Below are 105,304 nucleotides of genomic sequence, written 5' to 3' on the forward strand. Positions count from 1 at the left end.
AGGAAGGCTTATAGCCGTAGAACAAACCACCCGTTCACACGGGTGGTTTTGATTGAACATAAAAAAGATAAAGGCAAGTTATTGAAACATAGTGTGATTTGAATATGTTTTTTAATAGCCAATAATTTTATCGAATTAATTTATTTTAATGAAGAATTGAAATAATAATGATATTTTAAGGCGTATGATTTATAGTAGTAGTATCGATAAAAGAAATTTATAAATTTGAAATATTAAGAGTGTTAAAATTGATTTATTAATATCGACAATACGATCAAATGGATTCATCTAATTAATAATCGATATTTCGATTTTTAAAATTAAGTGAGGAGCTACATATGGAACAAATAACTTCAGCACAAAATAATAGAATTAAGCAAGCGAATAAGCTGAAAAAGAAGCGTGAGCGAGATAAAACAGGGTTAGCTTTAATTGAAGGTGTTCACTTAATTGAAGAAGCATATCAAAGTGATATCGTCATTACACAATTATTCGCGATTGAGCCGGCGCGACTGAATCAAGAGATTATCGATTACGCGCATGAAGTTTTTGAAATTAATATGAAAGTTGCTGAATCTCTATCAGGTACAGTAACACCACAAGGCTTTTTCGCAATCATTGAAAAGCCACAATATGATATTTCAAAAGCCCAACAAGTGTTATTAATCGATCGTGTTCAAGATCCTGGAAATTTAGGGACATTAATTAGAACAGCTGATGCGGCAGGGATAGATGCAGTAATCATGGAAAAAGGTACAACAGACCCATATCAAGATAAAGTTTTAAGAGCTAGCCAAGGTAGCGTATTCCATTTACCTGTAATAACACAAGACCTTACTACATTTATTTCTCAATTTGATGGTCCTGTATATGGCACGGCTCTTGAAAATGCAGTAGCATATAAAGAAGTTTCTACAAGTGATTCATTTGCATTGCTATTAGGTAACGAGGGTGAAGGTGTTAATCCAGAGTTATTAGCACATACAACGCAAAATTTAATCATTCCAATTTATGGTAAAGCTGAAAGCTTAAATGTGGCAATCGCTGGTAGTATTCTACTTTATCATTTGAAAGGTTGACCGTGTTGAAAGTTTTCCGATATAATTGTAATTAATTGTTTAACAGAACTTATCAACGTGATAGCATACACAATTGAATATAAACCAATAAAAAGGCATGGATATTTATACAAATAATTGTTTCAGGGAGAATGACCGAGACTGTAAGTTATTCCAATTATTTAAAGTCTTTTCACCTTTTTGGTTACTTAAAGAGATTTAAGTCGGAAAGACAATCCGTTATCAATATTAAACAAGTGTATGCGTAGGCATAAATTTGGGTGGTACCACGGAATTGACTTTCGTCCCTTATTTTTAAGAGGATGAAGGTCTTTTTTTAGTTAAACAACAAACATAAAAATTTGAAAATGAACAGTATAAATAGGGAGGTCAGTGGCATATGTCTGAACAACAAACAATGTCAGAGTTAAAACAACAAGCGCTTGTCGATATTAATGAAGCGAATGATGAACGTGCACTGCAAGAAGTTAAAGTGAAGTACTTAGGTAAAAAAGGATCAGTTAGTGGCTTAATGAAATTGATGAAAGATTTACCTAATGAAGAGAAGCCAGCTTTTGGTCAAAAGGTAAATGAATTACGTCAAACAATTCAAAATGAACTAGATGAAAGGCAACAAATGCTAGTTAAAGAAAAGTTGAACAAGCAATTGGCTGAAGAAACTATTGATGTATCATTACCAGGTCGACACATTGAAATAGGTTCAAAACATCCATTAACACGAACAATTGAAGAAATTGAAGACTTATTCTTAGGGTTAGGTTATGAAATTGTTAATGGTTATGAAGTTGAACAAGACCATTATAACTTTGAGATGTTGAATTTACCTAAATCACATCCTGCTCGTGATATGCAAGATAGTTTCTATATAACTGATGAGATTTTACTACGTACTCATACATCGCCAGTTCAAGCCCGTACAATGGAATCTCGTAATGGCCAAGGTCCAGTAAAAATTATTTGTCCTGGTAAAGTGTATCGTCGTGACTCTGATGATGCAACACATAGTCATCAATTTACGCAAATTGAAGGCTTAGTTGTTGATAAAAATGTTAAGATGAGTGACTTAAAAGGTACACTAGAATTGCTAGCGAAAAAATTATTCGGTGCTGATCGTGAAATTCGTTTACGCCCAAGTTACTTCCCATTTACTGAGCCATCAGTTGAAGTAGATGTATCATGTTTCAAATGTAAAGGTAAAGGTTGCAATGTTTGTAAACACACTGGATGGATTGAAATTTTAGGTGCTGGTATGGTTCATCCTAACGTACTAGAAATGGCAGGATTTGATTCAACAGAATACTCAGGATTTGCATTTGGTATGGGACCAGACCGAATTGCTATGTTGAAATATGGAATTGAAGATATTCGTCATTTCTATACAAATGATGTGAGATTTTTAGATCAATTTAAAGCAGTAGAAGATAGAGGTGACATGTAATGTTGATATCAAACGAATGGTTGAAAGAATATGTAACAGTAACTGATTCTGTTACTAATTTAGCAGAACGTATTACACGTACAGGAATAGAAGTAGATGATTTAATAGACTACACTAAAGATATTAAAAACTTAGTAATAGGTTATGTTGAGTCAAAAACAAAGCATCCAGATGCTGATAAATTAAATGTTTGCCAAGTAGATATCGGAGAGGGAGAACCTGTACAAATTGTATGTGGTGCACCAAATGTTGATGCAGGACAATATGTCATTGTTGCAAAAGTTGGTGGCAGATTACCAGGTGGTATTAAAATTAAACGCGCCAAATTACGTGGTGAGCGTTCAGAAGGTATGATTTGTTCACTTCAAGAAATTGGTATCTCTAGTAATTACGTACCTAAAAATTATGAATCTGGCATTTACGTTTTTAATGATAAACAAGTTCCAGGATCAGATGCATTGGAAGCTTTATATTTAAATGACCAAGTAATGGAATTTGATTTAACACCAAACAGAGCTGATGCATTAAGTATGATTGGTACTGCGTATGAAGTTGCTGCATTATATAATACAAAAATGACGAAGCCAGAGACCGCATCACATGAGCTTGATGTATCTGCAAATGATGAATTGACTGTGAAGATTGAAAATGAAGAAAAAGTACCATATTATAGTGCACGTGTTGTTCATGATGTCACAATTGCGCCTTCACCAATATGGATGCAAGCAAGACTGATAAAAGCTGGTATCCGTCCGATTAATAATGTTGTTGATATTTCTAATTATGTACTATTAGAATACGGTCAACCATTACACATGTTTGATCAAAATGCGATAGGATCACAACAAATCGTTGTACGTCAAGCTAATGAAGGCGAAAAAATGACAACCTTAGATAATACAGAGCGTGAATTATTAACAAGTGATATCGTTATTACTAACGGTCAGACACCGATTGCTTTAGCAGGTGTAATGGGTGGCGATTTCTCTGAAGTTAAAGATTACACGACTAATATTGTTGTTGAAGGTGCAATTTTTGACCCTGTTTCAATTCGTCATACTTCAAGACGTTTAAATTTACGAAGTGAGTCATCAAGTCATTTTGAAAAAGGTATTGCGACAGAATTTGTAAACGAAGCCGTTGACAGAGCGTGTTATTTATTACAAACATACGCAAACGGCAAAGTATTAAAAGATACTGTGGCTTCTGGAAATCTAGGTGATTTAATTACACCTATCGATATTACTGCTGAAAAAATTAATCGCACAATCGGATTCGATTTGACACAAAGTGATATTGTAACTATTTTTAATCAATTAGGATTTGAAACTAATTTGAATGATGATGTGATTACTGTAAACGTGCCATCACGTCGTAAAGATATTACGATTAAAGAAGATTTAATTGAAGAAGTTGCACGTATTTATGGCTATGATGACATTCCTTCAACATTACCAGTCTTTGATAAAGTAACGAGTGGTCAGTTAACGGATCGTCAATATAAAACAAGAATGGTTAAAGAAGTCTTAGAAGGTGCTGGATTAGATCAAGCGATTACTTATTCATTAGTATCGAAAGAAAATGCAACAGCATTTGCGATGCAACAACGTGAAACGATTGATTTATTAATGCCTATGAGTGAGGCGCATGCTTCACTACGACAAAGTTTATTACCACATTTGATTGAAGCGGCTTCTTATAATGTGGCGCGTAAAAATAAAGATGTAAAATTATTTGAAATTGGAAATGTCTTCTTTGCAAATAGCGTAGGTGAATTACCAGATCAAGTTGAATATTTGAGTGGTATTTTAACTGGTGATTATGTTGTGAATCAATGGCAAGATAAGAAAGAGGTTGTTGATTTCTATTTAGCGAAGGGTGTTGTAGATCGAGTAGCTGAAAAATTAAACCTTGTGTTTGAATATCGTAGAGCAAATATTGATGGTTTGCATCCAGGCCGCACTGCTGAAATATTATTAGATAATGAAGTAGTTGGTTTTATCGGTGAATTACATCCTACTTTAGCTGCTGAAAATGACTTGAAACGCACATATGTTTTTGAATTGAATTTTGATGTGTTAATGTCAGTATCAGTTGGTTACATTAACTATCAGCCTATACCTCGATTCCCAGGTATGTCTCGTGATATAGCTTTGGAAGTGGATCAAAATATTCCAGCAGCTGATTTATTAGCTACGATTCATGAACATGGTGGGAAAATTTTAAAAGATACACTTGTATTTGATGTTTATCAAGGGGACCATTTAGAAGCAGGTAAGAAATCTATTGCAATACGATTGAATTATTTAGATGTAGAGGAAACATTAACAGATGAACGTGTTTCTAAAGTGCAAGATAAAATTGAAGCAGCTTTAATTGAGCAAGGTGCTGTTATAAGATAATAACAATAAAACCCCGTGGATTAGGATATCTGAAGTAGAAAGATATACCTAACATGGGGTTTTACTTTTGAACCAAAAAAATAGTATGACTTACCTAATAGGAGAACTATTAGGTTTCACATTGAGAAAAAAATCAAAGAGGAATAAAGGAATACAGATGATGCTACGCATCACTGCATAAAAGCCTCTAATGATTAAAAATCAAAGAGGCTTTAAAATTTTTTGGGCTTTTTCACGGTTTTTGAAATGCTTTTTTGATATTGTATCTAATCGAGAAATGCCATATTTTTTTATTATTTTAGCAGCGACTAAATCTACTTTGGCACCAGCACCTTTAGGAATTGTCATATTAATATTTTTTGAAATTTGATCCATATATGTCACAAATGCATAGCGGGAAATAATACTTGCAACTGCTATCGCAAGTGACTTGGATTCGCCTTTAGTCTCAAACTTAGTCTGTTTTGGCAATGGAACTTCAGATAAAGCATAATGACTGTATACTTCGCGTTTTGCAAATTGATCAATGACAATATAATCCAATTCAGAAGTCTCGATTTTATCGAGTACATTTTTTATCGCTTCATTATGTAGTACAGCTTTCATTTTTACTTGTGTCCAGCCTTTTGCTTGCTGAATATTGTATTTATCATTATGTAATGTCAGTAAAGAATGTGGAATAAAAGTGACTAATTGTTCGGCAAGTTCTACGATTTTAACATCGGTTAATTTTTTTGAATCGTCTACACCCAATGTTTTTAAAATAGGAATATGTTCTTTTGAAACATATGCAGCACATACTGTTAAAGGTCCAAAATAATCACCACTGCCAGCTTCATCACTTCCTATACAGTTATATTGGTTGTATTTTAAAGTAATATCATTATCAGATTTGGAATTTGTCTTCTTGGTACTTTTAGTTGTATTTACTTGTGAGAAATTCGGTAGTAGTTCTTTAGCGACAGTTTCTGCATTGTTACCTTGAAACATCACTTTACCTGAGTTGTAAATATTTATAGTCGTATTTTGAAATTTACTACGTCCTTTCATACCTTGAGGTAATTGTTCAGTATCAAACGATATGCGTGACATTAATGTTGCTATATCTTTATCTGACAGTTTGAATACGATATTCGCCATTTGAATAAATCCTTTCATATGAAATCATAATCGTTAGCAAAAATTATCATATCATAAATGAGCAGAGTGTCAGTAACATTATTATATGTTATAAAGAATTAATTGCTGATACTTACAAAATACATAGTGGTCATGTATAATGTTTATGAAAATGTTATAGTGACACAATTTAAATCATGATGAAGCATCGAATAATAATATCATTACTTCATTTTAAAAATTTAAAGTTGTAAATAAATATAAAAATCATCCAGTTATCTTTAAAGTTTGAGTTGTGATTTCAATTTAATAAAATTAATTAACAGCAAAATCAAACTTCGAAGTCATGCTTTATAACTTAAATTTAGTTTATAAATAAAGGATCAGGAGAAATATTAAATGGCACAGTTTAAAAATAAAGTAAACGTATCTATCAATGATCAGCTTTTTACTATAGTGGGGGAAGATAACCCAGAGCATATTCGTTATGTAGCACATTTAGTTGACGATAAAATTAAAGAATTAGGCTATAAAGCAGCAGGTTTAGATACTTCTAGAAAAGCAATTTTGACTGCTGTAAATATTATGCATGAAAAAGTATTATTAGAAGAAGAAAATCGTCGTTTGAAAAAACAAATTCACCAATTACAGCAGCGTGAACATTAAATGATCATCGATTTTATAATAATACTTATCTTTGTTTTCTTTGTAATCATTGGATTTAGACGTGGTTTTTGGCTTTCTTTAATACACTTTAGCGCGACAATTGTATCATTATGGATTGCTAATCAATTTTATAAATCAATTGTAGAACGATTAATTGTTTTTATTCCATATCCAAAAACAGCAGCATTCAGTACTAAATTTGCGTTTCATTTTAATCATCTACAATATCGATTTGAAGCGATTGTTGCATTTTTATTAATCGCATTACTTTGCAAGTTCATTTTATATCTAATTATCGTAACTTTTGATAAAATAGTAGCGTATCAAAACATTCATATTTTCAGTCGTGCAATGGGTATGGTTGTAGGAGTATTAATGGCGATTTTATTCTTAAACTTTACACTATATCTACTAGCATTGTACCCAAATGAAGCGTTACAACATCAACTCAAAATATCAATAGTGAGTCATTCGTTGATATATCACATACCGTATTTATCGGCATTCACAATCAATTTATAATTAATCATAAGAGGTCAGGACAAAGGTATATATTAAAGATACGTCCTGGTCTTCTTTTTATGGAGTGTTATTATGACAAAAAAAGATGTTATTAAATTATTAGAACAAATTGCAACTTATATGGAATTAAAAGGTGAAAATACCTTTAAAGTTTCTGCTTATAGAAAAGCGACGCAAAGTCTCGAATTAGATGAACGTCCATTAGAAGATATTTCTGATGTAACGGAATTAAAAGGTATCGGCAAAGGTGTTGCAGAAGTTATTAATGATTATCGAAATACTGGAGAATCACAATATTTACAACAATTGCAGGAGGAAGTACCAGCAGGATTGATTCCTCTATTGAAAATTCAAGGACTTGGTAGTAAAAAGATTGCCAAATTATATAAAGAATTAAATATCGTTGATAAAGAAAGTTTACAGGTTGCTTGTGAAAACGGTAAAGTAAGTGAATTAAGTGGTTTTGCTAAAAAGACTGAGCAAAATATTTTAGAAGCTGTTAAGCAACTTGGTGCTAAAAAAGATAGTTATCCAATTGATCAAATGCGAAGACTTAATAAAGAAATTATTGATTATATAGATGCTTTAGAAGGCATTGATCAATATTCATCAGCTGGAAGTTTCCGACGTTATAAAGAAATGAGTAAAGATCTGGATTTTATTATTAGTACAAATAATCCAAAAGAAGTCCAACAACAATTGTTGGATATACCCAATAAAGTTAAAGAAGTTGCAGTTGGGAATACAAAGGTATCTTTAGAATTATCTTTTGACGATGAGACCATTGGCGTAGATTTCCGTTTAATTGAACCAAGTGCGTTTTATCATACATTGCAACATTTTACAGGTTCAAAAGAACATAATATTAGAATTCGACAACTTGCAAAAGCTCGGAATGAAAAAGTAAGTGAATATGGTATTGAACAAGCAGATGGTACGTTAATTCAATATGATAGTGAAACAAAAATATATGAACATTTTAATGTTAATTTTATTCCGCCTGCTATGCGAGAAGATGGGAGCGAATTCGACAAAGATTTAAGTAATATCATCACTTTAGATGATATTAATGGAGATATTCATATGCATACAACGTACAGTGATGGTGCGTTTTCAATTCGTGACATGGTAGAAGCAAATATTGCTAAAGGATACGATTATATGGTAATTACAGATCATTCACAAAGTTTACGTGTAGCTAATGGTTTGCAAGTAGAGAGACTTTTGCGACAAAATGAAGAAATTAAAGCGTTAAATAAAGAATATAAAGAAATTGATATTTATTCAGGTACAGAAATGGATATTTTACCTGATGGCACACTTGATTATGATGATGAAATTCTAGCACAATTAGATTATGTGATTGCAGCTATACACCAAAGTTTTAATCAATCAGAAGAACAAATTATGGAACGTTTAGCAAATGCATGTCGTAATCCTTATGTACGACATATCGCGCATCCAACAGGACGCATCATAGGCAGAAGAGAAGGTTATAAGCCAAATATTGAACAATTAGTATCATTAGCTGTAGAAACGAACACAATTTTGGAAATTAATGCAAACCCGCATCGACTTGATCTAAATGCAGATATTGTTCGAAAATATCCAAATGTTAAACTAACTATTAATACAGATGCACATCATATAAATCATTTAGAATTTATGGCATATGGTGTAGCAACTGCACAAAAAGGTTTTGTTACAAAGGATAGAGTTATAAACACACTATCTCGTGACGCCTTTAAAGAATTTATTGAAAATAATAAAAAACTTAAGAAATAGAGGGATTTTATGAGACAAAAAACATTAGACGTCTTAGAATTTGAAAAAATAAAATCACTCGTTGCCAATGAAACAATTAGTGACTTAGGGTTGGAAAAAGTAAATCAAATGACACCAGCGACCGATTATGAAACAGTTGTATTTCAAATGGAAGAAACTGATGAAATTGCACAAATTTATAATAAGCATCGATTGCCTAGTCTTAGTGGATTGTCAAAAGTATCAGCTTCAATTCATCGAGCAGACATTGGCGGCGTTTTAAATGTATCTGAACTCAACTTGATCAAACGATTAATTCAAGTGCAAAATCAATTCAAGACTTTTTATAACCAATTAGTTGAAGAAGATGAAGAAGTTAAATATGCTATTTTAGATGAAAAGATGAATCAATTACCAGTTTTGACAGATCTTTTTCAGCAAATTAATGAAACATGTGATACGTACGATTTATATGATAGTGCGAGTTATGAATTACAAGGAATTAGAAGTAAAATTTCGAGTACAAATCAACGTATTAGACAAAACTTAGATCGTATTGTTAAAAGCCAAGCAAATCAAAAAAAATTATCAGATGCTATTGTAACTGTGCGTAATGAAAGAAATGTTATACCTGTTAAAGCGGAGTATCGTCAAGACTTTAATGGTATTGTTCATGACCAATCAGCATCAGGTCAAACGTTATATATCGAACCTTCATCTGTTGTCGAAATGAATAATCAAATTAGTCGATTACGTCATGATGAAGCAATTGAAAAAGAACGTATTTTAACTCAATTAACTGGTAATGTTGCAGTTGAAAAAGATGCATTACTCATTGCAGAACAAGTTATGGGGCAATTAGACTTTTTAATAGCGAAAGCGAGATATAGTAGAAGTATTAAAGGGACAAAGCCTATATTCAAAGAGGAACGTACGGTATATTTACCGAAAGCATACCATCCATTATTAAATCGTGAGACTGTTGTAGCTAATACGATTGAATTTATGGAGGATATTGAGACTGTAATTATTACAGGGCCAAATACAGGTGGTAAAACGGTAACTTTAAAAACACTTGGTTTAATCATTGTTATGGCACAATCTGGTTTGTTAATTCCGACACTAGATGGCAGTCAATTAAGTGTGTTTAAAAATGTATATTGTGATATTGGTGATGAGCAATCAATCGAACAATCACTATCAACTTTTTCATCGCATATGACAAATATAGTTGAAATCTTAAAGCATGCAGATAAACATAGTTTGGTGTTATTTGATGAATTAGGTGCTGGTACTGATCCAAGTGAAGGTGCAGCATTAGCAATGAGCATTTTAGATCATGTTAGAAAAATTGGTTCTCTAGTAATGGCAACGACACACTATCCTGAACTTAAAGCATATAGTTATAATCGAGAAGGCGTTATGAATGCAAGTGTAGAATTTGATGTAGATACATTAAGTCCAACATATAAATTATTAATGGGTGTGCCGGGTCGTTCAAATGCTTTTGACATTTCTAAAAAGTTAGGCCTTAGTTTGAATATTATTAACAAAGCTAAAACTATGATTGGTACTGATGAAAAAGAAATAAATGAAATGATTGAATCATTAGAGAGAAATTATAAACGTGTAGAAACACAGCGATTAGAGTTAGATAGACTTGTTAAGGAAGCGGAACAAGTACATGATGACTTAACTAAGCAATATCATCAATATCAAAATTATGAAAAGTCTTTAATTGAGGATGCTAAAGAAAAGGCGAATCAACGAATTAAATCGGCAACAAAAGAAGCTGATGAAATCATTAAAGACTTAAGACAATTGCGAGAACAAAAAGGTGCAGATGTTAAAGAGCATGAACTTATTGATAAGAAAAAACGACTAGATGATCACTATGAAGCAAAATCTATTAAACAAAATGTTCAAAAACAAAAATACGATAAAATTGTCGCTGGCGATGAAGTAAAAGTATTGTCATATGGACAAAAAGGTGAAGTTTTAGAAATTGTTAATGATGAAGAAGCAATTGTTCAAATGGGCATTATTAAAATGAAATTACCAATTGACGATTTAGAAAAAAAACAAAAAGAAAAAGTTAAACCAACTAAAATGGTTACACGTCAAAATCGACAAACTATTAAAACGGAACTTGATTTGCGGGGCTATCGTTATGAAGATGCTTTAATGGAGTTAGATCAATATCTTGATCAAGCAGTTTTAAGTAATTATGAGCAAGTATATATAATTCACGGAAAAGGCACAGGTGCGCTTCAAAAAGGCGTACAACAGCATTTAAAAAAACATAAAAGTGTAAGTGATTTTAGAGGTGGTATGCCAAGTGAAGGTGGCTTCGGTGTCACTGTTGCAACATTAAAATAAATTATAGTTTGATAATTTAAATAGCTAAAGTTAAAATAATGAAAAGCAACAATATTACATTTCTAACATGTTATTTGAAATAAGCATAAAAATTGAGCAAATAGAAATACATGAAGCATGATATCTGATATAATTTGAACATCATAACAATAATTAAGGAGGATTGGCATTTATGGCAATCGTAAAAGTAACTGATGCAGATTTTGATTCAAAAGTAGAATCTGGTGTACAATTAGTAGATTTTTGGGCAACATGGTGTGGTCCATGTAAAATGATCGCTCCAGTATTAGAAGAATTAGCAGCTGATTACGAAGGTAAAGCTGATATTTTAAAATTAGACGTTGATGAAAACCCATCAACAGCAGCTAAATATGAAGTGATGAGTATTCCAACATTAATCGTCTTTAAAGATGGTCAACCAGTTGATAAAGTTGTTGGTTTCCAACCAAAAGAAAACTTAGCTGAAGTTTTAGATAAACATTTATAAGTTACAACTAATGACGACTGGGGCATTCTTCTATGAATTGCTCCAGTTTTTATTTTTGTGTTGTTATATAATGATAGAGCTTTTATAGAAAAGTTGTTACTTAAATATGAATTGAATCCATATAAAATTTTCTTGAGATATATTGTGTTAAATAAATAACACCCAGTACTATGTACCATAGTAATTTTTTACTGAGGGAATTATTTATTAACTGATGTTTTGATTTGAAAATGACATATTTATTGAGATTTTAAAAAGGCTTTTAAAAGTAAGCGTGACTATTAGAGGAATGTTTTTAATTTTAATAAGAAGGGGGGATATTTTTGGAAGATTATAAACAAGCAATTAAAAATAAATTGAACGTTGTACCGATGGAACCGGGATGTTATTTGATGAAAGATCGTAATAATCAAGTAATATATGTCGGAAAAGCTAAAAAGTTACGGAATCGACTTAGATCATATTTTACGGGCGCGCATGATGCTAAGACAACGAGACTCGTTGGTGAAATACGACAATTTGAATTTATCGTTACATCAAGTGAAACTGAGTCACTATTACTTGAACTAAATCTAATCAAACAATACCAACCTAGATACAATATTTTATTAAAAGACGATAAAAGTTATCCATTCATTAAGATTACAAAAGAAAAATATCCAAGACTCCTTGTAACGAGAACAGTTAAACAAGGTACCGGTAAATATTTTGGACCTTATCCGAATGCGTATTCTGCCCAAGAAACAAAAAAATTATTAGACAGAATATATCCATATCGCAAATGTGATAAAATGCCAGATAAATTATGTCTATATTATCATATTGGACAGTGTTTAGGACCTTGTGTATATGATGTTGATTTGAGTAAATATGCACAAATGACGAAGGAAATTACAGACTTTCTTAATGGTGAAGATAAAACAATATTAAAAAGTTTAGAAGAACGTATGTTAACTGCAAGTGAATCATTGGATTTTGAACGTGCTAAAGAATATAGAGATTTAATTCAACACATTCAAAACTTAACTAACAAACAAAAAATTATGTCAGCGGATAAAACGATTCGTGATGTATTTGGATATAGTGTTGATAAAGGATGGATGTGTATTCAAGTATTCTTTATTCGACAAGGGAATATGATTAAACGCGATACAACAATGATTCCGTTACAACAAACCGAAGAGGAAGAATTTTATACATTTATTGGTCAATTTTATAGCTTAAACCAACATATTTTACCTAAAGAAGTTCATGTACCACGCAATCTAGATAAAGAAATGATTCAATCTGTTGTGGATACTAAAATTGTTCAACCAGCGAGAGGTCCTAAAAAGGAAATGGTAGATCTTGCAGCACATAATGCTAAAGTGTCGTTAAATAATAAATTTGAATTGATATCACGAGATGAGTCAAGAACAATCAAAGCTATTGAAGAACTAGGAACTCAAATGGGGATTCAAACACCTATTAGAATTGAGGCATTTGATAATTCTAATATTCAAGGTGTTGATCCAGTTTCAGCGATGGTTACTTTCGTAGACGGTAAACCAGATAAGAAAAATTATAGAAAATATAAAATTAAAACGGTGCAAGGACCTGATGATTATAAGTCGATGCGTGAAGTAGTGAGACGTCGATATACACGTGTGTTAAATGAAGGATTGCCATTACCTGATTTGATAATTGTTGATGGTGGTAAAGGGCACATGAATGGAGTAATTGATGTATTACAAAATGAATTAGGACTAGATATACCTGTAGCTGGATTACAAAAGAATGATAAACATCAGACATCTGAACTATTATATGGTGCAAGTGCAGAGATTGTTCCGCTTAAGAAAAATAGCCAAGCATTTTATTTATTACATCGAATTCAAGATGAAGTCCATAGATTTGCCATCACATTCCATAGGCAAACACGTCAAAAGACTGGCTTAAAATCGATACTTGATGATATAGATGGTATAGGTAGCAAACGTAAAACATTATTGCTACGTACATTTGGATCTATTAAAAAAATGAAAGAAGCTACACTTGAAGATTTAAAAAACATTGGAATTCCTGAAAATGTCGCCAAGAACTTACAAGATCAACTGCATAAATAAATTACAGGGCGTGAGAATCATTCTCATGCCCCAAAATATAAGAAATAATGTTACAATATGGTTAACAAAGTTATTTTTTTGAATGTGCGTGGAAGCGTTTTCTAAATGAGAAAGATTATCATCCAATTGTAATTTTAAATATTAAATCCAAATTTTACATTGTTCGACATGCAGTTTGGTGATCGTCCAATGTGTATTTGTCTTTAATATGATTACTTTAGTGATAACAACAACGTTAGAAATTTTAAACATTTTAGGGGTTTAGCGTACTTTTAATATAAATAGCTCAATAAATTAAATATTCGTTCACAGGGGGGACTCCTTTTGGCTCAATCAAAAAATGAATTTTATCTAAGACGTATACATTCGTTATTAGGTATTATCCCAATAGGTGCATTTTTGGTCGTTCATTTATTAGTGAACCACCAAGCAACACAAGGTGCTGAAGCGTTTAATAAAGCATCGAATTTCATGGAATCATTACCATTTCTAATTATTGTAGAATTTTTATTCATATATATTCCACTATTATATCATGGTCTATTTGGTATACACATTGCGTTTACGGCAAAGGAAAATGTTGGACATTACTCAATTTTTAGAAACTGGATGTTCTTCTTCCAACGTGTGAGTGGTATCTTAACATTTATCTTTATAGGTATTCACTTATGGCAAACACGTTTACAAAAAGCATTTTACGGCAAAGAAGTGAATTACGATTTAATGCATGAAACGTTACAAAATCCATTTTGGGCAGCGTTTTATATCGTTTGTATTATTGCAGTTGTGTTCCACTTTGCAAATGGCTTATGGTCATTTTTAGTTACTTGGGGCGGGCTACAATCTCCAAAATCACAACGTGCATTTACATGGGTTTCATTATTCGTATTCTTAGTTATTTCGTATATTGGTGTTACTGCAATTATTGCCTTTATGTAATACATCGCATTTAACAAAAATAGATTGAAAATTTAGGGGAGTGACATTTTTATGGCAGAGAAACATCTTATTGTTGTCGGAGGTGGCCTAGCGGGCTTAATGTCAACAATTAAAGCGGCAGAAAAAGGTGCACATGTAGACTTGTTCTCAGTTGTACCGGTAAAACGTTCGCACTCTGTTTGTGCCCAAGGTGGCATTAATGGTGCGGTCAATACTAAAGGGGAAGGTGATTCTCCTTGGATTCACTTTGATGATACAGTTTATGGTGGAGACTTCCTTGCAAACCAACCACCTGTTAAAGCGATGACTGAGGCAGCACCCAAAATTATTCATTTATTAGACCGTATGGGCGTAATGTTCAATAGAACAAATGAAGGTCTTTTAGATTTTAGACGTTTTGGTGGTACGTTACACCACAGAACAGCTTACGCAGGGGCAACAACTGGACAACAATTATTATATGCACTAGATGAACAAGTACGTGCATATGAAGTAGATGGATTAGTTACGAAGTATGAAGGTTGGGAATTCCTTGGCATAGTTAAAGGTGACGACGATACTGCAAGAGGTATTGTTGCACAAAATATGACAACTGCTGAAATAGAAACATTTGGTTCAGACGCTGTTATTATGGCTACTGGTGGTCCAGGTATTATATTTGGTAAAACGACCAATTCAATGATTAATACTGGTTCAGCAGCTTCGATCGTGTACCAGCAAGGTGCGATTTATGCTAATGGTGAATTCATTCAAATTCATCCAACTGCGATTCCAGGAGATGATAAACTTCGACTAATGAGTGAATCAGCACGTGGTGAAGGTGGACGTATTTGGACATATAAAGATGGTAAACCTTGGTATTTCTTAGAAGAGAAATATCCAGATTATGGTAACTTAGTACCTCGTGATATCGCGACACGCGAAATTTTTGATGTATGTATAAACCAAAAACTAGGTATCAACGGTGAAAACATGGTATACCTTGATTTATCACATAAAGATCCACATGAGCTAGATGTTAAATTAGGTGGTATCATTGAAATTTATGAAAAATTCACTGGTGATGATCCACGTAAAGTACCAATGAAAATTTTCCCAGCTGTCCATTATTCGATGGGAGGATTATACGTAGATTATGATCAAATGACAAATATTAAAGGTTTATTTGCAGCTGGAGAATGTGATTTTTCTCAACATGGAGGTAACCGTTTAGGTGCGAACTCATTATTATCAGCAATCTATGGTGGTACAGTAGCAGGACCAAATGCGATTGATTATATTTCAAATATTGATCGATCATATACTGATATGGATGAAAGCATTTTTGAAGAACGTAAAGCTGAAGAACAGGCGCGTTTTGATAAATTGTTAGCTATGCGTGGTACTGAAAATGCATATAAATTACATCGTGAGCTTGGTGAGATTATGACGGCTAATGTTACCGTAGTTCGTGAAAATGAAAAACTTTTAGAAACAGATAAAAAGATTGTTGAATTGATGAAACGTTATGAAAATATTGATATGGAAGATACTCAAACTTGGAGCAACCAAGCTGTATTCTTTACTCGCCAATTATGGAATATGTTAGTACTTGCGCGTGTTATCACGATTGGTGCATATAATCGTAACGAATCAAGAGGAGCACATTATAAACCAGAATTCCCAGAACGTAATGACGAAGAGTGGTTAAAAACAACAATGGCCTCATTCCAAGGAGCATTCGAAAAACCACAATTTACTTATGATGACGTCGATGTGAGTTTAATACCACCACGTAAACGTGATTATACAAGTAAGTCTAAAGGGGGTAAAAAATAATGACTGAACAATCAGTAAAAGACACTCCACAACATGAAGTACAAAGTAAACCAAAACAAAAAACTGTAAAGTTAGTTATTAAACGTCAAGATACAAGTGAATCTAAACCATATGAAGAAACGTTTGAAATTCCATATCGAGAAAATTTAAATGTAATTGCTTGTTTAATGGAAATTAGACGTAACCCAGTTAATATTAATGGAGAAAAAACAACGCCAGTCGTCTGGGACATGAACTGTCTTGAAGAAGTTTGTGGTGCATGTTCAATGGTTATTAATGGTCGTGCAAGACAATCATGTTCAGCGATTGTTGATCAATTAGAACAACCTATTCGTTTAGAGCCGATGAACACATTCCCAGTTATTCGAGATTTACAAGTTGATCGTTCAAGAATGTTTGATAACTTGAAACGTATGAAAGCTTGGATTCCAATTGATGGTACTTATGATTTAGGTCCTGGGCCACGTATGCCAGAGAAAAAACGTCAAACAGCTTATGAATTATCTAAATGTATGACATGTGGTGTATGTTTAGAGGTTTGTCCTAATGTTACTGAAAATAATAAATTCGTTGGTGCACAAGCAATCTCACAAGTTCGTTTGTTTAACTTGCATCCAACAGGATCTATGACTAAAGATGAACGTTTAAATGCATTAATGGGTACTGGTGGCTTACAGCAGTGTGGTAATTCACAAAACTGTGTTAATGCTTGTCCTAAAGGTATTCCATTAACAACATCCATTGCAGCAATGAACAGAGAGACAACATTCCATATGTTTAAATCATTCTTTGGTTCAGACCATGAAGTAGAATAAAAATAAATCCCTTTTGAGTTAAAATGCTATGTTCCTTTCAATATTAAATTGAATGGAGATTCACGATAACTTAGAAGGGATTTTTTAATAGTCACATTACATGGCCATATGATAGTGAACTGATTTAAAATAAATATTATATTATAATGTCAGTAAACACAATGCATAATACTAAAATCCAATGCTTAGTTATGATAAACTAAAAATTAAATTAAAAGTAAGGATGACCGAATATGAATAAACCAATAGGTGTAATAGACTCTGGTGTCGGAGGTTTGACAGTAGCTAAAGAAATTATGCGTCAGTTGCCAAATGAGACAATTTATTACTTAGGTGATATTGGGCGCTGTCCATATGGGCCAAGACCAGGAGAACAAGTAAAACGATATACAGTCGAAATCGCTCGTAAATTAATGGAGTTTGATATAAAAATGCTTGTGATTGCTTGCAATACTGCAACAGCTGTTGCTTTAGAATATTTACAAAAATCATTATCAATTCCAGTGATTGGTGTAATAGAACCAGGTGCTAGAACAGCGATTATGACGACTAGAAATCAAAATGTATTAATATTAGGTACGGAAGGTACAATTAAATCTGAAGCTTATCGTACACATATAAAACGTATAAATCCACATGTAGAGGTACATGGCGTGGCTTGTCCAGGTTTCGTTCCATTAGTAGAGCAAATGCGTTATAATGATCCAACGATAACGAGCATTGTCATACATCAAACATTGAAGCGTTGGAGAAATAGTAAAGCTGATACAGTAATTTTAGGTTGTACACATTATCCATTGCTATATAAACCTATTTATGATTACTTTGGTGGTAAAAAAACTGTGATTTCATCTGGATTGGAAACTGCACGTGAAGTAAGTGCGTTATTGACATTTAGCAATGAACATGCAAGTTATACTGAAAACCCAAGCCATCGATTTTTTGCAACAGGCGATACAACACACATTACTAACATTATCAAAGAGTGGCTCAATTTAACTGTAAATGTGGAACGAATTTCAGTGAATGACTAGGAGGATTTTCAATGGAAGAGATTGTAATTGCATCGAATAATCAAGGGAAAATTAAGGATTTTAAAGTGATATTTCCAAATCATCACGTCATAGGTATTTCAGAATTGATATCTGACTTTGATGTAGAAGAGACAGGTTCTACATTTGAGGAAAATGCTATATTAAAATCAGAAGCTGCTGCAAAACTGCTGAATAAAACGGTCATTGCAGATGACAGTGGATTAGAAGTTTTTGCATTAAATGGTGAGCCAGGTATTTATTCTGCACGATACGCCGGTGAAAATAAAAGTGATGAGGCAAATATTGAAAAGTTATTAAATAAACTTGGAAATCATACTGATCGAAGAGCACAATTTGTCTGTGTAATTAGTATGAGTGGTCCTGATATGAAAACAAAAGTTTTTAAAGGCACTGTATCTGGTGAAATTGCAACTGCGAAATATGGTAATAATGGTTTTGGTTATGACCCGATTTTTTATGTTCCAAAATTAAATAAAACGATGGCACAACTTTCTAAAGAAGAAAAAGGTCAAATTAGCCACAGACGAAATGCAATTAATTTATTACAAAGTTATCTTGAAGGTGATCAACATGTCTAAATGGATTATTGTAAGTGATAATCATACTGAATCAGGTATTTTATATCAAATATATGAGTCACATCCAGATGCTGATGTATATTTGCATTTAGGTGACTCAGAATTTGAATATGATGATACGGAGCTTAGTTTATTTTGCAGAGTGAAAGGTAATTGTGATTTTTATCCAGAATTTGAAAATGAAGCAATTGCTAAATGTAACGCTGTGAAAGCTCTTTATACTCATGGACATTTATATCAAGTTAACCGAACAAGAGGTTTATTAGCTGAAAAAGCACATGAATTAGGTTGTTTATTTGCATTTTATGGACATACACATGTGGCAAAATATGAGTATATAAATGGTGTGCATGTTATTAATCCTGGCAGTATATCTCAATCGAGAAGTTCGTTGGAAGAAACATATGCAGAAGTCATTGTTGATGATCAAACTCTAAAGGGTGCTGTTAATTTTAAAAATAGACAACATGAAACAATTAGTCATACTACTTTTTAAATAGAAAGTAGTTATGGCTTTTTTTAGTTTATGGCATGATTTAATTTGGTAGTTGTGTATATGTAAGTTTGTTAAATAGTATTTCCGAAGATTTTATAAGGCAATCGGAATGAATAACGTGTTCACGTTCAATCGAGAATTTTACTTTTAGGCAATGTGACTATTGATGGTTCTATATTGTTGAATCATGTTGATTTCTTGGTTAAAAGTCTATTATTAATAAGTATAAAATTAAGGTTTTAATAATTAAGGAATTTTGAAATTTTAGTTAAATTCATGATTCATATACATATTTAAAAGGATTTCTAAAAGTATAAATTATATCAATAATTAGCTGGTTAAAATATAGATTAGCAAAATTCTTGAAATCCAGAAATGTAGTGACGCAAATATTAATGTTTAGTTAATAAATAGTTAATGTAGTTTTTTGTATCTGTCTATTATTATAAATATATACAAAATAAATATTTGAGGATAGGTGTTATTAATTATGAAAAAGAATTTTATTGGGAAATCAATTTTAAGTCTAGCTGCTGTTAGTTTAACGGTATCAATGTTTGCTGGTGAATCTCATGCACAAACTAAAAATGTTGAAGCTGTAAAAAAATATAATGAATATCAAGCAAACTTTAAAAAGCAAGTAAATAAAAAAGTTGCGGATGCACAAAAAGCTGTAAACTTATTCAAACGTACTAGAACTGTTGCAACGCACCGTAAAGCACAAAGAGCTGTTAACTTAATCCATTTCGAACAAAGTTATGAAAAGAAAAAATTACAAAGACAAATCAATCTAGTTTTAAAATATAATACTTTAAAATAAATTCAGAGAGCCATGCTGCAAGTATGGCTTTTTATTTTTTTTATTATTTGCTAATCCATATAATATATTTATAATATTTTGCTAATTTTAATATGTATAATAGGATAAAGATATAATTATAAAAAATTTAAAGTTGGTTGTAATAGTTGAATATGCATGTATTATAATTAAAAAGGCGAATCAAAAGTGTTAACTATTTAAAAAATGAAATAGACATAGTGGTAGATGGGGAAAAGCTGTGTCTTATTAAAAAGGTATAAAGATGCTGAGAAAATCGTATAATAAAAAAACACGCCAAAATGTTAGCATTATTATCCAACATTTTGACGTGTAACTATTTAATTAAACATATTAATTATTGCCAAGTAATTTCACTGATTTCACCAGTTTTAACAACTTTAATATTTTTTCTGTGTTCTTCTAATGGACGTGTAATATCAAAAGTATAGAAGTCATAAGGTCCACCATCTTTTATTTTTACTACAGCTTTTTTATTACCTTTACCTAATTTTTTAGCAATTACATATAAATCTTCAACTGTTTTGCCTTTATAAGCTGTTCCTTTTTCATCAGCTTCTTTAATTAATCGATCAGCACGTGCTTGATCTTTTTTCTCATCATCTTCCATTTGCTTTAAAATATCTAAGATTTTCCACTCATGGTTATAAGCTTTAGCATTTTGTGTTTGAGTTAGCAGTCCTACTGCAATTACTGAAGAGGCGATAATAATTTTTGTTGTGCTTTTTTTCATAATAAGTTCTCCCTGTAAAATAGTTTTGTACTTAAGATAGCGAGTACATTATTATTCTACAAATGGTTTCAAACAACTGCCAGTTAACAGTTCATTAATTAAAATTAAGTGCTTTTTAATAATGTTTAATACAATGTATGATAGTACTAATTTTAATTTATCTTTTAATCTGGAAGAGCCTGAGACATAAATCAATGTTCTATGCTCTAAAAAGTTATATTGGCAGTAGTTGACTGAACGAAAATGCGCTTGTAACAAGCTTTTTTCAATTCTAGTCAGGGGCCCCAACAAAGAGAAATTGGATTCCCAATTTCTACAGACAATGCAAGTTGGGGTAAGACAACGAAATAAATTTTGTAAAAATATTATTTCTGTCCCACTTCCTTCCTTACTTATTCCGAAATTATATTTATTGTTAAAATGAACTACAAAGTTTGATGATTTTGGTTTTTAATTATTAATGATGATAAATAGTTAAAGTGATTTAAGTGTATTAATTTTGCTGAATTATTTCCATAAAAAATAAAGAGATTAATGGTGGAGAAGTAATTAAAATGTATATTTTTACTTATATAGAAATAAGAGATATATTCTAAATTTGATTGATATGTTATGATTAATATATAAGTTAAAAATGATACTATTAGTTGTATTATGCCTGTTTTGAGTGAGTAAAATTCACTACACGCATTATTAGCAACTCAAAATCTATTAAAAGTACGTGCCATGCTTACTAAAGCATAGGCATTAAGTATAGTTGGCAATCACCTAAGTGGTTGTTATTTTTTCATGTTAAATAATAAAGATAAAAATAAATATTTTGAGGTCTAACGATGATAATTAAAATTATAACAATTCTTTTTTTACTTTGTATATTAAGTTATTTAGTTACCAACAGAAAGAAGCCATTACTATTCTTAAAAACGCTCTTTATGGGTGTCATATTCATCTTTATTGGATATATTTCGTTAGCTATCTCTGCCATTATCATTTACGGCATAGCTCAATTAATTACAATTGATTTTGGTAGCTTTTTCTTAATGGGGATTATTTTAATCTTGATTTCAAGTATATTCCAATTATTTATAGTTAGGTTACTATTTAGAAAAAAGAATGTCGATTTGACAGAGGTTCTTGTGTTAGAACATTTAATCCAATGGTTCTTAGTTTACTTTGCGATTTATCAAGCAGTGAACGAAAAAATGGATATTAATGATATCAACATCGATAATTTCCAATCTGTATTTTTGGACGTTTCTAATTTGAATTTAGTAATTTTACCAACTTTGATTATTAGTTGGGTCACAATATTTAACTATAGAATGAGAAGTTACAAATAACATCGATGAATTATAAAATACTACCAGACACCTAATTTAAAAATGGTGTCTTTTTTGTTGTGTGGTTTTAATTTTAAAATTTGAAAAGGTAGTAGTATTAATTTTTTGGATATTGTATAAGTACTGAAGCGTCACATGATAGATAACTATATTTTGCATATATTATAAAGTGTTTATAGTTAATTAATAAATAGTTAATTTCAAAAATTGTATAAATAGGATAACCTAATAAATGTAAGAGAACAATTTGGAGGATAATTAACATGAAAAATAAATTGATAGCAAAATCATTATTAACGATAGCGGCAATTGGTATTACTACAACTACAATTGCGTCAACTGCAGATGCGAGCGAAGGATATGGTCCAAGAGAAAAGAAACCAGTTAGCATTAATCATAATATCGTAGAGTACAATGATGGTACTTTTAAATATCAATCTAGACCAAAATTTAACTCAACACCTAAATATATTAAAATTAGACATGACTATAATATTTTAGAATTTAACGATGGTACATTCGAATATGGTGCACGTCCACAGTTTAATAAACCAGCAGTGAAAAGTGATGTAACTATTAAAAAGGAACAAAAATTAATTCAAGCTCAAAATCTTGTGAGAGAATTTGAAAAAACTCATACTGTAAGTGCACACAGAAAAGCGCAAAAGGCAGTCAACTTAGTTTCATTTGAATATAAAGTTAAGAAAATAGTTTTACAAGAACGAATTGATCAAGTATTAAAGCAAGGTTTTGTTAAGTAGAGCAATAATGGGTTATTGCGCAATAAAAAATAAATAATTAAATGTTACGTTAATTATTGTTAATAAATTATTTAATTCATTTAATGATAGGTTAATGTAATTTTCCTGAAATTGATTATATACTTGATAAGTATCAAATTTTAAGGAGAGTTTACAATGAAAGTTAAAAAATATATATTAACAGGATCATTAGCATTACTTCTAACATCAACTGCAGTATCAAGTTTAGAAGGCAATAAAGCAGAAGCGAGTAGCAAAGAAAACTATTTAACACAAAGTCAGTACCATGATAAAAGAATTGCGGAAGAGTTGAAAAACTTATTAAACAAACTAAATCCCTACGATTTGGCTTCTGGAAGTTTAAATCCATATTATAAACGTACGATTATGATGAATGGATATAAAGCTAAAGCAGCATTAAAGAGTAACAATTACGCAAAAATGGCTGATGCTAAAGTAGCGTTAGAAAACATTTACAAAGAAATAGATGCAATTATAAATTGATAATAAAAAACAGGTGAAGACAACAAAAATAATTGTCTTCACCTGTTTTTTATTTGTATGGATATAAATTCAATACTATAGGGATGATGTATGAGCACTACATCAAAAGTTAGGGGAGACAAATATAAATATAATCATTTAAATGTTATGTACGAAATGACTTCATGACATTTTAAACATATTTATATTGCTCTCCTGTTTTAAATTCAAATTACTTTTGAAATGTAATGAATTTTACTTAATCCAATTTTATTGGAAGAAAAAGTTAACATTTGTAGAACATGCCACAATACCAAAAATAATTAATAGACATAAGACAATAAGCATGATGACACTTTTTAAACAACCTTTATCTGTTTCTTCCGATTTTCTTTGTTGAACCTTTTTATAATCTTCAAGATGCTTTGCGGTTTTTTTATTTATATGTTTATTCATGATGTTTACTCCTTAATCTAAATGTTTAATTCATTAAAATAGATGAAAACATAACTAAAATAAAGGTATAAAGCTAAAGTAAAGATGTTTATTAAATAAATATTTAGCTAAATATGCTAATGTGATAATAACAAGTATAGTTTGTCTTCCAAGTTGATTATTCTTAAACTGACGCATTAAAAATTAATGAAACACTAGAATATATACATGTAGAGTAAAGGTGCACAGTATAAAATAATTAATGCAATACTAAGTATAAATATTGTTAAATGTATACTATCTTTAGTTTTAATGTAAACAATTAAGATAAGAAGTGTTAAAAGAATCATATATATTAACGAGGGTGATGTCCATACAAAATCCACGTTAGACCTAGTTAACAACGGAACTATAATTAATCCGAAGTTAATCATGCATGCTATATATACAATGATGTTATACACAATGTTAATTTTTGGTCACCACCTTACTGTTGTTATTTTAAATACTTTAAACAATTTATTTTTTATAGTGTAATGATTATCCGAATCCTTTGATTGTCATTCGTTTTACTTTTAAAAGAATATATATAGTATGCTTTTTATGATTCTAAATGTTTTTTAATACTTAATTAACGTCAACATTTGGATTATGAATAATCAACTCAAATACTTTATTAGCCGTATCAATTATAAATTCAGATCCATAATTTATATGACTAACTTTTAATTTGTTGTCTAAATATTTGATTGCGATAGCTACATCATAATCTTCATCTATGACAAATAAACTACTTTCATTTGCAACTACTTCATGTTTCCCTGAGTAAACAACATTAATTTCCCAATCTTTAAAAACCATTTGTCGCGTCCTCCTTGAACATTTAAATTGATTCAATTTAAGTTTAACCTATTCATATAACTTCGTACAATATCTAGATATACATTAATTAGTTTTCTAGAAATTATTTTCAATTATATGTACTTATTATACTTTTTATCTTCTTATTCCAGTATAGTTTTAAAACGGTTTTAGAATAATTCTGCAAATATATTAACACATAATGTGTTCAATAAGTTTTGAACAATTTCAAAACTTTTAGATAAAGGGTTTGACAAAATGAATTTAAAAGATCGACTTCTAGAAAATATTAAAAGGAAGTTTCTGCTATTTAATTTGACAAAATAATAATATATTTCATTTTCAAATTATTGGTAATTATAACTTAAGAATTTTTACTATAACTAAAATAGCCGAAAGGCATCATTGCTGATACAATCGGCTATTGTTATATTACCAATATTTAAATGCTCATGAACATACTCTGCTTCGTTAATTAGTCATTTCTTCTTTTTCCCAATCAATTTTATATCTTTCTGAAGAACGATCTGTCCATTTATCTTTATTATTTGTACCTTTCCAGTTTGTTGAAGTCCAATTTAATTGGTAGTCATCACGAACGCGTTCGTATATAACATCAATATTTGTTTGTTGTTTTGTAGCTTTTCTATCCATAGTTATGACTGTAGCAAAATCTGGTGAGAAGCCAGAAGATAATAATGAACTGGCTTTGTTAGGATCAAGAAAATTTTCTGAGGCTTTCATAGATCCATTTCTTGTTTTCATGAAAAGTTGATTACCGTAAACTGGATTCCATGAATCTCTATCATATGGTCCCCAATTTTGATTCATCATATTGTTAAATATGACTTTCCAACCTACTTTTTTATCAGTTGGGCTCTCTAAAATTGTTTTGAAATCTGGTTGAACATATTTTAGTGTGTGACCAATTGAAACAGATGCGCCAATAAGTCCTCCAATTTTTCCAGAATCATCACCAGTTATATTACCGTTAAATCCATATGTTAAAGTGCTCATATATTCTTTTGTATCAATCGAATTTCTTGGATAGTAATCAGAGATTTGTGCTGCATCATTATCTGGTAGTTCTAGCTGTACTTTGAAAGCTGAAGGCCAAGCTAAACCACTTTTATTAGCACCTTCTTCGCTATAAACTCTATATTGACCGGCAATGGTACCTTTGGTTCGAATAACTAGCAATTTTTTATTGTGATTTTTATCATCGATAAAACTATAAAAAATCTTTTTGTGCATGCCGTTTATTTTGTCATAAGTTACTAAATCACCTGTTTTAACTGTAGTATTGCTTCCTATATCGGTTGTACCAGTTTTTATATTAATATCACTATCTGCAGCATTAGCAATAGGGGTCATTAATATAGAACTTAGCAATAGTGTTGATGTTACTGTGCTGATTATACGTGTTTTCATTTTCATCATCCTTCTAGTTTTAAACGATTTGAGGTAATAATAATTAATATGTCAACTTATTACTTTGTAGCTGTATACATATCAAATATTAATTATCGCTTATATTAGTAATTTTTAATGTAGCATCTGTTAAATTATTGAGTGATGATGAGTATTTATTTTAAGAATATGTTTTTAACTTTTATTTAATATTTGAAAGGAAGCATTTCAATTTCGAAGGTTAGTCAAACTTGAATGAATTCTTTATGAATCAAGGAAAAGACATAGCTAATTCTATTGATTAATTTCTCTAAAACTAAGGATTTGTTTAAATTTAAATGTAATCGATTACAATATAAAAATACAAACACTTTAGAATTAAATCAATTAATTAAATATTAAATAAAAATTAACTACATATTAACAAGTGCGAATTAGTAAAAAAATAAAGTAAAAAGATATTAATTATGTTGGGAATTTCGGTGTGAATAAATTTAACTAGTGCATGGAAATCTCCAATAAAACTCAAAAGTATAGTATGAGTTTTTAAAATAGTGTAAAACATTATGCATAAAATATAGTTTTATAGCTAGAAGGTTATAAGAAAATTTTGAGTTTAGGTTAGCTTATAATGATGAATCAAATTGAAAACTGATTAATACAAAAACGATAGAGGAATAGAATGAACCTATTTTATATCTCATTTCTTAATTGTTATATGGTTGAATGTATTTTTAGAAAACAAAACCATCCATACGCAGACTATTTTAGTAACAACATTGTATATTCTCAATACAAGGAAGGGGATTAAAAATGACAGAGTGAATGATATTATAAATTCTTTTCAAATTCTTTTTGAGTCTGAATCAGGATATAAAATTTCGAAAAATTCAGGGGTACCATATCAAACAGTACAAGATTTAGGGAATAGGAAAACTAAACTAGAAGATGCTAGACTCAGGACAATAATTAAACTTTATAGTTATTATGTCTCATTAAAAGAACGCTATTCATGTGCCAATAAAGTGGTGCTATAATAATTAAAATATTAAATTAGGGATTGAGCCTAAGACATAAATCAATAAACTGCTCTCTTCAAAGTAAATCTTGAAAAAATGAAAACTTTGAAAAGAGCAGTTCGCAATGCCTTAGGCTCTACAATGTTATATTAGTTGTAGTTGACTGAATGAAAACATGCTTGAAATATAAGTCATACTTTATTTATTAATCAATGAGGACGTCAACTGTTATTTTATTAGGATTTTTAATATAAACATTTGCAAAATCTGAATGCAATCTTTTACTTAAATCAATATTGTAGTTATTACCGCCGCCGGTAATTTTAATTTTACCTTTATTACGATTTCCACTATATAATATTTTATTTTTTATTAACGCTTCACGTACACGGAAATCTAATTCTTTTAAAGTTAATACTGGTTTATTACCTTTATAAATTGGAATTCTACCAGTAAATGTTTTTGCTTTATCTTTATATGTTACATACAGTTTGTAATGTTTATCGTTGGTTGTTGCGGCTGGTGTAACGCCACCTGTAAATGTCTCTTTATAGGACCACCATAACTGATCAGTATCCTTGTCTTTTAGTCCGAAAACGTCTACGTAACGGTCTCTTAACTGATTAATATTTCCCCAACTTTCAGCGCCCCATAAAGATATATGTGCTGACCAAGAATATCTCTTAAGTTCAACATAAATATTGCCATTATCATATTGATATAACCATTTATTTGAAAATGTTAAATGAGGCTGTGTGTAATATTTTATTAATTCATTGATGTTAGTTTCATCTTGGCTAATACTATAAGCTTTAGCTTCGGATGAAAAACTAAATGGTGGTTTTTGACCTTGAGGAATTACTGTACCTAATAGTAATAATGTTGTCGTTAGAATTATATGTTTAGTGATGTTCTTGTTCATTTGAACATCTCCTTTCAGAGGAATCATGATACGAGGAATAACAAACTTAAAAGTGAGTAGAGTCAGTGTAACAATCGCGATTATTCTTATTAACGCTGTTATAATTATTAATTAGATTTTTCGAGGGTAACTTCAATTTGTGCATTTTGAGGATTTTTAACATAACGGTTTGCGTCAGTTAATTTTAATTTCTTACTTAGATCAATTGTGTAATTATTCCCGTCACTAGTAATCGTTATCTGACCTTTATTATATTTATCGTGATATAACTTTTTATTCTCTATTAATGTTTGACGAATACGGAAATCTAATTCTTTTAAAGTTATTACTGGTTTATTGCCTTTATAAATCGGGAATCCACCAGTAAATGTTTCTGCTTTATCTTTATATGTTACATTTAGTTTGTAGTGTTTATCGTTAGATGTTGCTGCAGGTGTAACGCCACCAGTAAACGTTTCTTGAGATAACGCATAAGAATCAATGGTTTCTTGCTCTTTTATCCCAAAAATATCTACATTTTTATTTATTAATTGATTGATATTGCCCCAGCTTTCAGGCCCATATATTTGAATATGACTATACCAAGAAAACTGTAGCAATGTTGCATGAATTGTACCGTTATTCTTTTGCCATAACTTTTTGTTTGAGAAGGTTAAATGTTTTTGTGAGTAATATTTAGATAACTCTTTTACGTTATTTTCATCTTGATTAATATAATACGCTTTTGCTTCAGATGAAGAACTGATTGGTGTATTAGTTAGTTGTGTTGATGCTGTACCTAATAGTACCAACGCTGATGATAAAATGATTTTGTTCGTAATGTTCTTTTTCATTTAAAATTCTCCTTTGTAAATTATCATATATAGGGTTAGTTAAATATTTGAACTGATTGGTACTTACAACGCAATTGAGGTTAATTAGATTTCTCGAGGGTAACTTCAATTTGTGCATTTTGAGGATTTTTAACATAACGGTTTGTGTCAGTTAATTTTAATTTCTTACTTAGATCAATTGTGTAATTGTTCCCACCACCAGTTATCTTAATTTGACCTTTATTAAATTCTCCGTTATATAACTTTTTATTCTCTATTAGTTTTTGACGAATACGGAAATCTAATTCTTTTAAAGTTAATACTGGTTTATTGCCTTTGTAAAACTCATGTCCACCTATGATAGTTTGTTGTTTATCACTATATTTAAAAAATAGTTTATAAGGCTTATCGGATGAAGTAGCTGCTGGGGTAACACCACCAGTAAATGTTTCATCATAAGTCCAGTAACCTTCAACTGTGTCCTCATCTTTAGTTCCAAATATATCAACATATTTATTTCTTAATTGATTAATGTTTCCCCAGCTTTCAGGTCCATATACTTGAATATGACTATACCAAACCCATGTTTGTAATGTTGCGTGAATGGTACCATTCGGTTTTTGCCATAACCATTTATTTGAAAATATTAAATGTGGCTGCGTGTAATACTTTATTAATTCATTGATATTAGTCTCGTTTTCACCGATATTATATGCTTTTGCTTCAGATGAAAAACTGATTGGTGTTTTAGGAAGTTGTGTTGATGTCGTTCCTAAAAGTAACAATGCTGTTGATAAAATTAGTTTATTCGTGATGTTCTTTTTCATATGAAAATCTCCTTTGCGTGAATTACCCAAAGTATATAAACTATTACACTGATTCGGAATTAAATAAAAGCTAAAACTATGTTAAATAAATTTAAACAGTTAACGGTGTTATTTAAGTAAAACTTATCATTTTTAATTTTTGAGCAGAAATAGTACATATGTGGAGAAGATATAAATTTACAAACACACGTTAGAATCATTTCCTAATCAATTGTATTTAATTTTTTGATAATTGAATTTTCTAACTACTTGAAAAATAGATATACTTTAAATGTAGTACTTATTTTAATAATTTCCTACTACTTAAATTTAATATTAATAAAATGTTCATTTAATTATTGATAAAATATTACAAATTTTAATAATAGGTTGTGTTTGTTTTGTATACGCTTACAATCGAAGTGTAATTAAAATAAAAGGAGTTGTTATTAATGAAAAATTTACGAAACAGAAGTTTTTTAACTTTATTAGACTTTTCACGACAAGAGGTAGAATTCTTATTAAGACTCTCCGAGGATTTAAAACGAGCTAAATATATTGGCACTGAAAAGCCTATGCTAAAAAATAAAAATATTGCACTGTTATTTGAAAAAGATTCTACGAGAACACGATGTGCATTTGAAGTTGCAGCACATGATCAAGGTGCTAATGTAACTTATTTAGGTCCAACAGGTTCACAAATGGGTAAAAAAGAAACAACTAAAGATACTGCCCGTGTACTTGGCGGCATGTATGATGGCATTGAATACCGTGGTTTTTCACAAAGAACAGTGGAAACTTTAGCTGCATATTCAGGTGTTCCAGTGTGGAATGGTTTAACTGATGAAGATCATCCTACTCAAGTACTAGCTGATTTCTTAACAGCAAAAGAGGTATTAAAAAAAGATTATGCAGATATTAACTTTACATATGTTGGAGATGGACGTAATAACGTTGCAAATGCATTAATGCAAGGTGCTGCTATTATGGGTATGAACTTCCATTTAGTTTGTCCTAAAGAATTAAACCCAACAGATGAGTTAGTAAAGCGCTGTAAAAAAATTGCCGCTGAAAATGGTGGCAACATAGTGATCACAGATAATATTGAACAAGGTGTAAAAGGTTCGGATGTAATTTACACTGACGTTTGGGTATCAATGGGTGAACCTGATGAAGTATGGAAAGAGCGACTTCAATTATTGAAACCATATCAAGTAAATAAAGAAATGATGGATAAAACTGGTAATCCAAATGTTATTTTTGAGCATTGCTTACCATCTTTCCACAACGCAGAAACTAAAATTGGACAACAAATTTTTGAGAAATATGGTATTCGTGAAATGGAAGTAACAGATGAAGTATTCGAAAGTAAAGCTTCAGTTGTATTCCAAGAAGCTGAGAACAGAATGCATACGATAAAAGCAGTCATGGTTGCTACATTGGGTGAATTTTAAATGAAATAAGGAAGTGAATATGATGGCGAAAATAGTAGTAGCATTAGGTGGTAATGCTTTAGGAAAATCACCTCAAGAACAACTTGAACTCGTTAAAAATACTGCGAAATCACTAGTAGGATTAATAACTAAAGGCCATGAAATTGTTATAAGTCACGGTAATGGGCCACAAGTTGGTAGTATAAATTTGGGACTTAATTATGCTGCAGAACATAAACAAGGTCCTGCATTCCCATTTGCTGAATGTGGGGCGATGAGCCAAGCATATATTGGTTTTCAGTTACAAGAAAGTTTACAAAATGAACTTCATTCAATTGGCATAGATAAACAAGTTGTAACACTCGTAACTCAAGTAGAAGTAGATGAACATGATCCGGCATTTAATAATCCATCAAAACCAATTGGACTTTTTTATAGCAAGGAAGAAGCTGAGCGTATTCATAATAAAAAAGGCTTTCAATTTGTTGAAGATGCTGGAAGAGGGTATAGAAGGGTAGTGCCATCACCACAACCAATTTCTATCATTGAACTAGAAAGTATTAAAACACTTATTAAGAATGAAACTCTCGTTATTGCTGCTGGTGGCGGTGGTATACCAGTTATAAGAGAACAACATGATGGTTTTAAAGGTATAGATGCGGTTATTGATAAAGATAAAACAAGTGCACTTTTAGGTGCTAATATTCAATGTGATCAATTGATTATATTAACGGCAATTGATTACGTATATATCAATTTTAACAGTGAAAATCAACAGCCATTGAAGGCTACAAATGTTAATGAATTAAGACGCTATATAGATGAAAATCAATTTGCAAAAGGAAGTATGTTACCTAAAATTGAAGCGGCAATTTCATTTATTGAAAATAATCCTAAAGGTAGTGTTCTTATTACATCATTAAATGAATTAGATGCCGCATTAGAAGGTAAGATAGGTACAGTGATTAAAAAATAATAATGATAAAACGTTTTCGATTTATTTTATGTATAATGCATGATTTTTATTAACAATGTGCAACCCTGCATATCTTGAATTGTTTTTTTAGGCGGGGTGTGCACATTCTTAATATAAATATTTAACTTTGGAATATTTTACAAAGCATTGTTGTTAGGTCAAATGTCGAAGGAGATGAAACCGTGGAAAATGCAATTAATGAAAGTGAAAAGAAAAAAAGATTTAAACTAAGAATGCCAGGTGCATTTATGATTTTATTCATCTTGACAGTTGTTGCCGTGATGGCAACTTGGATTATTCCTGCAGGTGCATATTCTAAACTTTCTTACGAACCTTCATCCCAAGAACTGAAAATTGTAAATCCTCATAATCAAGTTAAAAAAGTACCTGGTACACAAAAGGAACTTGACAAAATGGGCGTAAAAATTAAAATCGAACAATTTAAATCTGGTGCAATTAATAAACCCGTTTCTATTCCAAATACGTATGAGCGATTAAAGCAACATCCAGCTGGTCCTGAAAAAATAACGAGTAGTATGGTTGAAGGAACAATAGAAGCGGTTGATATCATGGTGTTCATTCTTGTTTTAGGTGGTCTTATTGGTGTTGTACAAGCCAGTGGTTCTTTTGAATCTGGATTGCTTGCTTTAACAAAGAAGACTAAAGGTCATGAATTCATGTTAATTGTGTTTGTGTCAATACTAATGATTATTGGTGGTACTTTATGTGGTATTGAAGAAGAAGCTGTAGCATTTTATCCTATTTTAGTACCTATATTTATAGCATTAGGATATGATTCTATTGTCTCTGTTGGTGCCATTTTCCTTGCTAGTTCTGTTGGTAGTACATTTTCAACTATAAATCCATTTTCGGTTGTCATTGCATCTAATGCAGCTGGTACAACTTTTACAGATGGATTGTATTGGAGAGTCGGTGCTTGTATTGTCGGTGCTATCTTTGTAATCAGTTATTTATATTGGTACTGTAACAAGATCAAACGAGATCCAAAGGCCTCTTATGCTTATGAAGACAAGGAAGCATTTGAAAAGCAATGGTCTGTATTAAAGGATGACGATAGCGCGCAATTTACATTGCGTAAAAAGATAATACTTACATTATTTGTATTGCCTTTTCCAATTATGGTCTGGGGTGTAATGACCCAAGGTTGGTGGTTCCCGGTTATGGCGTCAGCATTTTTAATTTTTACAATTATTATTATGTTTATTGCTGGAACTGGTAAATTTGGGTTAGGAGAAAAAGGAACGGTTGATGCTTTTGTTAATGGTGCATCAAGTTTAGTTGGTGTATCTTTAATCATTGGTTTAGCAAGAGGTATTAACTTAGTGTTGAATGAAGGTATGATTTCAGATACGATTTTACATTTTTCATCATCTTTAGTTCAACACATGAGTGGACCATTGTTTATCATTGTATTACTATTTATTTTCTTCTGTTTAGGTTTTATCGTACCATCATCTTCAGGATTAGCGGTATTGTCAATGCCTATCTTTGCACCGCTAGCTGATACAGTTGGTATACCAAGATTCGTTATCGTTACAACATATCAATTTGGTCAATATGCGATGTTATTCTTAGCGCCTACTGGACTTGTTATGGCAACGTTGCAAATGTTAAACATGCGATATTCACATTGGTTCCGATTTGTATGGCCGGTAGTTGCTTTTGTATTAATTTTTGGTGGCGGATTACTAATTACGCAAGTACTAATTTATTCATAATTTGAAATGCTATGTAATATAAAAATTGAAGAATAAGTTGGTTGTATGCATCTCGTTAGTTAGTAGAAATACTAAACTAAACGAGGTGCATATTCATTTTTGGTGAAGGAATTATAGCGGTAATGATAATACTGTTGTAAAATAGCTGCAACGTTTCTTTTAATAATGATATTTTTGGGGAAAATGAGTTTAATTATCTATTTATAGTATATTTTATTTATTGTGGTAAACACATTTGATGTGACATTGAGCTGGTAGATTTTATACATATAGAAATGAATATAGCAAGATATAAAGAGGGGAGCTATGTATGAAATACTTAATAAAAGTTTTAGATATATTAACAGGTGTATGTGTAGTGTTATTATTTAGTAAATATTTCGTTGCGTATGCAAATATGGTATTTGATTGGAATTTAAGATGGTATTTGTTAGAAAACATACCGCATTTACCAATTATATTATTTGTTCTGATGTTTATTTTCGGTGTGCCTTCTGAAATGATAAAAGATAGACAAAAGAAAAATAACGGTGTTTAAATTTGTCGATGTTAAGAGGTGAGGAATTTGTCAACGATTACAAAAACTAAAATAAAATCTTTATTAATTATTTCATTGGTGTATTAGCCTTAGCGTTTGCTGCTTATTTAATATTTAAATAAAGATCAGAGTGAAACGTTTTGTGAATTTGGCGTTCTTTGGCTAATCATGAATGAAAATTAAAATTTTAATCAGCAGACACTAAGGTTGCACATAAATTAATGAGATGCAATAAAATCAAAGAGGCAGGATCAGCCGCCTTTTTTCTAAGTTATTAAATATGCATATTAATTCTTGGTAATGGTGTTACTGAGACGCATTACGAAGAAATTTATCTTGATTTTCCTTTTTTAAAAAGAAGTGAAGATATCCTATAAAGACTCTAAGTACTATTACAGTGGCTAATAACACTTCGATAAACAAAAGGCCTTTCCAAATGACTGGAAACATAAGTACAGGCAAACTGTTCTTTAAAGCAGTTGCAGAGATTACTAAAGGGAATGTGAAAGCTGAAAATACGGGCGTAAAAGGTTCTTTTAGTAATTTAGGCAATTGTATAATGATGTAAAAATAAAATATTTGAGCTAATAGTAAAAGTATAATTACGATAAAAGCATTCGCCTTAGGAAAGGCTATAACATATGCTGCAGCGACTAAAGAAAATGGTGCACAAATTGTCGATGTGTTCGGTTTGATTGACGTCTGCAATGGAAAAGCTTTTAATTGCTTGAAAACTATAGGTAAGACAATACAAGTAGCTACAAAGCCATATATTACTGTTAATTGACCTATGAAAAAATATCCGCTGACGGGTGCCGTCAATCCTGCGATAGCAATTCCAATAAAAAGTACAGTCCATGATGGATAAACATTCTCAAGTGAAAAATCTTTTAAATATTTGATTGAAAAAATAATCATATGCGTCATAATTCCCACAAGGCATAAAATCCAAATAGGCGTTATTAAATTATTGATAAATGTTATGTTACTAAAAAATGTATTTAAATAAGTAGTACCTAAAAAGCCAGACATGAAAAATGTTGTGAACACTGATGAAACTAGAGGGCTGTTTAATTGTTCTTTCACATTATTAAAATTTTTGAACATCGTACATAAAAGGTGAATCCAAAGCAAGAAAGCAAAGATTCCGCAAACAGCGTTTAAAGTAAGAGATAAGTCTTTTAATAGATTACCCAGGCCTAATAATCCTAAGACTAGTCCTGACGTTACTAGAGGTGCTTTTTGAAGTCTCATGATTTACAACCTTTCTTATGTGATTTTCTTCACTAATTATATCATGATAGCTATGGCCTATTAATAAGAAGAGTGTGTACTATTACGTTTTTAGAGTGTGTATATGGATTGATAGACACATAATTGACATTTAAATTACGTCACAAATGAATAATAAAGATACGGGTTTATACGAAAACAGAGCATATATGAATGTGATGATTGTTCAGCATGTACTTTGAGGTATCAATGCATGAAACCAAATTCGAAATCCAATATGAAAATCATGAAGAATTATAATTGGGAATACTTTCAAACCCAAATTAATCAAAAGCTTTCTGAACCAGAAACGAAAAAAATCTATAAGCAAAGAAAAGTTGATGTAGAGCATGTTTTTGGATTTCACTCTATTGTCAGTTAGAGGTATAAATAAAGTTAAACGAGAATTAGATTTTGTATTAATGGCACTTAATATAAGGAAAATAGTAGCTCAACGAGCTGTATATTATCAAATAATTGATAGAAATTAGCTTTTTTACATTGCCTATGAACTTTATGTCCCAGACTGTTTATTCTTATATTCAAAAGTTCTTGATGTGGTTTTGGTGTAGTACAGGAGTAGTATTGATAAAAGTTGAGCGCAAAATTACTTAATTAAAAATGCGTAAACAAGTGCCAAGTGTGTTTCAAAAAAATTCTAAAACAAATAAGCATGCTTGTTTTAATTACTATATTTGCTGGGTTTGTTCGGGGACGTTCAGCACAAAATACGACATTCAACGATAAACAACAATATACAACAAAACCCCGTCAAATCAACGTTTTACTTCACGAGATTTAACGGGGAATATCAAAAAACGTCCTGGGAGGGATTCGAACCCCCGACCGATGGCTTAGAAGGCCATTGCTCTATCCAGCTGAGCTACCAGGACATGTTTAACAACACAAGAATTATTATAGCTAAATGAACATAAATAAGCAATACCTTACAAATAAAAAATGTTTATATTTTTCACTATTTTAGAGGTATTTATATAAAAAGGTGCAATAAGTATTAAATGTGAAATCAAGCAATATAATTGTGTTAAATGCAGTTTTGAATGCCAAAGTGTATAACTAACTCATTATTAAAACAGTTATGTACTTTAAATGTTATTGTGCGGATAAACGAACTAATTGCATAAAATTTATTTTAAAATATCGATAACAAAACGTTAAGCGAATGACATGACGGTAATCTAAAGTTACTTGCGTTTTTGTTTTCTTCAAATTTAAATTTTAAGGAGTGTTTTCAATGGAAGGTTTATTCAACGCAATTAAAGATACAGTAACTGCAGCAATCAATAATGATGGAGCAAAATTAGGCACAAGCATTGTGAATATCGTTGAAAATGGCGTAGGTTTACTAGCTAAATTATTCGGATTCTAATTCCAATATGTTATGAAAGTGATTTATATTAACTTAAGGGCGAGGGAGAGATAACAATGACTGGTTTAGCAGAAGCAATTGCAAATACAATACAAGCTGCACAACATCATGATAGTGTGAAATTAGGGACAAGTATCGTAGATATTGTTGCTAATGGTGTAGCATTAATAGGGAAAATATTCGGATTCTAATATCGGAATGAAATATAGTTAATCCAAACTGAGTGAACATCCTTAAAAGAGAGGCACTCAGTTTTTTTGTTTGCAGAAAATCAAACCTCTGTTAAGATTTATTTAGACTATCAGAACATAGGAGATGGGTGGACTTGGGATATAAAAATATTTTAATAGACTTTGATGACACAATTGTAGACTTTTATGATGCGGAAGAATGGGCATTTTATTACATGGCTAATCTATTTAATCATAAAGCAACAAAGGATGATTTTTTAACATTTAAAAAAATCAATCACCAACATTGGGAAGCTTTTCAACAAAATAAATTAACGAAGTCTGAAGTATTATCAGAACGATTTGTGAATTACTTCAAACATCATCAAATGGAAATAGATGGACATCGTGCAGATGTTTTGTTCAGAAAAGGTTTAGCAGAAGCAAAAATCAAATATTTTGATCAAACATTAGAAACTATCATTGAGCTTTCGGAGAAGCATAATTTGTATATTGTGACTAATGGGGTTACAGAAACGCAAAAAAGAAGACTAAATCAAACGCCACTTCATAAATATTTTAAAAATATTTACATTTCTGAAGAAACTGGACATCAAAAACCGAGTCCTGACTTTTTTAATTATGTATTTAATGATATTGGTGAAACTGAAAGAAAGGATTCAATTATAGTTGGAGATTCATTAACCTCTGACATACTTGGTGGCATCAATGCAGGGATTGCAACATGTTGGTTTAATTTTAGGGGTTTTGAACCAAACTTTGAAATAATACCAGATTATGAAATTAATTCATGGACGCAATTAAAAGGAATTGTAGACAAAGAAAATTAAGCATTTTAATTTAGATATAAAAAGGACACTACGAAAAATTAAAATTCAATTAATCGTAGTGTCGAATATTGATATCTTATGGTTTCCACAGTAAGACATCATGACCTTCTATATTTTTAGCTTCCACATCTGTAAATCCATGATGTAAAAAGAAATCCTTTGAATCATTTCTTCCAATCGCTTTAATTGGCATATTAAAGCTTTTTGCAAAATCAATTAGTTTTGTAGCATACCCTCTGTTTTGATATTTTGGCAATACTTCTAACTTCCATAATAATAAATAATCGTCAAAATCTGGGAAGTAAATTTCTTCGACATCACCTTTTTTTAGTAATGCCATTCTAGCCCCTAATTGATCTCCGACAAATATGCCATAAAATGGTGAATCTGAACTTGCATCAATCATTTGACCATTTAATTCGTTGACCATATATAAGTCTTTGTTGCCAAATTCTCTAAAGTTCTCGAATAATTCGTCAGTTTTGTAATTAATTTCAAGACGTTTGATTTCACTCATATTTATCTACCCCTTATTTGTTTACTACTATTATTATACATTAAACCACTTGTGTTTTTCATTGATTTGAAAATGTAAAACAATGAATATTATAAATTTTCCATGATTAAATTGATTTTCAAGCCGTAAAATTGTCAATCACCGGTATAGACTTTATACTATAGTTTGTAATCGCGTACTTAAGGAGAAAAAACATGGACTGTAAAGTAGTTAGTTTAAATGAAAAAGATCAGTTTATACCAAAATTAAAGAGCAGTGACCCTGTAATAACAGGATTATTTCAATATGATGCAGCTCAACAAACTAGTTTTGAAAAAAGGATGTCTAAAGAAAATAATGGAAGAGAAGCGGCATTAGCGAATGTTATTCGTGAATATATGAGTGATTTAAAGCTTTCTAGTGAACAAGAATTAAACATACAACATTTAGCTAATGGTTCAAAAGTTGTGATTGGTGGACAACAAGCAGGGCTTTTCGGGGGACCATTGTATACATTCCATAAAATATTTTCAATCATTACTTTATCTAAGGAATTAACGGATACACATAAGCAACAAGTAATACCAGTTTTTTGGATTGCAGGAGAAGATCATGATTTCGATGAAGTGAATCATACATTTGTTTATAACGAAAATCATGGGTCGCTGCATAAGGTTAAATATCATACAATGGAGATGCCAGAGACGACTGTCTCTAGATATTATCCTGATAAGGCTGAGTTGAAACAAACTTTAAAAACGATGTTCATTCATATGAAAGAAACTGTTCATACACAAGGTCTACTGGAGATTTGTGACAGAATTATTGACCAATATGACTCGTGGACTGATATGTTTAAAGCACTACTGCATGAAACATTTAAAGCATATGGCGTTCTATTTATAGATGCGCAGTTTGAGCTGTTAAGAAAAATGGAAGCGCCTATGTTTAAAAAGATTTTGAAAAAACATCAGTTGCTTGATGATGCTTTTAGAGCAACACAACAACGTACTCAAAATCAAGGCTTGAAGGCGATGATACAAACAGATACAAATGTTCATTTATTCTTACATGATGAAAATATGCGTCAATTAGTTTCGTATGATGGTAAGCATTTTAAATTAAATAAAACAGATAAGACATATATAAAGGAAGAAATTATAAATATTGCGGAAAATCAACCTGAATTATTTTCTAATAATGTAGTGACAAGACCATTAATGGAAGAATGGCTATTTAACACAGTGGCATTTATTGGAGGACCCAGTGAAATTAAGTACTGGGCTGAACTAAAAGATGTATTTGAACTGTTTGATGTTGAAATGCCTATCGTTATGCCAAGGCTTAGAATTACTTATTTAAATGACCGTATTGAAAAATTACTTTCGAAATACAATATTCCATTAGAAAAAGTGTTAGTCGATGGTGTTGAAGGAGAAAGAAGTAAGTTTATTAGAGAACAAGCATCACAACAATTTATTGAAAAGGTAGAAGGTATGATTGAACAACAGCGTCGTCTTAACCAAGACTTATTAGATGAAGTGGCGGGGAATCAAAATAATATTAACCTTGTGAATAAAAATAATGAAATTCATATACAACAGTATGATTATTTGTTAAAACGTTATCTTTTAAACATTGAAAGAGAAAACGACATCAGTATGAAGCAATTTAGAGAAATTCAAGAAACACTCCACCCAATGGGCGGATTACAAGAACGTGTATGGAATCCACTTCAAATTTTGAATGATTTTGGGATAGATGTGTTCAAGCCCTCCACCTATCCACCACTTTCTTACACTTTTGATCATATTGTTATAAAACCTTAGAATATCAAGGGTTTAGCCCGATTTATCTTTTTGATAAATCGGGCATTTTTTTGTTTTTTAAAATAAATTTCACAAATTTTGTATAAATAGTGGTGGATAGTGGGGAGATGTGGTAAATTATATATAAGGTGAGGTGATAAAAAATGTTCATGGGAGAATACGATCATCAATTGGATACAAAAGGACGTATGATTATACCGTCCAAGTTTCGTTATGATTTAAATGAGCGTTTTATTATCACAAGAGGCCTTGATAAATGTTTATTCGGTTACACTTTAGACGAATGGCAACAGATAGAAGAGAAAATGAAAACCTTACCTATGACAAAAAAAGACGCACGTAAGTTTATGCGTATGTTCTTCTCTGGTGCTGTTGAAGTTGAACTTGATAAACAAGGGCGTATTAATATCCCTCAAAATTTGAGAAAATACGCTAATTTAACTAAAGGATGTACAGTAATCGGTGTATCAAATCGTATTGAGATTTGGGACAGAGAAACTTGGAATGATTTCTATGAAGAATCTGAAGAAAGTTTCGAAGATATTGCTGAAGATTTAATAGATTTTGATTTTTAAAATGGAGGAATTGAAGTGTTTCATCATATCAGCGTTATGTTAAACGAAACCATTGATTATTTAAATGTAAAAGAAGATGGTGTGTACATTGACTGTACGCTAGGTGGAGCAGGACATGCCCTTTATTTACTAAATCAATTAAATGACGAAGGTAGATTAATAGCAATTGATCAAGATCAAACAGCTATTGATAATGCTAAAGAAGTACTGAAAGATCATTTACACAAAGTGACTTTCGTTCATAGTAACTTTCGTGAATTAACTAACATTTTAAATGACTTAAATATTGAAAAAGTAGACGGAATATACTATGACTTGGGAGTTTCAAGTCCACAATTAGATATTCCTGAGCGAGGGTTCAGCTATCATCATGATGCAACGTTAGATATGCGTATGGATCAAACTCAAGAATTAACGGCATATGACATCGTAAACAATTGGTCATATGAAGCGTTAGTAAAGATTTTTTATCGCTATGGCGAGGAAAAATTTTCAAAACAGATAGCTCGAAGAATCGAAGCACATCGCGAACAACAACCAATAACAACAACATTAGAATTAGTTGACATTATAAAAGAAGGTATTCCTGCAAAAGCAAGAAGAAAAGGCGGACATCCTGCAAAACGAGTATTTCAAGCACTACGAATTGCAGTAAACGATGAATTGTCAGCTTTTGAAGATTCAATAGAACAAGCGATTGAATTAGTGAAAGTAGACGGCAGGATTTCGGTAATCACTTTCCATTCTTTAGAAGATCGTTTATGCAAACAGGTGTTCCAAGAATATGAAAAAGGTCCAGAGGTACCAAGAGGATTACCAGTTATACCAGAAGCATATACACCTAAGTTAAAGCGTGTTAATCGTAAACCGATTACCGCTACAGAAGAAGATTTAGATGACAATAACAGAGCACGAAGCGCGAAATTACGTGTAGCTGAAATACTTAAATAAGGAGCAATTTATAATGGCTGTAGAAAAAGTGTACCAACCATATGACGAACAAGTTTATAATAGTATACCGAAGCAACAACCACAAACTAAGCCCGAAAAGAAGACTGTTTCGAGAAAAGTGGTTGTACAATTAACTAAATTTGAAAAAGTTTTATACATAACTTTGATTACTGTAATTGCTATGTTAAGTATTTATATGCTATCTTTAAAAATGGATGCGTATGATACGCGAGGAAAGATTGCAGATTTAGATTATAAAATAGATAAACAATCAAGTGAAAACAGTGCTTTACAATCTGAAATCAAAAAGAATTCTTCTTATGAACGCATATACGAAAAGGCTAAGAAACAGGGGATGAGCCTTGAGAACGATAATGTAAAGGTAGTGCGTAGTAATGGCGAAGCAAAAAATTAAAATTAAAAAAAATAAAATAGGGGCAGTCCTACTTGTTGGTTTATTCGGACTGCTCTTTTTTATATTGGTTTTAAGAATTTCATATATCATGATTACTGGTCATTCTAATGGTCAAGATTTAGTCATGAAGGCAAACGAAAAGTATTTAGTTAAAAATGCACAACAACCCGAACGGGGTAAGATATATGATCGTAATGGTAAAGTGCTAGCAGAAGATGTTGAAAGATATAAACTTGTTGCTGTTGTAGATAAAAAGGCGAGTGCCAATTCTAAAAAACCAAGGCATGTAGTTGATAAAAAGGAAACAGCTAAGAAATTGTCTACAGTCATTGATATGAAACCGGATGAAATTGAAAAAAGGCTAAGTCAAAAGAAAGTTTTTCAAATTGAGTTCGGTCGTAAAGGTACAAATTTAACATATCAGGATAAATTAAAAATAGAGAAAATGAATTTGCCTGGTATTTCTTTACTGCCTGAAACAGAACGGTTTTATCCAAATGGCAACTTTGCTTCTCACTTAATTGGTATGGCTCAAAAGAATCCAGACACTGGTGAACTAAAAGGTGCACTAGGTGTTGAAAAGATTTTTGATAGCTACTTAAGTGGTTCAAAAGGTTCGTTAAGATATATCCATGATATTTGGGGTTATATTGCACCTAATACTAAGAAGGAGAAACAACCAAAACGTGGCGACGATGTTCATTTAACAATTGATTCAAATATACAAGTGTTTGTTGAAGAAGCGCTTGATGGCATGGTTGAAAGATATCGACCAAAAGATTTATTTGCAGTTGTTATGGATGCTAAAACTGGTGAGATACTAGCATATAGCCAACGACCAACTTTTAATCCAGAAACCGGAAAAGACTTTGGTAAAAAATGGGCTAATGACTTATATCAAAACACTTATGAACCTGGATCAACATTCAAATCATTTGGATTAGCTGCTGCTATTCAAGAAGGCGCGTTTGATCCAAATAAAAAATATAAATCAGGTCATAGAGATATAATGGGATCTCGTATATCTGACTGGAATAGAGTTGGTTGGGGAGAAATCCCAATGTCACTTGGATTCACTTATTCATCAAATACTTTAATGATGCATTTACAAGATTTAGTTGGTGCAGACAAAATGAAATCTTGGTATGAACGTTTTGGTTTTGGAAAATCAACTAAAGGTATGTTTGATGGTGAAGCGCCAGGACAAATTGGTTGGAGCAATGAATTACAACAAAAAACATCATCATTTGGTCAATCGACAACTGTAACGCCAGCTCAAATGTTACAAGCGCAATCTGCATTCTTTAATGATGGTAATATGTTAAAACCATGGTTTGTGAACAGCGTTGAAAATCCAGTTAGCAAAAAGCAATTTTATAAAGGTGAAAAACAAATCGCCGGTAAACCAATTACAAAAGATACTGCTGAAAAGGTAGAAAAACAGTTAGACTTGGTTGTTAATAGTAAGAAAAGTCATGCTGCAAACTATCGTATAGAAGGTTATGATATTGAAGGTAAGACTGGTACAGCTCAAGTAGCTGCTCCAAATGGTGGAGGTTATGTTAAAGGTCCAAACCCTTACTTTGTAAGCTTTATGGGTGATGCCCCTAAGAAAAACCCTAAAGTAATTGTATATGCTGGTATGAGTTTAGCTCAGAAAAATGATCAAGAAGCTTACGAATTAGGTGTTAGTAAAGCTTTTAAACCTATCATGGAAAATACTTTAAAATATTTAAATGTAGGCAAATCTAAAGACGATACTTCTAAAGCAGAGTTTAGTAAAGTGCCTGATGTTGAAGGACAAGAAAAACAAAAAGCTATTGATAATGTGAGTGCAAAATCATTAGAACCAGTTACAATTGGTTCAGGTTCACAAATTAAAGCGCAATCAGTAAAAGCTGGTAATAAAGTATTGCCACATAGCAAAGTGTTGTTATTAACTGATGGTGACGTAACAATGCCTGATATGACAGGTTGGACTAAGGAAGATGTTATTGCCTTTGAAAACTTAACAAATATTAAAGTGAATTTAAAAGGTAGTGGTTTCGTATCTCACCAGTCAATCACAAAAGGTCAAAAACTCACTGAAAAAGACAAAATAGACGTAGAATTTTCATCAGAGAATGTAGACAGCAATTCAACTAATAATTCTGATTCGAAATCAGATGATACAAATAAATCTGACAGTAAATCTGACAAAGATAAGTCGGAATAAGGTAAATTGCGGTATTAAATAAAGATAACTTGTCACTATTGAATTGTGATATAGCAATTGATAGGCAAGAATAAACAAATTCATTTAATCTTTATTATTTAGCGTTGATAGAGAATTTTAGGGTAGACGAGGTCAGGTTAACTTGTTTGTTATAAACAAACTTTTTATACTGGCCTCTTATACCGTGATGAGATAAATATTTAAAAAATGATAACAACTTTGTTTATTAAATTGAAAAATTGATAATATATTAATGATTAAAAAGTCTGGATTAAGAAGAGGAGATAATTATGATTTTTGTATATGCGTTTTTAGCGCTAGTCATCACTTTTGTTTTAGTACCTGTATTAATACCTACATTAAAAAGAATGAAATTCGGACAGAGTATCCGTGAAGAAGGTCCACAAAGCCACATGAAAAAAACTGGAACACCAACAATGGGTGGCCTAACATTTTTATTAAGTATTGTGATAACGTCGTTGATTGCAATTGTTTTTGTTAATGATTCAAATCCGATTTTATTATTGCTATTTGTGACAATTGGATTTGGCTTAATTGGCTTTATTGATGATTACATCATTGTTGTTAAAAAGAATAACCAAGGTTTAACAAGTAAACAGAAATTTTTAGCGCAAATTGGAATAGCAATTATTTTCTTTGTTTTAAGTAATGTATTTCATTTGGTGAATTTTTCAACAAATATACATATTCCATTTACAAACGTAGCAATTCCATTATCTTTTGCTTATGTTATCTTTATTGTATTTTGGCAAGTTGGATTTTCTAATGCAGTAAATTTAACTGATGGATTAGACGGATTAGCTACTGGCTTATCAATTATAGGTTTTACAATATATGCAATTATGAGTTTTGTATTAGGTGAAACGGCAATTGGTATTTTCTGTATTATTATGTTGTTCGCACTTTTAGGGTTTTTACCATATAACATTAATCCGGCAAAAGTGTTTATGGGTGATACGGGGAGTTTAGCATTAGGTGGTATTTTTGCTACAATTTCAATCATGTTAAATCAAGAGTTATCATTAATTTTTATAGGACTTGTATTTGTTATTGAAACTTTATCGGTAATGTTACAAGTAGCTAGCTTTAAGCTTACTGGAAAACGTATATTTAAAATGAGCCCGATTCATCATCATTTTGAGTTGATTGGTTGGAGTGAATGGAAAGTTGTTACAGTATTTTGGACGGTAGGTTTAATTTCAGGTTTAATCGGATTATGGATTGGAGTGCATTAATATGCTCAATTATACAGGTTTGGAAAATGAAAATGTATTAGTAGTAGGTCTTGCAAAAAGTGGATATGAGTCAGCTAAATTATTAAGTAAGTTGGGCGCGAATGTAACGGTAAATGATGGTAAAGATTTATCGCAAGATGCACATGCTAAAGATTTAGAATCAATGGGGATTAAAGTCGTTAGTGGTAGCCATCCATTATCATTACTAGACAATGAACCAATTGTTGTTAAAAATCCTGGTATACCATATACCGTTTCTATTATTGATGAAGCTGTGAAAAGGAATTTGAAAATATTAACTGAAGTAGAATTGAGTTATTTAATTTCAGAAGCGCCAATCATAGCAGTGACAGGTACTAACGGAAAAACAACAGTCACTTCTCTTATAGGAGATATGTTTAAAAAAAGTCGCTTAACAGGTAGACTTTCAGGAAATATTGGGTATGTGGCATCAAAAGTTGCGCAAGAAGTAAAACCGTCAGACTATTTGATTACTGAACTGTCATCATTTCAATTACTAGGTATTGAAAAATATAGACCGCATATCGCTATTATTACTAATATTTTCTCAGCTCATTTAGATTACCATGAAAATTTGGGAAATTATCAAAATGCTAAAAAGCAAATTTATAAAAATCAAACTAAGGATGATTTTCTAATTTGTAATTATCATCAAAGACAAGTCATAGAATCAGAAGGTTTAAAAGCTAAAACGTTATATTTTTCAACGCAACAAGAAGTTGATGGTATTTATATAAAAGATGGCTTTATCGTATATAAAGGAATTCGAATCATAAACACAGAAGATTTAGTATTACCAGGAGAACATAACTTAGAAAATATTTTGGCTGCGGTACTTGCTTGTATTTTAGCAGGGGTGCCTATCAAAGCGATTATTGATAGTTTGACTACTTTTTCAGGAATTGAACATCGATTACAGTACATTGGTACAAACAGAACGAATAAGTATTATAATGACTCAAAAGCTACTAATACACTTGCAACACAATTTGCTTTGAATTCTTTTAATCAACCAATCATTTGGTTATGTGGCGGATTAGATAGAGGTAATGAATTTGATGAACTTATTCCTTACATGGAAAATGTTCGCGTAATGGTTGTATTCGGACAAACAAAAGATAAGTTTGCTAAACTAGGTAATAGTCAAGGGAAATCGGTCATTGAAGCAAACAACGTCGAAGATGCTGTTGATAAAGTGCAAGATATTATTGAACCAAATGATGTAGTTCTGTTATCTCCAGCTTGTGCAAGTTGGGATCAATATAGTACTTTTGAAGAGCGTGGAGAGAAATTTATTGAAAGATTCCGTGCCCATTTGCCATCTTATTAAAGGGTGTGAGTATTGATGGATGATAAAACGAAGAATGATCAGCAAGAGCCAAATGAAGATAAAGATGAATTAGAACTATTTACTAGAAATACATCTAAGAAAAGAAGACAAAGAAAAAGGTCTGAAGCTACACGATTATTTGATCAAAATGCAAAAGATAAATCGCAACAAGCAGAGTTTGATGAAGACATATATTTAATAAATAAGGATTTTAAGAAAGATAACCACGATAATAGTGAAAATAATCAATCGCATGATTATCTAAGTGATGCTGAATATGATAGGAGTTCAAAATTAACTAATCAAGTTTATAATTCGAATCAAGAGGATGAACATTTAAGTGATTCTGATAAATTTGGAGATGCCTCTAATATCGAACAGTCAAACGATGAAAATCAACAAAGTGATGACGTTAATTCGGAAGAAAAAGTTGATGCTAGTGACCCAAACGGGGACAAGGGAAAACGTAAGAGTAAAGTTACTCAATTAAAACCTTTAACACTTGATGAAAAGCGGAAGTTAAGACGTAAAAGACAGAAGAGAATTCAATACAGCATTATAACTATTTTAGTATTATTAATTGCAGTTATTTTAATTTATATGTTTTCACCGCTTAGTAAAATTTCGCATGTAAATATAAATGGCAATAATCATGTTAGTACCTCGAAAATTAATAAAATTTTAGATGTAAAAAGTGATTCAAGGATGTATACATTTAGTAAGAAAAATGCAATTAATGATCTGGAACAAGACCCTTTAATTAAAAGTGTTGATATACACAAAAAATTGCCGAATACTTTAAATGTAAACATAACAGAAAATGAAATTATCGCTTTAGTAAAATATAAAGGTAAATATTTACCTTTATTAGAAAACGGGAAATTGCTTAAGAATTCAAATGATGTCAAAATTAATGATGCACCTGTAATGGATGGTTTTAGTGGAACAAAAGAAGATGATATGATTAAAGCGTTGTCTGATATGAAACCAGAAGTAAGACGGTATATTGCAGAGGTTAGTTATGCACCAAGTAAAAATAAGCAAAGTAGAATAGAATTATATACAACTGACGGTCTTCAAGTTGTCGGTGATATTTCAACAATTGCTGATAAAATGAAATATTACCCACAAATGTCACAATCGTTATCAAGAGATAGTTCTGGTAAGTTAAAAACACGCGGTTACATAGATTTATCAGTAGGCGCATCATTCATACCTTACCGAGGTAATACTTCAAATCAATCAGAAAGCGATAAAAATGTGACTAAATCATCTCAAGAGGAAAATCAAGCAAAAGAAGAATTACAAAGTGTTTTAAACAAAATTAACAAGCAATCAAGTAAGAATAATTAAAAAATTTTGATATTGTCTATGTTTATAGTTCACAAGCCATTCAACGTATTGTAAACTAAACATAGTGTATTTTTTAATAGTAATTTGTCAGGAGGTGCCTATCTATGGAAGAACATTACTACGTAAGTATTGATATTGGATCATCAAGCGTAAAAACAATAGTAGGCGAAAAATTTCACAATGGTATAAATGTGATAGGTACAGGACAAACCTACACGAGCGGTATAAAAAATGGTTTAATTGATGATTTTGATATTGCGCGTCAAGCAATTAAAGACACAATTAAAAAGGCATCAATCGCTTCGGGTGTAGATATTAAAGAAGTTTTCCTGAAATTACCTATCGTTGGAACGGAAGTTTATGATGAATCAAATGAAATCGACTTTTATGAGGATACAGAAATCAATGGTTCACATATCGAAAAAGTTTTAGAAGGTATTAGAGAAAAGAACGATGTGCAAGAAACAGAAGTAATAAATGTGTTCCCTATACGTTTTATAGTCGATAAAGAAAATGAGGTTTCAGACCCTAAAGAATTAATTGCCAGACATTCATTAAAGGTTGAAGCAGGCGTAATTGCTATTCAAAAATCAATTTTAATTAATATGATTAAATGTGTTGAAGCATGTGGTGTGGATGTATTAGATGTTTATTCTGACGCGTATAACTATGGTTCAATCCTAACAGCTACTGAAAAAGAGTTAGGTGCATGTGTAATTGATATTGGTGAAGATGTTACGCAAGTTGCTTTTTATGAACGTGGTGAATTAGTTGATGCTGATTCGATTGAAATGGCTGGACGTGATATTACAGATGATATTGCACAAGGGTTAAATACATCTTATGAAACGGCTGAAAAGGTTAAACATCAATACGGGCATGCATTTTATGATTCTGCTTCAGATCAAGATATATTTACTGTTGAACAGGTTGATAGTGATGAAACAGTGCAGTATACTCAAAAGGACTTAAGTGACTTTATTGAAGCACGTGTTGAAGAAATATTCTTTGAAGTTTTTGACGTTTTACAAGAATTAGGCTTAACTAAAGTAAATGGTGGATTTATAGTTACTGGTGGATCAGCAAATTTACTTGGCGTAAAAGAATTATTATCTGATATGGTGAGTGAAAAGGTTAGAATTCATACTCCATCTCAAATGGGAATTAGAAAACCTGAATTTTCTTCAGCAATTTCTACAATTTCTAGTAGTATCGCTTTTGATGAGTTATTAGATTATGTTACAATTAATTATCATGATAATGAAGAAACTGAAGAAGATGTTATTGATGTGAAAGACAAAAATAACGAATCTAAATTAGGCGGATTTGATTGGTTTAAACGTAAAACGAACAAAAAAGATACTCATGAAAATGAAGTAGAATCAACAGATGAAGAAATTTATCAATCAGAAGATAATCATCAGGAACATAAACAGAATCATGAACATGTTCAAGACAAAGATAAAGAAGAAAGTAAATTCAAAAAACTAATGAAATCTCTATTTGAATGATTATTGGCCAATAAAACTAGGAGGAAATTTAAATGTTAGAATTTGAACAAGGATTTAATCATTTAGCGACTTTAAAGGTCATTGGTGTAGGTGGCGGCGGTAATAACGCTGTAAACCGAATGATTGACCACGGAATGAATAATGTTGAATTTATCGCTATCAACACAGACGGTCAAGCTTTAAACTTATCTAAAGCTGAATCTAAAATCCAAATCGGTGAGAAATTAACACGTGGTTTAGGTGCAGGTGCTAATCCTGAAATTGGTAAAAAAGCTGCCGAAGAATCTCGTGAGCAAATTGAAGATGCAATTCAAGGTGCAGATATGGTATTCGTTACTTCTGGTATGGGTGGCGGAACTGGTACTGGTGCGGCACCAGTTGTAGCTAAAATTGCAAAAGAGATGGGTGCATTAACAGTCGGTGTTGTAACTCGACCTTTCAGCTTTGAAGGACGTAAACGTCAAACTCAAGCTGCTGCTGGAGTAGAAGCTATGAAAGCTGCTGTTGACACATTAATCGTAATTCCAAACGACCGTTTATTAGACATCGTTGACAAATCTACACCTATGATGGAAGCATTTAAAGAGGCTGACAATGTGTTACGCCAAGGTGTACAAGGTATTTCAGATTTAATCGCTGTTTCTGGTGAAGTTAACTTAGACTTTGCAGACGTTAAGACAATCATGTCTAACCAAGGCTCAGCATTAATGGGTATTGGTGTATCATCTGGTGAAAACAGAGCAGTAGAAGCAGCTAAAAAAGCAATTTCTTCTCCATTACTTGAAACATCTATCGTTGGTGCGCAAGGTGTGCTTATGAACATTACTGGTGGCGAATCATTGTCATTATTCGAAGCACAAGAAGCTGCTGATATCGTTCAAGATGCTGCTGATGAAGATGTAAACATGATTTTTGGTACGGTAATCAATCCTGAATTACAAGACGAAATTGTTGTTACAGTTATCGCAACTGGCTTTGATGACAAACCAACTTCACATGGTCGTAAATCAGGCAGTACTGGATTTGGAACTAGCGTAAATACTTCTAGCAATGCAACTTCTAAAGATGAATCATTCACTTCAAATTCATCAAATGCACAAGCAACTGATAGTGTAAGTGAAAGAACACATACAACTAAAGAAGATGATATTCCTAGCTTCATTAGAAATAGAGAAGAAAGACGTTCAAGAAGAACAAGACGTTAATCGGTTAATATATACACAAATAATTCAACACAAATCATCAGATAATATATCTGATGATTTTTTTACTAATTTTTAGAACATGTAGAAGGACATTTAAGTTTTTCGAAGTCATTAAAAGTGTTTAAGTATCGTGTCAAAATTAAGTCAAAAATTATTGGCACAACATTTTAACTTTAAACATAAATGTTATATTATATAATTATTAACTTTGTACAGTTAGACGAAGATAATTTAAATGAAATGATGGTGACGATCAAGTGAATGATAATTTTAAAAAGCAACCGCATCATTTAATATATGAAGAATTATTACAACAAGGTATTACTCTAGGTATTACAACTAGAGGCGATGGTTTAAGTGACTATCCTAAAAATGCTTTTAATATGGCGAGATATATTGATGATCGCCCATATAATATTACTCAACATCAATTGCAATTAGCTGAAGAAATTGCGTTTGATAGAAAAAATTGGGTGTTTCCCATTCAAACACATGAAAATAAAGTCGCTTGTATTACAAAGGATGATATAGGCACAAATATAGACACTTTAACTGATGCGCTTCATGGTATTGATGCGATGTACACATATGATAGTAATGTCTTATTAACGATGTGTTATGCAGACTGTGTGCCAGTATATTTTTATAGTACAAAACATCATTTTATTGCATTGGCCCATGCAGGGTGGCGTGGTACCTATACTGAAATTGTAAAAGAAGTGCTAAAACATGTGAACTTTGATTTGAAAGACTTACATGTCGTTATTGGACCATCTACATCATCAAGTTATGAAATTAATGATGATATTAAAAATAAATTTGAAACATTGCCAATTGATAGTGCAAACTATATTGAAACTAGGGGACGAGATCGTCATGGTATTGATTTGAAAAAAGCCAATGCTGCATTATTAAATTATTATGGTGTTCCTAAAGAAAATATTTATACGACAGCGTATGCTACATCTGAACATTTAGAATTATTTTTCTCTTATCGATTAGAAAAAGGTCAAACAGGACGCATGTTAGCATTCATTGGTCAACAGTAAACAAGGAGGAGATATGCTTGCGTGTGAAAGATAATTTACAACAAATCTCAACACAAATTAATGACAAAAGTGAAAAAAATAATTTTTCAACAAAACCAAACGTGATTGCAGTCACAAAATATGTTACAATAGAGCGAGCTAAAGAAGCGTATGAGGCTGGAATAAGACATTTTGGTGAGAATAGATTGGAAGGCTTTTTTCAAAAGAAAGAAGCATTACCATCAGATACGGTGATTCATTTTATAGGATCATTACAATCTCGAAAAGTTAAGGACGTTATAAACGACGTAGATTATTTCCATGCTTTAGATCGATTGAGCTTAGCCAAAGAAATTAACAAACGGGCAGAACATAAAATTAAATGTTTCTTGCAAGTGAACGTTTCGGGAGAAGCTTCTAAACATGGTATTGCTTTAGAAGATGTTGATCAGTTTATAGATGATCTTAAAAAATATGACAAAATCGAAATTGTAGGTTTAATGACGATGGCACCATTGACAGATGATGAAGCATATATTAGATCGTTATTTAAACAGTTACGTTTGAAAAAAGAAGAAATACAACGACTCAATTTAGAATATGCGCCTTGTGATGAATTATCAATGGGAATGAGTAATGACTATCTTATTGCAGTTGAAGAAGGTGCCACGTTTGTTAGAATTGGGACTAAACTTGTAGGAGAAGAGGAGTGAGCCACTTGGCTTTAAAAGATTTATTTAGTGGATTTTTTGTAATAGATGATGAAGAGGAAGTAGAAGTACCTGACAAACAACAACAGGTAAATGAAGCGCCAGCAAAAGAGCAGTCACAACAAACAACAAAACAAAACGCAATCAAATCAGTCCCTCAAAAATCTGCATCAAGATATACAACAACGTCAGAAGAAAGGAATAACCGTATGTCTAATTATTCAAAAAATAATTCACGTAATGTTGTAACTATGAACAATGCTACACCAAACAATGCATCACAAGAAAGTTCAAAAATGTGTTTATTCGAACCACGTGTTTTTTCAGATACACAAGATATTGCTGATGAGCTTAAAAACCGCCGTGCGACACTTGTCAATTTACAACGTATTGATAAAGTATCAGCGAAAAGAATTATTGATTTTTTAAGCGGTACTGTTTATGCAATCGGTGGAGATATCCAACGTGTAGGTACTGATATTTTCTTATGTACACCTGATAATGTGGAAGTAGCTGGAAGCATTACAGACCATATTGAAAATATGGAACATTCATTCGACTAAGGAGTTAACATATGGATATAAATGTGCTAGCTACAATATTTAAATTTATCCTTTTTGTTGTTGAAATTTATTATTTCGGCATGATTATATATTTCTTTACATCTTGGGTACCAAGTATTAGAGAAACTAAGGTAGGTTATTTTTTAGCAAAAATATATGAACCTTTCTTACAACCATTTAGAAAAGTAATTCCACCTATCGGAATTATCGACATATCATCAATCGCTGCAATTATCGTTTTAGTATTATTCCAAAGAGGGTTACTCCAAATCTTTAATTGGATTTTAATTCAATTACAATAAATTAAGCGACATAACGAGGCAAGGGTATTTGATACTTAAGCCTCGTTTTTGATATGCCTTTTTGTAACATATAGTGCAGTTTATAATATTGAACAAATTTATTTAAGGTAGTGATTAACATAGATATTTATCAACACTTTAGACAGGAAGAATTTGAGTTAATTGACATATTGACGGATAAATGTGCACAAGCAGAGCAACATTACGCGCCAATTTTAACTCATTTTTTAGATCCGAGAGGTCAACACATATTAGAAGTAATATGTGGTAGCTATGATAATTTGAAAGTTTCATTTAATGGTGGTCCTTTTGCCGAAAGAAAAAGAGCGATTATTTCACCAAGTTATTTTGAACCGAAAGAAAGTGACTTTGAGCTAACTTTAATTGAGGTCGATTATCCTGAAAAATTTGTAACTTTAAAGCATCAACATATTTTAGGAACTTTGATGTCGTTAGGTATTGAACGTGAACAAGTAGGGGATATTATTGTAGGTGAAGGCATTCAATTTGTTTTGACAAGTAGATTGGAATCATTTATTATGTTAGAATTACAACGTATTAAAGGCGCATCAGTTAAACTTAATACTATTCCACTAACAGATATGATACAATCTAATGAGAATTGGAAAATTGAAAGTGCGACAGTTAGTTCTTTAAGATTAGATGTTGTTATTAAAGAAATGATACGTAAATCACGCACGATTGCGAAACAATTAATCGATAAAAAGCGTGTAAAAGTGAATCATACAATTGTGGACTCAGCCGATTTTCAATTACAAGTTAATGATTTAATATCCATCCAAGGATTTGGTAGAGCACACATTACTGACTTAGGTGGTAAAACTAAAAAAGATAAAACGCACATTACCTATAGAACATTATTCAAATAGTAATGATTTAAGGAGGATAACAAATGCCTTTTACACCAAATGAAATTAAGAATAAAGAGTTTACACGTGTTAAGAATGGTTTAGAACCAACTGAAGTTGCTAACTTTTTAGAGCAATTAAGCACAGAAATTGAACGTCTAAAAGATGATAAAAAACAACTTGAAAAAGTAGTTGAAGAGAGAGATACTAATATTAAGTCTTATCAAGAGGTACACCAATCTGTAAGTGATGCCTTAGTGCAAGCTCAAAAAGCTGGTGAAGAAACAAAGTTAGCTGCAGAAAAGCAAGCTGAAGCAATTATTGCTAGAGCACAAGCCCAAGCTGATCAAATGGTTGGAGATGCTGTTGAAAAAGCACGTCGTTTAGCTTTCCAAACTGAAGATATGAAACGCCAATCTAAAGTTTTTAGATCACGTTTCCGTATGCTAGTTGAAGCACAATTAGACTTATTAAAGAATGAAGATTGGGATTATTTATTGAATTATGATTTAGATGCAGAACAAGTGACACTTGAAAATATCCATCATTTGCATGAAAATGATTTAAAGCCAGATGAAGTTGCAGTAAATGCACAAAATAATGCATCAAATACATCAGACAATAATCAACAATCAAATGATTCAGAAACAACTAAGAAGTAAGAATTAAATAAAGACAGACGCGTAATATACATTTAACTTTTCACAGCGAATTAGGTAATGGTGAGAGCCTAGTAAAAGCATGTATGTTATATCACTGGCTTTTTAATATTTAAATAATGTAATGAGAGAACTCTAAGTTGAGTTAATAAGGGTGGTACCGCGAGCAATCGTCCCTTTTAATTTAACTTAGAGTTTTTTAAATTTTTAAGGAGTGAAAAAAATGGATTACAAAGAAACGTTATTAATGCCTAAAACAGATTTCCCAATGCGAGGTGGTTTACCAAACAAGGAACCGCAAATTCAAGAAAAATGGGATGCAGAAGATCAATACCATAAAGCGTTAGAAAAAAATAAAGGTAACGAAACATTCATTTTACATGATGGCCCACCATACGCGAATGGTAACTTACATATGGGACATGCCTTGAACAAAATTTTAAAAGACTTTATTGTACGTTATAAAACTATGCAAGGGTTCTATGCACCATACGTACCAGGTTGGGATACACATGGTTTACCAATTGAACAAGCATTAACGAAAAAAGGTGTTGACCGTAAGAAAATGTCAACAGCTGAATTCCGTGAGAAATGTAAAGAATTTGCTTTAGAACAAATTGAATTACAGAAAAAAGATTTTAGACGTTTAGGTGTTCGTGGTGACTTTAATGATCCATATATTACATTAAAACCTGAATACGAAGCTGCACAAATTCGTATTTTTGGAGAAATGGCAGATAAAGGTTTAATTTATAAAGGTAAAAAGCCAGTGTATTGGTCTCCTTCAAGTGAGTCTTCATTAGCAGAAGCAGAAATTGAATATCACGATAAACGTTCAGCATCAATTTATGTTGCATTTGACGTTAAAGATGACAAAGGTGTAGTAGATTCAGATGCTAAATTTATTATTTGGACAACAACACCTTGGACAATTCCATCTAATGTTGCAATTACTGTACATCCGGAATTAAAATACGGTCAATATAATGTTGATGGTCAAAAGTACATTGTTGCAGAAGCGTTATCTGATGCCGTAGCAGAAGCGTTAGGCTGGGATAAAGATTCAATCAAATTAGAAAAAGAATTTTCAGGAAAAGAATTAGAGTATGTTGTAGCACAACATCCATTCTTGGAGAGAGAGTCATTAGTAATTAATGGTGAACATGTTACTACAGACGCTGGTACAGGTTGTGTACATACAGCACCAGGACACGGGGAAGATGACTATATTGTAGGTCAAAAATATGAATTGCCTGTTATTAGTCCAATTGATGATAAAGGTGTCTTCACTGAAGAAGGTGGACAATTTGAAGGTATGTTTTATGATAAAGCAAATAAAGCCGTTACGGATTTATTAACTGAAAAAGGTGCTTTATTAAAATTAGACTTTATTACACATAGTTACCCACATGACTGGAGAACGAAAAAGCCAGTTATTTTCCGTGCAACACCTCAATGGTTTGCATCAATTAGTAAAGTTAGAAAAGATATTTTAGATGCAATTGAAAATACAAACTTCAAAGTAAATTGGGGTAAAACACGTATTTATAATATGGTACGTGACCGAGGCGAATGGGTTATTTCACGCCAACGTGTTTGGGGTGTACCTTTACCTGTATTTTATGCTGAAAACGGCGATATTATCATGACAAAAGAAACTGTGAATCACGTTGCTGATTTATTTGCTGAACACGGGTCAAATATTTGGTTTGAAAGAGAAGCTAAAGATTTGTTACCTGAAGGATTTACACATCCTGGTAGCCCTAACGGCACATTTACTAAAGAAACAGATATCATGGATGTATGGTTCGATTCAGGTTCATCACATCGTGGTGTATTAGAAACGAGACCTGAATTAAGTTTCCCAGCAGATATGTACCTAGAAGGTAGTGACCAATATCGTGGTTGGTTTAATTCATCAATTACAACTGCTGTTGCTACGAGAGGTGTTTCTCCATATAAATTCTTACTTTCACATGGATTTGTAATGGACGGAGAAGGTAAGAAAATGAGTAAATCTTTAGGAAATGTTATCGTTCCTGACCAAGTTGTTAAACAAAAAGGTGCAGATATTGCGAGACTATGGGTAAGTAGTACTGACTATTTAGCAGACGTTAGAATTTCTGATGATATATTAAGACAAACATCTGATGTTTATCGTAAAATTAGAAATACTTTAAGATTCATGTTAGGCAATATCAATGATTTCAACCCTGAAACTGATAGTGTTCCAGAGTCTGAATTATTAGAAGTTGATCGTTATTTGTTAAATCGTTTACGTGAGTTTACTGCAAGTACTGTTAACAACTATGAAAACTTTGACTACTTAAACATTTATCAAGAAGTTCAAAACTTTATCAATGTTGAGTTAAGTAACTTCTACTTAGATTATGGTAAAGATATCTTATATATCGAACAACGTGATTCGCATATTCGCCGTAGTATGCAAACTGTGCTGTACCAAATTTTAGTAGATATGACGAAGTTATTAGCACCAATTTTAGTGCATACAGCAGAAGAAGTTTGGTCACACACACCTCACGTGAAAGAAGGAAGTGTTCACTTAGCTGATATGCCTGAAGTTGTTGAAGTAGACCAAGCTTTATTAGATAAATGGCGTACATTTATGAATTTACGTGATGATGTGAACCGTGCGTTAGAAACTGCACGTAATGAAAAAGTTATCGGTAAATCATTAGAAGCTAAAGTTACTATTGCAAGCAACGATAAATTTAAGGCTTCAGAATTCCTATCTTCATTTGATGCGTTACATCAATTATTTATCGTATCGCAAGTGAGTGTCGTTGATAATTTAGATAATGGAACAACATACGAGTATGGTGACATCGTCATTGAACATGCAGAAGGTGAAAAATGTGAAAGATGTTGGAACTATTCAGAAGATTTAGGTGCTGTTGGAGAATTAACGCATCTATGTCCACGTTGTCAAGAAGTAGTAAAATCACTTATATAATTTAAAATGACCAATTAGTTCGTTAGTATAATATAAATTAAAACTCTCTTCATAAAAATGTAGCAGTTTTTGTTAACATGATGAAGAGAGTTTTTTGGTTATATTGAAATTCATTAAATAATATTTATCTTTAATTTGATAAAAATATCAACTAATGAAGTGAATTGCGTCTGATTAAGATGCTAAATAGTTGCTATTCATATGTTTGTTAGCGATAATATTTTAAATACAAGGCATTAAAAGATTGATTTTGATAGGAGAAAATATAATGTATCATAACTATAATGCGCACTTTGTAAATGGCGTTACTTTAAATGTGAAAGACAAAAAAGAATTAAAACCATTTTATGAAGATGTACTCGGATTGAATATTATTAATGAATCATTGACGTCGATACAATATGAAGTCGGGCAATCCAATCATGTGATAACATTAGTAGAAGTGCAAGATGGACGTGAACCCTTAATGTCTGAAGCTGGTCTTTTTCATATAGCAATTAAACTTCCTAAAATTAGCGATTTATCCAATTTATTAATTCATTTAAGTGAATATGATATTCCGGTTAATGGGGGAATTCAACCTGCATCGTTATCATTATTTTTCGAAGACCCTGAAGGAAATGGCTTTAAATTTTACGTGGATAAAGATGAGGAACAATGGATAAGAGAAAATGAGTTGGTAAAAGTAGACATTAGACCGTTAAATGTACCGAGGTTAGTTAGTCATGCAACAAAAACATTATGGCTAGGCATTCCTGATGAGGCAATTATTGGAGCATTACATATAAAAACAATCCACATAACAGAAGTTAAAGATTATTATCTCAATTATTTTGGGTTGAAAGAATCAGCAATCATGGATGATTATTCGTTGTTTTTAGCGTCTAAAGGTTATTATCAACATTTAGCTATGAATGATTGGGTATCAGCAACGAAACGTGTAGAAAATTTTGATACGTATGGATTAACAATTGTTGACTTTCATTATCCTGAAACAACACATTTAAATTTACAAGGTCCGGATGGTATCTATTATCGTTTTAATCAAATAGAAGTCATTGATTAGTAAATATTGTTTTAACGAGACTATCTGTTTATTAAAGTTAAATATGAGATGTATCATTGTAATGAAGAAGTCACAGTGAATTTTATTTTATTGAGATAGAATTCACTATTTTTTATTAAATTTTTAATAAGTCATTTAACCATATTTACAAAATCAAGACATACATCTATTGAAATGCAACTATTTTAAATTTATAGATTTGAGAAAATTGAATCGATATCATTTTTTTATTGTAATATGCTTACTTTTTTTATTAGCATGTGTAAGCTATAATATAAAGAGTTGTCTTATGGACGATTGATTGGAGGAACGAGAATGAACAAAAAATATTTTATTGGCACTTCCATTTTAATAGCGTTATTTGTCATAATATTTGACCAAGTTACAAAGTATATTGTTGCTACAAGTATGAAAATAGGAGATTCATTTGAAGTTATACCAAATTTTTTAAATATTACATCACATCGAAATAATGGTGCGGCATGGGGAATATTGAGTGGTAAAATGATGTTTTTCTACATTATTACTATTATAATTTTAATCGCACTCGTATATTTTTATATCAAAGATGCTCAATATCATTTGTTTATGCAAATTGCAATTAGTTTACTTTTTGCTGGTGCTTTAGGTAATTTTATCGATAGACTATTAACAGGTGAAGTTGTAGATTTTATAGATACAAATATTTTTGGTTATGATTTTCCAATTTTTAATATCGCTGATTCTAGTTTGACCATAGGTGTTATTTTAATAATTATTGCACTACTAAAAGATACTTCCAATAAAAAGGAGAAGGAGGTTAAATAATGGAGACATTTGAATTTAACATTACAGAAAAAGAACAAACTGGTATGCGTATTGATAAACTATTACCTGAATTAAATGGTGATTGGTCACGTAATCAAATACAAGACTGGATTAAAGTAGGATTAGTCGTAGCCAATGATAAAGTTGTAAAATCTAATTATAAAGTAAAACTAAATGATCGTATTGTTGTCACTGAAAAAGAAATTGTAGAAGCTGACATTCAGCCAGAAAATTTAAATTTAGACATTTATTATGAAGATAATGACGTTGCTGTAGTTTATAAACCAAAAGGCATGGTTGTTCATCCATCGCCCGGTCATTATACCAATACTTTAGTAAATGGTTTAATGTACCAAATTAAAAACTTATCTGGAATCAATGGTGAGATACGTCCAGGTATTGTACATCGTATTGATATGGATACTTCAGGCTTATTGATGGTTGCTAAAAATGACATCGCACATCGTGGTTTAGTAGAACAATTAATGGATAAATCGGTTAAAAGAAAGTATATTGCTTTAGTTCATGGTAATATTCCACATGATTACGGAACAATAGATGCGCCAATTGGTAGAAATAAAAATGACCGTCAATCAATGGCAGTTGTTGATGATGGTAAAGAAGCAGTAACGCATTTTAACGTGTTAGAACATTTTAAAGACTATACTTTAGTTGAATGTCAACTTGAAACTGGTCGTACACATCAAATCCGTGTACATATGAAATATATTGGATTCCCATTAGTAGGTGATCCTAAGTACGGTCCGAAGAAGACTTTAGATATTGGTGGACAAGCATTACATGCTGGATTGATTGGATTTATACATCCAGTAACAGGGGAATACATTGAAAGACATGCCGAATTACCACAAGACTTTGAAGATTTATTAGAGACAATACGAAAAAGAGATGCATAATTTTGTCGTATTAAAATTACGATAACATTATTATGTAAACTATAAAAGGTGATTGATTTTTTCTCTTCCTAAATGAAATGAGTGTCCTTCAATTGAAAAATTTATACTATTAACATTTTATGTATACAGGTTAATTTTTTAATATTGATTGACAAAGTAGCTATTTAGTATTATTCTTATAACAGTTTAAGTACAGCATAAATGAGTCTTTAAATGAGCGTCCAGAGAGTCGTCAAAGACATGATATAAATAGATATATACTGAAATGAACCTTACCACCTTTAAATCAATAAGCGTATCTAATGCAACTTGTGCGTATTATTAATAGTTAGGTGATTGTATATACTAAACCTCATGTCGATATTAAAGACGTGAGGTTTTTTGTTTCTAAATTTTGAAAGGGTGAGAATATGTCTGAGCGTATCATTATGGATGATGCAGCAATACAACGTACAGTAACGAGAATCGCTCATGAAATTTTGGAGTATAACAAAGGTACTGACAATCTAATTCTATTAGGTATTAAAACAAGAGGTGAATATTTAGCGAATCGTATACAAGATAAAATTCATCAAATCGAGCAACAACGTATACCTACTGGAACAATTGATATTACATACTTTAGAGATGATATTGAGCATATGTCATCACAAACGTCTAAAGATGCAATTGAAATCGATACTGACATTACAAATAAAGTTGTCATAATTATTGATGATGTACTTTATACTGGTCGTACGGTTCGTGCTTCACTAGACGCTATTTTATTAAACTCTAGACCAATTAAAATTGGATTAGCCGCATTGGTTGATCGTGGCCATCGAGAGTTACCAATTCGAGCTGATTTTGTTGGTAAAAACATTCCAACTTCTAAAGATGAAACAGTTAGTGTGTATTTAGAAGAGATGGATCAAAGAAATGCAGTTATAATTAAATAATACCCCCTTTTAATTCAGTACGAGAGACTGAGAAAGGTGAGGGATATACAAGAAGTAAGCTTTGTTATGCTTATTTATCGAGTATGCCCTCATATATGACAACTACAAGACGACTTTCATATGAATGAGCGACTTGTAGAAGAATGTCACACTTTTTGTCTCTTTACATAATACTGATGTAAAGAGATTTTTTTATTATCGGAGGAAATGAATATTATGCAAAATGAAGAAATGTTTGAACGAACAGTAAAGCCTGTACTTGATGTAAATGAAAAACCACAACCAGCACAATGGGCGTTTTTAAGCTTACAACATTTGTTTGCGATGTTTGGTGCTACGGTGCTTGTACCATTCTTAACAGGATTACCAATATCCGCAGCGTTATTAGCTTCGGGAATCGGTACACTACTTTATATCTTAATAACGAAAGCGCAAATCCCAGCATATCTTGGATCGAGTTTTGCATTTATTACACCGATTATCACAGGTTTAAGTACTCATAGCTTAGGTGATATGCTGGTTGCATTATTTATGAGTGGTGTTATGTACGTAATTATCGGTGTTTTAATCAAATTAAGTGGAACAGCTTGGTTAATGAAACTTTTACCACCAGTTGTAGTTGGTCCAGTCATAATGGTGATTGGTTTAAGTTTAGCGCCAACTGCAGTAAATATGGCAATGTATGAAAATCCAGGTGATATGAAAGGTTACAATATAAGCTTCTTAGTTGTAGCAATGGTTACATTACTAGTAACGATAGTAGTACAAGGATTTTTCAAAGGCTTCTTATCATTAATACCAGTACTTGTAGGTATCATCGTCGGATATGTGGTAGCGATTTTTATGGGGATAGTTAAATTTGATGCTGTCATGTCAGCAAAATGGCTAGATTTCCCTCATATTTATCTGCCATTTAAAGACTATGTACCATCATTCCATTTGGGTCTTGTGCTAGTTATGATACCAATCGTTTTCGTAACGGTAAGTGAGCATATCGGTCATCAGATGGTTCTAAATAAAATAGTAGGTAGAAACTTTTTTGAAAATCCAGGGCTTGATAAATCAATTATTGGCGACGGTGTATCTACTATGTTCGCAAGTATCATTGGTGGACCACCAAGTACAACATACGGTGAAAATATCGGTGTATTAGCAATTACAAGAATCTACAGTATTTATGTTATCGGTGGTGCCGCAGTAATAGCTATTATCTTGGCATTCATTGGTAAATTTACAGCACTAATATCTTCAATACCGACGCCAGTCATGGGCGGTGTATCAATTTTACTTTTCGGAATTATTGCAGCTAGTGGATTAAGAATGCTAGTTGAAAGTAAGGTAGACTTCGCTAATAACCGTAACTTAGTAATAGCTTCTGTAGTCTTAGTCGTAGGCATTGGTAACTTAGTATTCAACTTGAAAGAAATTGGTATCAACCTTCAAATCGAAGGAATGGCATTAGCAGCACTTTCAGGAATTATTTTGAACTTAATCTTACCTAAAGAGAAAAAGCAAAACAATTAAGTTTTACAAACTAAGGAGGGCGCTTTATGAATCATTTATTATCAATGAAACATTTATCAACAGATCAAATCTACTCACTTATTCAAAAAGCTAGTCAATTTAAATCTGGTGAACGACAATTACCAAACTTTAAAGGTAAATATGTTGCGAATTTGTTTTTTGAAAATTCAACTCGAACAAAATGCAGTTTCGAAATGGCCGAACTTAAATTAGGATTGAAAACGATTAGTTTTGAAACTTCTACGTCATCAGTTTCTAAGGGAGAATCCTTATATGATACATGTAAAACGTTGGAAAGTATTGGTTGTGATTTACTAGTCATAAGACATCCATTTAATAATTACTACGAGAAATTAGTAAATATTAATATTCCTATTGCAAATGCTGGTGATGGAAGTGGACAACATCCAACGCAAAGTTTACTTGACTTAATGACAATTTATGAAGAGTACGGTTATTTCGAAGGATTAAATGTATTGATTTGTGGAGATATAAAAAATTCACGCGTCGCACGCAGCAACTATCATAGTTTAAAGGCATTAGGAGCAAATGTTATGTTTAATAGTCCTGAAGCGTGGATTGATGATTCACTAGAAGCACCTTATGTAAATATTGACGATGTAATTGAGAAAGTAGACATTGTTATGTTACTAAGAATTCAACACGAAAGACATGGACTCGCTGAAGAAGCGAGATTCGCAGCAGACGATTATCATCAAAAGCATGGTTTAAACGAAGCACGATACAACAAATTACAAGCGCATGCAATTGTTATGCATCCAGCTCCAGTTAATAGAGGAGTAGAAATACAAACTGATTTAGTTGAAGCTTCAAAATCAAGAATTTTCAAACAAATGGAAAATGGCGTTTACTTAAGAATGGCAGTCATTGATGAATTATTAAATAAGTAAGGGGACGAATATGATGAAATTAATTAAAAACGGTAAAGTATTACAAAATGGCAAATTAGTAAAAACAGATATTTTAATCGATGGTAAAGTAATTAAACAAATTGCAACTGAGATAGAAGCAAGCAATGATGTTGAGATTATAGACGCGAAAGGCCATTTTGTATCACCTGGATTTGTTGATGTTCATGTTCATTTACGCGAACCCGGTGGTGAATATAAAGAAACAATTGAAACGGGTACAAAAGCGGCAGCAAGAGGTGGATTTACAACAGTTTGTCCAATGCCTAATACAAGACCAGTTCCAGATTCTGTTGAACATTTTGAAGCATTGCAAAAACTAATTAAAGACAATGCTCAAGTACGTGTATTACCATATGCATCGATTACGACACGCCAATTAGGTAAAGAACTTGTTGACTTTCCTGCACTTGTAAAAGAAGGTGCATTTGCCTTCACAGATGATGGTGTTGGTGTTCAAACTGCTAGCATGATGTATGAAGGTATGATTGAAGCTGCAAAAGTGAATAAAGCAATTGTAGCGCACTGCGAAGATAATTCTTTAATCTATGGTGGCGCTATGCATGAAGGAAGACGCAGTAAAGAATTAGGTATACCAGGCATTCCAAATATTTGTGAATCCGTACAAATTGCAAGAGACGTATTATTAGCTGAAGCTGCCGGGTGTCATTACCATGTATGTCATGTATCTACAAAAGAAAGTGTCAGAGTCATTCGTGATGCTAAACGGGCTGGAATTCATGTAACTGCTGAAGTAACACCACATCATTTATTATTAACGGAAGATGATATTCCTGGTAACAATGCGATTTATAAAATGAATCCACCATTAAGAAGTACTGAAGATAGAGAGGCTTTGTTAGAAGGGTTACTAGACGGTACAATTGACTGTATCGCAACAGACCATGCACCACATGCACGTGATGAAAAAGCACAACCAATGGAAAAAGCACCATTCGGTATTGTTGGTAGTGAGACAGCATTCCCACTGTTATATACGCATTTTGTAAAAAATGGTAACTGGACGCTACAACAATTAGTCGATTACTTAACAATTAAGCCATGTGAAACTTTTGATCTAGATTATGGCACATTAAAAGAAAATGGTTATGCAGATTTAACAATCATTGATTTAGATAGTGAACAAGAAATTAAAGGTGAAGATTTCTTATCAAAAGCAGATAATACACCATTTATCGGCTATAAAGTTTATGGAAATCCGATTTTAACAATGGTCGAAGGTGAAGTTAAATTTGAGGGGGAAAAATAAAATGCAAAGCAAACGTTATCTAGTGTTAGAAGACGGTTCATACTACGAAGGCTACCGTTTAGGGTCTGATAACTTAACTGTAGGAGAAATTGTATTTAATACGGCAATGACAGGTTATCAAGAAACAATTTCAGACCCATCATATACAGGTCAAATCATTACATTTACGTATCCTTTAATTGGAAATTATGGAATTAATCGAGACGATTTTGAATCATTAGTACCGACATTAAACGGTATAGTAGTGAAAGAAGCAAGTGAACATCCAAGTAATTTTAGACAACAAAAGACACTTCATGACGTTTTAGAATTGCATCAAATTCCGGGTATTGCGGGTGTAGACACAAGAAGTATTACACGTAAGATTCGTCAACACGGTGTTTTAAAAGCTGGGTTTACTGATTACAAAGAAGAAATAGATAGCCTGGTTCAACACTTACAACGCGTTGAATTACCTAAAGATGAAGTTGAGATTGTATCTACTAAAACACCATATGTCTCAACAGGTAAGGATTTAAGTGTTGTTCTTGTAGACTTTGGCAAAAAGCAAAATATTGTAAGAGAACTAAATATAAGAGGTTGTAATGTTACAGTTGTTCCTTATACAACAACAGCTGAAGAAATTTTAGCAATGGCTCCAGATGGTGTCATGTTGTCTAATGGACCAGGTAACCCTGAAGTAGTAGAATGCGCAATTCCGATGATTCAAGGTATTTTAGGGGAAATTCCATTCTTTGGTATCTGTCTTGGACATCAATTATTTGCATTATCTCAAGGTGCAAGCTCATTTAAAATGAAGTTTGGTCATCGAGGCGCAAATCATCCTGTTAAAAATTTAGAAACTGGCAAAGTAGATATTACAAGTCAAAACCATGGTTATGCAATAGATAAAAATTCATTAAAAAATACAGAATTAGAAATCACACATATTGCACTAAATGATGGTACTGTAGAAGGTTTAAAACATAAAACATTACCTGCCTTTTCAGTACAATATCATCCTGAAGCAAATCCAGGACCGTCAGATTCAAATTATCTTTTTGATGAATTTGTGAAAATGATGACTAATTTTAAGGAAAAGGAGCGTCAAATCAATGCCTAAACGTAACGATATCGAAACAATTTTAGTAATAGGATCTGGACCAATTATTATAGGTCAAGCAGCTGAATTTGACTATGCTGGTACACAAGCGTGTTTAGCATTAAAAGAAGAAGGATACCGTGTAATACTGGTAAACTCAAATCCAGCCACTATTATGACTGACAAAGAAATTGCAGATAAAGTATACATTGAGCCATTAACACATGATTTTATAGCGAGAATCATACGTAAAGAACAACCTGACGCTTTATTACCGACATTAGGTGGACAAACTGGATTGAATATGGCAATTCAATTACATGAAAGTGGTGTACTTCAAGATAATAATGTGCAATTATTAGGCACTGAATTAACATCAATTCAACAGGCAGAAGATCGTGAAATGTTTAGAACATTAATGAATGATTTAAATGTTCCAGTACCAGAGAGTGATATTGTAAATACAGTTGAGCAAGCATTTAAATTTAAAGAACAAGTAGGATATCCATTAATTGTTAGACCAGCGTTTACAATGGGAGGAACTGGTGGTGGTATTTGTCATAATGATGAAGAGTTACAAGAAATCGTTTCAAACGGTCTTCATTATAGTCCAGCTACACAGTGTTTGTTAGAAAAATCAATTGCAGGTTTTAAAGAAATTGAATATGAAGTAATGCGTGACAAAAATGACAATGCCATCGTGGTATGTAACATGGAGAATATTGACCCAGTAGGTATTCATACAGGAGATTCGATTGTAGTAGCACCTAGTCAAACGCTTTCAGATGTGGAATATCAAATGTTACGAGATGTTTCATTGAAAGTTATTAGAGCATTAGGAATAGAAGGCGGATGTAACGTTCAATTGGCATTGGATCCACATTCATTTGATTATTACATTATTGAAGTAAATCCTCGTGTATCTCGTTCGTCAGCTTTAGCATCTAAAGCTACCGGGTACCCAATTGCGAAATTAGCTGCTAAAATTGCGGTCGGTCTTACATTAGATGAAATGTTAAATCCAATCACTGGTACATCATATGCGGCATTTGAGCCAACTTTGGATTATGTGATTTCAAAAATTCCAAGATTCCCATTTGATAAATTCGAAAAAGGGGAACGAGAGCTTGGTACACAAATGAAAGCAACTGGTGAAGTAATGGCAATTGGTCGAACTTACGAAGAATCATTGTTAAAAGCAATTCGTTCGCTTGAATATGGTGTACATCATTTAGGATTACCGAATGGTGAAAGTTTTGACTTAGACTATATTAAAGAACGTATTTCTCACCAAGACGATGAGCGACTATTTTTTATTGGTGAAGCAATTAGAAGAGGGACAACGTTAGAAGAAATTCATAATATGACTCAAATTGATTATTTCTTCTTACACAAGTTCCAAAATATTATCGACATCGAACATCAATTAAAAGAGCATCAGGGAGATTTAGAATATCTTAAATATGCAAAAGATTATGGATTTAGTGATAAAACAATCGCGCATCGTTTCAATATGACTGAAGAAGAAGTATATCAATTGCGAATGGATAATGATATTAAACCTGTCTACAAAATGGTTGATACTTGCGCAGCTGAATTTGAATCTTCAACACCGTACTATTATGGAACATATGAAACTGAAAATGAATCTATTGTTACAGATAAAGAAAAAATCCTAGTATTAGGATCTGGACCAATTAGAATTGGTCAAGGTGTTGAATTTGACTATGCGACAGTACATGCAGTATGGGCTATTCAAAAAGCTGGCTATGAAGCGATTATTGTTAATAACAACCCAGAAACTGTTTCAACAGACTTTTCAATTTCTGACAAACTATACTTCGAACCATTAACTGAAGAAGATGTTATGAACATTATTAATTTAGAACAACCTAAAGGTGTTGTTGTACAATTTGGTGGACAAACTGCAATTAATTTAGCAGATAAATTAGCGAAGCATGGTGTGAAAATACTTGGTACGTCTCTTGAAAACTTAAATCGTGCTGAAGATAGAAAAGAATTTGAATCATTGCTAAGACAAATCAATGTTCCACAACCTCAAGGTAAGACAGCTATTTCACCAAATGAAGCGTTAGCTAACGCGGCAGAAATTGGCTATCCTGTTGTAGTAAGACCTTCTTATGTATTAGGTGGTCGTGCAATGGAAATTGTAGACAATGATACTGAGTTAGAAAACTATATGACACAAGCTGTTAAAGCGAGTCCAGAACACCCTGTATTGGTCGATAGATATTTAACGGGGAAAGAAATTGAAGTCGATGCAATATGCGATGGTGAAACAGTCATTATTCCGGGGATTATGGAACATATTGAACGTGCAGGTGTGCATAGTGGTGACTCAATTGCTGTATATCCACCACAAACATTAACAAAAGAAGAGTTAGTAACACTTGAAGACTACACGATTAAGTTAGCAAAAGGATTAGATATAATCGGGTTGATTAACATCCAATTCGTCATTGCACATGATGGTGTTTATGTGTTAGAAGTGAATCCTCGTTCAAGTAGAACTGTGCCATTCTTAAGCAAAATTACCGATATTCCAATGGCACAATTAGCGATGCGAGCAATTATTGGAGAAAAACTGACGGCAATGGGTTATCAAGAAGGGGTACAACCTTATGCTGAAGGTGTATTTGTTAAAGCTCCGGTATTTAGTTTTAATAAATTGAAAAATGTTGATATTACTTTAGGGCCTGAAATGAAATCTACTGGTGAAGTTATGGGTAAAGATACGACATTAGAAAAGGCGTTATTCAAAGGGTTAACAGGTAGTGGAGTAGAAGTGAAAGACCATGGTACAGTCTTAATGACAGTAAGTGATAAAGATAAGGAAGAAGTTGTTAAATTGGCACAACGCTTAAATGAAGTTGGCTATAAAATTTTAGCTACATCTGGTACCGCGAAGAAATTATCAGAACATGAAATCCCTGTTGAAGTTGTTGGTAAAATCGGTGGTGAAAACGATTTGCTAATACGTATTCAAAATGTTGATGTTCAAATCGTCATAAACACAATGACTAAAGGTAAAGAAGTTGAAAGAGATGGATTCCAAATTAGACGTACAACAGTTGAAAATGGTATCCCATGTTTAACTTCACTTGATACAGCGAATGCTTTAACAAATGTAATTGAGAGTATGACATTTACAATGCGTCAAATGTAAAAATGTTATGACTGAAATGTTGGGTTTGTAATGAATTATGTTAATTCAAAAATATGATTACAAGCCCAATATTTTAACTGAATTTCTTGATATAAAGGGAGACATTAAGATGAAAGATTTGCCAATTATTGCATTAGATTTTGAATCAAAAGATAAAGTAAATCAATTTTTAGATTTGTTTGATGAAGCATTGTTTGTAAAAGTAGGTATGGAGCTTTTTTATCAAGAAGGACCGCAATTAATAAATACAATTAAAGGTCGAGGTCATGATGTGTTTTTAGACTTAAAGTTACATGACATTCCTAATACAGTTGGAAAAGCTATGGAAGGATTAGCAAAATTAAATGTTGATTTAGTTAATGTACATGCAGCTGGTGGCACTAAGATGATGTCTGAGGCAATAAAGGGGTTAAGAAAAAATAATCAATATACAAAAATTATTGCGGTAACACAGCTTACATCTACAACTGAAGATATGTTACATCAAGAACAAAATATACAAACAACTATTGAAGAAGCGGTTTTAAATTATGCGACATTAGCCAAAAATGCTGGTTTAGACGGTGTTGTTTGTTCACCACTCGAGAGTCGCATGTTAACTGAAGAATTAGGTGAATCATTTTTGAAAGTTACTCCAGGTATTAGACCTAAAGGTGCATCACAAAATGATCAGCATCGAATCACAACGCCCGAAGAAGCAAGACAATTAGGTTCGACACACATCGTAGTTGGTAGACCTATTACACAAAGTGAAAATCCTGTTGAAAGTTATCATAAAATAAAAGAAAGTTGGTTAGCATAATGGCGAAAGAAATTGCAAAATCATTATTAGATATTGAAGCTGTAACTTTATCACCAAATGATTTATACACATGGAGTTCAGGTATTAAATCACCGATATATTGTGATAACCGAATTACACTAGGTTATCCTCTAGTTCGTGGTGCAATTCGTGATGGTTTAATTAATTTAATTAAGGAACATTTTCCTAATGTTGAAATTGTTTCAGGTATGGCTACTGCAGGAATTCCTCATGCAGCATTCATTGCTGAAAAGCTAAAGCTACCAATGAATTATGTACGATCTTCAAGTAAAAGTCATGGTAAACAGAACCAAATTGAAGGTGCTAAAAGTGAAGGGAAAAAAGTCGTTGTTATTGAAGATTTAATTTCAACAGGTGGTTCATCAGTAACAGCAGTTGAAGCATTAAAACAAGCGGGTGCAGAAGTATTAGGTGTTGTAGCTATTTTTACTTATGGTTTGAAAAAAGCTGATGAAACGTTTGAAAATATCGAAATACCATTTTATACATTAAGTGATTATAATGAACTTATTGAAGTTGCTAAGGATGAAGGCAAAATTTCTAAAGAAGATATTCAAACACTAGTTGAATGGAGAGACAACTTAGCATAAGATAGTCATTAGAAGGGGGAATTCAGCAAATGAATGACAACACATCTAATGATTTATATGGAAAAATAAAACATTGTAATGAGTTTATCAATGATTCTAATCATTCCAATCAATTTGATGACCATGAAACTGAAAACACTTCGAGCGAGCATAAAAAAAGTGAAACTGAAATAAATCAAAATGATGATTTATTTAAACACGTGAAAAATATATTACGCAAACAAGGTCAAATATAAAAATTAAAAGCTATAGTGTTAAATGTCAGGAATTATAATAGATTTCTAACATAACAACACTATAGCTTTTGTTATATGGTTATTACTTAGCGGATAATTAATTTTATTAAAATCCAACCAATTAAAAATACGAGTAATAGGACTAGTACTGGAATCACATAATGTAACATAACGTCCCTCCTTTTAATTTAATATTAATTGTAATCAAATTTGACGATAAGTCAAAACATTAATATCTATTTAATAAAATGATTTTTAGTTGTATTAAATGGTATTTATAAATCGTATGGCTAAACGAAAAAAATGTAGTATTTTGTTAAGGATAGTGAGTAAGAAAATCACTTCTACCCTTATAAATACAATTACAGTTTTAATATTTTGAGTATGTTAATATAGTTATATAGGAAATTTGAATCTTAAGGAGGCTAACCATGAATATACCAAAAATTACGACGTTTTTAATGTTCAATAATCAAGCTGAAGAAGCCGTTAATTTATATACAAGCCTATTTGAAGACAGTGAAATTATTACGATGGCAAAATATGGTGAAGATGGTCCTGGGGATCCAGGTACTGTTCAACATTCAATATTTACTTTGAATGGCCAAGTGTTTATGGCAATTGACGCGAATAGTGGCACAGAATTACCAATGAATCCTGCGATTTCATTATTTGTTACTGTAAAAGATACATTAGAAATGGAAAGACTATTTAATGGATTAAAGGATGAGGGCGCTATATTAATGCCTAAAACTAATATGCCACCATATCGTGAATTTGCTTGGGTTCAAGACAAATTTGGCGTTAGCTTTCAATTAGCATTACCGGAATAATATTATTAGTGAAATATTGAGTCAATTATATTTGGAATTAAATATAAAATAATATTCTCGTATTTAAAAAGAAATGATTCGAAATATAAAGATGATTTATTGAAAAACCAATGTAAATAGTTTTTTAGATTTAAATAACCATAACAAAACACCTCATGATAGAAGATGTTGCCATCTTATTATGAGGTGTTTCTTTTAATATTTATAAGTTTTATTGTTTCATTCGTTGAATATGTTCATAATCGGGTGTTACATATAATGTTTTTTGATTGTCATATGTTACAAAACCAGGCTTTGCACCAGATGGTTTGTGCACATTTTTAATTAATGTATAGTCAACTGGTATTTGTCCAGAGTTACCAGCTTTCGAAAAATATCCTGCTAACATTGCTGCTTCTTTAATTGTATTTTCACTTGGTTCTTCGTTAAATATAACGACATGTGAACCTGGGATATCTTTTGTGTGTAACCATGTGTACGTTTTTTTAGCTTTTTTATTAGTTAAATAATCATTTTGTTTATTATTTTTACCGACAAATATATCATCACCGTCAGTTGAAATATAATATTGCAATTGAATTTGATCTTTTTTCTTTTTATTTTGGTTTTTTCGCTGTTTCATAAAACCTTGTTCAGATAATTCATCTCTAATTTCATCAATATCCTGTACAGAAATATGTTGTAATTGCTGTTCAATAGTTAAAAAGTATTCAATATTGTCTTTCGTTAATTGAATTTGATGTTCTAATTCATGTTCCCTCGTTTTCATGCGATTATATTGCTTATAGTAATACTGGGCATTTGCAGAAGGTGATTTCGTAGGATTTAAAGGTATTATGACTTCATCATTAGTATAATAGTTAAGTGCTTTTAGTTCTTTATCACCTTGTTTAATTCGGTAAATGTTTGCCGTAATTAATTCACCATACAATTGTTCATTATCTTTGTTTTTAGCTTGTTCATATTCTTCAATTAACTTTGCCAATTTATTTTGGTATTTGTGTAATTGTTGCTGAACGAAACGTACTAAGTCGTTTGCTCTTTGTTTTACTCGTTCTCGTTCACCACGTGCATCATAAAACCGATCGAGTAAATCATTTAATGAATCATAAGTGATCATATCATCATTAAATTGTTTTAGCTTCATAAAATAAAAATCTTCTTTCCCAGTTTCATGATTTTTATGAAAGACAGGTGTAGGTGGTAATTTAGTTTCAGCCATCACTTCATCAAATGCTTCCGGTAATGAAGTTGATGTCATAAACTGACGTCGACTAACAATTTCATTTGTTATTAAAGGGCTAAAACCTTCGAATTGATTCAGTAATTGTTTTGCAATGTTGCCTGAATTAAAATCAATATATTTTAAAACATCCGCACCTGTTAATTCATATGGATTAATTTTATGTTGCGTTGGTGGTGCTTCATAATTAAATCCAGGCATTACAGTTCGATATTGGTTCGTATTTGGTGTTAAGTGTTTAAAACCTTCTATGATTTTACGATTGTCATCCACTAAAATTAAATTACTATGTTTACCCATAATTTCAAGAATAACAGTTCGATGAATCGTATCACCGATTTCATCTTTACTTTTAATATCAATTTCGATGCGTCGATCATTACCAATTTGTTTGATAGATTCAATTATGCCACCTTCCAGATGTTTCCTGAATACTCGCGCAAACATAGGTGGATTAAAAGGATTATCATATTTTTTTGTAGTCAATTGTAATCTTGAAAAGTTAGAGTGAATTGACAATAACAATTGGTGGTTTTGTCTATTTTGACGTACAACCATAAGAATAGTATCGTTTTCAGGTTGGTTTATTTTGTGAATACGTCCTGCTATTAAAAATTGTAAAGATTCTACCATTTTCTTTGTAAATAAGCCGTCATAAGCCATAATATATCTTCCACCTTCTCTAAATCATTCGTTTCATTTTAACATGACTATAACTTTTCGGCATAATTATTCAATTTATTATGAGATTTGTATTTTAAAATACCAAAATGGTTGCAATTGAATTTATGTTTTTAAAATTTATCATGCAATATAACGAAATTGTTAGACCTAAGAGAAATTATGGCATGCAATTTCAAATATGCTATACAATATAAAGAACAATGTGATATCATATTTAAATAATAGAAGATTAGCTTAGAGAGGTCGTAAGGCATGGATAATGAAAAAGGATTGTTAATCGTTTTATCAGGACCATCTGGAGTCGGTAAAGGTACTGTTAGAAAACGAATATTTGAAGATCCAACTACATCATATAAGTATTCTATTTCAATGACAACACGCCAAATGCGCGAAGGCGAAGTTGATGGCGTAGATTACTTTTTTAAAACAAGGGATGCGTTTGAAGCTTTAATTAAAGATGATCAATTTATAGAATATGCCGAGTATGTTGGCAACTATTATGGTACACCAGTTCAATATGTTAAAGATACTATGGACGAAGGACATGATGTATTTTTAGAGATTGAAGTAGAGGGTGCAAAGCAAGTTAGAAAGAAATTTCCTGATGCGTTATTTATATTCTTAGCACCTCCAAGTTTAGATCACTTGAGAGAGCGATTAGTTGGAAGAGGCACAGAATCTGACGAAAAAATTCAAAGTCGTATTAACGAAGCACGTAAAGAAGTTGAAATGATGAACTTATATGATTACGTTGTAGTTAATGATGAAGTTGAACTTGCGAAAAATAGAATTCAATGTATTGTAGAAGCTGAGCACTTAAAAAGAGAGCGTGTAGAAGCTAAGTATCGAAAAATGATTTTGGAGGCAAAAAAATAATGTTAAATCCACCATTAAACCAATTAACAGCACAAATTAAATCAAAATATTTAATTGCAACAACAGCAGCTAAAAGGGCTCGTGAAATTGACGAACATCCTGACACGGAATTATTAAGTGAATATCACTCATACAAACCAGTTGGTAGAGCGTTAGAAGAAATTGCAGACGGTAAAATTCGTCCAATAATTTCAAGTGATTATTACGGTAAAGAGTAGTACTAATTAAATTAATGATTTTTAATTTATCATATTAAATATGTCATCAGATATAAAAATTAAACGCACCTGAGGAGGTGTGTTTTTTTAGTTAATTCAAAGATTGATGTTATAATTAAACTAAATTTGTGATTTTGAGATGGCAAAAGTTATATTGATATTATTAATGACAACTTGTACTAAAAAGCTAGTGATATTTAAGGGAGAATGGATATGAAGAAAATTTTGTTAGCCGTAACAGGTGGTATCGCTGCATATAAGGCGATTGATTTAACAAGTAAATTAACGCAATCAGGATACGATGTGCGCGTTATGTTAACAGAGCATGCTCAAAAATTTGTTACACCATTAGCATTTCAAGCAATTAGTCGTAATGCAGTATATACAGATACATTTATTGAGGAAAAACCTGAAGAAATCCAACATATTGCATTAGGAGATTGGGCAGATGGCATTGTTGTTGCACCGGCAACGGCAAATATAATTGCAAAGTTGAGTGTAGGAATAGCTGATGATATAGTGACATCAACATTATTAGCAACAGAAACACCTAAATTTATTGCACCAGCAATGAATGTGCATATGTATGAAAATAAGCGCACGCAGCGTAATATTAATGTTTTAAAAGAAGATGGCTATCATTTCATTGAACCTGGTAGTGGATTTTTAGCTTGTGGATATGTTGCCAAAGGTCGCATGGAAGAACCGCTTCAAATTGTTTCAGTATTAAATGATTATTTTGAAAAGGATTCACGTTTAGCTAATAGTTCATTTGACGGAAAACATGCATTAGTAACTGCCGGACCGACAGTGGAAGTTATAGATCCTGTTAGGTTTGTATCCAATCGTTCATCAGGAAAGATGGGATATGCAATTGCTGAAGCATTGCGAGATCGTGGTGCAATTGTTACGTTAGTTTCTGGACCCACAAATTTGGAAGATCCTGAAAATATCGAAGTGATTCATGTACAGAGTGCTAAAGAAATGTTTGAGCAAGTTACATCAAGATTTAAATTACAAGATATAGTTATAAAAGCGGCAGCCGTTTCTGATTATACGCCAGTTGAAGTACTTGAACATAAAATGAAAAAGCAAGATGGCGATTTGTCAGTATCATTTAAACGTACAAAAGACATTTTAAAATATTTAGGTGAACATAAAACGTCACAATACTTAGTAGGTTTTGCAGCAGAGACTGAAGATATTGAAAATTATGCAGAACAAAAATTACGTAAGAAAAATGCTGACGTAATTATTTCAAATAACGTTGGTGACATGTCTATTGGGTTTAATTCTGATGATAACGAATTAACGATGCATTTTAAAAATAAAGAAAAAGTAAATATTAAGAAAGGGAAAAAAGTGGCATTAGCTGCTCAAATTTTAGATGAATTAGAAACTAGGTGGCAATAATGATAGCGAAAGTCATTGTCGATGTGGCGTCGAAGAGCGTTGACTTTAAATTTGATTATTTAATTCCAGAACGATTAGTATCTGTGATACAACCAGGCATACGGGTTGTTGTACCATTTGGACCAAGAACGATTCAAGGTTATGTAATGGAAGTTACGACACAACCCGATTCACAACTTGATATATCAAAATTGAAAAATATTATTGAAGTGAAAGATATTAAGCCAGAGCTAACACCAGAATTAATTGCATTAAGTGAGTGGATGAGTACGACGCATGTTATAAAACGTATTTCAATGTTAGAAGTTATGTTGCCGAGCGCGATTAAAGCTAAATATAAAAAGGCCTTCATGCTTAAAGATGATACAGAATTAACTTCAAAAATAGTAGAACAATTCGATAAAAATGGTTTCTATTATTATAAAGATGCGCAAAAAAATAATGATATTCAATTGCTTATGAAGTTGTTAAAAGATGATATCGTTGAAGAAAAAACGATTCTCACGCAAAATATAACTAAAAAAACCAAGCGTGCTGTTCGTGTCATTGAAGGGTATCATCCTGATGAAGTATTAGCTAAGTTGGAGAAAGTAATTAAACAATACGATTTGTATGCTTACTTGTCTGAAGAACAACATAAAACAATATTTTTAACTGATATTGAGGATATGGGCTTTTCAAAATCAAGTTTAGATGGACTTATCAAAAAAGGATATGTAGAAAAATATGACGCTATCGTTGAAAGAGATCCTTTTAAAGATCGTGTTTTTGAACAAGAATCAAAGAGACAGCTTACGATAGATCAACAGCGAGCGTATTCAGCAATTAATGAAAAAATAGTAAATCAAGAACAAGCAACATTCTTACTTCACGGAGTTACTGGATCAGGTAAAACCGAAGTATATCTTCAAACTATAGAAGATGTGTTGAATCAAGGTAAACAGGCAATGATGTTGGTACCTGAAATAGCACTAACACCACAAATGGTTTTAAGATTTAAACGTCGATTTGGTGATGACGTTGCTGTATTACACTCTGGGTTATCTAATGGTGAACGTTATGATGAATGGCAAAAAATTAGAGATGGTCGGGCGCAGGTAAGTGTTGGTGCAAGATCTAGTGTATTTGCGCCATTTAAAAATTTGGGTTTAATTATTATTGATGAAGAGCATGAGTCTACTTATAAGCAAGAAGATTATCCTAGATATCATGCTAGAGAAATTGCACAGTGGCGAAGTGAGTATCATCATTGTCCGGTTATACTAGGTAGTGCAACACCATGTCTTGAAAGTTATGCACGAGCTGAAAAAGGGGTTTATCATTTATTATCTTTACCGAATAGAGTTAATCAACGGGCTTTGCCTAATATTGATATAGTGGATATGCGTACTGAATTGACTGAAGGTAATCGTTCTATGTTTTCAAAAGATTTACGTGAAGCAATACAACTAAGATTAGATCGCCAGGAACAGGTTGTCTTATTTTTAAATAGACGTGGTTATGCATCATTTATGCTTTGTCGAGATTGTGGATATGTACCGCAATGTCCAAACTGTGATATTTCCTTAACGTATCATAAAACGACAGATTTATTAAAATGTCACTATTGTGGTTACCAAGAGACACCTCCTAATAAATGCCCGAACTGTGAAAGTGAGCATATTCGTCAAGTTGGTACTGGTACTCAGAAAGTTGAAGAACTGTTGCAACAAGAATTTGAAGGCGCACGTATTATTAGAATGGACGTAGATACAACTTCTAAAAAAGGCGCACATGAAAAGTTATTGACTGAATTCGAAAAAGGTAACGGTGACATTTTACTAGGTACTCAGATGATTGCGAAAGGATTAGATTATCCAAATATTACTTTAGTTGGTGTGCTGAATGCAGATACAATGTTAAATTTACCTGATTTTCGGGCGAGCGAACGTACTTATCAACTATTAACGCAAGTGGCTGGTAGAGCTGGTCGTCATGAAAAGGCAGGTCAAGTCATCATTCAAACGTATAATCCAGATCATTATTCAATATTGGATGTTCAAAAAAATGATTATTTAACATTTTATCGTCAGGAAATGGAATATCGTAAATTAGGAAAGTATCCACCGTATTATTATTTGATTAATTTCACAATCTCACATAAAGAAATGAAGAAGGTTATGGAAGCATCGCAGCATGTTCATAAGATATTGCTACAACATTTGAGTGATAAAGCACTAGTTCTTGGGCCATCACCAGCTGCACTCGCGAGAATTAACAATGAATTCCGCTTCCAAATTTTAGTTAAATATAAAAGTGAACCTGGATTACTACAGGCAATTCAGTTTTTAGATGATTATTATCATGAAAAATTTATACAGGAAAAGTTAGCATTGAAGATTGATATCAATCCTCAGATGATGATGTAATTTTGGTTGACAACACTTTAACTGCATTGTGTGAAAAGATTTTAAAAGGGCTCGTATTTATTTTAGGGGCAGACAAAGGGAGAATAATTGATTGTTAATTTTCAGTCTCTACTTTTTCTTTAATAGACAGTTTTATTTTAAATCGGACTTATGAAAAGTTTTTGCTTATTCATAAGTTCGATTTTTTACGTTGACTAACGAATTCTAGTTATTGTTTAACCACATAAGTATTAATGAATTGTAGTGGTAATAATTGAACAAACTATTTTTAATCAGCAAATTTTAATAGTTCAAATTTTATACATGCTAATTAATGGTTATAAACTGTTTTTCATATACTGATGTTTTAGATATTTAAATAATAATGCAAAACACTTTTTCTAAATTATCAATTAAAGTATTTAAATATATAGATAGTTAATGTAAAATAACAATATAAATAAGTTTTTTAAATTTATGTATGCTTAGCTAATTCAAACAAAAACTCAAAAGGAGAAAGTTTATGAAAAAGATACTGGGATGTTTACTTTTAGTCATGCTATTAGTTGTAGCAGGTTGTTCATTTGGTGGATTTCATAAATCATCGTCAAAAAAATCAGAAGAATCAAAACAAGAAACTGTAAAAAAAGAATCGGAAGAAGAGAAAGATCCAGATTTAGAGAAATATGAAGAAATAGAGAAAAAAATGAATAAAATTAAAGACGCACCATCTCTTGATAAGTTGGATCCATTAATGACAGAAAAATCGTTTACGAATAGTAAAGGGATTCAAGGATGGAAAGATTACAAAGAATTAATGAGTAAAGTAGAACTTGCAGATTATAGATTTACAAAAGATTCAAAAGGATCTTCTATAAAAGATGTTGATGCATTTTTTAAAGATAAAAAAGGTGTAAAAAGGAAAGTGATTGAAACGCATGATGATGTAAAACAAGTTGATTATTGGTATGTAGATCCGGATGGAAAGAAAATCGGTAATTCAAACACACCTGTTTTTTACGCAGAAATTATGACTAAATATAAAGATGGAAAGTTAGTTTATGCATCAGTCGAACCAGGATCTTATGTAATTCATAAAGATGATGCAATTAAATATGATGATTATTCTAAGTTGAAAAAATTAAGTCAACTAACTAAACTTGATCATCCAAAACCAGTTCCATATAGCGTTGCTCAAATCAAATCTTTCGGAGTACCTTTAACAAGCGTTTCATTTATGACGCATGGGTCAAAGGATACTAAAGATGAAGTGATGCCGGCATTGGCATATTTTACTTTTTCACCAAAAAATTATGAAGACAAGTCTAATCCGGATCCAAAAGTTTTAAATTTAGTAGGTATGGATTTCTTAAATGCATCTAGTGATTTTGGTAATGCGCATTTTGTTGTTCTAAGTAAATATATTAAAGAGTACGAATCAAACTATGAAACATCGTCAGATGATTCTTTAAAATAGTCTTTACTTTGTTGAAAATAAATAGTGTACTATAGTAAATAATCTAATTAATAATCCCGATAAACAATCAGCGTTACTGCTTATCATATAGAGTTCGTAAGATCTATAACTCAATGATTCGCAATTAATAAAAGATTGTTATCGGGATTTATTTTCGCTAATTTATAATGTGACATTACCATGTTCGTCAGCAGGTTTGAAAACAGTAATCACTGCACTAATAATTGCTAGTACATGCGGGATGCCTGTCCAAAAGAATATTAAGTGTAGGAAACCTTGCATATTTTTGCCGGCATAAAACTTATGAATACCAAAACTACCTAAGAACAGTGCTAACAAAATATAAATGACTTTATTTACTTGCATTTCTTTCCCTCCATTAGAGTTGCTTTTAATTATATATGATTCCACTTTTATTATACCCGCTTTTAGTTTGAACATTCTAGTTTAAGCATTCCCAATCATCTAAATTTCAGTTATTCAATCCTTACAATAAATTTAGGATTACACTTCAGTTGCATTGTATTATTTTACGTGTGAAATATACGTAATGAATCACATGACAATCTTTAAATTGAAAAATATACATTCTATGATGTAAGGTCGCATTTTTAATATATTTACGTTATAATGGTTTGATGAATTTTATTGAGGAGTAAGAGCTATGGCGATTAAAAAATTAGTACCAGCATCGCATCCTATTTTAACGAAAAAAGCACAAGAAGTTATAAAATTTGATGATTCGTTAAAAAGATTATTACAAGATTTAGAAGATACAATGTATGCACAAGAAGCTGCTGGCTTATGTGCACCTCAAATTAATCAGTCATTGCAAGTGGCAATCATTGATATGGAAGTGGAAGGATTATTACAACTTGTTAATCCGAAAATTATTAGTCAATCAAATAAAACGATAACAGACTTAGAAGGTTCAATTACATTGCCAGATGTTTACGGCGAAGTGACAAGAAGTAAAATGATAGTTGTCGAAAGTTATGACGTCAATGGGAACAAAGTTGAACTAACTGCACATGAAGATGTAGCAAGAATGATTTTGCATATTATAGATCAAATGAACGGTATTCCTTTTACTGAACGTGCGGACCGTATTTTAACAGATAAAGAAGTGGAGGCATATTTTATAAATGACTAAAATAATATTTATGGGTACACCAGACTTTTCAACAACTGTTTTAGAAATGCTTATTGCAGAACATGATGTCATTGCAGTCGTAACGCAACCAGATCGACCTGTTGGACGTAAACGTGTTATGACACCACCACCAGTTAAAAAAGTTGCAATGAAATATAATTTACCTGTATATCAGCCTGAAAAACTAAGTGGATCAGAAGAATTAGAACAATTGCTTCAATTAGATATAGATTTAATTGTAACTGCTGCTTTTGGACAATTATTACCTGAATCATTGTTGGCATTACCAAAACTTGGCGCCATTAATGTACATGCATCATTGTTACCGAAGTATAGAGGTGGTGCGCCTATTCATCAGGCAATTATCGATGGTGAACAAGAAACCGGCATAACAATTATGTATATGGTTAAAAAGTTGGACGCGGGTAATATTATTTCACAACAAGCAATTAAAATAGAAGATAGTGATAATGTTGGTACAATGCATGAGAAGTTAAGTTCATTAGGAGCCGATTTATTAAAAGAAACTTTACCATCTATTATAGAGGGCACAAATGAAAGTGTACCTCAAGATGATACGCAAGCAACGTTTGCTTCGAATATTAAACGTGAAGATGAGCGTATAAATTGGAAACAACCAGGAAGAAAAGTATTTAATCAAATTCGTGGATTATCACCATGGCCAGTTGCTTATACAACTATGGATGACACTAACTTGAAAATATATGATGCGGAGCTCGTACCAAATCATCAGAATAGTGAAGCTGGAACAATTATTGATATAACAAAAAATGCCATTATTGTTGCTACAGATGATAATGAAGCGATTGCGATTAAAGATATGCAATTGGCTGGGAAAAAGAGAATGTTAGCTGCCAATTATTTAAGTGGTGCGCAAAACACACTAGTAGGGAAGAAACTTATATGATAGAAAACGTGAGAAGTCTTGCATTTGATACGATACAAGATATTTTAAATGAAGGTGCATACAGTAATCTCCGAATTAATGAAGTATTATCGGAAAATGACTTAAATGCTATGGATAAAGGTTTATTTACTGAAATTGTTTATGGAACTGTAAAACGTAAGTATACATTAGACTTTTATTTGAAACCATTTGTAAAAACAAAAATAAAAGCATGGGTGCGTCAATTATTATGGATGAGCATTTATCAATATGTGTATTTGGATAAGGTGCCCAATCATGCCATTATTAATGAAGCAGTTGAAATTGCAAAAGAACGTGGTGGATTTCATAATGGTAATGTCGTTAATGGAATATTACGCACAATCATGCGTAGTGAATTACCTGATTACAATGAAATAACTGATCCAAAGAAACGCATGGCGATAGAGTATAGTATGCCGAAATGGATTGTTGATCACTGGGTTACACACTATGGCTTAGGAGAAACAGAGTCAATCTTGCAATCATTTTTAGAATCTCCATCTACTACTGTACGTGCCAATTTAACACGTGCCTCACTAGAAGATATAATTGCTAAGTTGCAAAATGAAGGTTTTGAAGTTAAAAAAGATGACGATTTAACGTATTGTTTGCATATTTCTGGTCAACCGGTTATACATTCTCGTTCATTTAAAGATGGATTCGTATCAATTCAAGATAAGAGTTCGATGTTTGTTGCACATATTATGAATGTTGGTAGACATGATCATGTGTTAGATGCATGTAGTGCTCCTGGTGGTAAAGCATGTCATATTGCTGAGGTTTTAATGCCAGAAGGACATGTTGATGCTTCAGACATACATGAACATAAAATTGATTTAATTAATTTTAATATTAAAAAGCTACGTTTGACGAATATTAGTGCTTTTCAACACGATGCAACAAAACCGTATGAACAAATTTACGATAAAATATTAGTTGATGCACCTTGTAGTGGTCTTGGTGTAATGCGCCATAAGCCTGAAATTAAATATTCGCAGAGTAAAGAACAGATTGCGTCGTTAGTTGATTTACAACTTGAAATATTAGAAAATGTAAAAAACAATGTAAAAATAGGTGGCGAAATTATCTATTCAACATGTACAATAGAGCAATTGGAAAATGAAAATGTGATTTATACATTTTTGAAAAACAACAAAAACTTTGAATTTGAACCATTCCAACATCCGTTAACTGGCGAAATGGTTAAAACATTACAAATTATGCCGCAAGATTTTAATTCAGATGGATTCTTTATCACTAAGATAAAAAGAAAGGACAATTAGGAATGATAACTGCTGAAAAGAAAAAGAAGAATAAATTTCTTCCGAATTTTGACAAGCAATCAATATATTCTTTGCGTTTTGACGAAATGCAAAATTGGCTCGTTGAACAAGGTCAACAAAAATTTAGAGCAAAACAAATTTTTGAATGGTTATATCAAAAAAGAGTAGATTCGATTGATGAAATGACGAACTTATCGAAAGACTTACGACAGCTTTTAAAAGATAACTTTACTGTTACAACTTTAACAACTGTAGTAAAACAAGAAAGTAAAGACGGTACAATTAAATTCTTATTTGAATTACAAGATGGCTATACAATTGAAACTGTTTTAATGAGACATGATTATGGAAATTCAGTATGTGTAACGACTCAAGTAGGTTGTCGTATCGGGTGTACGTTTTGTGCTTCTACACTTGGCGGCTTAAAAAGAAACCTTGAAGCTGGCGAAATTGTTTCACAAGTTTTAACAGTTCAAAAAGCCCTTGATGCTACAGAAGAGCGCGTATCTCAAATTGTCATAATGGGTATCGGTGAACCATTTGAAAATTATGATGAAATGATGGACTTTTTAAGAATCGTCAATGATGATAACAGTTTAAATATTGGTGCACGTCACATTACAGTATCAACATCAGGTATCATTCCTAGAATATATGACTTTGCGGATGAAGATATTCAAATTAATTTTGCTGTAAGTTTACACGCCGCAAAAGATGAAGTGCGATCACGCTTGATGCCAATTAACCGTGCATATAATGTTGAGAAGTTAATCGAAGCGATTAAGTATTATCAAGAAAAAACAAATCGTCGTGTCACATTTGAATATGGATTATTTGGTGGCGTAAACGATCAACTTGAACATGCAAGAGATTTAGCGCACTTAATTAAAGGTTTAAATTGCCATGTTAACTTAATTCCTGTCAATCATGTTCCAGAAAGAAACTATGTTAAAACAGCTAAAAATGATATCTTTAAATTTGAAAAAGAATTAAAGAGACTAGGAATTAATGCCACAATACGTCGTGAACAAGGATCAGATATTGACGCTGCTTGTGGTCAATTAAGAGCAAAGGAACGACAAGTAGAAACGAGGTAAAGACAAATGCTAGAGGCACAATTTTTTACTGATACTGGACAACATAGAGACAAGAATGAAGATGCGGGTGGTATATTTTACAATCAAACGAATCAACAACTTTTAGTACTGTGTGATGGTATGGGCGGCCATAAAGCAGGTGAAGTTGCAAGTATGTTTGTAACTGATGAATTGAAAACCCGTTTTGAAGCGGAAAATCTAATAGAACAACATCAAGCTGAAAATTGGTTGCGCACAAATTTAAAGGATATAAATTTTCAGTTATATCATTATGCACAAGAAAATGCAGAATATAAAGGTATGGGTACAACATGTGTTTGTGCACTTGTCTTTGAAAAATCAGTTGTGATAGCAAATGTTGGTGATTCTAGAGCCTATGTTATTAATAGTCGACAAATTGAACAAATTACAAGTGATCATTCTTTTGTTAATCATCTTGTATTAACAGGACAAATAACAGAAGAGGAAGCATTTACGCATCCACAGCGTAATATTATCACTAAGGTAATGGGTACTGACAAACGCGTCAGTCCAGATCTATTTATTAAACGATTGAATTTTTACGATTATTTATTATTAAATTCAGATGGATTAACTGATTACGTTAAAGACAATGAAATTAAGCGTTTGTTAGTAAAAGAAGGTACAATAGAAGATCATGGTAATCAATTAATGCAATTGGCATTAGATAACCATTCGAAAGATAATGTTACTTTCATACTCGCGGCTATTGAAGGTGATAAAGTATGATAGGTAAAATAATAAATGAACGATATAAAATTGTAGATAAGCTTGGCGGCGGTGGCATGAGTACTGTTTATCTTGCAGAAGATACGATACTTAACATTAAAGTTGCAATTAAGGCAATTTTTATACCACCTAGAGAAAAAGAAGAAACGTTAAAACGTTTTGAAAGAGAAGTGCATAATTCGTCACAACTTTCTCATCAAAATATCGTAAGTATGATTGATGTTGATGAAGAAGATGACTGTTATTACTTAGTTATGGAATATATTGAAGGACCGACACTTTCAGAATATATTGAAAGTCATGGGCCATTAAGTGTTGACACGGCGATTAATTTTACGAATCAAATATTGGATGGTATTAAACATGCGCATGATATGCGTATTGTACATAGAGATATTAAGCCACAAAATATATTAATTGACAGCAATAAAACGTTGAAAATATTTGATTTTGGAATTGCGAAAGCTTTAAGTGAGACATCATTGACGCAAACAAATCACGTATTAGGTACTGTTCAATATTTTTCTCCGGAACAAGCTAAAGGTGAAGCGACAGATGAATGTACAGATATATATTCGATTGGTATCGTATTATATGAAATGCTTGTTGGCGAACCACCATTCAATGGAGAAACTGCTGTTAGTATTGCTATTAAACATATTCAGGATTCAGTGCCAAATGTGACGACAGAAATACGCCAAGATATTCCACAGGCACTAAGTAATGTTATTTTACGTGCTACAGAAAAAGACAAAGCGAATCGTTACAAAACAATTCAAGAAATGAAAGATGATTTGAGTAGTGTTTTACATGAAAATCGAGCGAATGAAGATGTCTATGAACTCGATAAAATGAAAACGATAGCAGTACCTTTGAAAAAAGAAGATTTAGCAAACCATATTAGTGGACATAAGTCGAGTCAACCTAAACATGAAACGACGCAAGTCCCTATTGTTAATGGTCCTGCTCATCATCAGCAATTCCAAAAGTCTGAAGGTACGGTATATGAACCTAAGCCTAAAAAGAAGTCAACACGAAAGATTGTGCTCTTATCACTAATCTTTTCATTACTAATGATTGCACTTGTTTCTTTTGTGGCAATGGCTATGTTTGGTAATAAATACGAAGAGACACCTGATGTAATCGGAAAGTCTGTAAAAGAAGCAGAGCAAATATTCAATAAAAACAACCTGAAATTAGGTAAAATTTCTCGAAGTTTTAGTGATAAATATCCTGAAAATGAAATTATTAAGACAACTCCTAATACAGGTGAACGTGTTGAACGTGGTGATAGTGTTGATGTTGTTATATCTAAAGGGCCTGAAAAGGTTAAAATGCCAAATGTCATTGGTTTACCTAAGGAAGAAGCCTTGCAAAAATTAAAATCGGTAGGTCTTAAAGATGTTTCGATTGAAAAAGTATATAATAATCAAGCACCAAAAGGATACATTGCAAATCAAAGTGTAACTGCAAATACTGAAATCGCTATTCATGATTCTAATATTAAACTATATGAATCTTTAGGTGTTAAGCAAGTTTATGTAGAAGACTTTGAACATAAATCCTTTAGCAAAGCTAAAAAAGCTTTAGAAGAAAAAGGATTTAAAGTTGAAAGTAAGGAAGAATATAGTGACGATATTGATGAGGGTGACGTGATTTCTCAATCACCTAAAGGAAAATCAGTAGATGAGGGGTCAACGATTTCAATCGTTGTTTCTAAAGGTAAGAAAAGTGACTCTTCAAATGTCAAATCGACAACTGAATCGGTAGATGTACCATATACTGGTAAGAATGATAAGTCACAAAAAGTTAAAGTTTATATTAAAGATAAAGATAATGACGGTTCAACTGAAAAAGGTAGTTTCGACATTACGAGTGATCAACGTATAGACATTCCTTTAAGAATTGAAAAAGGAAAATCAGCAAGTTATATAGTTAAAGTAGATGATAAAACAGTAGCTGAGAAAGAAGTCAGTTACGATGATATTTAAATTTAACTAATGTAAATGTACCGAGGTTTCTATGATGGGAGCCTCGGTATTTTATGTTTGTATTGCAAAAGTTTTAAAATACTCATGACATATAAAGAAGGACTTTGTTAATTCTATCAGTTTGGAACTTAAATCATTTTCTAGGATCTACAATATTATATTAGCTGTAGTTAAAAGAATGAAAATACACGCGTAACAAATTTTTAAAATTCTAGTCAGGGGCCCCAACACAGAGAATTTCGAAAAGAAATTCTACAGGCAATGCGAGTTGGGGACCGGGCCCCGACACAGGGAATTTCGAAAAGAAATTCTACAGACAATGCAAGTTGGGGAACGGGCCCCGACACAGGGAATTTCGAAAAGAAATTCTACAGACAATGCAAGTTGGGGAAACAAAGATAAAGAAATACTTTTTCTTTAGAAACTAGCTTTTCTTATACATCAGTTTTACTTATGTCTTCATATTTTTAATTACGAGGTTGAGACATAAAGTTTTTGTGCTCTGGGAAACCGATTAACGGCGTCCCAAAAACAGGATTTTCGGCAGAAACTCTCACGGTTCGACAAAATTTGGAAAACAATTTTGCTCATCGTTCGGTTCTGCTCAAATCCTAAACGCTTTTGTCCCGACCTCTAAAGAACCACTACATAATAAATTATTAGAGGTTCTGTAACATTTCTGTACAACTCCCACAACATTTATATCTTTTGAAATGATGATTTATATATAAATGTTTCAGTCTTTGATATAATAAATGCAGTAAATTTAATCGAGAGGTGCCATTTTGAAGACAGGTCGAATTGTGAAATCAATTAGTGGTGTATATCAAGTGGACGTTAATGGCGAACGTTTTAATACAAAACCACGTGGATTATTTAGAAAGAAGAAATTTTCACCGGTTGTTGGAGATATTGTAGATTTTGATGTACAGAACGTTAATGAAGGTTATATTCATCACGTTCATGAACGTCAAAACGAATTAAAAAGACCACCTGTAAGTAATATTAATACATTAGTTATTGTAATGAGTGCGGTTGAGCCAAATTTTTCAACACAACTATTAGATAGATTTTTAGTCATTGCTCACTCATATCAGCTCAATGCAAGAATATTAGTTACTAAAAAAGATATTGCATCAACGGAAAAGCAACACGAAATCAATACATTATTAAAAATATACGAGGAAATTGGTTACGAGACTGAATTTATTGGTAATGATGATGACCGTAAAAAGGTGGTTGAAGCATGGCCTGCTGGACTTATAGTGTTAAGTGGACAGTCGGGTGTTGGAAAGTCTACATTTTTAAACCACTATCGTCCAGAATTAAACCTTGAAACAAATGATATTTCTAAGTCATTAAACCGCGGAAAGCATACCACAAGACATGTTGAATTATTTGAACGTCAGAATGGTTATATTGCTGATACTCCGGGTTTCAGTGCATTAGACTTTGAACATATAGATAAAGATGATGTTAAATATTATTTTCTTGAAATGAATCGATACGGGGAAAAGTGTAAATTTAGAAATTGTAACCATATTAAAGAACCTAATTGTAATGTTAAGAAGCAATTGGAGCAAGGTAACATTGCACAATTTAGGTACGACCATTACTTACAATTATTTAATGAAATTTCAAACAGAAAGGTTAGATATTAAATGACAAAACTATTTCCATCATTATTATCTGTTGATTTTTTGAAGCTACAACATGAATTGAACAAACTTGAAGAAGCTGGCGTTGACGGTGTTCATTTTGATGTCATGGATGGTCAATTTGTACCCAATATATCTATTGGACTACCTATTTTGGATGCTGTAAGAAAAGGTACATCATTACCTATTGATGTTCATTTAATGATTGAAAATCCGGAAAATTATATTGCTTCATTTGTGGAACATGGAGCTGATATGATTTCAATACATGTAGAATCAACACCACATATCCACCGCGCTATTCAAATGATTAAGCATTTGAATAGAAAATCAGGCGTTGTAATTAATCCAGGAACACCAGTTTCCATAATTGAACCTATTTTAGATATTGTTGATTATGTATTGGTGATGACTGTGAATCCGGGTTTTGGAGGACAATCATTTATTACACAATGTGTCGAAAAAATTGCCCAACTAAATGCAATTAAAATGGAACGCCAGTTAAATTTTGAAATAGAGGTTGATGGTGGCATTAATGATGAAACAGCACAAGTTTGTATTGATAATGGTGCAACGATGTTAGTTACAGGTTCTTTTTTCTTTAAACAAGATGATTATAAAAAAGTCACACAACAATTGAAAGGTTGAGTGCATATGCATATTAATTTATTATGTTCTGAACGACACTTACCTCAAGATATTTGGGTTAAACATATCGGCGAAAAATGGGGCGGCGTTGATAGAGGAGCATTGATTTTACTAAAACATCAAATCACACCATTTTTTTCAGTAGGTGATTTTGATTCGGTTAGTATTAAAGAACGACAGCTTTTAACTGAACAATTAGAAATTAAACCAGTTCAAGCTGAAAAAGCAGATACTGATTTAGCACTTGCTGTAGATAAAGCAGTAGCACTTGGATTTGATAGTATTACAATTTATGGTGCCACTGGTGGACGTCTTGATCACTTTTTTGGAGCGGTTCAATTATTATTAAAACAAGCATATTATAAAAAAGATGTACACATTATGCTTGTGGATCAGCAAAATAAAATTGTATTGTTGCCTGAGGGACAATATCAAGTTGAAAAAGAAACTAGTTATCCATATATTTCATTTATTCCAATGACTGATGATGTGGAACTGTCATTGTCAGGATTCAAATATAACTTAACAAGACAAATGTTGAATATAGGTTCAACATTAACAATTTCAAATGAAATAGAGAATGCGCAAGCAATGATTAATGTTCATAATGGTTTATTGTTGCAAATTAGAAGTGCTGATTTGAAGGAGTAGTCTCAGAGTGTTGTTATTAGTAGTTTGTAATGAAATGAATTTAATGTATAGTGCTTATTGAGATTTTATGCAAAAATAAAAAATCACGTTGTGATGTTAGTTGATTACGACGTGATTTATTTATAGTTAATCTATTACAGCAAATAAAAAAGAACTGAAAGGTTGAGCTTTCAGTTCTCAAGTAAATGTGTCCTCCACATAAGGTCACATTTTTTATGTGCAATATATTTATTAAACTCTAGTTACTTTACCAGATTTTAAAGCACGTGCAGAAACCCAAACTTTTTTAGGTTTACCGTCAACTAGGATTCTAACTTTTTGAAGGTTAGCGTTCCATCTACGTTTTGTAGAGTTTAAAGCGTGTGAACGTCTGTTACCAGTCGAAGCTTTACGACCTGTTACGAAACATTGTTTACCCATATGAGTACCTCCTTTAATAAATATAAATACACATAACTACTTATATACTTAATAAAGATAGCATAATCTCTTATGAAAAACAATCAATAATTTTCACATAAAAGTCAAAAATACTGACTTTTGTGATATAATTGTAGACTGTGAAGTTATGTAGTATGATATTTTAGAGAAATAACAGAATGTAACAATTAAACTTTTTATTTGATGATACTACATTTATTAATAAGAACTGTCTAGGGACAGAAAATATATGATGGAATTTTAATCATAGTAAAATAGGCAATCCAAACGTCAGTCATTATATTAAATTTCTACTATTGGAATATTACGGACGAATTTTCAATGAAATGTAGATAATTTAAGACTACGCTAAGTGGTAAAATTTTAAAAGTGAATTAGGGAAAATGAACAATCAACTTTGAAATTTAGGAGGGACAAAGATATGACATTAGAGATTTCAAATGACTACGGTAAAATTGACATTTCAAACGAAGTTATTGCTTCGGTTGTAGGTGGAAAGGCCGTTGAGTGTTATGGTATTGTAGGAATGGCATCTAGACAACAAGTTAGAGATGGTATTGCAGAAATATTAGGACATGAAAATTACGCAAAAGGTATCAAAGTAACGGAAAATAATGGCGTAGTTGATATAGATATGTACATCATTGTTAGCTACGGTGTGAAAATATCTGAAGTTGCCAATAATGTTCAATCAACAGTGAAATATACTTTGGAAAAATCACTTAATGTATCAGTGAATTCAATCAATATATATGTACAAGGTGTACGTGTGAATAATACGGGCAAGAAAATTTAGGAGGACAACTTGAAATGATTAGCAAAATTAATGGTAAATTATTTGCCGATATGATTATACAAGGGGCACAAAATTTATCTAACAATGCAGATTTCGTAGATTCATTAAATGTGTATCCAGTGCCAGATGGTGATACAGGAACAAATATGAATCTTACTATGACTTCAGGTCGTGAAGAAGTAGAGAATAATTTATCAAAAAATATCGGTGAATTAGGTAAAACATTCTCAAAAGGTTTACTAATGGGTGCAAGAGGTAACTCTGGTGTCATCTTGTCACAATTATTCAGAGGTTTTTGTAAAAATATTGAAAGTGAATCTGAGATTAATTCAAAATTATTAGCAGAAAGTTTTCAAGCTGGTGTAGAAACAGCATATAAAGCGGTAATGAAACCTGTTGAAGGAACGATATTAACTGTCGCTAAAGATGCGGCACATGCAGCAGTTGAAAAAGCACAAAACACTGAGGACTGCATTGAATTAATGGCTTATATTATTGATAAAGCGAATGAATCTCTTGAAAATACACCGAACTTATTAGCAGTGCTTAAAGAAGTTGGAGTTGTTGATAGTGGTGGTAAAGGATTACTATGTGTTTATGAAGGTTTCTTAAAAGCACTTAAAGGTGAAAAAGTAGAAGCAAAAGTTGAGAAACTTGATAAAGATGAATTTGTACATGATGAGCATGATTTCCATGGTGTGATTAACACTGAAGATATCATCTATGGTTATTGTACTGAAATGATGGTTCGTTTCGGTAAAAATAAAAAAGAATTTGATGAACAAGAATTCAGACAAGATATGAGTCAATTTGGCGATTCATTACTAGTTATCAATGATGATGAAATAGTAAAAGTTCATGTACATACAGAATACCCTGGTGATGTGTTTAATTATGGACAACAATATGGTGAATTAATTAAACTTAAAGTTGAAAATATGAGAGAACAACATCGTGAAGTAATTAGAAAAGAACAACATACAACTAAACCAGAAATGGAAACAGTTGAAACAGCCATTATTACTATTTCTATGGGTGAAGGTATTTCAGAAATATTTAAATCAATGGGCGCAACACATATTATCAGCGGTGGGCAAACAATGAATCCATCAACTGAAGATATCGTCAAAGTTATTGAACAATCGCAATGTAAACGCGCTATTATTTTACCAAATAATAAAAATATTTTAATGGCAAGTGAACAAGCTGCTAGTATTGTAGATGCTGAAGCGGTAGTGATTCCGACAAAATCAATTCCTCAAGGTATAAGTGCATTGTTCCAATATGATGTGGATGCATCTATTGAAGAAAATAAATCGCAAATGACTGAAGCAGTTAATGCTGTTAAATCTGGTTCTTTAACGTATGCTGTGCGCGATACGAAAATCGATGGTGTTGAAATTAAAAAAGATGCATTCATGGGCTTGATTGAAGACAAGATTGTAAGTAGTCAAAGTGACCAATTTACAACAATTTCTGAATTATTAAATGCAATGCTAGCTGAAGATAGTGAGATATTAACTGTCATCATTGGACAAGATGCGGATAAAACAGTGACAGATGAAATGCTAAATTGGATTGAAGAACAATATCCTGATGTTGAAGTAGAAGTTCATGAAGGTGGACAACCAATTTATCAATATTTCTTTTCAGTTGAATAAAAAATAAATTAAAAAACTACCGACAATAAAATAAGTTGGTAGTTTTTTAATTTATTTTAATACTACAGATGCAAACAATAAAATTTTAGTTGGAATAGGTCATGCAAGAGACGATAAAAATATCATGTTTAACTTAGACATGATAAAATAAAGTACATATTTATTGAACGGAAAATCAAATTTAACATAGGTGATTCATTTTGGCGAAAGTTAATTTAATAGAAAGTCCATATAGTCTTAGAGAACTTAAAGGTATAGGACCTAAAAAGATTGAAGTTTTACAGCAATTAAATATACATACAGTAGAAGACCTCGTTTTGTATTTGCCGACAAGATATGAAGATAACACAGTCATTGATTTAAACCAGGCTGAAGATCAATCAACCGTTACAATAGTAGGACAAGTATACACTGCGCCGGTAGTGGCATTTTTCGGTAGAAATAAATCAAAATTGACCGTTCATTTAATGGTTAATAACATAGCGGTCAAATGTATATTTTTTAATCAACCGTACTTAAAAAAGAAAATCGAATTAAATCAAACGATAACAGTTAAAGGTAAATGGAACAGAGTTAAACAAGAAATTACTGGAAATAGAGTATTCTTTAATTCAGAATCCGTTCAATCTCCGGAAAATTCGGATATTCAGCTTGAACCGGTTTATCGCATTAAAGAAGGTATTAAACAGAAGCAAATGAGAGATCAAATCAGACAAGCATTAAGTGATGTAACGATTCATGAATGGTTAACAGATGAATTGAGAGAGAAATATAAACTAGAAACATTAGATTTTACATTAAATACATTACACCATCCTGAAAATAAGTCGGATTTATTACGTGCTCGTAGAACCTATGCATTTACTGAATTGTTTTTATTTGAATTACGTATGCAATGGCTCAACAGATTAGAGAAGTCATCCGATGACGCGATTGAAATTGATTATAATTTAAATGAAGTGAAAGCGTTTATAGATCGATTGCCTTTTGAACTTACGGATGCTCAAAAATCCAGTGTGAATGAAATATTTAGGGATTTGAAAGCGCCAATACGCATGCATCGTTTACTGCAAGGTGATGTGGGTTCTGGGAAAACTGTTGTTGCAGCAATTTGTATGTATGCATTGAAAACTGCTGGATATCAATCAGCATTAATGGTTCCAACCGAAATTTTAGCTGAACAACATGCTGAAAGTTTGATTTCTTTGTTTGGTGATTCTATGAATGTAGCTTTACTTACTGGATCTGTTAAAGGTAAGAAACGTAAAATTCTTTTAGAACAATTAGAAAACGGTGCTATTGATTGTTTAATAGGGACACATGCGCTTATTCAAGATGATGTTATTTTTCAAAATGTCGGATTGGTTATAACTGATGAACAACATCGTTTTGGTGTGAATCAACGCCAACTTCTAAGAGAAAAAGGTGCCATGACAAATGTCTTATTTATGACTGCTACACCTATTCCAAGAACATTAGCAATTTCAGTGTTTGGTGAAATGGACGTTTCATCAATTAAACAACTGCCAAAAGGACGTAAACCTATTATTACAACGTGGGCAAAGCATGAGCAATATGATAAAGTCTTGATGCAAATGACTGCGGAATTGAAAAAAGGTCGACAAGCTTATGTTATTTGTCCACTAATAGAGAGCTCAGAGCATCTTGAAGATGTTCAAAATGTTGTGGCTTTATTTGAATCACTGCAACAATATTATGGAGCGTCACGTGTTGGTCTACTACACGGAAAATTATCTGCAGATGAAAAAGATGATGTTATGCAAAAATTTAGTAACCATGAGATTGATATTTTAGTATCAACAACTGTAGTAGAAGTAGGTGTTAATGTACCAAATGCTACTTTCATGATGATTTATGATGCTGATCGATTTGGATTATCTACTTTGCATCAATTGAGAGGTCGTGTAGGAAGAAGTGATCAACAAAGTTACTGTGTTTTAATAGCATCACCTAAAACTGAAACAGGTATCGAAAGAATGACGATTATGACACAGACGACAGATGGCTTTGAACTGAGTGAACGCGATTTAGAAATGCGAGGACCGGGTGATTTCTTTGGCGTTAAACAAAGTGGTTTACCTGACTTTTTAGTTGCTAATTTAGTTGAAGATTATCGCATGTTAGAAGTCGCTCGTGATGAAGCGGCAGAACTGATTCATTCTGGTGTATTCTTTGAAAATACGTATCAACATTTACGTCATTTTATTGAAGAGAATTTATTACATCGAAGTTTTGACTAATTGCATTTTTAGATAATTATGTATTAATAATGTGATAGATTTTATATAACTGCAACAAATTTAAGGACTATCGATTTTATTTTGTTGGTTTTTAGAGTTTTTAATTTATAATAAACCTATTTTCATCAAGTTCTTTAATTACAGTTTGTACTTCAGTAAGGTGTAAATCTTTGTATATTGCGTGATTTGCTACTAAAAATGCGTTTCTACATAGCGGATATTACAAATTAATAATTTTTAGCTAAAATAATAACTAAATACTACAGTTATTTGTTGAGTGATTTAAATAGAAAGTGTTATGATATGTGAGGAATGTTTAAGACTAGGTACTAAAAAATGAGGGGTGAGACGTTGAAACTAAAGAAAGACAAACGTAGAGAAGCAATCAGGCAGCAAATTGATAGCAATCCCTTCATCACAGACCATGAACTAAGCGATTTATTTAATGTTAGTATTCAAACTATTCGTTTAGATCGTACTTTTTTAAACATCCCAGAATTAAGGAAACGCATTAAATTAGTTGCTGAAAAAAATTATGATCAAATAAGTTCAATTGAAGAACAAGAATTTATTGGTGATTTGATTCAAGTCAATCCAAACGACAAAGCGCAATCGATATTAGATATTACAACGGATTCTGTTTTTCATAAATCTGGAATTGCGCGTGGACATGTATTATTCGCCCAAGCCAATTCATTATGTGTTGCACTTATAAAGCAACCAACTGTTTTGACACATGAAAGCACTATTCAATTTATTGAAAAAGTTAAATTAAATGACACGGTAAGAGCGGAAGCACAAGTTGTAAATCAAACAACGAAACATTATTACGTCGAAGTAAAGTCATATGTTAAACATAAATTAGTTTTCAAAGGAAATTTTAAAATGTTTTATGATAAGCGAGGATAAAAATATGGTTAAATTAGCAATTGATATGATGGGTGGCGACAACGCGCCTGATATCGTATTAGAAGCAGTACAAAAGGCTGTTAAAGACTTTAAAGATCTAGAAATTATACTGTTTGGTGACGAAAAAAAGTATAATTTGAACCATGAACGAATCGAATTTAGACATTGCTCTGAAAAGATTGAAATGGAAGATGAGCCTGTTAGAGCGATTAAACGTAAGAAAGATAGCTCAATGGTAAAAATGGCTGAAGCTGTGAAATCTGGTGAGGCAGATGGATGTGTTTCAGCAGGTAATACTGGTGCTTTAATGTCAGCTGGTTTATTCATTGTTGGGCGTATTAAAGGTGTAGCTAGACCGGCTTTAGTAGTAACATTGCCAACGATAGATGGTAAAGGTTTTGTCTTTTTAGATGTTGGTGCAAACGCTGATGCTAAACCTGAACACTTATTACAGTATGCACAACTAGGGGATATTTATGCTCAAAAAATTAGAGGTATTAATAATCCGAAAATTTCTTTATTAAATATAGGGACTGAACCAGCAAAAGGTAATAGTTTAACGAAGAAATCTTATTCGCTATTAGATCAAGAAGACACATTAAATTTTGTTGGAAATATTGAAGCGAAAACATTAATGGATGGCGATACTGATGTTGTAGTTACAGATGGTTATACAGGAAACATGGTACTTAAAAATTTAGAAGGTACTGCAAAATCAATCGGTAAAATGTTAAAGGATACGATTATGAGTAGTACTAAAAATAAATTAGCAGGTGCGATATTGAAGAAAGATTTAGCAGAATTCGCGAAAAAAATGGATTACTCAGAATACGGTGGTTCAGTATTATTGGGATTAGAAGGTACTGTGGTAAAAGCACATGGTAGCTCAAATGCAAAAGCATTTTATTCTGCAATTAGACAAGCGAAAATCGCAGGCGAACAAAATATAGTTCGAACAATGAAAGAAACTGTAGGTGAATCAAATGAGTAAAACAGCAATTATATTTCCGGGACAAGGTGCCCAAAAAGTTGGTATGGCACAAGATTTATATAACATCAATGCACAAGCAACTGAAATTTTAAATTCAGCCGCGAATACCTTGGACTTTGATATATTAGAGACAATGTTTACTGATGAAAAAGGTAAGTTGGGTGAAACTGAAAATACGCAACCAGCTTTATTGACACATAGTTCAGCCTTATTAGCTGCACTTAAAAATTTGAATCCAGATTATACTATGGGACATAGTTTAGGTGAGTATTCAAGCTTAGTTGCAACTAATGTATTATCATTTGAAGATGCAGTTAAAATTGTTAGAAAACGCGGTCAATTAATGGCACAAGCATTTCCAACTGGTGTTGGTAGCATGGCTGCTGTGTTGGGCTTAGATTATAATGAAGTAGATAATATATGTAGGTCGTTATCAACAGAAGATAAGGTCATCGAACCAGCGAATATAAATTGTCCAGGACAAATTGTTGTTTCAGGACACAAAGAATTAATTGACGAACTTGTTGAAAAAGGTAAATCTTTAGGCGCAAAACGAGTGATGCCTCTTGCAGTTTCAGGGCCGTTCCATTCTTCGTTAATGAAAGTTATTGAAGATGACTTTTTAAATTATATTAATCAATTTGAATGGAACGATGCAAAGTTTCCTGTAGTTCAAAATGTAAACGCTCAAGGTGAGACGGATAAAGAAGTAATTAAATTGAATATGGTAAAACAATTATATTCACCAGTACAATTTATTAAATCGACTGAGTGGTTAATCAATCAAGGTGTTGATCATTTTATTGAGATAGGTCCTGGTAAAGTTTTATCTGGCTTAATTAAAAAAATAAATAGAGATGTTAAGGTAACATCTATTCAAACTTTAGAAGATGTGAAAGGATGGAATGAAAATGACTAAAAGTGCTTTAGTAACAGGAGCATCAAGAGGGATTGGACGTAGTATTGCGTTACAATTAGCAGAAGAAGGATATAATGTAGCAGTAAACTACGCAGGCAGCAAAGAGAAAGCTGAAGCAGTGGTCGAAGAAATTAAAGCTAAAGGTGTAGATAGTTTTGCAATTCAAGCAAATGTTGCTGATGCTGATGAAGTGAAAGCAATGATTAAAGAAGTGGTGAGTCAATTTGGATCTTTAGATGTATTAGTAAATAATGCTGGTATTACGCGTGATAATTTATTGATGCGTATGAAAGAACAAGAGTGGGATGACGTTATTGACACGAACTTAAAAGGTGTATTTAATTGTATCCAAAAAGCAACACCTCAAATGTTAAGACAACGTAGTGGTGCAATTATTAACTTATCAAGTGTTGTTGGTGCTGTAGGTAATCCTGGACAAGCCAATTATGTTGCTACTAAAGCGGGGGTAATTGGATTAACAAAATCTGCAGCGCGCGAATTAGCGTCACGTGGTATTACAGTAAATGCTGTAGCACCTGGATTTATTGTTTCTGATATGACAGATGCATTAAGCGATGAGTTAAAAGAACAAATGCTTACACAAATTCCATTAGCTCGTTTCGGGCAAGATACTGATATTGCAAATACAGTTGCGTTCTTAGCATCAGATAAAGCGAAATATATTACTGGACAAACTATTCATGTAAATGGCGGTATGTACATGTAATGTATTTGAGCTATAGCCATTGATGCAGTAGCTGACTGGCCATCCAATGAGAATTGCCTGACCTAGTCAACTTTGCGTGGGGAATCTAAGTAACATAGGTAAGTTTCCAGAATTTCTCCCTAAGAAACAGTAATCATTGAAAAAGATAACTGGGTTGAGGAACACTTGAGCTAAAGCTCATGCATAAGAAACACTAATCAATAAATTGATAAGTGGATTTAGAGGAACACCTGAGCTAAAGCTCATGCATAAGAAACACTAATCAATAAATTGATAAGTGTTTCTAAATTTCTACTTGTTTTTTAGAATTTAAAATGGGAAAATATAATAGTCTATGTATAGGCATTTTTAAAGGAGGTGAATCGACGTGGAAAATTTCGATAAAGTAAAAGATATCATCGTTGACCGTTTAGGTGTAGACGCTGATAAAGTAACTGAAGATGCATCTTTCAAAGATGATTTAGGCGCTGACTCACTTGATATCGCTGAATTAGTAATGGAATTAGAAGACGAGTTTGGTACTGAAATTCCTGATGAAGAAGCTGAAAAAATCAACACTGTTGGTGATGCTGTTAAATTTATTAACAGTCTTGAAAAATAATAAATCTTACATCTGGGTCGTCAGTATTGTCGACTCAGTTTTTTTCTTTAATTATCAATAGTTTTAACGTAAAATTAAAGATGATTCGAGAGCAATACATAAAGGAGATAATGAAATGTCTAAACAAAAGAAAAGTGAGATAGTTAATCGTTTTAGAAAACGTTTTGATACTAAAATGACAGAATTAGGCTTTACTTATCATAATATTGATTTATACCAACAAGCATTTTCACATTCAAGTTTTATTAATGATTTTAATATGAATCGCTTAGATCACAACGAACGTTTAGAATTTTTGGGTGATGCGGTATTAGAATTGACGGTTTCACGATATTTATTTGATAAACACCCTAATTTACCAGAAGGGAATTTAACAAAAATGCGTGCCACTATTGTATGTGAGCCCTCACTTGTAATATTTGCGAATAAAATTGGATTAAACGAAATGATTTTACTTGGGAAAGGTGAAGAAAAAACTGGTGGACGTACACGACCATCATTAATTTCTGATGCATTTGAAGCATTTATAGGTGCCATGTACTTAGATCAAGGACTAGAAGTGGTTTGGCGCTTTGCTGAGAAAGTGATTTTCCCGCATGTAGAACAAAATGAACTATTAGGTGTTGTTGATTTTAAAACACAATTTCAAGAATATGTTCATCAACAAAATAAAGGTGATGTAACATATAACCTGATTAAAGAAGAAGGTCCTGCACACCATCGATTATTCACATCTGAAGTTATCTTGCAAGGACAAGCAATAGCTGAAGGTAAAGGGAAAACAAAAAAAGAATCAGAACAACGTGCTGCTGAAAGTGCATATAAACAATTAAAACAAATTAAATGATGAGTGGCTAGAAATAAAAAAGGGTTTATAAAAGAATTTTTTATATTTTATTGAACAACTGTGCTATAAATTTTACATAAGTGAATTAAAAATTATAGGTGTTCTATAAAATAGTGATAAGGAGTTAAGGATGGTTTATTTAAAATCAATAGACGCCATTGGATTTAAATCTTTTGCAGATCAAACGAATGTACAATTTGATAAAGGTGTTACTGCAATAGTTGGTCCAAATGGAAGTGGTAAAAGTAATATTACAGATGCCATTAAATGGGTATTAGGTGAACAATCAGCAAAATCGTTACGTGGTTCTAAAATGGAAGATATTATTTTTTCAGGAGCAGAACACCGTAAGGCCCAAAATTATGCTGAAGTACAATTAAGACTAGATAATCATTCTAAAAAGCTCAGCGTTGATGAAAAAGAAGTTGTAGTCACTAGAAGATTATATCGTAGCGGCGAAAGTGAGTACTACTTAAATAATGATCGTGCAAGGTTAAAAGATATTGCCGATTTATTTTTAGATTCTGGATTGGGGAAAGAAGCATACAGTATTATATCGCAAGGTAGGGTCGATGAGATACTTAATGCGAAACCAATTGATAGACGTCAAATTATTGAAGAGTCAGCTGGAGTGCTTAAATACAAAAAGCGTAAAGCTGAATCATTAAATAAATTAGATCAAACTGAGGATAATTTAACAAGGGTTGAAGATATTTTATACGATTTAGAAGGTCGTGTAGAACCACTTAAAGAAGAGGCAGCAGTTGCAAAAGAATATAAGACACTTTCACAACAAATGAAGCATAGTGATATTGTTGTAACAGTGCATGATATCGATCAATATACCAATGATAATCAACAATTAGATCAACGCTTAAATGATTTAAAAGGTCAACAAGCTGCAAAAGAAGCAGATAAAAAAAGTTTAGGTCAAAAAATCCAACAATATAAAAGTGAACGCCAGCAAATTGATAACGATGTAGAGTCAATGAACTATCAATTAGTAAAAGCAACTGAAGCTTTTGAAAAATACACTGGTCAGTTAAAAGTTTTGGAAGAGAGAAAGAAGAATCAATCTGAAACAAATGCTCGTTATGAAGAAGAACAAGAAAATTTAAATGAGCTTTTGGAAAATATAATAAATGAACAGACAGAGGCCAAAAGCGTTTTCGAAACTTTAAAAGAGAAACAAAAAGAACTAAATGGCATTATTCGTCAGTTAGAAAAACAGTTATATATTTCTGATGAAGCTCATGATGAAAAATTAGAAGAAATTAAAAACGAATACTACACTTTAATGTCTGAACAATCTGATGTTAACAATGATATTCGCTTTTTAAAACATACAATTGAAGAAAATGAAGCTAAAAAATCAAGACTTGATTCTCGACTAGTTGAAGTTTTTGAACAATTGAAAGAAATTCAGGGACAAATTGAAATAACGAAAAAGGAATATCAGAAAGTTAGCAAAGAATTAGCTAACGTTGATAAAGAAATTAAAGACATAGAGAAATCATTAACTGATACTAAAAAATCGCAAAATGAATATGAAGAAAAATTATATCAGGCGTATCGATATACTGAAAAAATGAAAATGCGAATTGATAGTTTAGCTGCACAAGAAGAGGAGTATACTTATTTCTTTAATGGTGTTAAACATATTTTAAAAGCTAAACATAAAGATTTGAAAGGTATTCATGGTGCAGTTGCTGAAATTATTGATGTTCCCTCAAAATTGACACAAGCAATAGAAACGGCGTTAGGTGCATCTTTGCAACATATTATTGTCGATACGGAAAAAGATGGACGTAGTGCTATTCAATTTTTAAAAGAACGTAACTTAGGCCGTGCAACATTTTTACCATTAAATGTAATACAAAGTAGAGTGATTGCAACGGAAATTAAATCAATTGCGAGTAATGCTGATGGATTTATTAGTATTGCTTCGGAAGCTGTGAATGTTGCTCCCGAATATCAAAGTATAATCGAAAATTTATTAGGAAATACAATTATTGTTGATCACTTAAAGCATGCAAATGAATTAGCTCGTGCAATTAAGTATCGAACGCGTATCGTCACACTTGAAGGTGACATTGTAAATCCAGGTGGTTCTATGACAGGTGGTGGAGCTCGAAAATCTAAGAGTATCTTGACTCAAAAAGATGAGCTGACTACTATGAGAAATCAATTAGAAGATTATTTACGTCAAACTGAGTCATTTGAACAACAATTTAAAGATTTAAAAGCCAAAAGCGACCAACTAAGTGAACAATATTTTGAAAGAAGTCAAAAACATAATGTTTTAAAAGAGCAAGTTCATCATTTAGAAATGGAACTTGATCGATTAACAACTCAAGAGACACAGATAAAGAATGATCATGAAGAGTTTGAATTTGAAAAAAATGATGGTTATACCAGTGACAAGAGTCGTCAAACTTTAAGTGAAAAAGAAGCGCAATTAGAAAATATTAAAGTATCATTAAAACGTTTAGAGGATGAAATTGAACGCTATACTAAACTTTCTAAGGAAGGTAAAGAAAGTGTATCAAAAACACAACAATCGCTACATCAAAAACAATCTGATTTAGCTGTTGTGAAAGAGCGAATTAAAGCACAACAACAAACAATTGAACGATTAAATAATCAACATCAACAAACAAAGCATCAACTAAAAGAAGTTAAAGAAAAAATTGCATTCTTCAATTCTGACGAAGTAATGGGAGAACAAGCTTTTCAAAATATTAAAGATCAAATTAATGGTCAACAAGAAACAAGAACACGTTTATCTGATGAATTAGACAAATTAAAACAGCAGCGTATTGACTTGAATGAACAAATTGACACTCAAGAAGCAATGTTGCAAGAATGTCATCAAGATATTTTATCGATAGAGAATCACTATCAAGATATTAAAGCTGAGCAATCAAAACTAGATGTCTTGACTAACCATGCAATGGATCATCTAAATGATGAATATCAATTAACAGTAGAACGTGCTAGAGTTGAATATGTAAGCGAAGAGTCGATTGATGCTTTGCGTAAAAAAGTAAAATTAATGAAGATGTCTATTGAAGAGCTAGGACCTGTGAATTTGAATGCGATTGAACAATTTGAAGAATTGAATGAACGCTATACATTTTTAAGCGAACAACGTACAGACCTTCGTAAAGCGAAAGAAACATTAGAACAAATCATTAATGAAATGGATCAAGAAGTTACGGAACGTTTTAAAGAAACATTCCATGCGATTCAAGGACATTTTACTACTGTTTTTAAACAATTGTTTGGTGGTGGCCAAGCAGAATTACAATTGACAGAATCTGATTATTTAACTGCGGGTATTGATATTGTAGTTCAGCCACCAGGTAAAAAATTACAGCATTTGTCATTATTAAGTGGCGGTGAACGTGCATTAACAGCAATAGCCCTTTTATTTGCTATTTTAAAAGTTAGATCTGCACCTTTTGTCATATTAGATGAAGTTGAAGCTGCATTGGATGAAGCTAACGTTATCAGATATGCGACATACTTAAATGAATTGTCAGATGAAACACAATTCATAGTTATTACACACCGTAAAGGGACGATGGAATTTGCTGATAGATTATATGGTGTAACAATGCAAGAATCAGGTGTAACTAAACTTGTTAGTGTGAATTTAAATACAATAGATGATGTGTTGAAGGAGGAGCAATCATGAGCTTTTTTAAACGCTTAAAAGATAAGTTTGCTACAAATAAAGAGAATGAAGAAATAAAA

At 32.0% G+C, this 105,304-nt stretch carries 93 protein-coding genes, 1 tRNA gene and 3 pseudogenes; 83 read left to right on the plus strand and 14 right to left on the minus strand.

What is annotated here, in order from left to right; all coding sequences use genetic code 11:
- Nucleotides 1-338: 338 nt before the first annotated feature.
- From CD116_RS12475 to pheT, 3 genes are all read left to right on the plus strand, one after another.
- Entirely contained in the window at nucleotides 339-1,079 is a 741-nt protein-coding gene (locus CD116_RS12475) for a TrmH family RNA methyltransferase (protein ID WP_047530484.1), read from the plus strand.
- A 379-nt stretch (nucleotides 1,080-1,458) separates the two neighbouring features.
- Nucleotides 1,459-2,517 carry a phenylalanine--tRNA ligase subunit alpha gene (pheS, locus tag CD116_RS12480; protein ID WP_047424954.1) on the plus strand — a complete coding sequence of 353 codons (1,059 nt, stop codon included), beginning with the start codon at nucleotides 1,459-1,461 and terminating at the stop codon, nucleotides 2,515-2,517.
- Nucleotides 2,517-4,919, plus strand: a complete 2,403-nt coding sequence (gene pheT, locus CD116_RS12485; RefSeq protein WP_047549666.1) for a phenylalanine--tRNA ligase subunit beta — start codon at nucleotides 2,517-2,519, stop codon at nucleotides 4,917-4,919. Before pheS ends, pheT begins: the two co-directional genes overlap by 1 nt.
- A gap of 201 nt (nucleotides 4,920-5,120) precedes the next feature.
- On the opposite strand, the gene rnhC is transcribed toward pheT, so the two are convergent.
- Nucleotides 5,121-6,059 (minus strand): ribonuclease HIII, encoded by a 939-nt coding sequence (rnhC, locus tag CD116_RS12490; protein ID WP_047529083.1) that lies wholly within the window; start codon nucleotides 6,057-6,059, stop codon nucleotides 5,121-5,123.
- A 378-nt stretch (nucleotides 6,060-6,437) separates the two neighbouring features.
- Here rnhC and zapA point away from each other — a divergent pair.
- From zapA to CD116_RS12555, 13 genes and pseudogenes are all read left to right on the plus strand, one after another.
- Nucleotides 6,438-6,697, plus strand: a pseudogene (gene zapA / locus CD116_RS12495) (cell division protein ZapA).
- A gap of 7 nt (nucleotides 6,698-6,704) precedes the next feature.
- Nucleotides 6,705-7,226: a CvpA family protein gene (locus CD116_RS12500; protein ID WP_047529080.1), complete on the plus strand. Its 522-nt coding sequence runs from the start codon at nucleotides 6,705-6,707 to the stop codon at nucleotides 7,224-7,226.
- A gap of 72 nt (nucleotides 7,227-7,298) precedes the next feature.
- Nucleotides 7,299-9,011, plus strand: a complete 1,713-nt coding sequence (gene polX, locus CD116_RS12505; protein ID WP_047549663.1) for a DNA polymerase/3'-5' exonuclease PolX — start codon at nucleotides 7,299-7,301, stop codon at nucleotides 9,009-9,011.
- Between the two features lie 9 nt (nucleotides 9,012-9,020).
- A complete protein-coding gene (locus CD116_RS12510; protein WP_047549660.1) occupies nucleotides 9,021-11,369 on the plus strand; it encodes an endonuclease MutS2 in 2,349 nt (782 codons plus the stop codon).
- Between the two features lie 172 nt (nucleotides 11,370-11,541).
- Complete coding sequence (gene trxA / locus CD116_RS12515; protein WP_001018928.1) at nucleotides 11,542-11,856, plus strand: thioredoxin; 315 nt, start codon at nucleotides 11,542-11,544, stop codon at nucleotides 11,854-11,856.
- Nucleotides 11,857-12,179: 323 nt separating this feature from the next.
- Complete coding sequence (gene uvrC, locus CD116_RS12520; RefSeq protein WP_047549655.1) at nucleotides 12,180-13,961, plus strand: excinuclease ABC subunit UvrC; 1,782 nt, start codon at nucleotides 12,180-12,182, stop codon at nucleotides 13,959-13,961.
- Nucleotides 13,962-14,285: 324 nt separating this feature from the next.
- The gene (locus tag CD116_RS12525) at nucleotides 14,286-14,900 is read left to right on the plus strand and encodes a succinate dehydrogenase cytochrome b558 subunit (protein ID WP_047424969.1); all 615 of its coding nucleotides are present in this window, start codon (nucleotides 14,286-14,288) and stop codon (nucleotides 14,898-14,900) included.
- A gap of 51 nt (nucleotides 14,901-14,951) precedes the next feature.
- Nucleotides 14,952-16,718, plus strand: a complete 1,767-nt coding sequence (gene sdhA, locus CD116_RS12530; RefSeq protein WP_000818287.1) for a succinate dehydrogenase flavoprotein subunit — start codon at nucleotides 14,952-14,954, stop codon at nucleotides 16,716-16,718.
- Entirely contained in the window at nucleotides 16,718-17,533 is an 816-nt protein-coding gene (gene sdhB / locus CD116_RS12535; protein WP_047424971.1) for a succinate dehydrogenase iron-sulfur subunit, read from the plus strand. The genes sdhA and sdhB overlap by 1 nt, the downstream gene beginning before the upstream one ends.
- Nucleotides 17,534-17,766: 233 nt before the next feature.
- Nucleotides 17,767-18,567: a glutamate racemase gene (gene racE / locus CD116_RS12540; RefSeq protein ID WP_047549653.1), complete on the plus strand. Its 801-nt coding sequence runs from the start codon at nucleotides 17,767-17,769 to the stop codon at nucleotides 18,565-18,567.
- 11 nt (nucleotides 18,568-18,578) lie between these two features.
- Complete coding sequence (locus tag CD116_RS12545) at nucleotides 18,579-19,166, plus strand: XTP/dITP diphosphatase (RefSeq protein WP_047549650.1); 588 nt, start codon at nucleotides 18,579-18,581, stop codon at nucleotides 19,164-19,166.
- Nucleotides 19,159-19,662: a YfcE family phosphodiesterase gene (locus CD116_RS12550; protein WP_047447509.1), complete on the plus strand. Its 504-nt coding sequence runs from the start codon at nucleotides 19,159-19,161 to the stop codon at nucleotides 19,660-19,662. Before CD116_RS12545 ends, CD116_RS12550 begins: the two co-directional genes overlap by 8 nt.
- Nucleotides 19,663-20,152: 490 nt before the next feature.
- Nucleotides 20,153-20,482: a fibrinogen-binding protein gene (locus CD116_RS12555; RefSeq protein WP_047549647.1), complete on the plus strand. Its 330-nt coding sequence runs from the start codon at nucleotides 20,153-20,155 to the stop codon at nucleotides 20,480-20,482.
- A 355-nt stretch (nucleotides 20,483-20,837) separates the two neighbouring features.
- Here the strand turns inward: CD116_RS12555 and CD116_RS12560 are convergent, their stop codons facing one another.
- Complete coding sequence (locus CD116_RS12560) at nucleotides 20,838-21,233, minus strand: formyl peptide receptor-like 1 inhibitory protein (RefSeq protein WP_047529064.1); 396 nt, start codon at nucleotides 21,231-21,233, stop codon at nucleotides 20,838-20,840.
- 833 nt (nucleotides 21,234-22,066) lie between these two features.
- On the opposite strand from CD116_RS12560, the gene CD116_RS12565 reads away from it, so the two are divergent.
- The 3 genes from CD116_RS12565 (at nucleotide 22,067) to CD116_RS12575 (ending at nucleotide 23,838) form a co-directional block, all read left to right on the plus strand.
- Nucleotides 22,067-22,573, plus strand: coding sequence for an SA1002 family membrane protein (locus CD116_RS12565; protein ID WP_047424981.1), 507 nt, complete (start codon nucleotides 22,067-22,069; stop codon nucleotides 22,571-22,573).
- Between the two features lie 263 nt (nucleotides 22,574-22,836).
- Nucleotides 22,837-23,334 (plus strand): complement convertase inhibitor Efb, encoded by a 498-nt coding sequence (efb, locus tag CD116_RS12570; protein WP_047424983.1) that lies wholly within the window; start codon nucleotides 22,837-22,839, stop codon nucleotides 23,332-23,334.
- Between the two features lie 156 nt (nucleotides 23,335-23,490).
- Entirely contained in the window at nucleotides 23,491-23,838 is a 348-nt protein-coding gene (locus CD116_RS12575) for a complement inhibitor SCIN family protein (protein ID WP_047549644.1), read from the plus strand.
- Nucleotides 23,839-24,087: 249 nt separating this feature from the next.
- Here CD116_RS12575 and CD116_RS12580 read toward each other — a convergent pair whose 3' ends face one another.
- From CD116_RS12580 to CD116_RS12595, 3 genes are all read right to left on the minus strand, one after another.
- On the minus strand, nucleotides 24,088-24,273 hold the full coding sequence (locus CD116_RS12580) for a hypothetical protein (RefSeq protein ID WP_047424987.1): 186 nt from the start codon (nucleotides 24,271-24,273) through the stop codon (nucleotides 24,088-24,090).
- Between the two features lie 606 nt (nucleotides 24,274-24,879).
- Entirely contained in the window at nucleotides 24,880-25,113 is a 234-nt protein-coding gene (locus CD116_RS12590; RefSeq protein WP_047549641.1) for a hypothetical protein, read from the minus strand.
- A 471-nt stretch (nucleotides 25,114-25,584) separates the two neighbouring features.
- A complete protein-coding gene (locus CD116_RS12595) occupies nucleotides 25,585-26,544 on the minus strand; it encodes a leukocidin/hemolysin toxin family protein (protein WP_047529056.1) in 960 nt (319 codons plus the stop codon).
- A 792-nt stretch (nucleotides 26,545-27,336) separates the two neighbouring features.
- Between CD116_RS12595 and CD116_RS12600 the strand changes: the two are divergent.
- Nucleotides 27,337-27,560: pseudogene (locus tag CD116_RS12600) on the plus strand (hypothetical protein).
- A gap of 187 nt (nucleotides 27,561-27,747) precedes the next feature.
- Here the strand turns inward: CD116_RS12600 and CD116_RS12605 are convergent.
- The 3 genes from CD116_RS12605 to CD116_RS12615 all read right to left on the minus strand — a co-directional run bounded on the left by CD116_RS12605 (nucleotide 27,748) and on the right by CD116_RS12615 (nucleotide 30,103).
- The gene (locus CD116_RS12605) at nucleotides 27,748-28,464 is read right to left on the minus strand and encodes a superantigen-like protein SSL12 (protein ID WP_047549638.1); all 717 of its coding nucleotides are present in this window, start codon (nucleotides 28,462-28,464) and stop codon (nucleotides 27,748-27,750) included.
- Nucleotides 28,465-28,571: 107 nt separating this feature from the next.
- The gene (locus CD116_RS12610; protein WP_047549635.1) at nucleotides 28,572-29,297 is read right to left on the minus strand and encodes a superantigen-like protein SSL13; all 726 of its coding nucleotides are present in this window, start codon (nucleotides 29,295-29,297) and stop codon (nucleotides 28,572-28,574) included.
- An 80-nt stretch (nucleotides 29,298-29,377) separates the two neighbouring features.
- On the minus strand, nucleotides 29,378-30,103 hold the full coding sequence (locus tag CD116_RS12615) for a superantigen-like protein SSL14 (RefSeq protein WP_047529049.1): 726 nt from the start codon (nucleotides 30,101-30,103) through the stop codon (nucleotides 29,378-29,380).
- A gap of 431 nt (nucleotides 30,104-30,534) precedes the next feature.
- On the opposite strand from CD116_RS12615, the gene argF reads away from it, so the two are divergent.
- The 4 genes from argF (at nucleotide 30,535) to elxI1 (ending at nucleotide 34,768) form a co-directional block, all read left to right on the plus strand.
- The gene (argF, locus tag CD116_RS12620) at nucleotides 30,535-31,536 is read left to right on the plus strand and encodes an ornithine carbamoyltransferase (protein ID WP_047529046.1); all 1,002 of its coding nucleotides are present in this window, start codon (nucleotides 30,535-30,537) and stop codon (nucleotides 31,534-31,536) included.
- A gap of 22 nt (nucleotides 31,537-31,558) precedes the next feature.
- On the plus strand, nucleotides 31,559-32,491 hold the full coding sequence (gene arcC, locus CD116_RS12625; protein ID WP_047549631.1) for a carbamate kinase: 933 nt from the start codon (nucleotides 31,559-31,561) through the stop codon (nucleotides 32,489-32,491).
- Between the two features lie 182 nt (nucleotides 32,492-32,673).
- Entirely contained in the window at nucleotides 32,674-34,230 is a 1,557-nt protein-coding gene (locus CD116_RS12630; RefSeq protein ID WP_047549628.1) for a YfcC family protein, read from the plus strand.
- Nucleotides 34,231-34,540: 310 nt separating this feature from the next.
- On the plus strand, nucleotides 34,541-34,768 hold the full coding sequence (elxI1, locus tag CD116_RS12635; RefSeq protein WP_047529041.1) for an epilancin biosynthesis-related protein ElxI1: 228 nt from the start codon (nucleotides 34,541-34,543) through the stop codon (nucleotides 34,766-34,768).
- Between the two features lie 306 nt (nucleotides 34,769-35,074).
- Here elxI1 and CD116_RS12640 read toward each other — a convergent pair whose 3' ends face one another.
- A complete protein-coding gene (locus CD116_RS12640; RefSeq protein ID WP_047549624.1) occupies nucleotides 35,075-36,022 on the minus strand; it encodes a TDT family transporter in 948 nt (315 codons plus the stop codon).
- Nucleotides 36,023-36,179: 157 nt separating this feature from the next.
- Between CD116_RS12640 and CD116_RS12645 the strand changes: the two are divergent.
- A pseudogene (locus tag CD116_RS12645) lies at nucleotides 36,180-36,531 on the plus strand (transposase); the annotation flags it as partial.
- Nucleotides 36,532-36,859: 328 nt separating this feature from the next.
- Here the strand turns inward: CD116_RS12645 and CD116_RS12650 are convergent.
- Nucleotides 36,860-36,933 (minus strand) — tRNA-Arg (locus CD116_RS12650).
- Between the two features lie 362 nt (nucleotides 36,934-37,295).
- Between CD116_RS12650 and CD116_RS12655 the strand changes: the two genes are divergently transcribed.
- The 3 genes from CD116_RS12655 (at nucleotide 37,296) to CD116_RS12665 (ending at nucleotide 38,451) form a co-directional block, all read left to right on the plus strand.
- Nucleotides 37,296-37,430 carry a beta-class phenol-soluble modulin gene (locus tag CD116_RS12655; protein WP_031787769.1) on the plus strand — a complete coding sequence of 45 codons (135 nt, stop codon included), beginning with the start codon at nucleotides 37,296-37,298 and terminating at the stop codon, nucleotides 37,428-37,430.
- Nucleotides 37,431-37,486: 56 nt separating this feature from the next.
- Entirely contained in the window at nucleotides 37,487-37,621 is a 135-nt protein-coding gene (locus tag CD116_RS12660) for a beta-class phenol-soluble modulin (RefSeq protein WP_047425011.1), read from the plus strand.
- A 134-nt stretch (nucleotides 37,622-37,755) separates the two neighbouring features.
- Nucleotides 37,756-38,451, plus strand: coding sequence for a YjjG family noncanonical pyrimidine nucleotidase (locus CD116_RS12665; protein ID WP_047549621.1), 696 nt, complete (start codon nucleotides 37,756-37,758; stop codon nucleotides 38,449-38,451).
- A gap of 76 nt (nucleotides 38,452-38,527) precedes the next feature.
- On the opposite strand, the gene CD116_RS12670 is transcribed toward CD116_RS12665, so the two are convergent.
- Complete coding sequence (locus CD116_RS12670; RefSeq protein ID WP_001289714.1) at nucleotides 38,528-38,968, minus strand: N-acetyltransferase; 441 nt, start codon at nucleotides 38,966-38,968, stop codon at nucleotides 38,528-38,530.
- Nucleotides 38,969-39,162: 194 nt separating this feature from the next.
- Here CD116_RS12670 and bshC point away from each other — a divergent pair, with 194 nt between their 5' ends.
- From bshC to CD116_RS12820, 30 genes are all read left to right on the plus strand, one after another.
- Entirely contained in the window at nucleotides 39,163-40,776 is a 1,614-nt protein-coding gene (gene bshC / locus CD116_RS12675) for a bacillithiol biosynthesis cysteine-adding enzyme BshC (RefSeq protein WP_047549618.1), read from the plus strand.
- Nucleotides 40,777-40,919: 143 nt separating this feature from the next.
- Entirely contained in the window at nucleotides 40,920-41,351 is a 432-nt protein-coding gene (gene mraZ, locus CD116_RS12680) for a division/cell wall cluster transcriptional repressor MraZ (protein ID WP_047549615.1), read from the plus strand.
- A gap of 15 nt (nucleotides 41,352-41,366) precedes the next feature.
- A complete protein-coding gene (gene rsmH, locus CD116_RS12685) occupies nucleotides 41,367-42,302 on the plus strand; it encodes a 16S rRNA (cytosine(1402)-N(4))-methyltransferase RsmH (protein WP_047549612.1) in 936 nt (311 codons plus the stop codon).
- 13 nt (nucleotides 42,303-42,315) lie between these two features.
- Complete coding sequence (gene ftsL / locus CD116_RS12690; RefSeq protein WP_000257598.1) at nucleotides 42,316-42,717, plus strand: cell division protein FtsL; 402 nt, start codon at nucleotides 42,316-42,318, stop codon at nucleotides 42,715-42,717.
- Nucleotides 42,698-44,932: a penicillin-binding protein gene (locus CD116_RS12695; protein WP_047549609.1), complete on the plus strand. Its 2,235-nt coding sequence runs from the start codon at nucleotides 42,698-42,700 to the stop codon at nucleotides 44,930-44,932. The genes ftsL and CD116_RS12695 overlap by 20 nt, the downstream gene beginning before the upstream one ends.
- Before the next feature lie 290 nt (nucleotides 44,933-45,222).
- Nucleotides 45,223-46,188, plus strand: coding sequence for a phospho-N-acetylmuramoyl-pentapeptide-transferase (gene mraY, locus CD116_RS12700; RefSeq protein ID WP_047425024.1), 966 nt, complete (start codon nucleotides 45,223-45,225; stop codon nucleotides 46,186-46,188).
- Between the two features lies 1 nt (nucleotide 46,189).
- Complete coding sequence (gene murD / locus CD116_RS12705; protein WP_047549606.1) at nucleotides 46,190-47,539, plus strand: UDP-N-acetylmuramoyl-L-alanine--D-glutamate ligase; 1,350 nt, start codon at nucleotides 46,190-46,192, stop codon at nucleotides 47,537-47,539.
- Between the two features lie 15 nt (nucleotides 47,540-47,554).
- Nucleotides 47,555-48,892 (plus strand): cell division protein FtsQ/DivIB, encoded by a 1,338-nt coding sequence (locus CD116_RS12710; RefSeq protein ID WP_047529024.1) that lies wholly within the window; start codon nucleotides 47,555-47,557, stop codon nucleotides 48,890-48,892.
- Nucleotides 48,893-48,996: 104 nt separating this feature from the next.
- A complete protein-coding gene (gene ftsA / locus CD116_RS12715; protein WP_047425029.1) occupies nucleotides 48,997-50,403 on the plus strand; it encodes a cell division protein FtsA in 1,407 nt (468 codons plus the stop codon).
- Nucleotides 50,404-50,435: 32 nt separating this feature from the next.
- The gene (gene ftsZ / locus CD116_RS12720; protein WP_000888997.1) at nucleotides 50,436-51,608 is read left to right on the plus strand and encodes a cell division protein FtsZ; all 1,173 of its coding nucleotides are present in this window, start codon (nucleotides 50,436-50,438) and stop codon (nucleotides 51,606-51,608) included.
- A 257-nt stretch (nucleotides 51,609-51,865) separates the two neighbouring features.
- Complete coding sequence (gene pgeF, locus CD116_RS12725) at nucleotides 51,866-52,657, plus strand: peptidoglycan editing factor PgeF (protein ID WP_000999341.1); 792 nt, start codon at nucleotides 51,866-51,868, stop codon at nucleotides 52,655-52,657.
- 23 nt (nucleotides 52,658-52,680) lie between these two features.
- Nucleotides 52,681-53,349, plus strand: a complete 669-nt coding sequence (locus tag CD116_RS12730; RefSeq protein ID WP_078101713.1) for a YggS family pyridoxal phosphate-dependent enzyme — start codon at nucleotides 52,681-52,683, stop codon at nucleotides 53,347-53,349.
- Nucleotides 53,346-53,909, plus strand: a complete 564-nt coding sequence (locus tag CD116_RS12735; RefSeq protein WP_000018608.1) for a cell division protein SepF — start codon at nucleotides 53,346-53,348, stop codon at nucleotides 53,907-53,909. The genes CD116_RS12730 and CD116_RS12735 overlap by 4 nt, the downstream gene beginning before the upstream one ends.
- 11 nt (nucleotides 53,910-53,920) lie before the next feature.
- Complete coding sequence (locus tag CD116_RS12740) at nucleotides 53,921-54,211, plus strand: YggT family protein (RefSeq protein WP_047549600.1); 291 nt, start codon at nucleotides 53,921-53,923, stop codon at nucleotides 54,209-54,211.
- A gap of 110 nt (nucleotides 54,212-54,321) precedes the next feature.
- Nucleotides 54,322-55,101, plus strand: coding sequence for a YlmH family RNA-binding protein (locus tag CD116_RS12745; RefSeq protein ID WP_047529017.1), 780 nt, complete (start codon nucleotides 54,322-54,324; stop codon nucleotides 55,099-55,101).
- Between the two features lie 23 nt (nucleotides 55,102-55,124).
- Entirely contained in the window at nucleotides 55,125-55,742 is a 618-nt protein-coding gene (locus CD116_RS12750) for a DivIVA domain-containing protein (protein WP_047549597.1), read from the plus strand.
- A gap of 220 nt (nucleotides 55,743-55,962) precedes the next feature.
- Entirely contained in the window at nucleotides 55,963-58,713 is a 2,751-nt protein-coding gene (gene ileS / locus CD116_RS12755) for an isoleucine--tRNA ligase (RefSeq protein ID WP_047549594.1), read from the plus strand.
- Between the two features lie 268 nt (nucleotides 58,714-58,981).
- A complete protein-coding gene (locus CD116_RS12760; RefSeq protein ID WP_047549591.1) occupies nucleotides 58,982-59,779 on the plus strand; it encodes a VOC family protein in 798 nt (265 codons plus the stop codon).
- 315 nt (nucleotides 59,780-60,094) lie between these two features.
- Entirely contained in the window at nucleotides 60,095-60,586 is a 492-nt protein-coding gene (gene lspA / locus CD116_RS12765; RefSeq protein ID WP_047549588.1) for a signal peptidase II, read from the plus strand.
- Nucleotides 60,586-61,503, plus strand: a complete 918-nt coding sequence (locus tag CD116_RS12770; RefSeq protein WP_047529006.1) for an RluA family pseudouridine synthase — start codon at nucleotides 60,586-60,588, stop codon at nucleotides 61,501-61,503. The genes lspA and CD116_RS12770 overlap by 1 nt, the downstream gene beginning before the upstream one ends.
- A gap of 410 nt (nucleotides 61,504-61,913) precedes the next feature.
- Complete coding sequence (gene pyrR / locus CD116_RS12775; protein WP_047549585.1) at nucleotides 61,914-62,441, plus strand: bifunctional pyr operon transcriptional regulator/uracil phosphoribosyltransferase PyrR; 528 nt, start codon at nucleotides 61,914-61,916, stop codon at nucleotides 62,439-62,441.
- Nucleotides 62,442-62,657: 216 nt separating this feature from the next.
- Complete coding sequence (locus tag CD116_RS12780) at nucleotides 62,658-63,965, plus strand: uracil-xanthine permease family protein (protein ID WP_047529002.1); 1,308 nt, start codon at nucleotides 62,658-62,660, stop codon at nucleotides 63,963-63,965.
- 26 nt (nucleotides 63,966-63,991) lie between these two features.
- A complete protein-coding gene (locus CD116_RS12785; RefSeq protein ID WP_047549582.1) occupies nucleotides 63,992-64,876 on the plus strand; it encodes an aspartate carbamoyltransferase catalytic subunit in 885 nt (294 codons plus the stop codon).
- 13 nt (nucleotides 64,877-64,889) lie between these two features.
- Nucleotides 64,890-66,164, plus strand: coding sequence for a dihydroorotase (locus CD116_RS12790; protein ID WP_047528998.1), 1,275 nt, complete (start codon nucleotides 64,890-64,892; stop codon nucleotides 66,162-66,164).
- Between the two features lies 1 nt (nucleotide 66,165).
- Entirely contained in the window at nucleotides 66,166-67,266 is a 1,101-nt protein-coding gene (locus CD116_RS12795) for a carbamoyl phosphate synthase small subunit (protein WP_047549579.1), read from the plus strand.
- Complete coding sequence (gene carB / locus CD116_RS12800; protein ID WP_047549577.1) at nucleotides 67,259-70,432, plus strand: carbamoyl-phosphate synthase large subunit; 3,174 nt, start codon at nucleotides 67,259-67,261, stop codon at nucleotides 70,430-70,432. The genes CD116_RS12795 and carB overlap by 8 nt, the downstream gene beginning before the upstream one ends.
- A gap of 109 nt (nucleotides 70,433-70,541) precedes the next feature.
- Nucleotides 70,542-71,234 (plus strand): orotidine-5'-phosphate decarboxylase, encoded by a 693-nt coding sequence (gene pyrF, locus CD116_RS12805; RefSeq protein WP_047549574.1) that lies wholly within the window; start codon nucleotides 70,542-70,544, stop codon nucleotides 71,232-71,234.
- Nucleotides 71,234-71,845: an orotate phosphoribosyltransferase gene (gene pyrE / locus CD116_RS12810; protein ID WP_047549571.1), complete on the plus strand. Its 612-nt coding sequence runs from the start codon at nucleotides 71,234-71,236 to the stop codon at nucleotides 71,843-71,845. Before pyrF ends, pyrE begins: the two co-directional genes overlap by 1 nt.
- A 29-nt stretch (nucleotides 71,846-71,874) precedes the next feature.
- Nucleotides 71,875-72,081 (plus strand): hypothetical protein, encoded by a 207-nt coding sequence (locus CD116_RS12815; RefSeq protein ID WP_047425069.1) that lies wholly within the window; start codon nucleotides 71,875-71,877, stop codon nucleotides 72,079-72,081.
- A 431-nt stretch (nucleotides 72,082-72,512) separates the two neighbouring features.
- Nucleotides 72,513-72,914, plus strand: coding sequence for a VOC family protein (locus CD116_RS12820; RefSeq protein ID WP_001025051.1), 402 nt, complete (start codon nucleotides 72,513-72,515; stop codon nucleotides 72,912-72,914).
- A gap of 211 nt (nucleotides 72,915-73,125) precedes the next feature.
- On the opposite strand, the gene CD116_RS12825 is transcribed toward CD116_RS12820, so the two are convergent.
- On the minus strand, nucleotides 73,126-74,820 hold the full coding sequence (locus CD116_RS12825; RefSeq protein WP_047549568.1) for an Rqc2 family fibronectin-binding protein: 1,695 nt from the start codon (nucleotides 74,818-74,820) through the stop codon (nucleotides 73,126-73,128).
- A 273-nt stretch (nucleotides 74,821-75,093) separates the two neighbouring features.
- Between CD116_RS12825 and gmk the strand changes: the two genes are divergently transcribed.
- From gmk to CD116_RS12850, 5 genes are all read left to right on the plus strand, one after another.
- Complete coding sequence (gmk, locus tag CD116_RS12830) at nucleotides 75,094-75,717, plus strand: guanylate kinase (protein ID WP_000368229.1); 624 nt, start codon at nucleotides 75,094-75,096, stop codon at nucleotides 75,715-75,717.
- Nucleotides 75,717-75,935 (plus strand): DNA-directed RNA polymerase subunit omega, encoded by a 219-nt coding sequence (gene rpoZ / locus CD116_RS12835; RefSeq protein WP_047425075.1) that lies wholly within the window; start codon nucleotides 75,717-75,719, stop codon nucleotides 75,933-75,935. Before gmk ends, rpoZ begins: the two co-directional genes overlap by 1 nt.
- Nucleotides 75,936-76,148: 213 nt before the next feature.
- On the plus strand, nucleotides 76,149-77,348 hold the full coding sequence (gene coaBC, locus CD116_RS12840; RefSeq protein WP_047549565.1) for a bifunctional phosphopantothenoylcysteine decarboxylase/phosphopantothenate--cysteine ligase CoaBC: 1,200 nt from the start codon (nucleotides 76,149-76,151) through the stop codon (nucleotides 77,346-77,348).
- Nucleotides 77,348-79,756: a primosomal protein N' gene (gene priA, locus CD116_RS12845; RefSeq protein ID WP_047549562.1), complete on the plus strand. Its 2,409-nt coding sequence runs from the start codon at nucleotides 77,348-77,350 to the stop codon at nucleotides 79,754-79,756. Before coaBC ends, priA begins: the two co-directional genes overlap by 1 nt.
- A 502-nt stretch (nucleotides 79,757-80,258) precedes the next feature.
- A complete protein-coding gene (locus tag CD116_RS12850; protein ID WP_047528982.1) occupies nucleotides 80,259-81,212 on the plus strand; it encodes a hypothetical protein in 954 nt (317 codons plus the stop codon).
- Nucleotides 81,213-81,374: 162 nt separating this feature from the next.
- On the opposite strand, the gene CD116_RS12855 is transcribed toward CD116_RS12850, so the two are convergent.
- Nucleotides 81,375-81,578 carry a TM2 domain-containing protein gene (locus CD116_RS12855; RefSeq protein WP_047528980.1) on the minus strand — a complete coding sequence of 68 codons (204 nt, stop codon included), beginning with the start codon at nucleotides 81,576-81,578 and terminating at the stop codon, nucleotides 81,375-81,377.
- Nucleotides 81,579-81,876: 298 nt separating this feature from the next.
- Here CD116_RS12855 and CD116_RS12860 point away from each other — a divergent pair, with 298 nt between their 5' ends.
- The 9 genes from CD116_RS12860 (at nucleotide 81,877) to CD116_RS12900 (ending at nucleotide 91,392) form a co-directional block, all read left to right on the plus strand.
- Nucleotides 81,877-82,365, plus strand: a complete 489-nt coding sequence (locus CD116_RS12860; protein ID WP_047528978.1) for a peptide deformylase — start codon at nucleotides 81,877-81,879, stop codon at nucleotides 82,363-82,365.
- Nucleotides 82,358-83,293: a methionyl-tRNA formyltransferase gene (gene fmt / locus CD116_RS12865; RefSeq protein ID WP_047528976.1), complete on the plus strand. Its 936-nt coding sequence runs from the start codon at nucleotides 82,358-82,360 to the stop codon at nucleotides 83,291-83,293. The genes CD116_RS12860 and fmt overlap by 8 nt, the downstream gene beginning before the upstream one ends.
- Complete coding sequence (gene rsmB, locus CD116_RS12870; protein ID WP_047549559.1) at nucleotides 83,290-84,597, plus strand: 16S rRNA (cytosine(967)-C(5))-methyltransferase RsmB; 1,308 nt, start codon at nucleotides 83,290-83,292, stop codon at nucleotides 84,595-84,597. Before fmt ends, rsmB begins: the two co-directional genes overlap by 4 nt.
- A 2-nt stretch (nucleotides 84,598-84,599) precedes the next feature.
- On the plus strand, nucleotides 84,600-85,694 hold the full coding sequence (rlmN, locus tag CD116_RS12875) for a dual-specificity RNA methyltransferase RlmN (RefSeq protein WP_047425088.1): 1,095 nt from the start codon (nucleotides 84,600-84,602) through the stop codon (nucleotides 85,692-85,694).
- 6 nt (nucleotides 85,695-85,700) lie between these two features.
- A complete protein-coding gene (locus CD116_RS12880; protein ID WP_047528972.1) occupies nucleotides 85,701-86,444 on the plus strand; it encodes a protein-serine/threonine phosphatase Stp1 in 744 nt (247 codons plus the stop codon).
- Entirely contained in the window at nucleotides 86,441-88,435 is a 1,995-nt protein-coding gene (gene pknB, locus CD116_RS12885; protein WP_047549556.1) for a serine/threonine protein kinase Stk1, read from the plus strand. The genes CD116_RS12880 and pknB overlap by 4 nt, the downstream gene beginning before the upstream one ends.
- A 785-nt stretch (nucleotides 88,436-89,220) precedes the next feature.
- Nucleotides 89,221-90,096, plus strand: a complete 876-nt coding sequence (gene rsgA, locus CD116_RS12890; protein WP_047549554.1) for a ribosome small subunit-dependent GTPase A — start codon at nucleotides 89,221-89,223, stop codon at nucleotides 90,094-90,096.
- Nucleotides 90,097-90,741, plus strand: a complete 645-nt coding sequence (gene rpe, locus CD116_RS12895; RefSeq protein ID WP_047549553.1) for a ribulose-phosphate 3-epimerase — start codon at nucleotides 90,097-90,099, stop codon at nucleotides 90,739-90,741.
- Between the two features lie 6 nt (nucleotides 90,742-90,747).
- A complete protein-coding gene (locus CD116_RS12900) occupies nucleotides 90,748-91,392 on the plus strand; it encodes a thiamine diphosphokinase (RefSeq protein ID WP_047549551.1) in 645 nt (214 codons plus the stop codon).
- A 231-nt stretch (nucleotides 91,393-91,623) separates the two neighbouring features.
- Here CD116_RS12900 and rpmB read toward each other — a convergent pair whose 3' ends face one another.
- The gene (gene rpmB, locus CD116_RS12905; protein ID WP_000517908.1) at nucleotides 91,624-91,812 is read right to left on the minus strand and encodes a 50S ribosomal protein L28; all 189 of its coding nucleotides are present in this window, start codon (nucleotides 91,810-91,812) and stop codon (nucleotides 91,624-91,626) included.
- Nucleotides 91,813-92,254: 442 nt separating this feature from the next.
- On the opposite strand from rpmB, the gene CD116_RS12910 reads away from it, so the two are divergent.
- The 11 genes from CD116_RS12910 to CD116_RS14040 all read left to right on the plus strand — a co-directional run.
- Nucleotides 92,255-92,629, plus strand: a complete 375-nt coding sequence (locus tag CD116_RS12910) for an Asp23/Gls24 family envelope stress response protein (RefSeq protein ID WP_047425102.1) — start codon at nucleotides 92,255-92,257, stop codon at nucleotides 92,627-92,629.
- A 14-nt stretch (nucleotides 92,630-92,643) separates the two neighbouring features.
- Complete coding sequence (fakA, locus tag CD116_RS12915; RefSeq protein ID WP_047549549.1) at nucleotides 92,644-94,290, plus strand: fatty acid kinase catalytic subunit FakA; 1,647 nt, start codon at nucleotides 92,644-92,646, stop codon at nucleotides 94,288-94,290.
- Nucleotides 94,291-94,490: 200 nt separating this feature from the next.
- The gene (gene recG, locus CD116_RS12920; RefSeq protein WP_047549546.1) at nucleotides 94,491-96,551 is read left to right on the plus strand and encodes an ATP-dependent DNA helicase RecG; all 2,061 of its coding nucleotides are present in this window, start codon (nucleotides 94,491-94,493) and stop codon (nucleotides 96,549-96,551) included.
- 336 nt (nucleotides 96,552-96,887) lie between these two features.
- Nucleotides 96,888-97,460, plus strand: a complete 573-nt coding sequence (fapR, locus tag CD116_RS12925) for a transcription factor FapR (protein ID WP_078101704.1) — start codon at nucleotides 96,888-96,890, stop codon at nucleotides 97,458-97,460.
- 4 nt (nucleotides 97,461-97,464) lie between these two features.
- On the plus strand, nucleotides 97,465-98,451 hold the full coding sequence (plsX, locus tag CD116_RS12930) for a phosphate acyltransferase PlsX (protein ID WP_047549539.1): 987 nt from the start codon (nucleotides 97,465-97,467) through the stop codon (nucleotides 98,449-98,451).
- The gene (fabD, locus tag CD116_RS12935) at nucleotides 98,444-99,370 is read left to right on the plus strand and encodes an ACP S-malonyltransferase (protein ID WP_047549535.1); all 927 of its coding nucleotides are present in this window, start codon (nucleotides 98,444-98,446) and stop codon (nucleotides 99,368-99,370) included. Before plsX ends, fabD begins: the two co-directional genes overlap by 8 nt.
- Nucleotides 99,363-100,097, plus strand: a complete 735-nt coding sequence (fabG, locus tag CD116_RS12940) for a 3-oxoacyl-[acyl-carrier-protein] reductase (protein ID WP_000167269.1) — start codon at nucleotides 99,363-99,365, stop codon at nucleotides 100,095-100,097. The genes fabD and fabG overlap by 8 nt, the downstream gene beginning before the upstream one ends.
- 367 nt (nucleotides 100,098-100,464) lie before the next feature.
- Nucleotides 100,465-100,698 carry an acyl carrier protein gene (locus tag CD116_RS12950; protein WP_000426914.1) on the plus strand — a complete coding sequence of 78 codons (234 nt, stop codon included), beginning with the start codon at nucleotides 100,465-100,467 and terminating at the stop codon, nucleotides 100,696-100,698.
- A gap of 115 nt (nucleotides 100,699-100,813) precedes the next feature.
- A complete protein-coding gene (rnc, locus tag CD116_RS12955) occupies nucleotides 100,814-101,545 on the plus strand; it encodes a ribonuclease III (protein ID WP_047425119.1) in 732 nt (243 codons plus the stop codon).
- Nucleotides 101,546-101,675: 130 nt separating this feature from the next.
- Nucleotides 101,676-105,245: a chromosome segregation protein SMC gene (smc, locus tag CD116_RS12960; protein WP_047549532.1), complete on the plus strand. Its 3,570-nt coding sequence runs from the start codon at nucleotides 101,676-101,678 to the stop codon at nucleotides 105,243-105,245.
- Nucleotides 105,242-105,304 (plus strand): hypothetical protein (locus CD116_RS14040; RefSeq protein WP_240625143.1); only part of this gene is annotated, 63 nt, incomplete at its 3' end. The genes smc and CD116_RS14040, both read left to right, overlap by 4 nt.

Origin of the sequence: Staphylococcus schweitzeri (assembly GCF_002902405.1) — a bacterium.
GTDB classification, from domain to species: domain Bacteria; phylum Bacillota; class Bacilli; order Staphylococcales; family Staphylococcaceae; genus Staphylococcus; species Staphylococcus schweitzeri.

Bases quoted from the DNA above. Each gene is read 5' to 3' on its own strand.
- CD116_RS12475 (WP_047530484.1), top strand. From the start codon at position 339: ATGGAACAAATAACTTCAGCACAAAATAATAGAATTAAGCAAGCGAAT.
- pheS (WP_047424954.1), top strand. From the start codon at position 1,459: ATGTCTGAACAACAAACAATGTCAGAGTTAAAACAACAAGCGCTTGTC.
- pheT (WP_047549666.1), top strand. From the start codon at position 2,517: ATGTTGATATCAAACGAATGGTTGAAAGAATATGTAACAGTAACTGAT.
- rnhC (WP_047529083.1), bottom strand. From the start codon at position 6,059: ATGGCGAATATCGTATTCAAACTGTCAGATAAAGATATAGCAACATTA.
- CD116_RS12500 (WP_047529080.1), top strand. From the start codon at position 6,705: ATGATCATCGATTTTATAATAATACTTATCTTTGTTTTCTTTGTAATC.
- polX (WP_047549663.1), top strand. From the start codon at position 7,299: ATGACAAAAAAAGATGTTATTAAATTATTAGAACAAATTGCAACTTAT.
- CD116_RS12510 (WP_047549660.1), top strand. From the start codon at position 9,021: ATGAGACAAAAAACATTAGACGTCTTAGAATTTGAAAAAATAAAATCA.
- trxA (WP_001018928.1), top strand. From the start codon at position 11,542: ATGGCAATCGTAAAAGTAACTGATGCAGATTTTGATTCAAAAGTAGAA.
- sdhA (WP_000818287.1), top strand. From the start codon at position 14,952: ATGGCAGAGAAACATCTTATTGTTGTCGGAGGTGGCCTAGCGGGCTTA.
- sdhB (WP_047424971.1), top strand. From the start codon at position 16,718: ATGACTGAACAATCAGTAAAAGACACTCCACAACATGAAGTACAAAGT.
- racE (WP_047549653.1), top strand. From the start codon at position 17,767: ATGAATAAACCAATAGGTGTAATAGACTCTGGTGTCGGAGGTTTGACA.
- CD116_RS12545 (WP_047549650.1), top strand. From the start codon at position 18,579: ATGGAAGAGATTGTAATTGCATCGAATAATCAAGGGAAAATTAAGGAT.
- CD116_RS12550 (WP_047447509.1), top strand. From the start codon at position 19,159: ATGTCTAAATGGATTATTGTAAGTGATAATCATACTGAATCAGGTATT.
- CD116_RS12555 (WP_047549647.1), top strand. From the start codon at position 20,153: ATGAAAAAGAATTTTATTGGGAAATCAATTTTAAGTCTAGCTGCTGTT.
- CD116_RS12560 (WP_047529064.1), bottom strand. From the start codon at position 21,233: ATGAAAAAAAGCACAACAAAAATTATTATCGCCTCTTCAGTAATTGCA.
- CD116_RS12565 (WP_047424981.1), top strand. From the start codon at position 22,067: ATGATAATTAAAATTATAACAATTCTTTTTTTACTTTGTATATTAAGT.
- efb (WP_047424983.1), top strand. From the start codon at position 22,837: ATGAAAAATAAATTGATAGCAAAATCATTATTAACGATAGCGGCAATT.
- CD116_RS12575 (WP_047549644.1), top strand. From the start codon at position 23,491: ATGAAAGTTAAAAAATATATATTAACAGGATCATTAGCATTACTTCTA.
- CD116_RS12580 (WP_047424987.1), bottom strand. From the start codon at position 24,273: ATGAATAAACATATAAATAAAAAAACCGCAAAGCATCTTGAAGATTAT.
- CD116_RS12590 (WP_047549641.1), bottom strand. From the start codon at position 25,113: ATGGTTTTTAAAGATTGGGAAATTAATGTTGTTTACTCAGGGAAACAT.
- CD116_RS12595 (WP_047529056.1), bottom strand. From the start codon at position 26,544: ATGAAAACACGTATAATCAGCACAGTAACATCAACACTATTGCTAAGT.
- CD116_RS12605 (WP_047549638.1), bottom strand. From the start codon at position 28,464: ATGAACAAGAACATCACTAAACATATAATTCTAACGACAACATTATTA.
- CD116_RS12610 (WP_047549635.1), bottom strand. From the start codon at position 29,297: ATGAAAAAGAACATTACGAACAAAATCATTTTATCATCAGCGTTGGTA.
- CD116_RS12615 (WP_047529049.1), bottom strand. From the start codon at position 30,103: ATGAAAAAGAACATCACGAATAAACTAATTTTATCAACAGCATTGTTA.
- argF (WP_047529046.1), top strand. From the start codon at position 30,535: ATGAAAAATTTACGAAACAGAAGTTTTTTAACTTTATTAGACTTTTCA.
- arcC (WP_047549631.1), top strand. From the start codon at position 31,559: ATGGCGAAAATAGTAGTAGCATTAGGTGGTAATGCTTTAGGAAAATCA.
- elxI1 (WP_047529041.1), top strand. From the start codon at position 34,541: ATGAAATACTTAATAAAAGTTTTAGATATATTAACAGGTGTATGTGTA.
- CD116_RS12640 (WP_047549624.1), bottom strand. From the start codon at position 36,022: ATGAGACTTCAAAAAGCACCTCTAGTAACGTCAGGACTAGTCTTAGGA.
- CD116_RS12655 (WP_031787769.1), top strand. From the start codon at position 37,296: ATGGAAGGTTTATTCAACGCAATTAAAGATACAGTAACTGCAGCAATC.
- CD116_RS12660 (WP_047425011.1), top strand. From the start codon at position 37,487: ATGACTGGTTTAGCAGAAGCAATTGCAAATACAATACAAGCTGCACAA.
- CD116_RS12670 (WP_001289714.1), bottom strand. From the start codon at position 38,968: ATGAGTGAAATCAAACGTCTTGAAATTAATTACAAAACTGACGAATTA.
- bshC (WP_047549618.1), top strand. From the start codon at position 39,163: ATGGACTGTAAAGTAGTTAGTTTAAATGAAAAAGATCAGTTTATACCA.
- mraZ (WP_047549615.1), top strand. From the start codon at position 40,920: ATGTTCATGGGAGAATACGATCATCAATTGGATACAAAAGGACGTATG.
- ftsL (WP_000257598.1), top strand. From the start codon at position 42,316: ATGGCTGTAGAAAAAGTGTACCAACCATATGACGAACAAGTTTATAAT.
- CD116_RS12695 (WP_047549609.1), top strand. From the start codon at position 42,698: ATGGCGAAGCAAAAAATTAAAATTAAAAAAAATAAAATAGGGGCAGTC.
- mraY (WP_047425024.1), top strand. From the start codon at position 45,223: ATGATTTTTGTATATGCGTTTTTAGCGCTAGTCATCACTTTTGTTTTA.
- murD (WP_047549606.1), top strand. From the start codon at position 46,190: ATGCTCAATTATACAGGTTTGGAAAATGAAAATGTATTAGTAGTAGGT.
- CD116_RS12710 (WP_047529024.1), top strand. From the start codon at position 47,555: ATGGATGATAAAACGAAGAATGATCAGCAAGAGCCAAATGAAGATAAA.
- ftsA (WP_047425029.1), top strand. From the start codon at position 48,997: ATGGAAGAACATTACTACGTAAGTATTGATATTGGATCATCAAGCGTA.
- ftsZ (WP_000888997.1), top strand. From the start codon at position 50,436: ATGTTAGAATTTGAACAAGGATTTAATCATTTAGCGACTTTAAAGGTC.
- CD116_RS12740 (WP_047549600.1), top strand. From the start codon at position 53,921: ATGGATATAAATGTGCTAGCTACAATATTTAAATTTATCCTTTTTGTT.
- CD116_RS12750 (WP_047549597.1), top strand. From the start codon at position 55,125: ATGCCTTTTACACCAAATGAAATTAAGAATAAAGAGTTTACACGTGTT.
- ileS (WP_047549594.1), top strand. From the start codon at position 55,963: ATGGATTACAAAGAAACGTTATTAATGCCTAAAACAGATTTCCCAATG.
- CD116_RS12760 (WP_047549591.1), top strand. From the start codon at position 58,982: ATGTATCATAACTATAATGCGCACTTTGTAAATGGCGTTACTTTAAAT.
- lspA (WP_047549588.1), top strand. From the start codon at position 60,095: ATGAACAAAAAATATTTTATTGGCACTTCCATTTTAATAGCGTTATTT.
- CD116_RS12770 (WP_047529006.1), top strand. From the start codon at position 60,586: ATGGAGACATTTGAATTTAACATTACAGAAAAAGAACAAACTGGTATG.
- pyrR (WP_047549585.1), top strand. From the start codon at position 61,914: ATGTCTGAGCGTATCATTATGGATGATGCAGCAATACAACGTACAGTA.
- CD116_RS12780 (WP_047529002.1), top strand. From the start codon at position 62,658: ATGCAAAATGAAGAAATGTTTGAACGAACAGTAAAGCCTGTACTTGAT.
- CD116_RS12785 (WP_047549582.1), top strand. From the start codon at position 63,992: ATGAATCATTTATTATCAATGAAACATTTATCAACAGATCAAATCTAC.
- CD116_RS12790 (WP_047528998.1), top strand. From the start codon at position 64,890: ATGAAATTAATTAAAAACGGTAAAGTATTACAAAATGGCAAATTAGTA.
- CD116_RS12795 (WP_047549579.1), top strand. From the start codon at position 66,166: ATGCAAAGCAAACGTTATCTAGTGTTAGAAGACGGTTCATACTACGAA.
- carB (WP_047549577.1), top strand. From the start codon at position 67,259: ATGCCTAAACGTAACGATATCGAAACAATTTTAGTAATAGGATCTGGA.
- pyrF (WP_047549574.1), top strand. From the start codon at position 70,542: ATGAAAGATTTGCCAATTATTGCATTAGATTTTGAATCAAAAGATAAA.
- pyrE (WP_047549571.1), top strand. From the start codon at position 71,234: ATGGCGAAAGAAATTGCAAAATCATTATTAGATATTGAAGCTGTAACT.
- CD116_RS12815 (WP_047425069.1), top strand. From the start codon at position 71,875: ATGAATGACAACACATCTAATGATTTATATGGAAAAATAAAACATTGT.
- CD116_RS12820 (WP_001025051.1), top strand. From the start codon at position 72,513: ATGAATATACCAAAAATTACGACGTTTTTAATGTTCAATAATCAAGCT.
- CD116_RS12825 (WP_047549568.1), bottom strand. From the start codon at position 74,820: ATGGCTTATGACGGCTTATTTACAAAGAAAATGGTAGAATCTTTACAA.
- gmk (WP_000368229.1), top strand. From the start codon at position 75,094: ATGGATAATGAAAAAGGATTGTTAATCGTTTTATCAGGACCATCTGGA.
- rpoZ (WP_047425075.1), top strand. From the start codon at position 75,717: ATGTTAAATCCACCATTAAACCAATTAACAGCACAAATTAAATCAAAA.
- coaBC (WP_047549565.1), top strand. From the start codon at position 76,149: ATGAAGAAAATTTTGTTAGCCGTAACAGGTGGTATCGCTGCATATAAG.
- priA (WP_047549562.1), top strand. From the start codon at position 77,348: ATGATAGCGAAAGTCATTGTCGATGTGGCGTCGAAGAGCGTTGACTTT.
- CD116_RS12850 (WP_047528982.1), top strand. From the start codon at position 80,259: ATGAAAAAGATACTGGGATGTTTACTTTTAGTCATGCTATTAGTTGTA.
- CD116_RS12855 (WP_047528980.1), bottom strand. From the start codon at position 81,578: ATGCAAGTAAATAAAGTCATTTATATTTTGTTAGCACTGTTCTTAGGT.
- CD116_RS12860 (WP_047528978.1), top strand. From the start codon at position 81,877: ATGGCGATTAAAAAATTAGTACCAGCATCGCATCCTATTTTAACGAAA.
- fmt (WP_047528976.1), top strand. From the start codon at position 82,358: ATGACTAAAATAATATTTATGGGTACACCAGACTTTTCAACAACTGTT.
- rsmB (WP_047549559.1), top strand. From the start codon at position 83,290: ATGATAGAAAACGTGAGAAGTCTTGCATTTGATACGATACAAGATATT.
- rlmN (WP_047425088.1), top strand. From the start codon at position 84,600: ATGATAACTGCTGAAAAGAAAAAGAAGAATAAATTTCTTCCGAATTTT.
- CD116_RS12880 (WP_047528972.1), top strand. From the start codon at position 85,701: ATGCTAGAGGCACAATTTTTTACTGATACTGGACAACATAGAGACAAG.
- pknB (WP_047549556.1), top strand. From the start codon at position 86,441: ATGATAGGTAAAATAATAAATGAACGATATAAAATTGTAGATAAGCTT.
- rpe (WP_047549553.1), top strand. From the start codon at position 90,097: ATGACAAAACTATTTCCATCATTATTATCTGTTGATTTTTTGAAGCTA.
- CD116_RS12900 (WP_047549551.1), top strand. From the start codon at position 90,748: ATGCATATTAATTTATTATGTTCTGAACGACACTTACCTCAAGATATT.
- rpmB (WP_000517908.1), bottom strand. From the start codon at position 91,812: ATGGGTAAACAATGTTTCGTAACAGGTCGTAAAGCTTCGACTGGTAAC.
- CD116_RS12910 (WP_047425102.1), top strand. From the start codon at position 92,255: ATGACATTAGAGATTTCAAATGACTACGGTAAAATTGACATTTCAAAC.
- fakA (WP_047549549.1), top strand. From the start codon at position 92,644: ATGATTAGCAAAATTAATGGTAAATTATTTGCCGATATGATTATACAA.
- fapR (WP_078101704.1), top strand. From the start codon at position 96,888: ATGAGGGGTGAGACGTTGAAACTAAAGAAAGACAAACGTAGAGAAGCA.
- plsX (WP_047549539.1), top strand. From the start codon at position 97,465: ATGGTTAAATTAGCAATTGATATGATGGGTGGCGACAACGCGCCTGAT.
- fabD (WP_047549535.1), top strand. From the start codon at position 98,444: ATGAGTAAAACAGCAATTATATTTCCGGGACAAGGTGCCCAAAAAGTT.
- fabG (WP_000167269.1), top strand. From the start codon at position 99,363: ATGACTAAAAGTGCTTTAGTAACAGGAGCATCAAGAGGGATTGGACGT.
- rnc (WP_047425119.1), top strand. From the start codon at position 100,814: ATGTCTAAACAAAAGAAAAGTGAGATAGTTAATCGTTTTAGAAAACGT.
- smc (WP_047549532.1), top strand. From the start codon at position 101,676: ATGGTTTATTTAAAATCAATAGACGCCATTGGATTTAAATCTTTTGCA.